The organism is Shewanella nanhaiensis (genome assembly GCF_019457885.1).
GTDB classification, from domain to species: domain Bacteria; phylum Pseudomonadota; class Gammaproteobacteria; order Enterobacterales; family Shewanellaceae; genus Shewanella; species Shewanella nanhaiensis.
The window spans coordinates 1-115343 of record NZ_JAHZST010000008.1; the positions used below are offsets into that span (position 1 = coordinate 1).

Genomic DNA, 115343 nt, shown 5'->3' on the forward strand with positions numbered 1-115343 from the left:
AAATCCCTCTAAAGAGCCGTTCGAGACTAGGACGTTGATAGGTCAGGTGTGTAAGCGTTGTGAGGCGTTGAGCTAACTGATACTAATGACTCGTGAGGCTTAACCATACAACCCAGATGGGTTTTACCTGAAATGAGTCCAATCATTTCGCGGCATTTCCTCCGTCCATGGAGGTCATGCAAGTAACATGGTTTTGCTTAACTGAAAGAATATGAAGTACTTGATTTAGTGTGACTTAATTATTTAGAAAGCTTTTCAAATTTATAATTTTGGTTAATTACGCAGGTAATTGTTTGGCTGACAAAGCCGTGACGAGCGAAGCGCGGAGTGTACTCCAGTACATGGTCAATATTGTTCCATACAATATTAGACATTTCCTCCATCCATGGAGGTCAAGCACGCAGAGTGAGGAAACAATACCGTCAGACGGATAATTAGCCAGTAAGAATTAGTCTGGAAACAATAGCATTGTGGTCCCACCTGATCCCATCTCGAACTCAGAAGTGAAACGCAATCGCGCCGATGGTAGTGTGGGGTCTCCCCATGTGAGAGTAGGTCATTTCCAGGCGCCTAATAAACGGAAAATCCCCAGCACTCTGTGTTGGGGATTTTTTCGTTTAACAGCTTTTGAAATGACCACTCGAACATGGGAAAGTAAATAGCGCATGCGGAGCATGCCACATTTCCATGTAGAGTAGGGCGAATATCGCGCTAGTGATGTGTTTATGAGCGCGAAGCTTTAGCGTAGCTGGACCATTGGAAGGCGCCTATTTTACTCATAAAGAGTAGTAGAGAAGCCACCTGAATAAGGTGGTTTTTTTGCGTTTGGGGCTTTATAAAATGATTAACTTTACGTCTCGAATTTACCTGTGCTCCACTTATGTAGGCATGAATGCCTACTTCACATGCAGTCCAAAGTTGCTATCGCAGTGTGGCTGTTAATTGCGTCCATGCATTAACGGCATTTCCGCCATCCCTGGCGGTCTGGATCTCCGATATCCAAATATATCTATATCCTGTGTTCAAGCTGGTCTGGGTCATTTAAATAACTTCCTAACAAATGAAGTTGAGTATTTGCAGCTGTCTTTTTAATTGAACATATTCTGATCCATATAAATCTTAAGTGGCTATTGCTATTAATGCCTAGCTTGTTACTTTAGCTGCTATTAATGGATTACTGCTTAGGGTCTTTATGAAGCTTGAGATGATTTGTACTGGTGAAGAGGTGTTAGCGGGTCAGATCGTTGATACCAACGCTGCTTGGTTTGCGAATACTTTGATGGAGCGAGGTGTTGAGTGTCAGCGACGCATTACCGTTGGTGATCGCCTTGAAGATCTTGTTGCTGTTTTTAAAGAGCGTAGTACACAAGCTGATATCATCATGGTTAATGGCGGTCTAGGACCTACTAGTGATGATCTGTCCACCGAGGCGATGGCTTTGGCTCTTGGGGTGCCTTTAGTTGAGAATAAGGAGTGGCGCAGTAAATTAGAAGCTTGGTTTGCTAAAAATGCCAGAGTAATGGCTGAAAGTAACCTGAAGCAGGCGTTATTGCCACAAGGGGCTATTATGATTGATAACCCTGTTGGGACAGCTTGTGGCTTTGCCGTTAAACTCAATCAAGCATGGCTTTTCTTTACTCCTGGTGTTCCTTTTGAATTTAAGCGTATGGTTAAGGAGCAGTTTATCCCTTTCATTGAGGAGCATTTTCCTCTATCTGAGCCTGTTTCAGTCAAGAAGCTTCTGACCTTAGGTCATGGTGAGTCGGCTCTGGCTGATAAGTTAGAAGTGATACCTCTGCCTGAAGGGGTTACTTTGGGTTACCGCTCCTATATGCCCTACATCGAGATTAAGCTTTTTGCGAGAGGCCAATTGGCGATTGATTCACTTGTAACTATAGAGACTGAGGTGAAAAAGATACTTGGTAATGGTGTCGTTGCTGAAGATATTACCACTTTAGATCAGGAGATCCATAATAGGTTAGTCAACTCAGGCTTTAGCTTGAGTATTGCGGAGTCCTGCACTGGCGGTTTAATTGCGAGTGGCTTGGTGGCTTTTGCTGGCAGTTCCGCATATCTTCATCAAGGATTAGTGACCTACAGTAATGAAGCAAAGGTGAAGGTATTAGGCGTGAACCCTCAAACCTTAGATGATTACGGTGCGGTTTCTATTGCGACGGTTGAGGAGATGGCTAAGGGGGCAAGGGGAATACTGGACAGTGATTATGCGCTTGCTACTAGTGGTATCGCTGGGCCTGATGGAGGCAGTGATGAGAAACCTGTTGGCACCGTTGCTATCGCTTTAGCGACTAAATACGGCATTTATAGCCAGATGTTGAAGCTTCCTAGTCGTTCAAGAGCCTTAGTTCGTAGCTTAGGAACTGCTATTGCTTACGATATGTTGAGGCGTGAACTGTTAGGCGAGGCTGTTATTGTCGATTACTCCTCTTTTTCTCGTTTTAGCAAATAATTTTTAGTAAATAGTTGGGCTTTAGATACAAAAAATGCAATCAACTAAGCTGATTGCATTTTTTAGTTTATGGATTAGATGTTGAAGCTAAGCTACTCATCAAATATCAGTTTTAACTTTCCTGGTTTTACCTCAATTCGCTTTGTCATCTCAGCGATTAAAGCCTGATTGGACTCTGAGGTGTCCAGTATATAAACTGGTTGCGTTTCCAGAAAGTGAGTTAAAAATCCCATCATTTTCGGTGCTACCTGCTTAACTGCTTTTTCAATATCCTTAGGATTAGATTCGATACTCACAAGTCTTAATTGCTTTAAGTAAACGCTATGGCTATCGGCATCGTACCAAGGTTCTGCTTCAAAGGTCGTCTTCATTTTTGCTTTAAATGGCACTAATGGATTTCTGACTTTTACGATACTATCTGCTGTCACAGACATGGTATCGACCTTATGGCCTAAGCTAACATCTATGTTGTTGATACGCATCTCGATGCCAAAGAGTTGATTGCCCTCTTTGACTTCAAAATGGATCTCATCGGATAGATAACCTTCTAGCTCTTTTTCTGTAATGCTGTACTGACTAACACACCCGCTTAGTAGCAGTAGCGTTAGTGGCATTAAATAGCTCAGTAATTTCATCAGCCCGTATTTCTCATGCCTGCTGCAACTCCAGCGATGGTTAACATAAGCGCCAACTCTACATTGGTCGATTGCACCTCATCTTTACGTGTACGAGCCAGCAGCTCAGCTTGCATAAAGTTAAGGGGATCAATGTAGGGGTTACGTAAGGTCACTGATTCTCGGTTCCACGGAGTGTGTTCCATTAAGGCTTGCGACTGAGTGAGCGCTAACACGGCTTTAACGCCTGTTGCTAAGCGGCCTCTCAATGCATCACCCAGATGATGAAGGTTTTCAGGGACCAAACAGGTTTCGTAGTACTTAGCTAAATTGGGTTCCGCCTTGGCATATACCATCTCTAACATCGAGATCCGTGTTTTGAAGAAGGGCCACTTTTGTTCCATCTCTTGAAGCAGTTCCATCTCTCCTCTATCGCTTGCCGCTTGCAGTGCTTCCCCTGCTCCCAGCCATGCAGGAAGCATTAAGCGGTTTTGTGACCAAGCAAAGATCCATGGAATTGCGCGAAGAGACTCAATGCCACCATCGACACGCCGTTTTGCTGGGCGACTGCCTAATGGCAGCTTGCCTAGTTCGACTTCAGGCGTTGCAGCGCGGAAGTAAGCGACAAAATCAGGTTCTTCTCGAACGATAGAGCGGTACGCAGCAACTGACTCTTCAGCTAACCTTTTCATGCAGGCTCGCCATTCAGGTTTAGGCGCCGGAGGTGGTAGCAGTGTGGCTTCCATGACCGCTGAGGTGTATAAAGCTAAGCTTTGTACAGCTAGCTTAGGTAAACCAAACTTAAAGCGGATCATCTCTCCTTGTTCTGTCACACGGATGCGTCCGTCAACAGATCCTGGAGGTTGAGAAAGTATCGCCTCATGAGCGGGTCCGCCTCCACGTCCAATCGTACCGCCTCGGCCATGGAAGAGGGTAAGTTTTACATCAGCTTGACGGCTTACTTCTACTAATTGTTCCTGCGCATGGTATTGCGCCCAAGCTGCGGCCATGACACCTGCATCTTTTGCGGAGTCAGAGTAACCAATCATCACCTCTTGATGACCTTTGGTATAACCACGGTACCAATCAATTGCAAATAGCGCAGACATACAGCTAGAAGCATTATTGAGGTCGTCTAAGGTTTCAAACAGTGGCACAACTCGCATTGGGTGTGGGCAGCCTGTTTCTTTTAGCAATAAAAGAACAGTTAGTACATCCGACGGCTTGCTGGCCATAGAGATAACATAAGAGCCTAGGGCACGTGCGGGTTGAGTGGCAATAAGTCGGCAAGTGCTGACGACCTCTGCAACGTCCTCGCTTGGTTGCCAGTTCGATGGGATCAATGGACGTTTACTACTGAGCTCTCTGAGAAGAAAGGCTTGCTTCTCGTTTTCATCCCAGTGGTTAAAATCACCCATGCCTAAGTAACGGGTGAGTTCAGCAACAACATCACAGTGGCGTTGAGCATCCTGCCTGATATCTAGCCTGAGCATATGTATGCCGAAGCAGGCGATACGACGTAGCATGTCCAGCAGTAGGCCGTTAGCGATTAGACTCATTCCTGAATCGGATAGACTCTTATACAGCATCATTAGTGGCGCTTTAAGATCGTCCTCATTCCAAATAATGCTGTTTTTATCGACTTCAGGTTGATGACCTTCTAGGCGCTCATTTAGGTAATCTATGGTGTTCCTAAGTTTCTGTCTGATTCCACGAAGTACTTCACGGTAGGGTTCATGACTATTGTTAGTGAGTACTAACAGTTCATCGTTGGCCTCTTCCATGGAAAGGTCGTTAACCAGTAAGACAACATCTTTTAGGTATAAACGCGCTGCTGTATGGCGGTTTCTATCTAAAACTTCCTGAGTCACCTTAGCTGTAACAAATGGGTTTCCGTCGCGATCTCCCCCCATCCAGCTGGAAAAGCGCACTGGAGCGATATCGATTGGGAGCTGTTTGCTGGTTCTCTCTTCAACTTGCTCATTGAGTTGTCTGAGAAAATCTGGAATGGCCTGCCAAAGTGAAACCTCAATGGTGCTTAAGCCCCAGCGAGCCTCATCAACTGGGGTTGGGCGTTCGTGGCGGATCTCGTTGGTATGCCAAATTTGTGCGATAAGCTGGCGCAGGCGAAGGTGTTGCTGCTTTTTCTCACGCTCAGTGAGCAGTGGATTTTCAAGTGCAGCAAGACTGTCGACAACTGAGGCATACTTTTGAATTAAGGTGCGACGGGAGATCTCTGTTGGGTGCGCAGTCAGTACTAAATCGATGTCTAGGTTTTGCAGGCAGTCCAACATCTTGTCCTGCTCAATATTACTGCTTAATACTCTCCCAAGTAGTTGCTCTACAGGATCTGGAACACAGACAAGCTCGTCACAGTTACGACTGATGGTGTGAAACTGTTCGGCGATATTGGCTAAATTAAGAAATTGATTAAAGGCTTTAGCAAAAGGGACCAGCTCATCGTCGGGAAGCGCAGCGAGCAGTTTCAGCATCTCTTCTCGTGAGGCTTCATCGCCTTGTCTCGAACTCTTAGCTAACTGACGGATCTGCTCTATTTTATCAAGAAAAGGATCGTCTAAATTGGTGCGAATAGTTTCACCAAGGATCTGTCCTAAAGTGCCCACATTGGACCTTAAGGACGCATACATATCTGTCATACTTTCTCCATACCAATATTTACGCTAATCCTCCACAATACCTAGGCTTACTGGCCAAGGTCAATATTGGCGTGTGAGATATTGTGAGCTTATGTGTTCTATATCACTTCTGTGCTTATCATAGGTGAGCTTGATTTCACTTATTACTTTATACAGGCATGATAGATAAGCTGTTTAAGTAGTTCTACTGTCTTATTTAGGTATTGAGTATCTAAATATTCATCAGGCTGATGAGCCTGTTCAATGCTCCCTGGACCTAGGACTAAAGTTTGGCATCCAAGTTTTGAGATATAGGGCGCTTCTGTCGCATAGTTAACGACCTCGGGAGCATTAGCTGAAAGCTCTGCGACTAGTTTACTCCAACTATTTTCACGACTGTCTGCAAAAGGTTCTGACCCCGGGTAGAGTGGCGCAACATTGATACAACCTGGGTATTGATCATTAATCGGCTTTAGATAGTTAATTACCATCTGCTCTAGTATCTCTAATTCCAATCCAGGAAGAGGGCGGATATCTATGTGCAGGTCGCAGCAACCGCAGATACGATTAGCGGCATCGCCTCCATGTACATGGCCAAAGTTCATTGTTGGGTAGGGGACACTAAATGCTTCCTCTCGGTAGTTATCTGCAAGATGCTGTTTGAGTTTTAACAGCTGCCCCATGACCAGATGCATGATCTCTATTGCATTTACTCCTTTAGCTGGATCGGAAGAGTGTCCGCTTTTACCTATGACTCGAATACCTTGAGTGAGGTGCCCCTTATGCATATATACCGGCTTTAAGCTTGTCGGCTCTCCTATGATGGCATAGTCAGGCGCAATCGACTTTTGCTGTGCGAATGCTTTAGCCCCATTCATGGTTGTCTCTTCATCTGCGCTGGCGAGAATATGCAGAGGGCGCTTAAATTGGCTCAGAGGCATATCTTTAAGTGCCTCGAGTACAAGGGCAAAAAAACCTTTCATGTCACAGGTGCCTAACCCATACCAGCGATTATCTTTTTCGGTCAAAGTGAATGGATCTTGACTCCAGCGTCCTTCATCAAAAGGAACTGTATCTGTATGCCCTGCAAGCAGTAGCCCGCCTTTTCCTGAGCCAAAACTGGCGACTAAGTTATGTTTACTTCGCGAATCCTTAACGACCTGAGCTTTGCATTCAAAACCAAGTTCAGAGAACCAAGTTTGCAGTAGATCAATAACACCTTGATTACTCATATCTTGCTCAACTTCAAGCGCACTGATTGAGGGGGATGCAATGAGCTGGCTAAAATTGCTTTTTAGATCTGCTAAAGAGGCCATAAAAAATTCCGTAAAATATATATTCAAATATATTGCATAATTAGTTTTGTGTGTTAGTCTATCAAACAGCTAAGACAAGCACCAGAATACAATTCATATTATTGAGAGCATAAATGAATAATCTACAAATAAAATTTATTATTAAGGCGATGTGTAAAGACTTCCTGCGACGATAAACTTGTCAAAATTGGTATTTCTACCAGGGCTTAAGTTGTGCCCCCTCTTTTTTACTTCCAAGCATTAATGTTTAAATTAAGAAGTGTCAGATTATTATGAAAAGCATTGCGATTATTGGCGCTAGTGGTTACACCGGCGCACAAATTACCTCCCTTATCGACGCCGATAAAAACCTAGTGATACAAGGTTTATATGTATCTGAAAATAGTGTTGATAAAGGTAAACCCTTATCTGAACTCTACCCTACATATAGTCATATCACCCTACCGTTATCACCTCTTAGTGATGAAGCTAAAGCGCTTATCGCTGAACAAGCCGATGGCGTTGTATTGGCAACGGATCATGCGGTGAGCCTACATCTGGCAGCTTGGTTTTTTGAGCAAGGTTTAACAGTATTTGATCTCAGTGGCGCTTATCGGTTCTCTGATAAATCTCAGTATCCACAGTGGTATGGCTTTGAGCATGATTATCCTCAGGTTTTATCCCATGCTGTTTATGGCTTGGCTGAGTGGAATTGTGCTGATATTGCCGATAGTAAGATGATTGCAGTTCCAGGCTGTTATCCGACAGCATCCTTAACAGCGCTTAAGCCAATTCACTCCCTAATGACCTCCTCTTTACCTGTTATCAATGCAGTAAGTGGTGTGACTGGAGCGGGAAGAAAAGCGCAGTTAAATACTAGCTTTTGTGAAGTGAGCTTGACCCCTTATGGTGTACTAGGTCACAGACATCAACCTGAGATCGCAACTCAGCTGGGACAGGAGGTGATATTCACACCTCACCTGGGTAATTTTAAGCGGGGAATTTTGGCAACGATAACCGTACAGTTGAAAGAGGGAGTGACGCAGGCTGACATCGAACAAGCTTATGCTATTTACGATAATGCTCCTCTGGTCACGGTAAAGCAGAATCAATTCCCTAAGGTAGATGATGTAACTAATACGCCAAATTGCCACCTAGGCTGGAAGTTTGATCCTAAGACAGGTTATTTAGTTGTCGCAAGTGCCATTGATAACCTGATGAAGGGGGCTGCTAGCCAAGCTCATCAGTGCATAAAGATTCATTTTAAATACTAAATCGACAAGCGAGTAGATTACGATGACACAGAGTAATAAAGCATTAGTTATCAAGGTTGGTGGCGCTCTACTTCAGTGCGAGATGGGTATGGCAAGGCTGATGGACACTGCGGCAAAGATGCTGTCAGCTGGACAGAAACTGATTTTAGTGCATGGCGGAGGGTGTTTGGTTGATGAACAACTGTCGGCTAATGGCATGAAAACAGAAAAGCTAGATGGTCTAAGAGTGACGCCTGCCGAGCAGATCCCTGTCATTGTTGGTGCACTTGCAGGTACGTCAAATAAAGTTTTACAGGCTGCAGCGATAAAAGCCGGAGTGACATCCATCGGCATGAGTTTGGGCGATGGAGATATGGTTACTGCTCAGGTAAAAGATGAGCGTTTGGGTTTTGTGGGAGAGGTGGCACCAAAGAGTTCGGCATATCTTGATTTTGTTTTGTCTCAGGGCTGGCTGCCGATAGTGAGCTCTATTGCCATTGATGAAGCTGGTCAACTGCTCAATGTTAATGCTGACCAAGCGGCTACAGTACTGGCGAAGCTGGTTGATGCGAAGTTAGTACTTTTATCTGATGTTTCAGGCGTTCTTGATGGTAAAGGTCAACTTATCTCCAGTTTGAATAGAGCTCAGGTTGAAGATCTGACCCATAAGGGTGTGATTGAAAAGGGGATGAAAGTGAAAGTTGAAGCTGCATTAGATGTAGCTGAACTAATGGGGCAGGCTGTGCAAGTCGCTTCGTGGAGAAGTGCCGAGCAACTTGTCGCGCTATCTAACGGAGAGAGTGTTGGTACGCAGATACAACCTCATTAAACCCTAAAAATTAAGTTTTAGCGGGCCTAAAAAGGGCCAGTTATATAAAGTGACAAACTTGGTGGTATCACCAATTAGAGGAGTTATACATGGACCACTTATTATCGATTAAAGACCTGTCTCAGGAGCAGCTTAAAGAGTTGTTATCACTTGCTAAGAAGATTAAGGCGAATCCTGCTGAGTATCGACATGCGTTGGACGGTAAAAGTGTGGTTATGCTGTTTGAGAAGCCTTCATTAAGAACACGTGTTAGCTTTGACATAGGAATTAATAAGTTAGGTGGTCACTGCCTCTATCTTGATCAACAAAATGGTGCGTTAGGTAAGCGAGAACCTGTGTCTGACTTCGCAGCTAATATCTCTTGTTGGGCCGATGCCATTGTGGCAAGAACCTTCCTACACTCGACGATAGAGACGTTAGCTGAGCATGGCAGTGTTCCTGTTATTAATGCACTCTCAGATCTTTATCACCCCTGTCAGGGCTTGGCTGATTTTCTCACGCTTTCGGAGCAGTTTGACGATGTTAGCCAAGTGAAGCTTGCTTATGTAGGCGACGGTAACAATGTTACTCACTCCTTGATGTATGGAGCGGCAATTCTAGGTGCAACGATGACAGTCCTTTGTCCACTAGGGCACTTTCCCGATGGTCAAGTGGTCGTTGAGGCTCAGGCATTGGCGGCAAAATATGGCGGTAAGCTAATACTCACCTCTGATGTTGAGCAGTTGACCGAGCAAGATGCCATCTATACCGACACCTGGATCTCCATGGGCGATGATACTGACTTAAGCGAGATCAAAGCTAAGTTTCAGCCCTATCAAGTTAATAAAACCATGATGAAGCAAGCTGGTGCTAATTACTTCATGCATTGCTTACCTGCATACCGCGAAGTGGAGGTGACTGCTGAGGTGGTTGATGGTGAAGGCTCACTGATACTGCAGCAAGCTGAGAACAGAATGCATGCACAAAATGCCGTTTTAGTTACCTTATTAGGTCAATAATTTAATCCATATTGGTTCTCGTAGGCACGCCTGCGGGACAAGTTTAGAAATTAGGAAATAGAAGATGTCTGCAGAAATTAAGAAAACCGGTGTGAAAAAAGTTGTTTTGGCTTATTCAGGTGGACTCGATACATCAGCGATTATCCCTTGGTTAAAAGAGACTTATGATGATTGTGAAATTGTCGCATTTTGTGCCGATGTGGGTCAGGGAGAAGCCGAGTTAGAGGGATTGCATGAAAAGGCGATAGCTTCAGGCGCTTCTGAGTGTTATATCGTTGATCTCAAAGAGGAGTTGGTTGCGGATTATATCTACCCAACCATAGCAACTGGTGCAATCTATGAGGGGACATACTTACTCGGCACTTCTATGGCAAGACCTATTATCGCTAAAGCTCAGGTAGAGGTTGCGCGTAAAGTTGGCGCCGATGCTGTCTGTCACGGTTGTACTGGTAAAGGTAACGATCAGGTACGTTTTGAAGGCTGCTTTGCTGCACTGGCACCGGATCTGAAAGTGATCGCACCTTGGCGTGAGTGGGAGATGGTGAGCCGTGAAGACCTGCTTGATTACCTTGCTGAGCGTAATATCGAAACCACAGCATCAGCCACAAAAATCTACAGCCGTGATGCTAATGCTTGGCATATTTCCCATGAAGGTGGCGAGCTAGAAGATCCATGGAACGAGCCGACCAAAGGCGTGTGGACCATGACAGTTGCACCAGAAGATGCACCAGATAAGCCTGAATATGTGACGATCGATATCGAGCAGGGCAAAATCACTAAGGTGAATGGTGAAGTACTTTCCCCTTATGCTGCACTAATGGTGCTAAATGAGATCGCCGGTGCACATGGTGTAGGAAGAATTGATATCACTGAAAATAGACTGGTTGGCATGAAGTCTCGTGGCTGTTACGAAACACCTGGTGGCACCGTTATGTTTGCAGCGCTCCGCGCCATTGAGGAGTTAGTGCTAGATAAGAGCAGTCGTGAGTGGCGTGAGCAGGTCGGTGCCCAGATGGCACACCTTGTTTATGATGGTCGCTGGTTTACTCCTCTGTGCGAGTCTCTGTTAGGTGCATCTGAGCCTTTAGCTAATCTTGTTAATGGTGAGGTTGTCATCAAGCTTTATAAGGGACAGGCTCAAGCGGTTAAGAAGCGCTCACCTAATAGCTTGTATTCTGAAGAGTTTGCGACATTTGGTGAGGATGATGTCTATAACCAAAAAGATGCAGAGGGCTTTATTCGCCTCTACTCACTAGCTAGCCGTATCAGAGCGTTAAATATTAAGAGCTAGGCAAACCCATAGTCTATCTATATTAAGTTAACAAATTAAATGGGGCGCTAAGCGTCCCTTTTTACAGAACAAGAGGAACTCACCATGGCACTATGGGGCGGAAGGTTTAGTCAAGAGAGTAGCGCACTGTTTAAGTTGTTTAATGACTCGCTACCTGTTGATTATCGTTTAGTTGAGCAAGATATTGTTGGTTCAATCGCTTGGGCTGCTGCTATCACCCAAGTCGGAATTTTGAGCCAAGATGAGTGTGAAAAGCTGCAACAGGCATTGAAAGAGCTGTTATCTGAAGTTGAAGATAATCCTGAGCTTATCTTGGCATCGGGTGCTGAAGATATTCATAGCTTTGTTGAACAGTCCTTGATTGCTAAAGTTGGTGACTTAGGTAAAAAACTGCATACGGGCCGTTCACGTAACGATCAAGTGGCCACGGATCTTAAGCTCTGGTGTAAAAAAGAGGGACAACAGCAGCTTGTATTGCTAGCTAAATTAAGAGAAGCCCTGCTTGCATTGGCCGAGCGTGAACTCGATGCAGTTATGCCTGGTTATACTCATCTTCAGCGTGCGCAGCCGGTTGCTTTTGGCCATTGGTGTTTAGCTTATGTTGAGATGTTTGAGCGTGATATCAGTCGTCTTGAAGATGCATTAAAGCGTGCCGATACCTGCCCGCTTGGAACCGGCGCCTTAGCGGGTACTGCATATCCGATGGATAGATATAAACTTGCTGAATCTTTAGGTTTTGCCTCTCCGACCTTAAATAGCTTAGATACCGTATCAGATAGAGATCACGTGGTTGAGATCTGTAGTGATGCCTCCATTAGCATGATGCACTTGAGTCGTATGGCTGAAGATTTAATCTTCTTTAATAGCGGCGAAGCAGGGTTTATCGATCTAGATGATGAGGTCACCTCAGGCTCATCTTTGATGCCGCAGAAGAAAAACCCTGATGCACTTGAGCTTATCCGTGGCAAAACAGGTCGTGTTTATGGCAGTTTGATCGGTATTCTCACCACCATGAAGGCATTGCCGCTTGCGTATAATAAAGATATGCAGGAGGACAAAGAGGGCTTGTTTGATGTCATGGACAGCTGGTCGATCTGTTTAGAGATGGCTGCGTTAGTACTAAGTGGTTTGAAGGTCAATCGTGAGAATACACTTAAAGCTGCCCAGCAAGGTTATGCAAACTCTACTGAGCTTGCAGATTATTTGGTTGCGAAGGGGATGCCTTTTAGAGAGGCTCATCATGTTGTCGGTGAGGTTGTTGTACATGCGATTAGCGAGCAGAAGCCATTAGAGGATTTTGCACTTGAACAGTTGCAGTCTTTTGCGAGCATTATTGAGCAAGATGTCTATGACTGCTTAACAATAGAGTCATGTTTAGCTAAACGTGAGGCGCTTGGTGGAACGGCATTACCACAAGTTCAGTCAGCGTTAGCGGCTAAAAAGGTTAAAAAATAGCCTGTTGAGATTTTTTTCAAAAATATTTTTATGGGGTGTCAAAAAACAGTCACTAAAATAGTAGTTTAGTATTAGTGATGTTGATGATTAAAGCACGAAAGGTTGAACTAGCCTTTCGTGCTTTTTTAATCGCGTTATTTAGTTGCTATGTTACTGAAATAGATCTTCTGGGGACTCGTCGATGAAAATATCATTAGACTCCTCCTCTGCTTGCGGGGCAAACTCTGTTGGCTCGGTACCTGAGATAAAGTATTCGAACTTACTTGTGTGATCTGTTTTGCGGCTGAGTTTGCCTGTGGCTAAATCAATTCTGACTGAAACGATACCATCCGGTGGAGAGCTTGGCAGTTCTGGCTGACCTGCAAGGGCATTTTTCATAAACTCATTCCAAGCAGGACCTGCTGTTTTCGCTCCGGCTTCAGCAGCTGAAATTTGATCCTTAGCACCGTTTGCATTCCAACTGGTTCTCCCCAACTCTTGGCTATGATCATCGAACCCTACCCAAACGGTTGTTGCTAAACTTGGATTGAACCCACTAAACCAAGTATCGCGAGATTCGTTTGTAGTACCAGTTTTACCTGCAATATCGTGTCTCTTTACCACTCGTGAAGCACGCCAAGCTGTTCCATTCCAGCCGGTGCCTTTACTCCAATTTCCTCCTCCCCAAATAACACTCTTAAGTGCATCAGTGATAAGGAAAGCGGTCTGCTCAGAGATGATTTGAGGCGCATAACGGCTATCAGAGTTTCCACATAAAGAGGTGGGATCTTGAGGTGTTGCAGGCTCAGCTTGAAGCTCATCAGCCATTGAGGCAAATGGGTCAACCTCTGAGGTATCTTCAATGGCAACAACAGGCGTCGGGGTACAAGCCAACGTCGGATTTGATTCCTCAATCACATCGCCATAGGCATCCTCAATACGTTCGATAAAGTAAGGTTCAACTTTATAACCACCATTGGCAAAAACAGAAAATGCGGTAACAACTTGCAATGGTGTCACCGATGGTGAACCTAGAGCGACAGATTCGTTTTTAGGAAGATCAGCAGGGTCAAAGCCAAATCTAATCAAGGTTTCGATGGCTGTGTCTAAGCTCGCATAACGAATGGCTCTTACGGCCATCACATTAATTGATTGAGCTAATCCCATCTTGAGTCTAGTTGGCCCTGTGTATCTGTCCGGAGAGTTTTTTGGTCGCCAAGCTGTTCCCTGTCGTGTGTCAGGTTTATTAATAGGTGCATTATTGATTAAGGTTGCTAGGGTATAGCCTTTCTCTATCGCAGCGGTATAGATGAAAGGCTTAATATTGGAGCCCAGCTGACGCTTAGCCTGAGTGACCCTGTTGTACTGACTCGTGTGGAAGCTAAAGCCTCCGACTAAGGTGCGTATGGCACCATCATGGGGATCCAAAGATACGATGGCACTGGATACTTTAGGGATTTGGGACAGTTGCCAAAACTCTCCATTGTTACGTACCCATACCTGTTCGCCAGGAGTCAAGATTTGAGTGGCTGTTTTAGGCGCCTTACCTTGGCGCTTATTGGTGATAAATTTGCGGGCCCAGTTTAATCCTGGCCACTCGATTTTTATCTCCTCACCTTCGGAAGTCAGTAGTTGTGCACTGAGTTCCTCAACACTAAGGACCGCGGCTGGTACCATGCCCTGAAAGGCATTGGTCTTTTTGAGTTTTGCAATAATTGAATCGGTATCTAATGGCGTATCTGTCCACAAGACCTTAGTGCGCCCACGATAGCCGTGCCTTTCATCGTATGCATAGACATTATCTCTTAGTGCTTCCTGTGCATAGATCTGCAAGCGAGAGTCGATGCTGGTATAGATGTTATAGCCGCCAGTATAAGCTTCCTCCTCCCCAAACTTATCGACTAGGTAGTCGCGAGCCATTTCTGAAATATAGGGAGCGTATAGGTTTATCTCTGCACCATGATATTTAGCTGTAATAGGTGCCTGAGTTGCTTCAGTATATTGTGCTTGGGTTATATTGTTTTTTTCGAGCATTCTACTAAGCACCCAATTACGGCGGTTGGTTGCTCTTTCTGGGTTGCGTATTGGGTTTGCAGCTGACGGGGCTTGAGGTAAACCTGCAATCATCGCCATTTCCGGTAGGGTTAACTGCTCTAACTCTTTGCCGTAGTAAACTTGTGCGGCAGCGCCAACGCCATAGGCGCGATTTCCTAAGAAAGATCTGTTGAGATATAGCTCTAATATCTCCTCTTTAGAAAGGGCTTTTTCGATTTTGATTGCTAGGAATATCTCTTTGATTTTTCTTATGTAAGTCTTTTCTCGTGTAAGAAAGAACCCCCTTGCTACCTGCTGGGTTATGGTACTCGCTCCTTGACTCTTTTTACCTGTTGTTAGAAGGATAAACGCGGCGCGGGTGATACCGATAGGATCAATACCGTGGTGCTCAAAGAATCTCGCATCTTCAGTATCTAAAACGGCGTTAATCAACTGTGGGGGGACATCATCAAATGCAACAGGAATACGTCTCTTCTCACCAAATTGAGAGATAAGCTTGCCGTCACTACTATAAACTCGTAGCGGAGTTTGAAGCTTGACAGTCTTTAATGTGTTTACATCCGGCAGCTCTGGCAACACATAAAAATAAGCCGCAGCAATAGCAGCAATGCCTAGAAGAGCTAGGCTGAATAGGGCAATAATTATACGTTTAAACCACTTCACCGGAATATTCCAAAATTTAAGCAAGGGCAACAGTATATAAGGCACTAAGCAATTGGTGAAGCAAAAATGGTCGTCAAAAAAATGTCAATTGTAAAAACGTGAAACATTCTGTACAAATACCTATAACGAGTTGATTTTGTGCTAATCTAGTTCTTGTAACAATAACAATAAGCGACAATAAGACTATGCTTTCTAATTTATGGAAGCGTCAGGCTCCGCAGATGGTTGGAATTGATGTTGGTTCCCACGAAATAAAAGCAATTCTGCTGAGTAAGACGGCCGATGGTTATAAAATTTTAAGTCATGCTGCAGTCCCTTTAAAAAAAGGGGCTGTGAATGATCATGAGATCAGAGATGCCGATGCAGTCGTTGAGTCATTAAAACAGGTGAAACGCATACTCCCAAAAGGTGCAAAATTAGCGGCTGTTGCTGTATCTGGTTCTGCCGTGATGACCAAAGTCATTTATATGGATGCGTCATTGAGTGAAGAGGAGATGGAAGCTCAAATTGAGATTGAAGCGGACAATTTAATTCCTTATTCGCTCGATGAAGTGAGTATTGATTTTGAAACTCTCAATGTTAATAGTACCGATCCAACCAAGGTTGATGTCCTGCTTAGTGCATGTAGAACTGAGAATATTGATGCGCGGGTTGATTCACTCGATGAGGTGAATATTGAAGTTAAAGTCGTTGATGTTGAAGGTTATGCCTTAGGCCGATCATATGAAGTTGTTGCGGCCCAGTTGCCAGAAGGAACAGAGAATAAAATTGTTGCTTTAGTTGATATTGGAGCCAATATCACCACTTTTGCAGTCGTTGAAAATGGTGAAACAAGCTTCATTCGTGAACAGGCATTTGGCGGTGAGCAGTTTACACAGTCGATTTTGTCGTTTTATGGTATGTCACATGAACAGGCTGAAAAAGCTAAGCTTGAAGGAGATCTGCCTCGCAACTATATGTTTGAAGTTTTATCTCCTTTCCAGACTCAACTATTACAACAGATAAAAAGAACATTGCAGATTTATTGTACATCGAGTGGTAAAGATAAAGTCGACCATATAATTTTATGCGGTGGAACATCTAAATTAGAAGGGATGGCAAATTTATTAACAAATGAATTAGGTGTGCACACGATAATTGCAGATCCATTTCAAGGTTGTTTGCATGCCGATGATGATATCAAAAATAGCCTTAAACCCGATATAAGCAAATATATGGTTGCTTGTGGCTTAGCCCTAAGGAGCTACTCACAATGGCGAACATAAATTTATTACCTTGGCGAGAAGAGGCCAGAGAAAAACAGAAGAAAGATTATATCGGCATTTTGGCGCTGGTTTTTTTACTCTCCTCTTTTATTGTTTATTTGTCATTAAGCTTTGTAGAGATGATGACTGATAATCAAAAGGCAAGAAATGCATACCTAACTTCTGAAATTCAACTGTTAGAAAAACAGATAGCCGAAATAAAGAAGATAAGAACGCGAAAGAAAGATATTGAGCGCAGAACTGAGATTATTTTAAATCTGCAGCAAGCACGAAACTTACCTACTCATGTTTTAGATGAGTTAGTGAGAATCGTTCCACCAGGGATCTATCTTTCAAGCATAGAGAAAAAAGGCAGTTTGTTGTGGATTCAGGGACGGAGTGAGTCTAACAACAATGTGGCTAATATGATGAGGAAAGTGAAAACCTCTCAATGGCTACAAGATCCAAGCATGCAATCTATCGTTGCTCAAAATGAAGAGTTAAGGCAGTTACAGAGTTTCAGCTTAAAAGTGACCATACAACAGGTTGAAGAGGTGACGAATCAGGGTGCCAAAGGAGTGAGTAGATGAATCTGGATCTAAATCAGTTCAATGACATCGACTTTGAAAATGTAGGGGCATGGCCGCCACTGGTTAAAATCGTTTTCGCTGCTATTTTGTCTATCTGTATTTTTGTGGCCAGTTACTTCCTATTTGTTTCCGATGCTGTAGCTCAGCTGGATAAAGAGCAGAGGACAGAGTTACAGTTAAGAGAAGACTTTAAATCTAAATATCAGTTAGCTGCTAACCTAAAACTCTACCGTGAACAGCTGGCTGTGATGGAGAGTCAGTTTGCTGAATTATTAAAGATGTTGCCCTCTAAAAATGAGATGCCAGGTCTGCTGGATGATTTGACCTTTGTGGCTACTGACTCAGGCCTGAAGATAGATAGTCTAGATTGGCGTGAGGTGATTCAGCGAGATTTTTATATTGAATTTCCAATCAGTATGTCTGTAACAGGTGATTATCATGAATTGGGGCAATTGGTCAGCGGCGTTGCTAGATTACCAAGAATTGTTAGCCTGCATGATTTTGTCATTAAAAAGTCTGATACCGGTGGGTTAGGTATGGAGATTATGGCAAAAACTTACCGCTTTAAAGAGGGAAGTGAGCTCCCTGATAAGACAAAGAAGGGGAAAAAGTAATGAAGCAACTCCTTCTGATTATTTTTGTTTTTTCTTTAGTTGGCTGCGTGGGCGATCGAAGTGATTTAGAGCTATTTGTTACCACGACAAAAGCGCAACATGTTGCTCATATTCCTCCTTTAAAAGAGGCACCTAAATTCGAACACTTTGCTTATCAGGCCGATTTGATGCGAAGCCCTTTCGTGCCTCCATCAAGAGAGTTAACAGAAGAAGTTATTGATACAACAAAAGATTGTTTGCAACCAGATCTAAAAAGACGAAAGGGAAGGTTGGAAACTTACGCTCTAGATAACTTAAAAATGCGAGGAACTTTAAGTGAAGTTGAGCAGATATGGGCGCTAGTTGAAAGTAATGATGGCAGTGTATATCGCTTAGGTTTAGGTGAGTATCTAGGACTTTATAATGGAAGAATCGCTAAAGTTACTCCGCAAAAAGTCGAAATAATTGAATTAATTCCGGATGGTTCTGGTTGCTGGACTGAAAGAGTCAGCAACATGGAACTAACCGGAGAATAACAAGCGAAGGATGAGGGAATAATGGGATCTTCTGCCGCGACAAATACTGTATTAAGTGTGCCATCGCTATCTAGGCTGGTGGGCTGTTTAGCCCTTTTTATCATTGGGATCTCCAATGCTGCTGCGTCTAATAGATTAGTTGATGTGAAGTATCACGCTGTTGTTGACCACCAACTGGAGCTTCAATTGGTGTTTGAGGACGAAGTTGAGAAGCCTGAAATAGAGCTTAACGCTGAACCTGCACAGATCATATTGCTCTTTAAAGAAAGTATATCTGGATTGGAAAAAGACAAATTGCCAATTAAGACTGTAGGCGTTGAGTCTGTGAGTGTTAGTCAGACTAACGGTGCAATGAGGTTAGTGGTCGATCTCGATAAGGTGAAGGCGTATAAGGGAAAGCTGTCTGGCAATACCTACAATATCACGATAAACGATGAAGTCGCTGAGCGAGATGATAGTAACGAGAATCCGTTTGTTAACTCAATTCAAAATATCGACTTTAGAAGGACTGCGGAAGGTGGCGGAGAGTTAATCGTCAAGCTGAACAATAATAGAGTCGCTGCGAATGTTGAACAGGTTGGCGCTAAGTTAGAGCTTAAACTTTACAACACTGAGATTGGATCTGATTTTCTTTATGTGATGGATGTGCAAGATTTTGCCACTCCAGTAAGAAGCTTCGAAACTTTCAAGGAGGAGTTAACTTCCCGTGTTCTTATTGATATCTCAGGCGAATATGAGTACAACTATCGCCAAGAGGAAGATCTGTTTAGATTAAGCATCAACAAAGCTGAGCGCATTGTGGTTGCTAAAGAGGAGGAGAAGTACGATGGAAAGTCTCTTTCACTTAATTTCCAAAGTATCTCTGTAAGGACAGTACTGCAGATTATTGCCGATTATAACAACTTTAACTTAGTGACAAGTGACACTGTTGAGGGGGATATTACCCTTAGGCTGGACGATGTGCCGTGGGATCAAGCGTTAGATTTGATTTTGCAAACTAAAGGATTAGATAAGCGAATTGAAGGCAACATTCTTATGGTGGCGCCTAGAGAGGAGTTGGCGATTCGAGAGAGTCAGATGCTTAAAGATATGCAGGAGGTGAAAGAACTCTCTCCCCTCTACTCTGAGTATATTCAGATAAATTATGCTAAAAGTGCCGACATTGCCGAACTACTAAAAAGTGAAGATTCAAGTCTATTATCTTCTCGAGGAAGTGTTGCTGTTGACGAAAGAACCAATACATTACTGGTTAAAGATACAGAAGAGATCATTGAGAATATCCATAGATTGATCAAAGTGTTAGATATCCCGATCCGTCAGGTGTTAATCGAAGCTAGAATGGTCACGGTAAAAGATGATGTATCTGAAGATCTTGGAATTAAATGGGGGATAAGTGATAAGCAAGGTGATAAGGGGACGTCTGGCAGTATTGGTGGTGCACAAGATATTGTTAATGGCACTATTCCCAGCGTCAATGATAGGTTAAATGTAAACTTTCCTGCCCCCGAAGCGGCAGCAAGTATTGCATTTCATGTCGCTAAACTTGCCGATGGCACCATACTCGATATGGAGTTGAGTGCCCTTGAGCAAGAGAATAAAGGTGAGATTATCGCCAGTCCGCGAATCACCACCTCGAACCAGAAAGCTGCTTATATTGAGCAAGGTGTCGAGATCCCCTATGTTGAAGCAAGCTCAAGTGGTGCTGCAACCGTTAGCTTTAAAAAAGCAGTTTTATCGCTTAGGGTTACACCGCAAATAACTCCAGATAATCGCGTGATTTTGGATTTAGAGATCTCACAAGACTCTCAAGGTAAAGTGGTTGCGACGCCATTGGGAGAAGCGGTTTCAATTGATACTCAGAGGATCGGTACGCAAGTCTTGGTCGATCATGGCGAGACCATTGTGTTGGGTGGTATCTATCAGCAGAACTTGATTAGCCGTGTTTCTAAGGTGCCTGTTTTGGGCGATATTCCCTTTGTTGGCTTCCTGTTTAGGAGTACATCGGATAAAAATGAGCGACAAGAGCTGCTCATATTTGTGACACCGAAAATTATCTCTGAAGAGATTTAAACGTAATTAATTATGATATAAAACCAGCATCTAAGGTGCTGGTTTTTATTTTTTAATCATACAATATTCTAATTATGTGGGATACATGGCTTGCCTTTAATGGTGTTTAACTGAGATAATCAGGGGTCAAGTCTCATTAGAGCAAGGTAACATATAAGGTCGGTTTTATTTTTCAAATCGACGTAGGCAAACTTAATATAAGATTCAGACGTAAAGCAATGGCTGAGAAACGTAATATTTTTCTAGTAGGTCCTATGGGGGCTGGTAAAAGCACTATAGGCCGTCATCTGGCACAGATGCTGCACTTAGAGTTCCACGATTCCGATCAAGAGATTGAAAGCCGTACAGGTGCGGATATAGCGTGGGTTTTTGATGTCGAAGGCGAAGAGGGTTTTCGTATTCGTGAAACACAGGTAGTCGCAGATTTAACTGAGAAGCAAGGTATTGTCCTAGCGACTGGCGGCGGATCAATTCAGAGTAAAGAGATACGCAACAATCTTTCTGCTCGTGGGATCGTCGTTTACCTGGAAACTACAATTGATAAGCAAGTAGCTCGTACACAACGAGATAAACGCCGTCCATTGTTACAAGTAGAAGATCCAAGAGAAGTTTTGGAAAACCTAGCTGCCACTCGTAATCCTTTGTATGAAGAGATTGCTGATGTCATCGTGAAAACAGATGAGCAGAGTGCGAAAGTGGTTGCAAATCAAATTATTGAACAGTTAGGTTTCTAGGCGGAAAAATGAAGCAAATTCAGGTTGATCTCGGGGTACGTAGTTATCCTATTGTTATTGGTCGGAATTTGATGAGTTGTGGCGAGCACTTTGCTCGCTTCCTCCAAGATAAAAAAATCCTAATTGTTACCAATGAAACTGTTGCTCCTCTATATCTAGAGAAGCTTGAGTTACAGCTATCCTCATTTGATTGTGTTGAGCCTGTCATCCTACCCGATGGCGAGCAATATAAGACGTTAGCTCAGATGGATAGTATCTTTACCTCATTACTACAGCAAAACTCTGGCAGAGACACCGTTCTTATTGCCTTAGGTGGCGGTGTAATTGGTGATATGACCGGCTTTGCGGCCGCCAGTTACCAAAGAGGTATCGATTTTATCCAGATCCCTACGACACTGTTGGCGCAAGTCGACTCCTCAGTCGGTGGGAAAACAGCAGTAAATCATCCCTTAGGTAAAAATATGATAGGTGCCTTCTATCAACCTAAGCTCGTGGTTATTGATACTGACTGTTTATCTACATTACCTGCTAAAGAGTTTTCTGCTGGAATGGCGGAGGTGATTAAGTACGGCATTATCTGGGATAGTGAGTTTTTTAGCTGGTTAGAAAATAACGTTGAAAGCTTAAAGACATTAGATGATGAAGCACTAGCGTATGCTATCGGACGTTGTTGTGAAATTAAAGCCGATGTCGTCGCCGAAGATGAAACTGAACAGGGGGTACGTGCTCTGCTGAATCTGGGTCATACATTTGGTCATGCAATTGAAGCTGAGATGGGTTACGGTGTTTGGTTACACGGTGAAGCCGTTGCAGCTGGCACAGTACTTGCTGCATCTACTGCTAGCAGGATGGGATTAATTGATGAGTCAATTGTTTGTCGAATTACAAAATTATTTGAAGCATTTGATCTCCCCGTTTCTCCTCCGGATTCGATGAATTTCGAACAATTCATTAAACATATGCGGCGAGATAAGAAAGTACTTAAAGGTCAAGTCAGATTAGTTCTACCTGAAGCTATGGGTCAGGCGGGCGTATATTCTGAAGTGAGCGATGAACTACTGGAAGATGTTATTCGCTGCGCATAGTTTGTGTGGTGTATGAGTGACTTTTAAAGACTCCATTTTATTACCAAGCCAAGAAAATCTTCTGCAGAGACTCCAACACGTTAGTCTCTACGGCCAACAGCTGCTTGTTGTTACAGGTCAAAATGGCTCAGGTAAAACAAGATTAATTACCTCCTTAATTAACGAGCTTGATGACTTTAGCTCTGCACTTGTCTTATGCCCAAAGCATTGTGATAACAGCGAGATCCGCCGTAAGATCTTGGTTCAACTGTTAACCGATCCCGTTTTTGATGACGAAACCCCTCTAGCCGAAACTCTATTAAGGTTTGCAGATTCACTCCCCCAATCCTGTTTTATCGTGCTCGATGATGCGCATCACCTCTCTATAGAGTTGATTGCCGAGTGCATCGTATTGAGCCAGCTGTCGATTGCGGGCAAGTCAATCTCGATCACACTAACTTCAACTGAAGAGTTTTTCTATCACCTAGTTGAACAGTTACCTGAAACCCAGCAAGATAATTTACTCTCGATTAATATTGAACCTCTTACAGCGCAAGAGAAAGAAGCTCTCTATTACACACTACTTAGCCGAAGTGAGCAGGCACCCTTTACACCCAGAGAGATCGTTAGAGCTCAACTTGAGAAGCAATCGGGAACGCCTCAAGAGGTGGTGAACTTATTGGAGTTAGCGCTTCATGGAAAGGAGGGAGAAGCACCTAAGAGTGCTAAATATAAGTGGATTATATCTATTACACTGTTTTTACTGCTATCTCTTGGTACATATCTACTGCTGTCGAAGGAGGTCAGGGATGAAAACAGATCAAGCCCTGCTAAGCTAGTTTTGGATAGTTCAAATGAGGTGAACTGGCTTGCCAACTATGGTGGAAACCTTTTAGAAGCCGATTTTTCTGCTGAACAAAAAGAGAGCAAAGCTGAGCTCGCTTCTAGTAAAGTTGACTCAGTAGATGACACGTTAACCCAGCAAACCACTAGTATTGAACCGCGATCAGAGCCACATCAAGGTGAGAAGGTTGATGAGAGCACCTCATTAGTTAATCAAGATGGGGTGGAGGTTTTTAAAGGTTTAGGGGAGATAAAAACATCCCAATTACCTCAGAAGGTTAGCATTGAGCCTAAAATTGAACCTATTGCTCTTAAAGGTTATACGCTGCAATTAGCAAGTGTAAAAAAGCAGGAGTCGTTGGACAATCTATTAACACGCTTTAGTGATGAATCCGGTATTAAGGTGGCGCGTTATGGGGAGTTCTGGGTTGTATTGTTAGGAGAGTTTTCTGATATCAATCTTGCCCGTATAAAATCCAAGCAGATAGTGAGTAAATATCAGCTAACAGCCCCTTGGATCCGCCAATGGAAAGATTTAAGCGGTTATCAGGTACAAGATAGTATTCCAGCCCGTGATATTCCTTTGTAAAGAGAGTACAATCGATGACTTCTTTTTTCTTGGTATTCAATCAATTTAGATGAGTAAAAAACAGAGAGCCTTTCTTAAGTGGGCAGGTGGAAAATTTAAACTGATTGAAGCTCTCACTGAGCACTTACCTGAAGGTCAACGACTCGTTGAACCATTTGTTGGGGCTGGATCGGTTTTTCTTAACACTGATTATTCAAGCTACCTTTTGTGTGATATCAATAAAGATCTCATCAATCTTTATAAAATCATTCAAAAAGAGCCTGAGAAATATATCGCTGCCGCGAAAGCCATGTTTGTTCCTGAAATGAACGAAAAAGAAGCCTATTACCGTGTTCGTGCTGAGTTTAATCTCAGTACCGACCCTTTCCTCCGTTCAGTTTATTTTCTTTATATGAATCGCCATGGTTTTAATGGTTTGTGCCGTTATAACCGTAAGGGGGGCTTTAATGTTCCCTTCGGTTCCTACAAGAAACCTTACTTTCCTGAGAGTGAGATCCGCGCTTTTTCTGAAAAAGCACAAAAAGCAGAATTCAAGTGTATTGGCTATGAGGATGCGTTCGAGCTGACTACAAGTGGCGACGTTGTCTACTGCGATCCGCCTTATGCACCGCTTTCAACAACGGCGAGTTTTACGACTTATGTCGGCACAGGTTTTAGCTTGGATGACCAAGCACTGCTTGCCCGTAAGTCACGTCACACTGCGATTGATAATGGTATACCTGTGCTGATCAGTAATCATGATATCCCTCTTACCAGAGAGCTATATCACGGTGCTCGATTTGATACAATTCAAGTGCAGCGAAATATCAGTCAGAAGGGCAGTGCGCGTAAGAAAGTCGATGAGTTAATGGCTCTTTATGATGACCGTTACCATAGTGAAAATGATTAAGACTAGTCAATACTAGGCAACTAGGCAAGTACTTGCTTAACAACGAGTAAAAGTGTGATAACAAAAATGGCTGCTAAAACGATCCCCATAATGATGAAGGGGATTGGTGAACTAGTTTGAAAGTCGCGAAGCCTATTTTTATCGCTTTGAACACCTAGAAATGCAGCCAAGGTACTCGAAAATAGCTGCCAAGCTTTAAACAGCATTAAAGCTTATTTTTTTTATTGCTAAGTGAAACATCATCGATTGGGCTGTCTTGGTGGCCATGAAGTAGCTCTAAAAGATCGACGAAATGCAGTTGATTAGAGCGGCTGTTGCCACTAAACCAATTAGCCCAGTTTAACTCTTGTGATTGACGAGCGCAGCGATTACCTGGGTGGCTAGCTGGTAGGGAGCTATTGTAACTTGTCGTAGATTCTTTTGAGCAGACGCAAGCAGATGCGCTATCAGAAGATGATAGGTTTTGAGCACCCACAGCAGTAAGGGCAATAAATATTGCCGAAGTTGCAAGAAAAGCAGCAGGTTTAGCACCCACCATTAGCTTTTTACTACTCTTCATTTTATCTTCCCTTATAAAACAAAACCTACACAGCTTTTAATTATAGCAAAAGAGATTACATTTTAAACACTATTTTTAACTAAATCTTAATATCGTATAAATGTATGAATTTTTTCGTGAGATTATAGATAAATGAGGGATAAGCCCTAGAGGCTTAGGTTCTCAAAAGGTAGAATAGCGTACTTCTTAGACACTGTTGTGAGTATTCTATGCGCCCATTTCTTATCGCCCCCTCTATTTTATCTGCTGATTTTGCCCGTTTAGGTGAAGATGTTGATGCCGTTCTTAACGCAGGTGCCGATGTAGTTCACTTCGATGTAATGGATAACCATTATGTTCCTAACCTAACCATAGGTCCTATGGTGTGCCAAGCATTGCGAGATTACGGCGTGACAGCTGATATCGATGTTCACCTTATGGTGAAGCCTGTCGATCGCATTATTCCTGACTTTGCAAAAGCTGGGGCTTCGATTATTACGTTTCATCCTGAAGCGAGCGAGCACTTAGATCGCTCTCTACAACTGATTAAAGAGTCAGGTTGTAAAGCGGGTCTGGTATTTAACCCAGCAACACCGCTGCATTATTTAGATCATGTGATGGACAAGCTTGATGTCATCTTGTTGATGTCAGTAAATCCAGGTTTTGGGGGACAATCTTTTATTCCTTCAACGTTAGATAAACTGCGTCAGGTAAGAAAGCTTATCGATGATAGTGGCTACGATATCCGTCTTGAGGTCGATGGCGGTGTTAAGGTCGATAATATTGCCGAAATCGCTGCAGCAGGTGCAGATATGTTTGTGGCTGGTTCGGCAATTTTTAACAAGCCTGATTATAAAGCTGTGATCGATGAGATGCGTAGTGAACTTGCTAGTATAGAGTCTTAAACTATGGCCTCTTGGGATAAGTTAAAAGCGATAGCGTTCGACCTTGATGGCACACTTATCGATAGTGCGCCAGATCTCGCGGCCGCAACTCAAGCGACTCTTGCTGAGTTGCAACTGCCTAGTTGCAGTGAAGAGCAAGTGAGATCTTGGGTAGGCAATGGTGCTAAGGTGTTAATGCAAAGGGCATTAACTCACTCTCTAGAAAGGCCTGTAGAAGCGGATATGTTAGAAGATACCATGCCGCTTTTTATGAAACATTATCAGGAAAATCTAGAGCAACATAGTCAGCTTTATCCCGGAGTTCTTGCGGTACTCGATGAGTTATCATCACTTGGATACTCTATGGCGGTTGTGACCAATAAACCTTACCGGTTTGCCGTTCCACTTTTAAAAGCGTTTAAGATAGAGCATCACTTTACAGAGGTGCTTGGTGGGGACTCTCTTGAAAAGATGAAGCCTGATCCTTTGCCGTTAACTCATCTGCTCGATAAGTGGAAGCTTACACCTGAAGCGCTTTTGATGGTCGGCGACTCTAAAAATGACATTTTAGCGGCAAAAGCGGCAGGTATTAGCTCGATAGGCTTGACCTATGGGTATAACTACGGTGAAGATATCGGGCTAAGCTGTCCCGACGCTGTTTGTGTCCAGTTTAGTGAAATTTTAAAATTCGTAAATAACAGTGTAAAAGTAATGGAGCATGAGAACGTATGACTAACCCAGTAAAACCCATAGTACTTAGCGGCGCACAGCCGTCAGGTGAGCTGACAATAGGTAACTACATGGGCGCATTAAGGCAGTGGGTAGCCATGCAAGACAGTCATGACTGTCTCTATTGTGTTGTCGATCTTCATGCGATCACCGTAAGGCAAGATCCTAAGCTTCTCAGAGAAGCTTGTTTAGACACATTAGCACTTTACTTAGCTTGTGGTGTGGATCCGAAAAAAAGCACTGTCTTTATTCAATCTCAGGTGCCTCAGCATACTCAACTTGGTTGGGCGTTAAACTGTTATACCCAGATGGGTGAATTGAATCGTATGACTCAGTTCAAAGATAAGTCTCAAAAGCATGCGAACAACATCAATGTTGGTTTGTTTGGTTATCCGGTACTTATGGCTGCAGATATTTTGCTATATCAAGCTAATGAGATCCCTGTAGGCCAAGATCAAAAGCAACATCTTGAACTGACTCGTGATATCGCGACCCGCTTTAATAATGCTTACGGAGACACATTTACTATCCCTGAGCCATTTATTCCTGAGCATGGCGCTAAGGTGATGTCACTGCAAGATCCGCTTAAGAAGATGTCTAAGTCTGACGATAACCGCAATAACGTTATCGGTTTGCTGGAAGATCCTAAGAAGATCATGAAGAAGATTAAGAAGGCGATGACAGATAGCGATGAGCCGCCAGTGGTTCGTTTCGATACTGAAAACAAGCCGGGTGTATCTAACCTATTAAGTTTGATGTCAGGTGTTTCTGGTAAGAGCATTGCTGGTCTTGAGGCTGAGTTTGAAGGCAAGATGTATGGTCATCTTAAGGTGGCAGCCGGCGAAGCGGTTGTTGAGATGATTGAGCCGTTACAAGCCAGATATCGTGAGTTTAGAGAAGATCAAACTTTCCTCAATCAGGTGATGAGCGATGGCGCCGAGAAAGCCCAAGCTCGTGCTGAAGTGACGGTTAAAAAGGTATACGAGAAGATCGGATTACTGGTTTAATTCGATGTGATTTTATGAAAGCCAGCGATACTCGCTGGCTTTTTTATTACTTTCTTCTACCCAGTTACTGGTTATTGTTACTTAATCTGGCTTAACCAAGTTACAAAGGCGGCAATAGCTGGCTCTTTGAGTCGCCGCTGCTTACAACTGAAATAGAACTCGAATCCAGTCAAGATATCGGGCAAATTCAATTCAACCAACAAGCCTTTTTCGATATCGGCTTGCACCATAAAGTCGGATGCAAGGGCAACGCCTTGACCTGCTATAGCAGCTTCAATGGCCATTAACACATGACTAAAAATATGCTGATGTTGCTCTGCTGGCAGGATTAAATTATTCGCCACAAACCACCTGTTCCAATCTAAGCCCAATGGTCCCTCGTCGACGGTGAGCAGTGGATGTAGTCTTAGCTCGTCAATTGGCGCATTATCTGGTTTGAACAGACTAGGGCTGCTAACTGGCACTAAACGTTCTTTATGTAAGGATTGGTGGTAATAACCGAGTTGCCCACTCTGCCCTGTGATAAACATGTCGGCCACGCTGTCGCTTAGCTCGGGATCGTCAGCAATCATATCGAGACGGATCTTTATCTGTGGATGTTGGCGTCTAAAATCGCTGAGCCTAGGTATGAGCCACTTGATTGCAAATGAGCTGTAAACAGCGAGGCGAAGTTGATCATTACTGTCGCCACTTATCTGCATGCTTAAGTCACTTAGTTCATTAAAGATCCGTTCTAACTCTTTATACAACAACTCTCCTTTGCTGGTTAGTCGTAGTTGCCGTCCCTCACGTTTAAATAGTCGCTCGCCATAGTGCTCTTCAAGCTGCTTGACCTGATGAGATACTGCACTTTGGGTAATACAAAGCTCTGTGGCTGCACGGGAGAAGTGTGATTGTCTGGCGGCGGCTTCAAAGACTTGCAGCGCCCTCAGTGGTGGCAGTTTGCGCATGACGAGAATCCTATCTATGAATTTAATCAGTGATCTTTATCATAGTATTAATTTAATTCATGGTTAGATAAAAAACATCATTTTTGTTTCGCTTATGCGAGCGATATCATGCGCCCAAATTCAGTTGTACTGTGGGATAGCAGATGAAATCCAATGTCATGATTGCCATGGCAATACTTATTTTTGGTAACCTTTTTAGTGCGCTTTACGATGTTTCCATTAAATGGCTCCCAGAGGGAAGTAACGCGGCTACCTTTTTGTTAATACGGCAGCTACTGTCGGTGTTGATGCTGCTGCCATTATGGTTATATGCCAAAAGACCAACGACGCAACACCTTAAAGTGCACTTCTTTCGCTCTAACACTGGGGCATTGGGTGCAGTTTGTCTTATCATGGGTTTGATGTCGCTGCCGATTGCTACGGTAAGCTCACTGTTCTTCTCTGCACCTTTGATGATAGTTCTGATGGGCTCACTGTTTCTAAAAGAGAGGGTTACGCCAACTCAGTGTACCGCCACTATTTTAGGTTTTATTGGGATCTTAATTTTATTGCGCCCCAGTGAGATAAACTGGTTTGGCATTGCAGTGTTGATCTCTGCTTTCACCTTTGCCTTGAACCAGCTAGCGCTACGTAAACTCCCCGACACCGAAAACCCGAGTGTCACCTTGATGCTGTACAACACACTCAGTATTCCGCTTACATTTATTATGGTGTTAGTACAGGGATTAGAGGGGGTTAGCTGGGCCTTAATCGGTATGGCTGCGCTTAGTAATAGCTTTTTGTTAGCCTACCACTGGTTATGCGTGTTGGCTTACCGTAAGGCCGAGGCGAGTCAAATCGCTATTGCCGAATACACAGGATTGCTGTTTTGTGTACTGTTTGGTTGGCTACTGTTTGATGAGTGGTTAGATGGGCTAAGTTGGGTTGGTGCTGGCTTTATCGTGTTGCCCTCTTTAATTATTCCGTGGATAACGGCGCGTTTGGTTCATATAAGACCAAAAAAAATTATCGAGCAAGAGGCTGGATGATTTCTATCACTGCTGGTGGGCTCTTGTGTCTTTAAAGATCAAGAGTCCGGAGATTCAAATACTTTAATGACTTTACGTACACCGGCTGTATTACGGGCGACGTCGACGGCGAGATCGGCTTGATCTCGCGGGACAATGCCCAGTAAAAACACCTCACCATTTTCTGTGATCACTTTAATACGTGTGGTATCTAAGTTGTCCGTGTTTAGCATGCGGGTTTTTACCTTGGTCGTTATCCAAGTATCATTGCTACGAGTGGTAAATGAGGTGGGATTACCTATGCGGATCTGATTATGGATCTTGCCACCAATTTCAATAGCTTGTACCGCTCGAATCGCCTTATCCCTTAACATGGAGTTAGGGGCTTGGCCAATCATCAACACATTGCGATTCATCACTACCCCGGTGATGTTCGCCTGATTTTTTACATCTTCCAATGCTGCAAGTTCACTGGCAATCTGAAAATCGGCATTTGTGTCATCGAGTTGAGTAGAAAAGCTACGCTCATCATTAACCATCATGGCACCACCGACGGCTCCAACCATCACAGCTCCGGCGCAGCCTTGTAGCATAAATATGACAGCGATAAGTGAGAGCGTTTTTATCATTATGGTTCCTTTAAAAGGTGCGTGACAGCCGTGATTGAACTGAATAACGTTAAGGCGTTGAACTAAAGCCACCAGACTATTTGCTGGTGGCTCTAAATACTTTATCCCCTCGATTGCTTACTCATCTTGTGGGAAAAGCGTACGGTCAATATTGTCACATAGGCAGTGGATCGCGAGTAGGTGAACCTCTTGAATACGAGCCGTGCTGTTAGAGGGCACACGGATCTCAACATCATTGATACTAAGTAGACCTGCCATCGGACCACCATCTTTACCTGTGAGGGCCACAATGGTCATGTCCCGGCTCAATGCCGCTTCAATTGCTTTGATCACATTGCCAGAATGACCACTGGTCGAAATCGCCAGCAAAATATCACCAGGTTGCCCTAATGCTAAGATCTGCTTAGAGAAGATCTCATCATAACTATAATCATTAGCGATGGCGGTAATGGTTGAAGTGTCTGTTGTTAACGCAATTGCTGGCAGTGGTGGGCGCTCAACTTCAAAGCGGTTTAATAGCTCGGCAGAGAAATGCTGGGCGTCACCGGCGCTGCCACCATTACCACATGCTAGAATTTTATTCCCACCCAGTAGACAGTGAACCATCATTTCGGCTGCTTTAGCAATTGACTCTGGCAGCGCTTCAGACGCATCTATCTTGGTTTGAATTGAGTGGGTAAAGCTGTCTTTAATGCGTTCTAACATGGGTCAATCCTTAATATTAAATCTGGTGTTATCATGCCATAACTTTTAAGTCGTTAAGGCACAAACATTATTCATTTTGTTTAAAAAGCATTTGGGAGCCAATGTATTTGGCCCGCATCAATGGCTATAAGATCAAATCGGCAAACCGCATCAATCTTATGTATCTGTATATAGTGCTCAGCTGCACGTCTCAGTCGGCCTATCTGCGCAGGGCTTAGTGCGTTTAGTGCGCCACCATACTGAGCTTTGGAGCGGTATTTTACCTCAATAAATATCCACTCTTTACCATCTTTCATGATTAGATCTATTTCACCAAACTTGTACCTGACATTTGCCTCTACAAAGTTAAGACCTCGCTCGGCTAAATAGTTCATCGCCAGCTTTTCACCTGCCTGACCATGCTCTCTTGGGATCTGGTGTTTATTATCTATCATTGAGGGCGTAAATTACCTCTTTTATAGCGTCCCCAGCTCAGCTGTCTGTTAACGGTACCGTCAGGTGCGACCGATAACATGCCACTTCTTCCTGAGAACTGATAGCCAGGCAGAGCCCTCATTTGAGCCAGCTTGCCGACTAATTCGAGTGCATCATAGCCCATAATATAGAGGCGCTTTTGTCCATAACTCCAGGTTGGCCATAGTGACTGTACCTGTTGTGCTTCAGGGCTGTCGGTTAACAGCCAAGGTATATCGCTGATATTTAAATTGTTGAGCTCCAAAGCCGTATTTCTTGAGCTGTCCTCAACTCGGCTGCGACTGCTAGCATAGAGGGGAACAGGCTCTGCAAATACACTGAAATTAACATCGATAAAGGGCTTTAACAGTGGAAGGTCACGATTACCAGAGATCATATAGATGGCATCGATATCTCGTCTAGATCTAAAGTCGGCTTCTACCTTATTACCTATTAAGGCTTTTATGCGGGCGATGCGTTCTTTGCTGTCGATAACGCCAAGTGACTTTTGTACTGTGACTTTCATCTTATCGCCAGCGTCATAAAAGTGGACTTCAGCATCTTTGTTGGTCAGCTCATTCCACCTCTTGTTGAAGCTCTCTGCCATCCTTTTGCCTATGCCATTATTACTAGCCAAAATGAGTGGGTGAACGATACCGTCAGCATAGAGTTTATCGGCAGCATCACTAGCTTCATTGGCCGGTGAAAGCGCGAAGTAAAAGGTGTCATCGTTGGGAGTAAATTGATCGACATGATTCAGATAAAGCTGTGGCACCATGTTGGGAGTAAAGCTTGGCTTAGGTGCCTCAATTTGGACCGCTTCTATGCTTGAGCTTTCGACTTGTGCAACCTGAGTTTCAGACACTATTGGTGTTGCTTGCTGAAGTTGCTCGACTTCAGACTGGAAAAGAGGTCCGATAATAAACTCTGCACCAGCGGATACAGCGGCTTGGTAAGCGCTTTGTGCTCCCTTTGCTGTATCGAAAAAATTAATCGAAACTTGATTGTCAGGATTCGATAAGTAGCGCGACATTATTCCCTGTTTAACCATGTTGGCGACAGAGGCTCTGTTGCCACTTAGAGGAAGTAATACTGCAATATTCTTAGGCTGATAGGGCTTAGCATTTAGCGCTTTTTCAAGATCTGTTGGCAGTTTGATAGCGCCTGGATGGGTTGGATTCGCGTGCTGCCAATTTCCCAAATGCTGAACAAGCTCATTCGGATTAATAGCATAGTGCTTGGCAATATAAGCAAGTTGCAACCAGCCTGCAAAAATAGGTGTTTGTGAGTCTTGGCTAAAGTCGAGTAAGCTTTGCTCATGCAAGGGCTGCAAGATACGCCAGATTTGATCATTCACTTCATTAGCTTGGGCTGTAGGTAGATAAGCTGTGAGTAAACTTAGCTGCCTAGCTTGCTCTATTGGCTGCTTGATATGTTGATACAGGCGCGCCTTAAACTGGTAGTAGGCCACCATTTGCCAATCTGCCAGCTTCCAACTACTTGGATACTCAAGCTCACGCAAAGCATCATCATAGGTTGAAGTTAGCTCTAATACTCTTGCTTTGAGGTATTTATGTTCAGCAAGTAGCTCAACATTTTGGCCTAAATCCTTTGCAACAGAGTTGAGCGTCTTAGTGGCAGCATTTGCGTCGCCTTCATTAATGAAAGCGTGAGATGCCAATAATAGGTAGCGTGTTCGCCGCTCAGGATTGTCTGTACTCGCCGCTTTGTTCAGGTAGTCTGCGGGTTGCAGGCTAGCACTCACCAAGGAGATCTGGCTTTGTTCAGGCTCTACTTTTGTAGGCGTAGTCCCACAACCGAACAAAATTGTGGTTAAAACCGCAACGGAGATTAATTTAGTTGTATTCAGTCTTTTCAACACAGGTCTTCACTCTGGTAAGATGCTACCACTAGTTTAACCTTCTCTTACGCTTGACGAAAGTCTTGTAATAGCCAAACCGAGGTAGATATGGATCTGGCGGCCGCACTTTACATTGTACCAACCCCCATAGGCAACTTAGGGGATATCAGTTCCCGTGCTATCGATGTGCTTAACAATGTCAAATTAATAGCCTGTGAGGACACCCGTCATAGCGGTATTCTCTTGAGTCATTTTGGCATAGAAACACGAAAAACAGCGCTGCATGATCATAATGAGAGAGACAGAGCCGAGTGGATCATCCAGAAGTTAAGTAATGGCGAAGCGATTGCGCTTATCTCTGATGCGGGGACCCCCTTGATTTCAGATCCAGGATATCATCTGGTTTCACAAGTTAGGGCTGCCGGTTACAAGGTTATTCCACTACCAGGTGCTTGCGCTGCTATTACGGCTTTAAGTGCATCAGGTTTACCGTCAGATAGATTCTCTTTTGAAGGGTTCCTGCCATCAAAGGAGAAGGGGCGTCTAGATAAGCTTACCGAGCTTAAGGAAGATCCAAGAACCTTGATCTTCTATGAATCACCACATCGCATCGTCCACAGCCTAGAGTCTATTCTCACCGCTTTAGGAGAGGACCGTGTCATTGCCATGGCGCGCGAGGTCACTAAGACATTTGAGACCTTCCTTTATGGCACAGTTAAAGAGGTTTTAGAGCAGGTTAAATCAGATCCCAATCAACAAAAAGGTGAGATCGTCCTGATGTGTCACGGGTATCGTCTTGTAGAGGATGAGGGGATCCCTGCGGTCGTGATAAATACCTTAAAGCTGCTTTGTGAAGAGTTGCCATTGAAAAAAGCATCCGCATTAGCGGGGCAGATCCATGGTATGAAAAAGAATGCACTTTACAAATATGGGCTCGAAAACGGCTTGTAAAGAGCGCTTTTTAATCGGACGTATTAGCTACTTGTGATTTTTAATGGTGTGATGAGCCACCTTAGGCTATAATCCGCGCCGAGTTGGCCAGACAGTTGCTGCGTTCGCAAGAACGGGGAGGAAAGTCCGGGCTTCATAGAGCAGGGTACCAGGTAACGCCTGGGCGGTGTGAACCGACGACAAGTGCAGCAGAGAGGAGACCGCCAATCTTAGGATTGGTAAGGGTGAAAGGGTGCGGTAAGAGCGCACCGGACGGCTAGTAATAGTCGTTGCAAGGTAAACTCTACCCGAAGCAAGACCAAATAGGGTTCCAGACGGCGCGGCTCGCGTTGGAACCGGGTAGGTCGCTTGAGCCTGCGAGCGATTGCAGGCCTAGATGAATAACTGTCCACGACAAGACCCGGCTTATCGGCCAACTCACCTAATATCACGAAAACCGCATCTCGAAAGGGATGCGGTTTTTTTTGTGCCTTATGTTTATCAAGCATTGTCGAAATTCAACAAAGATCTGCTTTTAGCTCAATCCCAGCCGCTAATTTAAATTTACTTTTTAGTTTCACAGTAACAATGTGAGTGCGCAATACTTGCCTTTTTACCTAGTACATAACCTGTGTACATGTTGTGATTATTTGTGTGTAATTTGTTACCAATTGTGTTCTCTTGGTGTTATTATCTTGCCGACTAAAGTTAAGTTTTGGATTTAAATAGCAATATGGATGCTATTTTAGTGATAAATGCTCTATTCAGGGTGTGGAGTGGTCGATGTTAAAATGGATTTTTGTTCTTTTTTTCTTGTTTCTCAGTGGAGCAAGTTATGGACAGGTGCAGGCCGATATTAGAGCTTCTGGTATTTTAGCGGCCCAGAGTACTCAAAATTATATACTTTGGTTAAGTGACTGCTCAGTTGTTGCTTCTGCTGAAGTTTCCAGTAGTGGAAGCTATCAGCAACTTACTCCCTCCGCGGATAATCAAGCAAGTAATAGCTGCCAATATCTTTTTTCTACAGATGAATCCCAACAATTCAGCCCAAGTGTTCGAGTTAACTTTAAAGATGGAACTAGTGAAATTTTTTCGGAGCAATTTCAACAAGAGGTAAATTCCCCAGAGCTTCAGCTATCAAGCGTTTCAGTTGTCGAAGACGGTGGAGCCCAGCTACTTTCTCTAGTCTTTACTGCGCAAGATGATATTGATTTAAGCTATTTAGGTGTTGATGTGACAGCCTTTAAAGCATCTGATCTTCGAAGTGTAGGAGGAGTCGTTGAGCAGGTTAAGCCTCTAGCTTTTGCTGCTACCAATGGATACGCCCGTATCTATCCAAAATCCGATGACCAGACTGAGTTTGTGATTAATATTCCTATTCAATCTGGTTTGAGCCAAGCTGAGATTGCTAGTAATGCACTGGTATTAATTGATGCGTATGCTCTTGATGCTTCGGGGAATAAAAGTCTGCTTTCCTCAATTGAAAGCACTGGGGGAAATATTGAGGAGAAAGCGCTATCTTGGCGAGTGTTTCCTGAGGAGATCTTAATAACAGATGTTCTTCAGTCGGTGACAATTACACCGAGTATCGAGTTTGAGTTTCGCGGCGAGACACTTGTTCAAGGTGCTGGCCGAGGTGTTTCTTATATATCTGACAAACCTGAGCAAGTTTATGTTAACTCCTCTGGCGTGGTGTACCTGAACTCTAGTGTTGAAAATACGACAGCAACTATTCAATTAAACTACCCAGGCTTGCCTGAACTTAGTGTTCCTATTCGCATCGATTTGTCTAAAAATTTGACTGGACTGGCATTTGCTAACTTTGAAACTAGCTCCTTTGTACTTCCTAGTTTAAATAAAGATTTTCAACTTCCACAAATTGAAGCTATTTTTGATGATGGATCTCGTACTCTTATTGCTGATCAGTATCCTTTAAATTTGGTGCTACCTGAGCATGCTAAAGATATTTTGAGTTTAAATGGTAGCAACATTCGGGCACAGAAGGCTGTGGTTGCTAACTCTCCAATAAGTCTTGAAGTTTCACTGCAAGGCAATAGTTCTATCTCTGGTACTTTAGATATAGAGGCCCAGGATGCATTGCCAATAGTAACCTTATATGCACCAAATAAGGTTGAGGTTGGAGAGGAGATTTTAATCAGTGTTGAAGCCCAAGATGACGTAGCTATTCACAAGGTCAACATTATGTTGAATGGCTCAATTGTCAGTAGTTTATTGGAATACCCCTATCAGATTCAACTTCCTATCACGCCAGAGATGCTAGGACAGAAATTAAAGCTTGAGGCTTTAGCTGTAGACTCGGCTGGGCAATACTCTGAAATTGCAATTAGTAATGTTTTGGTGGCGGATAAAGTTGAGCTTGATATTTCAGAACTAATTTTTGAATCTCCGATAGAAAATCAAAAAATTGTTGAGTCATCGCCTATTCGATACCAACTTGCAAGAGAAGTTGGGCCGTTAAAGCATGCTCATACTATCTTTTTACCTAAGATAAAAAAGATAGAGTTTTTCTTTGATGGCGACGTAATTGCTGAGGCATTAAGGGCGAACTTTGAGATCCGTAAAATTCAAACAAGTAGTGGCGAAAAAGAGTATCTCTTTGAGGTATGGAGTGCTGAAGTTCGTTCGCCGGAAAGCTCATTAAAGGAGACCTCAGCAGCCCTGTTCGCTAAGGTACACAGCAAGGGAAAAACTGCTGATACTGCAAGCAGGTTAATAAGGTTGGTTGAAAATTCAAGCCCTGAGTTACTTGTTACTAAACCCCACCAATCACAAACTGTGGTTGCTGGCCAACCTATGCCATTACGAGTCACAGTGAGTGATGACACATTACATTTTGGCACTGAGATACACGCTACTATTGATGGGAAGCAGATATTTAATCGACGTTTAGTGGATATAGATAAGCAGTATCAACCCTCAGTGGATGTCCCCTTAATAACCATAGATGAGTTAATCAATATTGCTGAGGACGCGCTTGGGAGCACGCTTGACTTGGTGGTTAGGAGTATTGATTATCATGGGGAAAGTACTGAATCAGAAACCATTAAAGTTAATGTTAAAAGAGACCAGCCGCCAACAATTGCTCTCACATCACCTATTGAAGGAGCAAATTGGGTAGCGGGTCTGCCTGTTGAGTTAATGGCATCTGCCAGTGATGATATTGCCATCAAGCAGGTCGATTTTTATGTTAATGATATCAAAATTGGTACAGATATTACCCCTCCATACAGCGCCGTTTATCAAACGCCGGATCTTACACAAGGTGTACAAAGTTTAGAGGTGAGGGCTGAGGCATTTGATTCTAGTGGTAACTTAGGCTCTAGTCAGCTCGTTAATGTCAGCTTAGGATTTGATGAGCAACTTCCTGTTGTGCATATCGTTGCGCCACCAGTTACAGGAGTTCTAGCTGATACCTCTATAGCATCGGTTGTAGAGGGGACTGACGAGTTAATTAAGATTAGTGGTTATGACAATGTTGGTGTTAAAAGCTTCTCTCTCAGTGGAATAAGAAAGAGTGGAGGTCAATATGTGTTAACAGGTTTGGCTACTGATATTGTAACTGAAAATGACATTGCTATTCAGGAGATACCAGGTAGCGCGAATGCTTTCTCTATTGTTGCTTTTACTCGTTTTCCTCTTTTTCAGGGAGTGAATGGTGCTGAAGCTGATTATTATGATCTAATTACGTCGGTTAGAGATGCAAGAGGAAATGAGAGCTTTTCCAATTTAAAAATTGCAGTTACAGAAGATCTTAGAGCAGAAGTGACGGATCTTAAATTAAACAAAAATAGCTATACGGCTCAGGATGAGCTGAATGTCTCCGTTATTGCTAATGATGATGTAGCAGTGGTAAAGATAGGTTTAATACTTTCAAATGACGCTGGAGAGATTCTATTACAACGTAATATCCAGGGAGCTTCAGGCTTAACTGTTGCTAAGAATACCAGTGCAAACTTTAATATTAATCTTAAGTCTTTGGCATTGGAGAATAAAACACAAACGTTAACTTTAGTTGCTCAAGCTTTTGATAAGTCTGGTGTTGCATCTGAAAACTATTCGAAGTCCATTAATATTTCGGCTGATACTGATGGCCCATTGAGCAGTATTGATGAACCCGTAATTGGTAGTGATCTTCTTAATGAGGTTTCACAAACTCTAGTCTGGGCAGCAAAAGATGCTTCGCCTATTGAAGTTGCCACTCTGAAATTAAATGGTCAAATCATAGAGACGGTTTATGTACAGGATGACATCTCATTTCTAGAGAGAACTCACTTTGTTTTATCTGATGAAACTAAGGCTGTTTTTGAAATAGATGCGACAGATATTTTTGGAAATAGCTCAACAAATAGATGGGAATACAAAGTCAGAGATACCCTTTCTCCCGTTGTCGATATTTTATCCCCTGTTGATGGGGAGAGGCTATATGAAGGAGAGCAGTTTATTGCGCGAGCAAAAGTAGATGATGACGGATACATTAGAGAAGCAACCTTTGAGCTTCTTGTTGATGGGCAAGTAGTCGCAACGAAAACAATTGTACCTGAAAACGGGGAACATAAGTCGACGTTTGAATTCTCAACCTCTTTGAGATTTCCACATGTCCCCGACTCCTCTAAAGTCGAGCTTAGAGTTCATGCTATTGATAACCACAGTAAAGTTGGAACGAGCTTGACTGAGCTGGTGGCGTTAAATGATGTCAGCCCTCCCACTGTGACTATGCTGATGCCTGAAGAGGCCCTTGTATTGCTTCCTGGAGAGAATTTTTCTATTGAAGGGTCCGCTCTAGACGATATTTTTGTTAATACAGTGAATGGGATTTTAATCGATTCGGAAGGCGATGAAACAGAGTTAGAGTGGCAAAGCTTAACGCGCGAAGATAGCATTAAAGCTATCGAAATTCCCGATCCCATAACCTTAGGCTCTACGATAGTAAAAGAGCAATATTTTACTGAAGTGAGTGGTTTTCCTCTGCTGCCTGCAAGCTTATGGGGGGAGGCTGATAATCAGTATCAACTTGTACTAAGAGCTAGAGATAATGGTATAAATACGGTCTCATCGGTTTCGATTCCGCTCACCTTTAGTGCAGATATAAAGCCACCTTTGATCAATGTACAATCTCCTTTAGGAGAGGTGGTTGAACGACAAGTCGTGAAGTTGCAAGCTACAATTGAGGATGATGTCAGCGTTGCTGCTTATAAAGTTTACTTCCCTGGTAATGAAAGTTCTCCTATCGTTTATGAGCAGAATGTAAATCAGCAGAGAGTTGAGCTAAGTTCAAATGCTAGCCCTTCTCCAATAGAGATAGATCTTTCCGATTTTTCGCCTATCGAAGGTGAAGGTAAGCACATTAGCATCATTTTTGATGCATGGGATCATAGAGGGAATAAAGCTTCTCTTAGCCATACGTTTAAGATTGTGCCCGATAGTCCTGCTCAGATAGAGGTCACTGCTCAATTACCGCAAACTAAGGTTCATGGCGGTGTCTTTTTCTATCAAACTCAGCTAGTAGATGACTATGCTAATCAAAAGCAACCAACCCTTTCGGCATCGTTAGCGACCTCATTTGAGCTGTTAGCTGATAATAGACAAGCTTGGTATTTGAGAGCTAATGGTAATAGCGAAGCCACTTTATCTGATGATCTGCTTAATCTCGGGTTCAGCTATGAGGAGGCCACTGAAGATTGGTCGCTGAAAGTTAATAATCAAAACTATTATGAATTTTCTCAAGGTGAACTAATCGTCACGCCAATGAGGATAAGGTTAAGTGATACTTTATCGCTTGTTAAAGGCAGCTTAGAAAGTGACATTAACTTTACTGTACGCTACCTCACTAAGAATCAGTGCCCACAATTTTGGGAGCAAAGGAGCATCAGTGCTAAAGAGGGGGTAATCCTAAGTGATCTTCTCCCCTTTGGTGTCACCGAGGCTGTGATTATTCCTGAGTATAGTGATGGAACTGCTCACGGTTATATTAAACAGATAAGACTCGATCTCGAGAAGCAAAGTGGTTTACAGCTCTTCCCTGGTGAATTGGGATTATTAGCTGTAGATCCCGAAGAGGTTCGTTTGTCTGTTGAGTTACTGGATAATACAAAAAGTACACAAGTCTCATGGCTTACGATGAGTCGTTTAAGTAAGAGTGATGGAGATAAAAATAACCAAGTTTATAAAACTAAAGGTGAAGTCGGAGTTTTACCTTTAAGTTCTGTTACCTCCTCTTTTGATATTTTTGCGATTGCTGCGGATCGTAACTTTTCATCGGTAGAGCGTCAGCCTTTGATCGAGCCTGTGAGAATTACTATATCTGAAGATGGTGAACTTCCTGATATTGAACTGAGCCAGCCAAGTTTGACATCAACAATCATCGCGGGGCAAGTTCTCAATATAGAGGCTAACTTGAGCGATAATGCTGCACATCTTCGTCAATTATCTATTTATTTAAATGATAAAAAATTAGCGGAGCACGGTAGCGTATTGCTGCAAGGGTTACATCAACTTTACCTTCCAATCGAGCAAACCTTAACCCCTGGTAGTCTAGCGACGATTAGGTTTGTTGCTGAAGATCCCTCTGGAAATATGTCAGAACAGTCACTACAACTACCTGTGACTGCTAATAACGCCCCTGAAATAAGTTGGAAGAAGTTTGAATCACACCGCAAGATCACCGATCTGACTCGGCTGAATTATGGTGAATTTTGGATTAGACAGGGGGCTATTTTTAATTTAGACCTTTCGGTAAGTGATGATTCAGGTCTTGAAAAGCTCCAGCTTATCCGTTTGCTAGAGGATGGTTCTGAATTTGTTGAAGTTGAGAAACGTTATGATCACGACTGCCATCAACTACCGACATTAAAAGATTTAGCTAAACTGTCAGCTACTTTCGAATATGCTAAAACTCAACAATATGAGCTGAGATTGACAGATAATATTGGCCAGGTAACCAGTCTTAGGTTTTACGTACATCCGTTAGCTAATATTGTCCCCGGAATTCGTATCACTCAACCCGCAGCCGATCAATATATCGCAGCTGGAAGTTTTAACTTAACAGCGCGTGTAGTGATGGCTGATGATATGCCTCTTGATGAATTCCAAGCAAGCTTGTTTATCGATGGCTTTAGAATGCAAGCATTAAAAGCTAAGGATATCTCGCATGAATTAACCTCTGTAGATCTGCAGTTGCTTGAAGAGATCTATGATGATTTTGAACGTAATTATGGCGTTCAAGTGGCTGAAGAGTATGCTCGGCCAGACAGCGATAATCTGTCGGTTAGGGAGTATATAATTTCTGTACCAATTGAGATTATTGGTGCTAATCAAACAGTGGCTTTAGCTGCGCAAATTGTCGATAAAGATCAGGCTATTGGTAGTGATGAAATTCAGTTTGTAGGGGCTGAGGATGAGATAAAGCCTCAAGCTGCAATCATTTCGCCAGTAGGCACCGAGTTAGTGACAGAAGCAAGTACCTTACCTATTACATTTAGAGGCTTTGACAATGTTAAAGTCGCTGAAATGAACCTAGTTACAGCGTATGGAATAAAAACAGGGCAGGGCTATATAAAACAACAGTATGGCACTCCTGTTCGAACTATAAACTCAATTCCTGCTAAAGACTTTGAAGCGGTAACACAAAATAATATTGATACGCCTATCTATAACCATCTGGTATCTGTTCCTAAAATAGCCGATATGTATCAATTCTTCGATCAAGTGGCTGTAAGTGATGAGAACCGTTTTGATCTGTGGGTGAAACTCACTGCAAGGGATCATGCTGGAAATGAGTATCAAATAGAGCAGTCCTATCCTATTCGAGTCGATGAAAGACCTGTAGTGGACATAGTAACACCGAGTAATTTGGAGCGAGTTGTTTCAGGCAGTAAATTGGCTGTCAATGTACATGCCTATGATGATGTTGGGATTCATTACGTTAATCTTAGGGTTACTCAAGGCGGGGAAGAGATCTATAGACGTAAGCTATTGTCCGGCCCTTATACGTTTGTCTTTGACGTGCCAGAGCTTGGTGACTCAACCAGTAATCAGCTAGTACTTGAGGTTGAGGCACTAGATACTTATGGGGCGAGTAATCAAGATTTAGACCGTCATCTGGCAACAGAGTCTTTAACTGTCACGATTAAACAAGATGAACCGCCAATTGTCACCATTGCAGCGCCTTTGATGGCCGATGAATACCTTGAAGGTCAACATATACTGGTTCAAATCAATGCCATTGATGATATCGGGATTGAAAATGTGGGACTCGCAGTCGCTGGGTTGATCACCGGCCCTCAGCAATTGGTAGTGGCTCGTGCGCCCTATGAGTTTCTGATAAAAGTCCCTTACGGACAGAAAGGGAAAAACATTAGTTTTACTGCGACAGCGACCGAAAAAAGGTATCAAGGAGAGGCGCGTTTAGCTAGCTCTCAAACAATAGACGTAACGATTAGTGAAGATACTTCAGTGCCTGAGATATCAATTTTGGCGCCTATACATAACGCCATAGTTTCAGAGAAAGGTGCATTAGAGTACTACATTGAAGCGACTGATAATGTTGAAGTTGGAAATATTGTACTGAATCTCTATGCAGATAAAGATCTTAATGGAGTGTTAAGTGAGTCTGAGTTAATAAAACAGCAGTACCTGTTAAACGCCCCATATTCTGGACGCATTCCTTTAGGCACGATCGCCAGTTATTTGGGAGAGGGGAGCGAGCTGGATAGTTTGCCTATGGCTATTGATGTTATTGCATCTGATGGTGCTAATAATAAGAATCAAAAGCAGGTGTCATTTTTATTAAGGGCAAATGCTAAGCCATTAGTTGATAGTATCGAGCTTCTAAATAGCGAAGGAGAGTTACAGAATAATCCTGATGAGATCACTCGTGGTCGTGAATTTGTTATTAATGTTCTCGCGTCAGATGCAGAGAAGGGGGTTGGTAGTGTCATTTTATTCCGTGGGGTAAATGCAACTGTCGATACCGATTATGTTGAAGTGGGAAGAGATAACTCTGCTCCTTTTGAATTTCATCAAAACTCTGCAGATATCGCTGTGGGAGAAACCTTGAGCTATCGTGCGATCGCTATAGATCAAGATGGCTATGAGTCGGTTCTGTCTGCGGCAAAAAGGTTTACCATAGTTGCCGACAAGGCACCTGAAGTGAATATTATTAAGCCTGCTAATGAGCTGAGTTATCTTATCTCAGGTAATGCCATAGATGTGTTTGCAGAAGTTCGTGATGACTTAGGTGTGGCGGGTATAGATAGAGTCGTCTTCTTGATGGATGATACCCCCGTATCAACTGTGACAGAGCCCTATCAAGGCGATGGTTCTTCTGGCATAAATAATTGGTATAAAGCATCAATATTGCCTTCTGCTGACGCCAGTGGTGTGGCAATTCAAGTTGTCGCATACGATAAACTTAATCAAGCAGGTTTTTCCCAAGTTATAAGATTAGGTATTGTTGAGGATACTGTTGCTCCTGAAATTGTATCTGTTTTACCTCAAATGGGAGATATTCTTGAGGGGGGAGAAACTCAATTAACTAGCGTGCTGATTAAAGATATAGGTTCAATTTCTCAACGTCGAGTTTTACAAGAGTGGATAAGAGAATATCAAGATGATAGCGGGGTATGGCATACATTAGCGAGTATAGAGAGGGAGTTAACCTACGATGACAGTCGTGCCCTTGAGCTTGGGCTAGAGACGGGTAATCCTAATCATCATAGTTATCTCTACTGGGCGCAGTTTAGTGATGGACGCATTCTATCCCATGAAAATAAACGTGGAGAACGTGTTCGTATTGTGACCCGTGTAGTGACAAATAAACACCTTGTTGAAGAGGAAACGAGTCATGAAGTGTCGCTGCCAATCTCAGAACATCGTTTTTGGCTACCTACTGACGGTCCTAGTGTTGAGGGGCGCTTAACACCTAAAGAGAGTGCTAAAGAGATCTTTTATGGCAATTTAGCTCAATATAGTTCGGGTGAAGGAGTTCAAAGTTTAGCGGCTTCTTGGTCAACGAGATCAGCTTTAGATGTTCTGAAGGATTTTAGTCGTTTTGATAGTACGGTAAAGAGAGACTTTGACGAGATCCCTAAAGCTTATACAGGGCTATTTCTTGCTGATTTTTATGACCACCAAGAAGCGCCGGAAGAGGGGGAGAGATTCATCTTCTCTGAGCTCATGAACGGTAGTGCTGAGATTTTCAGAGGGACAATCACAGGAGTATCAGCTAGGAATAACTTAGTGTTAGCTGCTAAATCTGGTGATGACTGTGCTAGCTGTCTGAAAGATCCAGACTTTAATTTTTACCTCAAATCAGAGATAGAAGAGTTTCCTGAGAATGGAGCTTTATACGATAACCCGCAAGCTGAAATATTACTTTTTCATAAACGTAATGAGGATGAGCAGTTTGGTATCCCATATTTATTAGCTGGAACAGTCGAGCTTCCCTTCAATGATGCTTATAGCCTTGCACAAGCAGGTAATTTAGCACTAGTCGCTAATGGCGCTGGTGGCGTGCAAGTGGTCAATGTTAGTGACCTATCGGCACCTTACCATGTTGGCTTTATTAAGCCTGATGGTTTTGTGCGAGATGTTCAGGTTGCGGGTAAATACGCCTTTATTACTGCTTCCTATCAAGGTGTTGTCGTTGCAGACTTATCACGTCCACAGATGCCAATTGTGGCGACGTTAGATACCGCAGGTATTGCTAATAAACTTAAAATTGTAGGCAATAAAGCTTATGTTACTGATATGGGCGAATGGGATGGAGCTGGCGCTCTGCATGTCTTAGATATTACCGACCCTGTTAATTTAAATATTACCAATACCTTTACGCTTAAACCTCAGCGAGAGGATTACTCTAGTGGGGGGGCTTATGATGTTGAGGTCGTTGGTGGTAAAGCTTATGTCAGTACTTACTTTGTCGATCAAGAGGGGAAACCAGCTGAAGGTGTTGTAGAGATCATTGAGTTACAGCAAATTGGTATGCCCCAGATTGATCCAAGCCGTCCAGTGTTAAGCCACAGGCCCGTATCTGATAGTGACTATCTAACGACAGATATTGCTTTAGCAAATGGCCGAGTGCAGCTGGCTGCTGGAAAACAGGGAGTCATAGAATTAGAGTTTCCAACTTTAACCATAGTGAGCCATAGCCCCTACGCAGATCAAAATAATGTGGGTACCTTATCGCTTGATATTGAAACTCACTTTTCATCCGCACTTCCGGCTGATCTGAGTTGGCAAGATTATATTAGTGTCACTCAGGGGCATCCAGATATCGGATTAGATATCAGTGATAGTTTTGAGTTTGCTTTTAAAGCATTAGTGGATGGTGAACCCTCAACCAGAGTTATGGTGGCAAAGCTGAAAGATGGGCTTGAGCTGCAAGCAGACAGTCACTACTTTGTACGTATTAAATCTGGAATTAAGCCAATTACTGGGTACATGCTGCCAGAAGATTATATCTTTAGCTTTACAACTATTTCTGCACTCTCCGCTAATGCACCTGAATTTGTCAGTATTACACCTGCACAAGGTGATGTTGCGGGTGGGACTGACATCTTGATTGAAGGTTATCATTTCAGCCAAGAGATAAAGCTTGAGCTTGGTGGATTACCTTTGAGCATTACCCAGCTTGAATTAGGGGATACAGAAACTGAATTAGATCTTATTAGAGCCACAACTATACCCAATTACCCAGGGCCTGCAGCGTTAAATCTAATTAATCCTGGAGCTGTAAATACATTTATTCCAGGGGCATTTACCTATGTAGATCAATTACGCCTCTCTTTTGTCTCTCCACCGTTTGTTAGCGTCAGCCAACAGGGGCGCAATGATCTAGTGACCCTTATAGGTCATGGGTTTAGCCCTGAAATAACGTTAAAGGCTTATCGTAGTGATGGGGTGGGTGAGCAGGTGATACAGAAAGTCGATGGTGATCGACTCACCCTTTACAGTGCTGAGAAATTTGATTGGCGAGTACCTGACTTTGGTGAAAATTTCAGAGGGTTTGTAGATATTGAGTTAACCGATACTCGTGGTCGAACAGCTGTGCTGTCAAAAGCACTATTTTATGGAGGGCTGGTGGTTGATAGGACATTAGAGACTCGAAAACCTCTCACTTTGGACGAGATTAAACAATACAATAGTGGTGAAACTGGTGGTTTATTAGATCCTGTGAAGCTGCCAGCAGGTGGTATTGTCGATATTGCAAGTGATAGTGAGCTGTCACTCGTTTACGTGCTAGGTAAAGGGATTAATGACTATAGAGCAAAAAGAGAGTCTCAAGTTTTTGAACCAGAATATGTGTCGACTTATTACGCGCCTGGTTGGTTATCGGTGGTGCATTACGATCGAGAGCGATTAAACTCTGCAGCGCCTATGCATGGGCTTGGGTATTATGATCTGCCCCAAACTGTTATTCCTAAGGCATTAACCTTAGCGGATGAGCATATCTATATTGCCGCTAAGGGTAGAAACTTCCCTTATGTCGCTCTTGAGTTTGAAGACCTCTCATACCTATTTGTCGTTGATAGAATTAAGGCGCTACCTGGAGAGAATGAAGAGCCTGTCAGTAGAGGGATTATTGCTTCTGTAGCCTTGCCATTTGATAGTGTGGCACAACAAATTTTAGTTAAAGACAATCTACTTATAACAGGCTCTAATAGCCAAGTTGCAGTTCTTGATATTAGCTCCCCTACTCGACCTTTTGTATTAAAAACATGGGATAGTGTTGAGTTTGAAGGAAAAGAATATGATTTATCGATTGATGATCTGACAATCAAGCAAGATAAACTTTGGTTGACAACTTTCTTAGGTAGAAAGAGAGGAGCCGCGAGCTTTATTTATGACTTGTCCACTCCAGAGCTTGCGATTACCGCTGTAAACTCTCTTTCTGCTCCTATTGCTGGGACGCCACTGTCAGCCTATATGGTTAATAGTGAAGAACAGATCTCTTTTTGGGATCTAACGAAGCTTGATAGAGCGAAGCGTGAATCACTGTTTAATGGATTTGGTTTTACATTACCAGGCAATGTAACTTCAATTACCACATCTGAAACATTAGCTACCCAGGCACTTGAAGAGGTGGTTGGGGACCCTAAGATGCGCCCAGCTGAATATCGTACTCATCTTCCGGTGTACGACCTTTCAGATAAGGCACTGATCCGTCTGCATGATGTAGTGACACTATGTGATTTAGGCTGTGTTCCAGGGCCACTACTACAAACAGATGATGGTATCTCCATTTTATCTATTGCATCAGATAGTTACTACAATAAACTTAGCTTTGTTGACCTTCATACCTTAGATATTAACTCTCTTAGCCCCGCTCCTAATCAAGAGGCCGTCTCAGTCGATAGCCATATTAAAGTGATATTTACTGGAAATGTGAATTTTGCTGGTGAGCCAGTAGATCAATTTTTGGCTAAGTACATGAACTTGGTTAGAGAAGACGGCAGTGACGTAGGAGAGGCGGTTGAAGTTGATTACCTCTGGGATCAAGCAAAACCCAATGAGTTTATTTTAAAGCCTAAACAAACATTAGCCCCACAACAAAGTTATCGAGTTTCATTAAAAGCTAAACCTTTAAGCCAGCGTTCGCAAGGTTTAGTAGATTATAGCTATAGTTTCAAAACAGCATCGGGTATCACCTCATACTTTGATATTGATACTGTCACTCCCCACTCTATTAATACTCAAGGTGAGGAAGTTGTCATCTCCCTTCTTGGAACCGCTGTAGATCCTGACTTCTATGTCGCAGGAAAAGCCGCTCAAATTACAGAAACAATCGTAGCAGGGCAGAGTTATCGTGTCTTAATTCCATCAAATCAAGCTGGTCCAGCAAAGCTTACTGTATTGGCTCAAGATGGCAGTAAAGCTGAACAATTGGCGGCTATTAATTACGTTGGAAACCTATCGCTGTCGTCTATCGTTCCTGCTACTGGCAGTGTTGCTGGTGGAGATGAAGTTCAATTGATAGGACAAGGTTTTGAACCTGGGCTTGAGCGATTAACTATTAGTTTTGGTGGTACTGAAGTCCCATTAAACGATATCAAGGTGATTGATGCAGAACATATTTTAGTTAAGACTCCTGCTGGTGCCTTAGGACAAGCCGATGTTCAGATCACCTACGATGATGGTAGATTTGCTACATTAAGCGAGGGATTTGAATATAGAATGCCTGGTAGCTTTGAGCTTGAGGGCAGAGGGAGGATATATGATACCTTGCTGGATCCTTCTCAAAACTATCTATTTGTTGCTGCAGGTCATGACGGCATATATCTGCAGGATTTAAGTAAGGCTCAGGCTAACCAAACAAGTTTAGTTGGGCATTATGAACTGCCTGAAGGGTATGCTGCTCTTGGTCTTGCTGGTTTCTTTGAGCAAAGCAATGATAGAATATTTGTAACAGGTGCAAAAATAAACAGGAGTGGTGAGCCAGAAGCTGGTTCGGGTCAGCTCTTTATTTTAGCGATTGATAGTTTAGATATAAGCCAATATACCTTAGTTAATCAGTTGGCGTTGACAAGTCAGTTTGCCAAAGGACTGTTTGTTCAAAATCAGTCCGCTTTCCTCGCCATGGCTGAGCTAGGTTTAGGCCAGATAGATACGTACCAACATTCTAAATTGTATCTCTCTTCAAATGTGGAAGTGAGCGATAAACATCTTGCGTTGGATGTTGCTCCTATAGAGATTTCCCCTCTCCAAACTCACTTTGTCGTAGCTTCTGGGGAGTTTGATTTTAATCTCAATACTCTTAAAGATCACAGTTTGAATAGTGGTGGTGTCCACCTCTTTAGCAACTCTACGACCCAAGGTTTATCTCTTGTTAGTGGAATCGACATTCCCGCTTCCCATGTTGTTACTCAAGGGAGTTATGCTTATGCCTCATCGGGTGATCTCGGGCTCAGTATTATTGATTTTAGTCAACCCAAGGCCCCTGTTCTTAAAAGTCGAATTGATGAGTATGGTCACGTGTATGATGTTGTTATTAGTGGCCACGTACTTTATATCGCTTTAGGAGATAAAGGGATAAAAGCACTGGATATCAGTAATCCAGACCAGATTGTCGAATTAGCAGGCTTTGTGGATTCAGGCCGGCATGTAGAGGTCCTTGTTGCGACCGATTACTCCATTATTGGTGCGAGTTATTTGGGGCAAGGTAGTACACCAATTCACTCTATTGTTAGCTTTAACGATGTCGCGTTAAAAATTATTTCGGTAGAGCCTAAAACAAGAATACTCTCTCCTAATAGTGAGCAACAAAGCCAGATCCATTTGAGATTTAATAAGGCGGTTGATCTTTGGGATGATAATAAGCTGAAATTATCTGTAAAACGTGAAGATGGCGCTGGTTTGGCTAGCGATGTCGAGCTGTCAAATAATGATATCTTAGTTAAGCTTTCAACCTCTGGGTTGGTGGCAGGTGAATCTGTAAAGCTTAATGTTAAACCTGGTATAAAATCTGTTAAACCTCTTGCTTCTGGCGACGCTATTACTCTGTACGAAACAAAAAGTCATAGCTCTTATCTGTTCAACTTCTTACCTGAACAACTTGATAAACTGAGATTGCACCAAGTATTACCGCGTAGAGTGCTTGTTGGCGAACATAAGCTGATGAGTTTGACTCTGTCTGGATTGCCGAAACATTATGATGAACTCGCACTCTATCTGGGAGGTGAGCTAGCCACTATTAAGCAGGTAACTCAGTCTCCTGATAATGATGCTCTATATCTTATTGAGTTTACATCTCCAGTTATTCAGCAAGCAGGCTTATATGATCTCATCGCTGAAGTCACTGTGAATGGTGTTGAGTTGACAGCTAGGTTAAGGGGCGCTGTCGCTATTGATGCTGAGTTGGAAACGATCTCCTCAACGCCGCTATGGACGGATGTTAAGGGCGGCGAGATGATTGACTTATGGGGCCATGGGTTTGAGCCGGGTTCCAGTCTAACTGAAGGGACACAGGTATGGGTGGGGTCTGCGGCTGCAAATAATATTAGCGTCTTATCCAGTCAGCACCTTCGATTCTCTGCGCCTGCAAACCCATCTGGAATGAAAACTGTCAGAGTCACAAGCAGGGCTGCACAGTCCACGCAGAACAACTTGCAATTAGGTTACGGTCTTAAGGCACTTGGGAAAACTCAAGTATCTAATACTGCACCAAGAAAGCTGATAGTTGATAGTCAGTCAGGTATTGCACTGGCAGCTTCAGGCTTGTTTAGAAAACCTGGTTATCCTAATCAACAACTTTTTGGCTCCTCAATACCAGATAAAACCATCGCTTTTACTGCTGACTTCAATGATCCATTTACGCCGCTTACTGTCGGTGGAGTTGGTTCTATTTCAAATAAAGATGAAGATTTAGAAGACCTACTTGAACAGGTACTTATCGCTAATATCTATGCCAAAGATATATTAGATGGCGATATGTCGACTGAAGATATCGAGTATTTACGAGATCATCAACCTAACCCTAGAGGGTTTAGTCTTGATGCTGTTGATATTAAGCCTTTCGAGCTTGCAAGCCTTGATAGTACTGCTAAACGAAAAACAGCGTTACTGGCTACTGGCAGCGGTGGAGTATTCACACTTAATCTTGATGAGTTAAACGGTATCACTCCATTAAGCCGTGAATTTGTTAAAGGTAATGGTGGCTTAACGTTAACTGCTACGGTAACCGGTAAAGATCTATCTGTATTTAGCACTAGTTTCGATGCTGGTCAGCCACAAAGTATGATCTCTCCATGTGGGAGTCTTGGGGTGGGGCAAGAGGACAGCAAGTTACTGAGTTTGAATATGGCTGACCTAAGTGACCCCGTTGTGATGCCGATTTGGCAGCACAGTGGTGCCGGGCTGCAAAGCCTTTACCTTTCAGAAAACGGACTGTTATATCACGGCGGTAGTCGTAATGCGCGAGTTTGGAATCCTGATGCTGATTGTCCATTTTTAGACCGATACACCATAGGTGATGTGCAGGTAAAAGGAGGGGAGGAGATAACATCAACCCTCTATATCGATAATTTGTTTGACCCTGTCTTGAATAGAGAGCTGACGATCAAAGGGAACATTTTTGATATTAAGCCATATGGCGATTATCTGTTTATGGCCATGGGTGATTTAGGTGTGGCACTTTTACAGCCAGATTCAAATCAGGCGCCAAGATGGTTAGAGATTGATAGTGCAGTTCAAACAAAGATTGGTGGTGCAGTTAGCCTTAAGATACTTGGTTCAACACTATTTGTTGCTCAAGACTCAGGTGGAGTTTTAATTTATGACCTGAGTGATCTCAATGCTATAGAGCTTCTATCTGCCGGAACTTCAGGAGTCATCAAAGATCTGGGGTACTTCAAAGACAGGTTGATCGCCACAAGAGATGAAACTGGCGTTGCTTCAATTCAACTTCCAGGTGCTTTAGTTACCTCTGTATCAGTTGAGCATCAAGGCACTCTAGCGAAAGGTTCAGAGTTACTTATCGGTTTTAATGAGTTTATAGATACCTCATCTTTAGTGGCTGGAACTAGCGTGGTATTAACGGATCTGACCTCTAATCAGGTGGTTGATATGACCCTTGTGCCGCTAAATGAGCAAAACTCAGCATCAGATCGTTATAAGTTACAGTTTAATTCTCTAGCCGATCATGTTTATGAGTTGCGCGTGTTAGAGGCTAAAACAGTGAGGGGACCGGGTTTATTTGTTCCTTTTAAACGCCAATTTACTCAATCTTCAATTTCACAACCTAAGATCACTTGGATCGAAGATGGTTTGGTACGAAGAGGCGTGGATCAAGAAGTTATTATTCATGGAGAGAGGTTTGATTCAGGTTCTGTTGTAACGGTTGGGGCATATACAGTACCAGCAACTGTCGAAGAGAATCGTATCTCTTTTAATAGCTCTAGTTTAGATCTATTGCCTTTAAAAGCTGGTCAATATCCGGTTAGAGTTGAGCAGGAAGGCTTATCTGATTGGTTTATGGGTGGCCTAGTCATTGCCGATAGTTTAGAAGACAGTCAAATAGTTGTAGACCGTAAATCGGGTCCATTAAGTGGAGGTTACAGGATCACTGTCACGGCCGATAAAGCTCTGTTCCTACCTGGGATGAAAGTCTTGTTGCGTGATCAAGGTGGTAATGAGGTTAGAACTGAGATAGCTGATGAAGGCAACTTCTTGATTAATCTCGAAGATAATGTTGAAACCATGTATAAGTTCAGCTTTATTATGCCGATGTCTCTGAGCCCTAAAATCTTAGATATCCTACTAGAGCGGGAAACAGATACGATTAATCTTGGTAAGTTTTCCTATCAGATAGCAAGGGGAGCGGAGCTAGATCTACCTAACTACCCACCTATGACAATAGGGGCAATTGCCGCACGTAATAATGAGCTATTTGTAGGGATTGAACAGGGAGCTGAGCCAACAAAAGAGAGGCCCTTCCTATTGCCATTTGGTTTAGAGATATACGACACCAGTTTGGCATTTCAACCTAAGCGTTTATCCCAACTACTTTTAAAAGACAGTGTTACTGGCATTGCATTGGCTGATAACTTAGCTTATCTGAGCGTGGCTAGCCAAGGGCTTGTAATCGTCGATATTCATGATTTGTCTAATCCTTACATCATACAGGAGCAAAGGCTAGCTGGTTACAGGGCTAATGCTGTGGCTTTAGCGCCAATAGAGGGCGTATTAGCATTAGCTGGTGCCAGTGAGCTTGGTGATGGGTTTGTGAGGTTTATCGATATTAACGATGATGAGTTTGGTTCACCTACAGGCTTTAGTACCATTTTATTCAATCAAGATGAACTTCTTGGTCAACCTCTGCAACTTAGTTGGCATGAAGAGTCTCTTTATGTTGTATATCGACGTGGTAATCAACTCTATCTCGCTATTTTTGATAGTTTTGGAGAGGAGCTTAGCTATAGAACTCAAGTGATAGAGAGGGGCGATTATCACTCTGGTCCTGTTAGTATGGTTATCGAACATGGGGTGTTGACGATCAGTCATAGCGGCATACTGCTTCGCTTATCTCAACAGAGCGATGGCAGCTATGATACCGTTTATTGGGAGTCTCTAGATGGTCATTCAACTCTGCTTAGTAGCGGTGGAGTCAGCTATATAGCAACCGAAAATGGCTTAGTGCAGCTCATCTCTGAAGGGTTAGCATTGAGTAAAGTGACGCCTCAGCAAGGCCAAGTGCTGACAGCCAGCGATGTTATTACCCTTGAGTTTAATAATTTGATCAACACTGAAATTGATCATGTTACTGCTAATGTGCGCTTACTAAATGCAGAGAAGCAGCTGATTGACGGTATTGAAATTCAAGCGATAAACACCTTAAGTGGCGGTGTTATCTCTCTTCCAATGTCAGCCTCTATTCTGAGTGGTCAAAGTGACGTTACTTTAGTGCTTGATGGCGGTTTAGCCAATCTGAATAACCAAGCATTGGGACAGAGCTTTGAGTGGAAATATGGTGTTAGTCAGTCTACTAGGCCGCAAATTCACTCAGTTGAGCGATTAAGTACGGATGATGAGTATCTCGGTCACTATTTCCATGCCGATGGTAGTGAGCGAGCAGCTGTTTTAGGCCAAGGGTTTGGTTTGAATAAGCAAGAGCTTCAACTATGGCTTGGTGATCAGCAGATAACAGCTGAAAGTATCACAAGCGTCACAGATAAGGTGATTGAGTTTGAAGTGCCAAAGTTATACCTAGCTCAGCCTGTGACTGCCCTATCTTTAAGGGTGAAGCGAGTTGAGTTGGAGAGCAGCATGGTTGGCGCTGCGATCGTGATGCCTCAGATAGCATTGCAAGATCTGTATCCACAAACAGGCCCACCACGTGGCGGAAATATCGTTACCTTACAAGGGTTCGGTTTCAATCCTGCGACACAATTCAGTGTTGCTGGCTCCCCTGTAAACGATGTTAAGGTGCACTCCTCTTATCAGGCTGAAGTGATGATGCCTGCCAATGATTTTGGATATGCCTCTGTTACTGCAATAAACCCACAGTTCCCTGATGAGCGTGTTACAGCTCCCCAAGAGTATTTCTATGCAGGCAGCGAAACAGGTCAAATAGCACTTGATAAAGATAGTGAAAACCCTGTCGCAGCTATGTTACACCATCAAGATATTGTTTATGCCATCACTGGTGGCAAATATCAGGTTTTCGATCTCTATGGTAAGTCGACTCAAGTTCTTACGACTAAAAATGCTGAATTAATTCTGCTTGATGTGTCAGATCCTGTTAAACCTGTAATTATTGAGAAAGAGGTGGCGGGGAGCAGTGAGAACTTCCACTTCCAGCTCTCACTTTCTCCAAACGGTTTCACTGATCTAGCTCGAATCGGTGAGCTGCTATTTGTTGCGGGTGGTAATTCACTATACCAGTTCGATATTAGCCAAGCCGCTGCCCCCAGTTTAATTGCGCAATATCCATTAAATGGACAGGTGAGAAGTTTAGCGGTGAGTGATCAGCTGCTTTATGTAGGCGGTACAGCTGGGATAACTGTTTACGCCATTGAAAGTGACGCAAAACTTCGTCAACTTGAAGAGCTTACCTCAAGATCTCTCGGAGGCTGGGTCTCATCTCTTGCTATAGAGCAAGATCTTCTCTGGGCGATACAGCCATCTAGTCGACGAGCTGTGGCTATAGAGCTCAATAGTGGTGAGTACGAGTTGGCTCACCAAGTGCCCTTGGTGACTGCAGATGGCCAGAGAATGCCTGCTGAAGATATTATTGTGCTTGATGAGACGATCTTAATATCAACAGCAGAGCAAGCCAGTGTTGAGATGTTTGATATCGAAACTGGTGCGCACCTAACAGGATTAAATCTTACCTACTTATTGAAAAATGGCGATATCTTTGCTGGTAAATTACAACTAAGAGGTTCGACTTTAGCTGTTGCTGGTGCCAATGGTGATCTACAGCTTTTTGATATTGGCCCTTGGTTAAATGGCATATTTAATCAAAGCATCAAGCTGGACAATTATTTCTCTGTAACAGGGAGTGTTAAGGATGTTGTGTTTGGTGATAAGGTCATATTTGCAGGCGTTGCCTACGCCAGAGATGCTCGCGGTGAGCCTGTAGAGAGTCCTGTTCAAGCTGGTGCTAAATACCAACAGATCGGAGGGGGAGTCTTTAGTTTCGATAATGATAGCTTAACGGTACTTTCCCATGAACCTGAAGCAAATGGCTATTTAGCTAGCAATGAATCATTAATAATTCAGTTTAATCAGTTGCTTGAACATCAACAGTTTGTCGATTATAGCTCTAGTTTGTTTACTGTTTCCCTTGATGGCACACCTGTGTCTGGTTATTGGCAAAAACAGACTTACAGACTGGGTAGCCAACTAATATTTGTACCGAATCAGCCTCTTGTTTCTGGTAAGCAATATCGTGTTCGTTTAGATGCCAATATCCGAGATCTTAATGGTAATCAATTGTCGAGTGATTACAGCTTTAGGTTTACTGTTGCGAGTTCAACCAGAGTCGCAGTTAAGCATGTCACACCAGAGTTTGGAAGTTGGAGAGGTGGTGTTGATGTCTCCGTTATTGGAGAACACTTTACCCCAACAACTCAGGTTGAGCTTGGTGGCTTCGTTGTACCTCAAGCCGATGTCAGCTATATCAGTGAGCAAAAATTACGCTTTAAGTTACCAGCATTATCCGAGATGCCCCTAGAGAACCGCTTGGTCGGGATTAAGCTACTTCAAGGAGAACTCTCATCTTTCCTTGATGGCGCTTTTACCTATATTACCGATCCACATATCTTAGCGGTTGGCCGTTATGATGGTGCTACCGAAACGGTGCTTTCTGAAGAACAGCAGTTTTATCTGAATGAGAATGCTGAAATAGGTATTAAGGGCAGAGGTTTTAGTCCATTTACCAGAGTGTATATTAATGACCGACCTGCTAATAATGTACGTCTTATTAAGCATGACCTTTTGGCGTTCGATCTTCCTTTATCAACATTAGGTGAGTTAACGATACGCGTAGAGAATGGTGAGCTGCTGACTCAATCTATTTCAGACTCCAGTCTTACCATTATCTTAGCGGATGACCTTGCGCTACAGCGACAGGCGATAGTCGTAGACCATGGTGATATTTTGGCCGGTTTTGATGCGGTCGCTCAGAGCGTTACTCTCTATAAGAGACAGAATCAGCGATTACTTCCTTTATCTGAATTGAACTTTACTAACCAGGTAAGCGCTCTGGCATTATCTGAGCAGTATCTGGCTGTTATGAAGTCTGATAATACCTTGCTCATTTATGATCTTAAGGAGCCAGTGACACCTGTAGAGATAAATCGAATTTATCACTCGAGTTTCAACGAACAAACACGTATTAAGCTTGAAGAAAATAGCCTGCTAACTATTACAGGTTCAGAGTTAATGATTGGTAATGTATTTTCAACGGAAATACAAGCCATTGATTACCCAGTTGATGACGCTTTAATTGTCAGTGAGCATTTGTTAGTGATTAACAATGATAAGCTTTTTGCTTATCAAGCGAGTGAGCTTACACAGGCTGCCATTGAGCTACCGCTGCCATTAGTAGGAGCGAGTCAGTTAGTATTTAACAGCGGGCGTTTGTATGCGCTCTCTTCAACTAACATCGTATTATTAGATATTCACCAACTTGCGGGACATCAACTGATAAAGGTGATGGCTCATTTAGGTCTTCCATCGAACAGTATCAGTGTTGAGTTAAATGGCGAACTCGCCCTGATTGAGCACTCAGATGTTGCTGTTATCTATGATATAAACCTAGATGGCTCTGGCTTGCAGTGGCAAGAAGTTGCCCGTTTAGATGCCAACAATGGTATCTCCTCCATGGGCTTCGAAGGAGAGTATGTAAATTGGTTGGATGAGAGCTTAGAGCTTCATTTAGCACAGGTTCCTTTAGCAAATCTATTTGTGATCACACCCTATGTCATCACAGAGCCTTACCCGACGATAAGGTTCACCTTTGCCGGTGAGGGAGAGTTGTGGCGTGATGTTCTAGTTCAGGCGACAAACCAATCGAATGTGGATATTGATGGATACACAGAAACTTTTGACGATGCTTTGTTATTTACCCCGCTTAATCCAGGTTTCACAATTGGAGACAGTGTTAAATTTGGTTTATTTAATTCGCCACTTCAACCCATTGATGGCGCCCAAGTTGATATTGATCTGCCCCTAGCGCTCGATACTCATCAGTTGTTTGGTGAACTCTTGCCTGAATTATACCAAGTGATACCTACCAGTACTGTCAGTGGGCGTTTAACTGAGTTTAGAGTTTCTGGCCGTCATTTAGATGAAGTAGAGCAGTTAGTTTTAGGTGCCACGACCTTGCATCCAGAGCAATTTGAGGTGAACTCTCAAGGAACTGAGCTTGTCTTTAATCTAGCGATTTCGCAGCCTGGTATTATTAGCCTAACGGTGTTAAAAGCCGATTATTCAGAAACCTTAGTCGCGGCAGTCAAAGTTGATCAGGCACTTACACTAGAAAGTATTGCTACTAACAACGCACAGGGACCACTAAGTTTATCTGATTCCGGCGGCGATCAACTTATTATTCAAGGTAAAGGGTTTAACGCTAACCTAGCTGTGTACCTTGTTGCTCCAGCGCTTGCTCAAGTTGAGGGACCCGCGACCCAACTAGATTACCGTGTTGAAGCTGGGGAGCTGATTATGAACACTCCTCGCGTATTCCCGAATGTTGCTTATGAGTTGATAGTGGTTAAAGCAGAGACGGCTGAACGCCTGACGTCTGGAGTCGTGTTTGTTGGAATCGACGACACCAGACCCTCTTTGACAAGCTTGGCCGAACTTAACTATCGCGATCATGTAGTGGCTTTATTTGATGAAGATATTACTGCGACGGGTTACTTCGTACACTTAACACCGCTTGATTACAGTAGCAGTGCTGATATTGATGTGAGCGATAAGTTCATATTGTCACTATCGAATAATAAACTTGAACTTAGATTAGCGGACGGAGAGAGCTTAGCTCATAACGCTAAGTATCGTCTTGTTATCCAAGGCATATCAGATTTAGCTGGGAATATGGTAAATAACCTCCCACCTGAGCTGGAATTAGGTAGGCTGGAAACGACGTTCTTAAGTGCCGATCGCTTAGCACCTAAAGAGCTGGAACTATATAGAGCGAGTGATAATGCTAAGGTGACCCCTGCTCTGGCGTTGACTCGAGGTCGAGAATATCAGTTTGTCGGTTCTGCTATCGATAACGTTGATCTTGATAATGAGATTCAGCTTTACTATCGATTTGCCTCAGATGGATTGCAGTTCAATGCTTATCAAGAGGTTACAACTAACTTCTCGATTGAAATTAAAGAGCATTTCCAGCAGTTAAAGATAAGAGTTAAAGCTGTAGATAGAGCGGGTAACTTCACAGAGAGGGAGTTTAACGCTGCAGTTATCGATCCCGTCATCGCGATTTCAGATCTTATTACTCAACCTGAAAAAGTTGAAGAGCTAACGAGTGCCTTATTAAAGGCGGAAGTATCAGGTGATAGTGATTTAGTCTCGAGCGTCGATATGCAGGTAAATGGTCAATGGTTCCATGCTGATTATCATACGGCTGGGGATATTGGTATTGCCGCACTTAATTATTTGAATCCACGGTTGTCAGATATTGAACCATCGGAGCATATCCAGGTATTGATACGAGTTCGATACGGTTTTAGTGGCGTGAAGGAGGTTGTGAAGAGTTATCAGTTATACATGGATGCAACTTCACCTCAAATAAGTATCGTGTCACCTAAAGATGGCGATAAGTTACCGATAGGTGAAATGGCTGAGGTTGTTATTCAGTCATTTGATAAATATGGCATTGAAGATGTTCAGATCTCTGTCGATGGAGGAGCTTATCAGCCCCTTGCTCAAATAAATCTATTTCAGTTTACGCCAACATCTGAAGATGTCGTCACGCTACAGGCCAAAGCGAGCGATCCTAATGGTAATTTAGGTTTCTCACAACTGGTAAGAGTCAATCCATTTGATCCCGCTAAAGGTGAGCCTGAGCTTTCGATATTAAGTCCAGATAATGGTGACAGTGCTAAAGAGGGCCAACAATTAGAACTTGAAGTCTTGATGAGACACATAGAGAAAGCTGAGCTTAAGTTACTCGTTGGAGCTGACAGTGATGACCCACGTAACCCTGCACCATCTGTTATTGAGCGTGCTGAGGGGGATCCTGAACGCTTCAAGTATCAGATGCAACTGCCTAATACTGATGAAAATATAGTGGTGTTACTGGAGCTCACAAGTGGTGATATGGTAGCCCGTAGCTTCTTAAATCTAGTGAGAGACACGGGTATCGAGGAGGAGGCAGATCTCATTCTGATACCTGATAATTTATTGCTCTCTGGTACTGGATTAAGGGTCATAGGTAAAGTACCAGCTCAGATGGATGACTTTAATCAGAGCTCAACTCTTGTTATCAAAGATGCTGAGGCGGCAGATAATGTTCTTCCGCTAGCCCCTATCGATCTTATTTTGCTTGTTTCGGCTGATGGGACTCAAGTTACAGTTAAGAGCCAGTTAGAGGATCTTTCTGGTCATAATCAGTTATCTGAAACAGTGATAACTAAGCAGGTTTATCTGAATGACTCTCCTGTTTCGACTATCGACCTTACTGGTTCGAGCGACCGAATTGTGGCTGTTTCTGAATCATTAGCAGTAGACAATGAGCAGACATGGGTTGGAATACAATCTAAACAAGCTGGGTTCACTATTCGTAAAGGCGATATGCAGGTCTTTGCTCATTCGAGTGGCGAGCTTCTCTCACTAGAGAGTCGGTCTGATGGTGTTTATGGCGTATTTAGTGAACAGGGCGATCTAAGTCTGTTCATTTTAAGAGCCGAAGATGATGAGGTTAAGTCTCAGCTGGTCCGATTGTCTGGAGAGTTGCTTGGTCTAAATGGTGAGTTAGCTATTGTTCAACAAGGCCGACTAATTACAGGAATACATTTAGATGAGAGGCCTACTCCAATCATAGGTCATCAAATGGCCGATGATATTAGGGCTGTTTCAATTTGGAGAGATCAGATCTGGGTTCTTACCCAGGACAAACTTCAGCTCCTACAGCTAGATGAAATTGGGCATAAGCTTAACCCTGTGGTGAGTTTCTTTATAACGAATCAAGATAGCCTTGCCGTCGGTGGCAAGGACATTTATCTATGGCGAAATGAGACGCTAAGTCATTATACGCTGGCGGATAACTTAGACTTGGTACAGCTAAATGAAGTGAATGTTGGAGCCAAGGTTAGTGAGCCTCAGTTTGATGGGGATATTTTGTGGCTAAAGGGAATAGATTCGGTTCATGGTGGTAGTCATATTGCTGTTAGAGATGGCGAAGTTGTGGGGATTTTACCTTGGCAACAACCTATTAAGATTGGGGTTAACCAATTATATAGAGTCAGTGGTCAGAGTGTAGATAGTTATAGGCTACTCACTCGACCTGAACAATTTGGAAGTTTAACGCTTGAAGAGTTAGCGACCGAGGTTGTGGTTAAAGGCGTTGAACCTGAACTGGCTGATGGACAACTTGTTGTGGCTGCGCAAAACGGTGAACCTATAGCGTACAGATGGCTAGATAAGCAGAGCATGGCTATTAGTCGTCATGAGATTGGCTCTGATACCGTTAGCATCTATATCAGTAAAGGTGAAACCAACGAGCTTATTTCAGTTTTCAATATTGATAACGAGCCGCTGACTGATCTGGGGGCTATCGTGCCTCTCTTACCTACAAGTGTTGCGCAGGACGCAACACTTCCAATACATATTCAGTACCCTGCAGATAACCGGATAATAAGCGCAAAAACGGATCAATTAACCTGGAAAAACAGTGTAAATTCAGGTGCGATTTGGTGGCAGGCAGCGCAATTAGGCAACTATCAGTTTGGTATTGATATCAACGGTCAAACCATGCCTTCGTCTCTGATAGAGATTAGAGATAATGATCCTGCTGAAGTAGAGTTGAGTATCACAGCCCCCTCTAATAACAGCCGTTACAAAGAGGGAGACTGGCTTGAACTGAGGTATGTGACGGGAAATATCAGTCATGCTCAGTTTAAGCATGCAGAGCTTGTTATATCTGACTTTAATGGTAATGAGCTGACTCGGTTACTCAGTGATGCTGTGTCTGGTCAGCTTTCAGTCAAACTGGCTGCAAACGATCAACAGGAAACTTATACCTTACGAGTTAGAAGTTATTTCGGTGAGCACTATGACTATGTTGAAGATTCAATAGGGATAAGGGTGATTCCTCAGCGGATAAAGCCTAGCTTTGAACTTTATGGTGTCGGGGAGCGTGTTTATGCTCACAGTCGCTTGCAATTAGGGACTAAGAGCCAAAGTGATGATACTGGAACAGCAGAGATAACAGTCAAAGATGCTGATGATAATATTCTGGTTAGTGGCGTTGAGCCCGTTAGCTTTACCGTTCCTTTAACCGATAGTTTAACTGTGGAAGCGACGCTACAAGATGGCTTAGGCAATATTAGTGAGCAGAGTAAGCTGGTCTTGGTTGCTGAACCCTATAAGTTAACGCTTTTAGAACGTCAGTTTAGTTATGATCATATGCTCAAAGCTACAGATCAGACTTATTATTTTTCAGGGCAAGACCTGCTTAATGAGCAAGGTCAACTTATACACAAGTTTGATGCTCAGGTATTGGCTGCCATTCACCTTGAAGATCGCTGGTTGCTCTCTTTAGATGGTATCGGTCTTACTTTCGTTGCCCCTGAAGAGGATTATCAGATACTAGGCACCTATGTATCTATCGATAAATTTGAACATTTAGCGGTATTCGGTGAGAGATTATGGGCGTCTAATGATCTGGGGGAATTGAATCACTTTAGCATTAAAGGTAACAGCCTTGAGCTGGAAAAAAGTGAAAACCTTGGACTTATTAAGCAAGTCACAGTGTCGCTTGATACCTTGTGGGTTCTGTCTGCAGATGAACTTAAAAAGCTGGCATTAGGCTCAGAAGCTCAACTTATGTCAAATGAGCTCAAGAGTGTTTACAGTGGGCAAGGTTTATCAGAATTATTGATTGGAGAGGAAGCTAACTGGCTGCTTTCTGATAGTGGTGAGTTGATAAAACTAACCTCTTCTGGAGAGCTGTTTATCTCCAAGCTTAATACTTCTAGTCTATCTCAGCTAGGTTATATTCTGGATGATCTTTGGAGTTATGACGCAGGTCAACAGGAGCTGATTTTGATTCGACAGAATCAAAGTCAAGCTTATATTGCTGGGCGTTATCCGCTGATGAGCTCAGGAACGTTGAGCTTTGATAATGGCAAACTCTATAGCTCTGATGGGCAAATCTGGAGTTTGAGTGTGCAGGAGTTCGCCTCTAGGGCTATCTATCAAACCGTGCGTCAACGAGGCAATACTACTGATGTTAACTTACATCTTGGTTCTGCTATTTCAGCTAACCAAGGCTTTGCTCTCTTAGCGCAGAAAGGGTTACCAAATTCGGATGAAGAACAGATTTACCCTTCGCCTTATACCTCAGATATTAGGCAGTTAAAATCCTCTAAATCAGGTTTGTTAGCTTATGATGCTGCTTCTGGAAAAGTGCATAAACTCAACGCTCACAATCTAGAAAATAGTGAGGTTATTGCCTCGCAGCACGGAGTGACAGACTTCGAACTTCAAGAGAGTCGATTGGTACTGGCCTATGGTGATAGACTGCAGATCCATGACCTTGTATCTGGGCTAAATGATGAACTCTCAGTATCTGTGGGTGATGATATTCTCTCAATCACGCTCAAGGGAGAGTTCATTTATGTCACAACCTTAAGCGGTGGTTTGTATCGAGTGTCAACAGGTGGACTGCCGATCGATAGCTTTAATGTCAAGATTGAAGCTCTGCTTCAAGGCACAGCGGCACTTAAGCAGTTAGAGATTCTGGGAGATGAACTTTTCTTTGTCTCTAATCAGGGCGTTCATGGTTTTAACTTCAACAGCAATCAGAGCCAAATGCTTATACATGGTTCTGTTCAGGCTATGAGTTTAGCTCAAGGTTATATCTGGTACAGCCAAGGAGATAAACTGTATCGCTTGTCTATCACCGATGGCGTTACTCCTGAATTGATCTACCAAGCAAGTTCCGATATTTCTGCCATTGCAATTGAATTAGATCAAGCCTTGCTTGCTGTTGGCTTAAAAGGGATTGAGCTTGTGTGGTTAGATAAGACATCCACTAAGGTGACACCTGCTTTAACAGCGCCAGTATTTGATCAATATTACCAGCTTGGCGATAGACTCAGCATGGAGTTGGCTCAACCTAAAAATGTGTCAGTGGCAGAGTATTATATCAATAATGTTCGTGTTGCCACGTCAGACGTTTACCCATTTAATGTCAATATTTTAATCCCGACCAGTTTGAAAAATGGTCAGGAATTTATGCTTAAAGCTGTAATAAAAGATCAGCAGGGAAATATCTACCAAGGGGATGAGAAGCGTTTAAGGCTACAGAGTGAAACGTTACCGCAGAATAGGTTTAGTGTTGAGCTAAATTTTGATGAGGTAAGCTATGTTCCACGTCCTGTACATTTTGAAGCAGAAATAAGCCAGAGTGATCAACCCATTCGTCAGGTTGAATTTTATCTTGCTGAAAATATAGCAGGGCCTTACCAGTTGATGCGCAAGCATTATGGTCCTGAATTTGTGGTTCGTAGAAACTTTACCTTGGCTGAAAGTGGACAATATATTAAAGCGAGAGCCGTTGATATCTATGGAAACTACACTGAGTCGACACCTAGAATAATCCGCAGAGCCTCTGACTTCTTTAAGCCTGAGTTGAGCCTTACACTTGATAGTCATCTTAATGAACAGGGCAAGGTCACTAATACTCATCCTTATCAGTTGAACTTTACATTGACTGATCAGGGAAGTGGTATCGAATTAGCCCTGCTCAAACGTGATGATAAAGTTATCTGGGCGGGCTTTAATGAGGGGTTATCAAACTTAGTTGAGTCAGAACATCAACTGGGTGAAACCTATCAATATGTGTTAACGGCCACAGATAAAGCGAATAACTCGGCGAGCGTTACATTGCCTGTTACTGTGGTGGAGGATGCCTACCCAGAGCTGATACAGAGCCAGATCCCGCTTAATATTATCGAGCAGAGTAGCTTCAGTTTGGAGTTAGCGCTATCCGATGATGTTGCACTTAATCAAGTGGATATTCAGTGGCCAGCCTTTGAAAGAGCTTATCCATTAACGGGTAAAGAGAAACAAGGAAGCTACGAAGTTAAAGATATCCGTCAAGAGAGGATTAATGCTCAGATCACTCAAACACTGAAAGTTAGCGTGAGTGATGATGTACAGCAAGTAAGCTCCTATGAGTTTAATATTACGGTTAGCCCCGATGAAGCGCCTAAGCCCGATGAGTTAAGTCTAGAGCTACCCTATGCAGCGATTTACGGCAACTCGTTGCCTGTGACGTTAAGTAATATGGAGATGGCTGATGATGCAGGCGCTGCTCAGTTAACTGCTGAACTTGAGGTTTATTACAATAGTGTGCTGCAGCAAACGCAACCTCTCTGTTCGCCATTACAGAATCGTTATTCGATCTGCAGAGATTCTTTACGTAAATCAATTCGGATACCTGAACAACAGGTTACAGGCGACTTTATTGAGGTCGCTGTTAAGTTAACTGACAGGCTAGGTCAGGTGAGCTTAGGAGATCGCGAACGAGTTAGTTTAACTCAGAAGCCTAACCTCTTAAGGTTTGATGCAAATGGTCTTTCCAGCTTTAATCCAGATTCAGTAAGAAGTGGTGATACTGCTGCAATTCAGGTGAAGGTACTTGATATCTCCTCTAGAGCTGTAGCATTGCAGAAAGTTGAATTTGCCTTAATCAATAGCGAGAATCAGCGTCAGGTGTTGGGCTTGGTTGAAACTGACGAGTCAGGCTTTGCACTGCTTGATATGAGCGCATCTGGCCTATTGTCTGGCCAATATCGATTAATTGCTTCTCTTATCGAATACCCTGCAATATCCCCTGCTGTGCATCTGTTTGATATTTTGCCTGGCGAACCTGCGCTGGTTAGGGTGAAAAACATTACGCCTGTAATGGTGAATGAAGCTTTTGAGTTGCAAATTGAGGTGACAGATCTTGCTGAGAACAGGGTCTATGATCTTAATGAACTCAATATGAGTCTGGCCTTTGACCATCCTGATTTCCACTTTGGATTTGCCAATAATATCAGGATAAGTAGTCGTTATAATCAAGAGGGAGATTATCTTGGCGAAGCGGCACTGATCACAATGAATCAAGGTGTTGCCGATATTTCTGTGTCTGTTCCTCAGACATCGGGAGACTATCTACTCGCCTTACTGAGTTCTATACCTCAAGGGTTAGAGTTAAATTACCAATCGGTTAGCCATGGTCAATACAGTGACGTTGACGCTGTACCTATCACTATTCTCCCCGGTTTAGCGAACCAGCTAAGTGTAGTTGTCAGCTCTATGACTAATCACAGTTTAGGCCGTGATGATGTGTTGGAGGTTGATGAAACAGCCACTCTCGCTTTACACCTTGTTGATGAGTTTGGTAATCCTGTTTCTCAAATCATAGATGGGAATGGCGTCAAACAAGACGCAAATATGACAGTGTCACTCTCTGTGAGCGGAGATGCACAATTTGCAGATGGATCTTCTAGCTACAGTGATGAGATGGCCGCTGGCCAGTTAATGGTTAACCTTGTCGATACAAGTATTGAAGATGTCACTATGAGTGTCATGGACATTGTTGGTGATTGGGGAATTAATGAGTTTGCAGAGATAGAGCTAAGCTTTGTGAAGCGCCTGCCTGCAGTCACAGAGGTTCAGGTGCAGCTCGCGAGTAATGAGCTGACCACCCCCGTTCATTTCACCTTTACTGAAGCGGTTTTCTCTGGAGAAACAGATCAGTTATTAACCGTTCTGGACAGTGAAGCTAAGCCTGTGTCTGGGCTGATGACTCAACTAGATGATTTAAGTGTTGAGTTTGTACCTGACTCACCATTAAATTTGAATCAAAACTATGGTTTCTCAACCACTAATTCTGGACTAATTGGGGTTGCAGAGGGCGACTCGCTGTTAATACAGAAGGGTAATTTCTTAAGTGCGCATGTGGCGGTAATGGCGCAAAGTCAAGCATATCTACTCTCCCTTGAAGATACTCAATTAGAGCTTGCTTTGGGAGAGGGCTTATCTCTTGCACAATTTAGTGCAGGAAAGGTATGGCTTGATGATGTTGAAAGTGAGTTTGATTTCAACCAGCGAGTCATCTCTGCTCCAGAGGTGACCGATGAAACTAATGGGACCTTAGTTACCATTAGGCTAGAAGGTCACTTAGCAAGTGGCGATCCAATTCAATTTGCAAACACAATTAGTTTACCTCTGCTTACCTCTGATGGTGATTATGATGGGGACGGACTAAATAACGCGTTAGAGCACCGTTTGGAGTTAGATCCAACTAGCCAAGATACTGATGGTAACGGTATCGCTGATGGTCGTGAAGATGCCGACGGCGACGGGATCGATAATCTCCTTGAACTTGAATTGGGATCGCAACTCGACAATAGCGACAGTGACGATGATGGCCTTGCTGATGGTATCGAATATGAGCTGGGCTCAGACTTAACCAATGCTGATACCGACGGAGATGGAGTGAGTGATGCGGTAGAGTTAGCTTCAGGCTCAGATCTAAACGATGCAAATAGTCGTTCTATTAAACCTGAGTTTGTCACGGGTTTACAGGTGACGCCAAAGAGTATTAATTACAACTTTGGTACTCAAACTGAAGATGTGGTCTTGGCTGTTCAGGCTCAGGTTTCGTTAGATAATCGTAACTATCTGGTGGATGTATCTGATGCTGGTTTCTTCGATCTTATCTTCAGCTCAGCAAACACTAATGTTGCTGTGCCATCTTTCCAGGGCTTTACGCCTGTAGGGCTAGGTCAGAGTGAATTAACAGTCACCTTCGGGCGCTTCTCCGATACAGCTCAACTGAGTGTGACAGAAACTGTCGATCTGGGAGATGTGGTTTGGGAAAATGAAGTCGTTGAGCTATTTGGGGGCGCATCGGCTGCCAGTGTCACTGTGATTGGCGAGGTTGATGTTACGATTCATGGCGCTTTATCTGTTACCAATGACATGGTGCTTAAACCCAAAGCTAACTTCACCCTAGTCAGTGATGATGTTGTCATTAACGGTGACCTAAATATAGAGTCTGGAAGCACGCTAGAGGAGCATACCTCTGAGTTTTCAGATGTACAACTGATCCCCTTCTCTTCACTGTTTGAGACTCAAATAGAGGTGCCTGTTGGTACATCTGAATTAACCGCAATGTTTGCGACCACCGATGGCACGAGCAATAACAGTGTATTGGTATATATGAAGCATGGTTCTCAACCCAATAGGTATGGAAATGATAATCAATGTAGCAGGCTCAGTGCTGGCTGTGTGATTCGAGATCCTATCCCTGGAACCTATTATGTTCTGATGAACACAGCGCAGGAGATTGGTACACAGACGGTTGATTTAACCATTACTAGCACAGTTGAGGTTGAGCCTTCTCAATTTAAGCTGACCTCTGATAATGCGTTAACTATTGCGGGTGGCATGGACCTAAACCATGGAGTGCTAGATGCTGGAGTGACAGATATTCATGTTTCTAGAGCAATCAATACCTCAGGTACAAGTAGTATTATCGCCTCACGCTTGACCGGTTTTGCTGATGCTTCAATAAATGGTGAGATATTAGAGCTAGGGTTACTTGATCAATTTGCGCTTTCAGGAAACCTCTCTCTAAATGCACCGATAAAGGCCAAAAAAGCTGATGTGGAGACTAAGAGACTCTACCCTATACACCTTAATGTAGGCCAAAAGCTACTGGCAAACTCAACGATTAATGCTGAAGATGCTGGTTATCCAATTGGTTATGGTATTGGTTTCAAAGAGGGTTACTGCCTAGCGAGCCATGCTGGTCAAACTGCTAATGATTGCGCTCATGGAAACTATAGAAAGCCAGTTCACTTTGGAGCTGGTAGTGCTACAGGGATCGGTGGTGGTGTGATCTGGATTGAAGCTAACCAAATAGATGTCAACCTTCCTGAGAGTGAAGATACTTGGTTGAACATTGGCGGGTTTGATCATTATGCTCAATATGGCCAACCTTTTGCCGCGGGAGGCAGTGCATTTATAGATTCGGATAAGCTGACTATTATCAATGCGCCTACTTTAGTTGAAACTGGTTTCTCGTTAGGTGGAGAAGTTAGGGAGCCTATGAGTGGCCGAGTTGCGATACATGCCAGTGAGTTTGATATTCAGGGAGAAGGCGGTGGAGGTAATCCTCCTATGCCAATGGCGGTTCCAATGTCATCTGCAAGTAGCTTAAGTCAGGCGGAGGTGATTGAGCAGCTTGATCAGTTAGGGCGTAGAATTTTTGTCGAAGGTACTATCTATCTTGAACACAAAGAGAGTGGTGTCAGCAGCTTTATCACAGGCTTTATGGAGGGAGGCGAGGGGCCAATTGAGGGGCCAATGAGTCTTCCTATGGCGACTAAGCTTTCAGCTCTTAGTTCACAGTCTGTAGAAGATGAAAAAACTGACAGTCCTATTGTCGATAGCGCTATTGCGTCGGCTCAGAGCGCTGACGCTGAAGTCGGGGACGAGGTATCGGCTCGAATACCACCTCAAGGACGCTCGCTACACGCTATTAGTGTAGGTCTGCATCAGATCAGTGATGTCGCCGATATGGGGCAAGGTCGATGGGAGTTAACCACGACTAGCAATGTGTGGTCATCTAACTTGGCGGGCAGTGGGCGTGAGCTTGAAGGAATACAGCTACGTCTAACTAATGAAGATGGTTCAGCACTCACAGATGTAGTGATAACTGATAATAGTGCCAATAGCCTTATTGTGACTTCGAGTGAGGACCTCTATCAGTTTAATCTTGGGCTTATGCATGGTTTACATAAGTTCACCAAGCTCTATCTAGGACGCAGTATCAGTTTTGGTAATGATATTGTCGAGTTTGAGTTGGGTGAAATAAATTATGGAGAGATCTGGGCCTATAGCTTACCTGAGTTCTTTATCGATAAAGTGTTCGATAATCGACGTACTGGTTTCCATATTAATACGCCATTAGTGTTAAGTAGAACTAGTTTTGCTGACGGTATCACTATTGATGCTAAGTCTATTCGCTTTACAAATGCGGTTGTTTTACGTGAGATTTTACTTGTCGCCGATAAGATTACTTTCGAAAGCGATATGACTGCCGATTTTGATGTAAAGATTCTAACTCGTGATGATATTCAGGTACTTGGATCCTACACCATAGATTCTTATCATTCGCTCTCTGCTGGCGGTACTGTCTCTGTTCTTGATGATATGTACGTCAATAGTACATTGGATTTACGACTACAGTTTTGGTCCAATGATGTTTCGTTCAAGATGGACTCTCCATTAGCTCGCTTTAATGTTGGCGGCCTACTTAATATCAGTTCAAGTGGTCGTATCAATAAACGCTTTGGTGGTGGTTTAGGTGTCTCTTTTGACCCTCAAGCCGATCTCTCTATGCAAGGTGTTCATGCTTCAATGCCAACACCTAATAATTCTGCAAATTTATTGGCATTTGGTGACTATACAAAACCTACCTCTGTTGGTTTTGGTGGTGTTACTAACTCCTCTATCTCAAGTGATTATAACGACGGCGCTGGTGCTATTCAGATCCAGGCTGATGAGATTATTTTAGATGGAGAGATCACGGTGACTCCTCAAGTGAGCTCTTATGAAGCAGAGAATTATCAAGTCCTTCCTGCCGCAGGATCGATTTGGCTCGATACGAGTAAGCTCTCTGGGGCTGGGAAGCTTAATGCTTATGGCCCTAAAGTAGACAACTATCCAATTAAAAAATTGGGAGGGGCTGGAAGAATCGCTGTTTATACCGATGAAAATACCTTTACAGGTAAGGTACAAACAGGCAGTGCAGTTGGTAAAACTATCTCTGTTGGTACGAGTTACATAGTCAATAAGGCCAATGAACTTGGTCGATTTGAGGTCAAGATGGGTGAGAGTAGCTCAATATGCAGTAGTGATTGTCTAGGTAGTTGGATAATTCTGCCGCAAGTGGGCCAACATCAAGTGACTCAGGTTGAAGCGTTGGCCGATGGTTACTGGCGTTTAAGTGTTGATGGCGCGAACTGGCCACTTAAGGAACAATTTGATGGTTTCAGTATCACTAATGAGTTTATCGATCTCTCAAACGGCACCTCTAGCATTAAAAACTTGCAGATCACTGAGCATGAAAGCAGCAGTTTAGTGGTGCATTCTGACGATGACTTGACGCAATTCCTTGGTGAGACGTTAGTGGGAGTACATAGATTTGAGTCACTCTATTTAGATAAGTTTACTCGCCTAGATATAGGGCAAGATAAGTTAAGAGTCTCAGATACCGCTAGCTCCTTTATTGGTGGCAATGTGCTTATCAAAGCAGGAACTCAAGACAGTGATATTCACAATTGGCTAGAACAGCAAGGGGTACAGTTATATCAGCAGGAAGCAAGCTACCCTAGCGGGTTAATACTCGGTTACCAGCAAACATTTAATATTGCCGCCGAGACTATCTCATTTGGTGGAGCTGTAGAGCTCTCTGAGCAGGCCAACCTTAAACTCACCTCTTATGGGCGTGTCGATATTACTGGAGCGCTGAATTTAAATTCATATAGCGAGCTGTCTGGAGACCTGAAAGGGGCCGTAGTAGAGATATTCGGTGATATTGACCTTAAAACTAGGGCTAAGCTCAACTTTACTCAGTCTCGGTTAGAACGCTTGATTGTACACGGCAATGTATACCTAGCTGATTATGCCGAGTTTGCTGTAAATGCAGAAAATATTCAGATTGATGGCGAGCTTGTCGCTGCCGTTAATGCTGGTGTTTATCTTGATGTCTCTGAGGATCTGACCATATCTAAGCGACTTGAGCTGGGTGAAAATAACACTAACTCTTCAGGGCACAAGTTTGTTTTCAACAACATGAATGTCGGAGAGGGGCTCACACTTCTAGATTGGGCTGTTGTGAGGATGTCAGCTGGAGTCGTCAATATTACTGGTGATTTAGCGCTTGCCCAATATGCCATGTTTGATCTTGATAATAGTGACGCTCAATCAAACATGCAGCTTAATTTCAATATATCTGGTCTCTTTACTTTGGCTCAATATGCCAAGGTTGATGCCCGTGTGAGTGGTTATCGAAGTCATGTTTTAGGGACTAGTTTATATTGCCACGCAGGAAGAAATCGAAACTCTGCTAAAGGTTGTGAATATGGTCATTACCGCCGCGCTAAATATGCGGGACTGAAGGGTTCATCATATGGAGATGTGAATTTTGGTGGCGGTGCCCTCGCTATTCAAGCTCAAGAGTTTGTTCTTGAAGGTGATATTTTAGCCAGTGGTGGCAGTGAGAGGTATGAAAGTGGTGGCTCAGGTGGCGCTGTGCATATTGAAACCGAAAAGCTCTCAGGTAGTGGGGATGTTAATGTTGCTGGTGGCCCTGCATCAACCTATTACCAAAAAGGCGGTTCAGGTCGTATATCTATCTATTCTGACGACTCAGCGGGTTATTCTGGCACTTTAACTGCTTCAACTGCTCACTCATATAGACTCTCTGATAATGCGGGGGCTGGCACCATCTACCTTGCCGATGGTAACGGGAATAACGGTAAATTGGTGATCGATAATGTCTCTGAGTTAACCGATGATGCAGGTACCGACTTAAGAGCGGTTGGTTTAGGCGTGGTTGGCTGTGTCGAGGCTCTCTCTGGCGAGCTTTGGCGGATCACTGCAGAGAGTGGATGTGGTGAGATCTCAAGTATTTCACTGTGGCAAGACTCAGCGATAAATGAGGCACAATCTGTTGTAGGTCGGTATGTCGATCTGGATATTGCAGATAACAGCAGTGAGGTTCTTGAGATCATTGCTAACACAGAGAACAGCTTGCTGGTCTCCTCTAGTCAAGATCTCTCCTCTGCAGAGGGCAAAACGTTTCAGGGGATCCACCTTTTGAAATCAATCTCCTTAAAGAACTTCGCCCGTGTCGACTTTGGAAGAGACCGTATAGAGGTGTCCGATACCGAGAACTCTGAGGTGATGAGCAACGTTCATCTAAAACTTGGTGCGGCAAATGATGAGTTTATTGAACTACTAAATCAGTCAGGTGCTAGCGTCACTTGGTTGAATAATTAAAAAATGAAAAATGTTACTTTTTTGATACTAAAAAGTGTATTTTTAAGCGCTTTCAATTTTGTATAAGGATGTAATTTGAGTATGAAAGTCATGAATAAGCTAGTGACACTTTCAATGATTGGCCTGCTTTTAACAGCATGTAGCGACAGTGATAATCGAGTTGCAACTGTGGGTGGAAAAGAGGTGACCTCTAATGAAATTAACGCTTACCTAAATTATAAGCGAATAGATACTCATAATGAGCAACAAGTGATATCGGCAACTGATCATTACCTTAATAACTTAGCGCTTGTGACGGCAATAGAACAACAGAAGTCGTTAGATGAGGCGGCAATTAAAGCTGAGCTGTTTGAGTTGAAGAAAGATTTGATCTTGAACCGTTATCTGCAGCAGTTTTTGGATAAGTCTGTTAATGATGTCGCGATTAGAAATTACTACGCAGAGAATCAAGATAAATATCAAGAGACCAAAGCTAAAGTCTCACACCTGCTTTTGAGAGTTGCGCCCAATATGAGTGAGCAGGAGCGACAGGTCGTTTATAGCAAAGCTATGGAAGCGTACAGTAAGTTACGTGCTGGAGAGCCTTTTGAGCAGATAGCTCAAACCTACTCAGAGGATAAAGTATCGGCTAAGAGAGGAGGCAGTTTAGGTTGGATGCTAAAAGGTGCAATCTCTCCTGTTTTCTCCAATAAAGTTTTTGAGGAACTAGAGAAAGGTGAGATCTCAGAACCCTTTCTTACCGAGTTCGGTTACCACATAGTGCTACTCGAGCAAGCCCCCTCTGTCGTAAAGCAACCGTTTGAGAAAGTGCGTGGTGATATCAAGCGTATCTTAAGGAAGATGGCAAAAGATGCTGAGCTTTCTCGTTTAACCGCCAGTGTTGAAATCAACAAGTAACGCAAGGAGATAGAGATGCGGCTAATTGCAATCCTCCTGCTTGCTGCAGGTACATCAGCTTGTCAGAAAAGCGAGCCCTTAACTGCTATTGAGAGTTCAGCTCAACTCTCAGAGGTGGTTGCCAGTATTGATGGGAAACCTGTATATGAGGATGAGTTAGCACTTGTTATTAAGCAGACTGTCGGTGAGTTTGCAGCTCTGCAACTTGGAACTGAAGGACGTGAAAAAGTACTAGAGAGTTTACTTATTAGAAAATTAATGAGCGATCAGCAGTTGAATCTCATGGATGAAGAGGAGCATAAACAGCTCGAATTGGAGCTCAATACATATCGAGAAGAGCTGCTTACCAAGAGGTATGTGCGTGAGCATTTAGTTGCAGAGCCGGTCAGTGATGAGATGGTTAAGAGCTATTACAACAGTAATCCTAACACTTATGGTGCAAAGGAGTTGCGTCGGTTTGAGATGGTTAGGGCAGATGTTAGTCGTAGTCCTATATTGCAAAAAGAGCTTAGCTTGTTGATGCAGGGCTTGACGCCTCACTCGAACTGGAAGGTAAAGGTTGAACAGGCCAGACAGCAGGGCCAACCTATTTTTCTTGTTTCTGGTCACAGTGCTGAAACGGGTTTAATCGATGACTATCAACAGATTATTCAAAGTTTGGCTGAAGGTGAAATATCTCCACTACATAGCATCAATGGCATTTTAGTTCGCTTTCGAGTGACTGAGTTGATTCAGATCCCAGCTAAACCTATTGAAGAGGTGACCAAAGATATACGTAAAACCTTAGCTCCATTGCAGCTCAAGCGAGCAATACAGCAGGAAGCTGAACAACTGATGCGTAATAGGGAGATTGAGCGCTATGCAATGGATTAGCGAGTGGCGCAAGATTGGTTATTTATGTGTGGCGATTATCGCTTCACAGCTGTCAGGGTGCTTTGATTTTAATAAAGACAATAACGTCGACCTTCAAGATGCGGAGCTGTTAGAGCAACCTGTTGCTGCGGTTAATTTCAGTTATTATGGTCCAGGCGATACTCTTACTGATATACAAACTCAAGAACCTATCCATCAAGGGTCCTCCCAAAGAGTCAAGTTACAGGTCGGGGCTAACCAGAGTGGCATTGGTTATCATTTTTCTGGGTATTTTCATGCAAGGCAAAATGATGCCTTTGTCTTTAATGTTAATGCCAGCGGAGAGAGCCTGCTTGAGGTTAATCAAGCACCTGTATCACAGTATGATCAGCTGCATCTGGCTGAGGGGTATCATAAAGTCGATTTTTGGTATATCCCAGACAAGGGGGAGATTCAGCCCCGCATTTTAGTTAGTAGTCGTCACAGTGGTGAATTAGATATTGCTGCTGGTAGGCTTTACCTGCCGCGAGATGAGGTGAGTAGTGTTGAGATGCAAGCGATGCTACCAGATCCCGCTGTGGATGGTTTTCATTATCGCTACTACGAAGCACCTAACATAAGTTTAGATACACTTTCAGAGCTCTCCCCTGTAGAGGAGGGCAATGCTGAAACTCTGGATCTTGCTCAGAGAAACAGAGAACAGGATTCTGCTCTGCTGTTTACAACCTCAGTCGTCATCTCTCAAGAGGGGCTTTATAGCTTCCGTAGCCGTTTAAACGGTACATTTAAGTGGTCGATTGCAGAGCGGTTGCTACAGAGTAACAGTGGCACGATAGAGCGTGAGTACCTTGCCTCAGTGTGGTTAACACCTGGTGTGTATAACATGGCGTTTGCTCTGCTCAATACCCCTGAGCTTCAGCTACCTAAGTTAGAGTGGGGGATGCAAACAGCTTTAAACCTAGCCCCCTTATCATCAATGAGTGATTCTGGTGTTTTTGGACGTAAAACTAAATCTTTAATTAACTATCCTCAAATTAGTTCCATTCAATACTCCCCACTAGATACGTTAGAGTTAATGTCTGAGAAAGTGCAGGCTGAGCCTGTTACAGGAGTAGAATTAGATGAGGGAGCACAATCAGGTGTTAACTACCGTTATTACTACTCATCGATCCCTGAAGGTATTCAACAAGCTGATGATATTATGCCCAACCTTGCAGGGTTAACTGCAGGTTTCTCACTTCCACAGGAGGAGGTATCTTTTCCCCATGCCAGCTACTTTGAATCAAACATTAAGATTGATGTAGAGGGCAGCTACTCTTTTTATCTACGTCATTCATCATACATTGCAGGTCAAATTGGTAACCACTCTTTAGGGGATAACTCAAAAGTTCAAACTGGAGCAAACTTAGCTCGTAGTCAGTCACAATTAATGGATGATTCTTGGTTAGTGACCACGGTTTATCTATCACCGGGCTACTATCAATTTACGCTTTTTTATCATGCAACTGCACCAGATCTATTGCCAGAGATGAAGTTGGCCATCCCTAGTCTGCTCACCCAACCTCTTGAAGATTTCGACTTTATGACCAGCTCCGAGGGTATAGCCACTGACTTTGATGGCGATCTGGTATCAGATGATGAAGACCTGTTCCCAGCAGATCCCGACGAATGGTCAGATCTTGATGGTGACGGTATTGGCGATAACAGTGATCCCGACAGAGACGGTGATGGTGTCAACAATGAACAAGACGCCTACCCTGATGATCCAACAAGATCAAAGGATGAAACCAGCGGTAAAGATAGTGATGGAGATGGCTATGATGACAGTGTAGATCTATTTCCACTGGACCCTAATGAGTGGTCAGATCTTGATGGCGACGGTATTGGCGATAACAGTGATCCAGATAGAGACGGTGATGGTGTCAACAATGAACAAGACGCCTTCCCAGATGACGGGAGTCGTTGGAGTCAAACGGTCAATCTTAGCCTGCAGGTTAAGCAGGAGCTGGCGTCGGTTAAACTGAACTGGCAACCTACAGATAGCTCACAACTTGAGTTATATCGAATATTAAGATCGACCAATCAAGGCCCCTATATCAACATTCAACAGGTTAATAAATCAGTTAATGAGTATGTTGATTTACAAGTGGTTGAAAATACGCTTTATGACTACAAAGTTGAGGCAATAGCTCGCGGGGAACAGCTAGGTATTTCAGCGGCTAAGCAGATCTTTATTGCCTTTAATAACATGAAGGTAAAGCAGTTTAAACTTGACCACGGCGTTAAAGCAATTGAAGCCAGTTGGCTTGCTATTCCACACTACTCAGTCGTTTTAGAGCGACGTACCCAAGCAGGAAGTTGGCAGCAATTAACCGAATCTACCCATCCTAGCCATATGGATACTCAAGTTACCCATGCTCAGGAGTATCAATATCGGGCGAAAACTCGTCGGCTCTTTAGTCACCCCTTAGTTGAAGGGAGTTTCTATATTGATGGGCCCTATACGCAGGCACTTACGGAGATGGCCATTTTCCCCTTGAGCCTTAGGTTCACCAATGCCGACAAGCTCAATGGTGATGACGGGATCTGGTATCGACACATCAATGAGCAAGCAAACCAAGTCAATATCACGGGTCTGATAGAGAATACCGTTGGCCCGGTTGACCTCTTGCTGAGCTCTGGTGATAAACAGATCACGGCTAGCGCTGACGGCACGACTTTTGAGATAGACCTTCCTGTAGATGTGCAGCATACACAGTGGCAGATCCAAGCAAGAGCCTCCTTTAACGGTGTTGTTCAGCAATTGGAAAGGCCTGTTAATATCTCATTTAAGACAGATTTGAAGGGAGCCGTTATTCTGCTAGATAGCCCTAACACGACAACGTCAGAGGCACAGATCGAGGTGACAGGGCAGCTAATCGATGACAGTGGAGTTGAGGAGTTTATTATGACTTCGCACCATTTCTCAGGTACAGAGTTTGGTGTGATGTTAGCGTCAGATAGCCGCTTCTCTGGTGAGGTTCCTCTGGAGTGGGGGGAGAATGTTATTGACCTTAAGGCAACGGATAGATTAGGAAATATTAGTCATGCCCAAGCGTTAATTACCAGACAATCTGAGCGCCAACCTAGCTTAGAGGTGGTAAGTCACAGTGATGGGCAGACCGTAACGAGTCAAACACTCACTCTTAATGCAAAAGTGCTCTCTAGCCTTTCCCTTTCAGATATGAAGGTTTGGTTAAATGAGACCCAAGGGAGTTTATCTGATGAGAGCAGTGGCCAATTTTCTGCAACCTTTCCTCCCGTATTACTTGATGAGGGGGAGAACCTAATCATCATTCGAGTGGAGTCGTCAGCGGGGATCACCCAGAAGATGATAAAACTCTATTACCGTCCTGAATTAATGGTCACAGCACCAGAGATACAGATACTCTCCCCCACTATTGGGGCTTGGGTTAATACCCAAAACTTCGAAATTCAAGGCTTTATTCAATCTCAAGTGAGACCCTCAGTCAGTATTAATGGTCACCAGCTAACAGCGTATCTTCAAGATGAAGGCCGTTATCGTTTTAGTTATCTGACCAAAAAAGGTGAGACGAGTTGGAGCGTTGATGCTGAAAATGAAGCGGGAACAGACAGCTTGGCATTGGATTATCAAATGGATCTACAACCACCTGTTATTCAGCTTATGTCACAACTCTCCCCTGCACCATCCGTTAATCAGTCTGTCGAGGTGCCATTTCGAATAGAGGGAGTGGTAAGCGATGAGCAGGCAGTAACACTGACCTTAAATGATGAAGTGATACCGCTTCTGCCATCAAGTAGCAGTAATGCTTACAGCTTCAGTCTCTCTTACAATCTGCCTTTGAATGAGCAGAGAGGCTTAACACTTAAAGCGACCGATTTTGCTGGTAATTCAACGGTCCAAGAGTACCTTGTGGTTAACCGCGCCGAAGCCAGCGCCGAGATTATCGCACCACGAAGTGGGAAGCAGTTTTTGGTGGACTCTGAACAGTTTAACCTGCAACTGGTTGCGAGCATTAGCAACATAGAGCAAGCACCTGTGCTTAAAGTGCAAATTGGAGCGGGTCCGCAAGAGGAAGTCGCTGCGGTTAATAATCTAATCAATACGACACTTTCAATGCCTGCTAACTCAGGTGAGCATAGCGTGACTCTGTATGCCTATGATCAGTCCGGAGCGTTGAAAGCAAAATCGAGCCGAAAATTTACCATTCAAAAGCTAGCGGATGTTCCTCAGTCGGTGATCAAAACGCAACCTGATTCGCTGGCAACGAATATTGAACCTAACGCATTTATCTCCTTCTATTTCAATAAAGCGATAGATAGCAGCAAATTAAATGTCAAAGTAACTGAGACCCTGCATGGTAAGACCTACATAGATGAAACCCAATCAGGCGCGAGTATTCTAGAGGCTCGTGGAGAGACGCTAATGCAGGTTAATCGAGATCATGAATCTGTGCCTGGAAGTTTGGCAACTCTGCCTGGTGAGCACAGTTTTGCTTTTTATCCTGAGCGTGATTTTGGCTACGGTGCAGTCGTTAAGGTAACCATAAACCTGGCTGATGAGGAGCTACACAGGTTTAGCTTCAATGTACGCGAACTACCGACACTGATAGATGGTCATATCAAAGATAATTTCTATACCAGCATACCCAATATAAAAGTTAGGTTGCATGAGCTAAACCGCGATGAAGTGACCACTTCAGACAGCTCATTTAGTTTCGGATACCTTGAAAGTGGTGAGTTTAACATTCCAGGAGGAAGCTACACCTTAGAGCTCAATCCAGATCTGGAAAATCCGCTATTTGGTAACTTCATTCGCTATATCAATGTCCAGCAGGGACAGAGAAATAAACTTCCCACCATTGTTTTAAGCATGATTAACAAAACCGTCCCCTTTGGCAATATTCAGTCGGGACAAGGTTTGTCGCTACATGCCAATGGTGAACTGGAGTTAGATTTGAGTCAGGCTAAGGTGCGTTTTGCTAATGGGAGCCAAAACGGCAACATTCAATTTAGCATGCAAGACACCACTCAAATAGGAATGAAGATACCTAACTCTATTCCAACTCTATGGGTATTTTCGGGGCAGCCTCAGGGGATAAAAGTGTCAGGTGACGTCGCTTTGTCGATAAAAGCCGCGAGTCTATTAGGGAGCTATCACTACCTCCCTGATGACGGTAAGTACCTTGTCTTAGTTGGTAGAGCCAGTGAAAGTAATCAGTTAGATGTTGTGGGTGTGGCACAAAGGCAGGGGCTATGGATCCGCTCCCAAGGTCAGGTGCTATTGGAGAATCTGGATTATCTTGGTTTTGCTCGCGTAGATCACACCAAACAAGAAGCACTCGAAGAATATGCAAACGGCGAAATCGAGCTGATACAGCTCAAAGCCGAACTCAATCCGTAGGGGAATGGAAATGTTGAGTGGTAGTAATAAAAACGGTATGACCAAAGCGATATTTATCTGTCTAGCGCTGATGTCATCCATTGTCTCATTCTCTGTATTGTCCTTAGGGGCTTGGGATACCGCACGGGTGAAGTTTGGCCATGTTTTGGCCAGAGGGCTAGTGCTCGATGATGCCGGTTACCCGACCTATATCGAGTATGCTGAAGATGGCACTAAGGTTGGTGGTTGGTCTCAAGGGCTAGGTTCTGCAGAGGGAGCATATGTGCTCCCCGCTGAACATATTACCAATGCTCTAACTGGTTTGTCTGAACTTAAGTCTAAATATAACAACAAGTTAGTTATCTTAACTCGAGAGCAATATGAGTCGAAAACGTTCACCACTAAGATGAACAAGCCCATCCCTAAGCTAACGCTCTCCCCGAGCTATAAGAGTGTTGTGGTTAAGCCTACAGAATCCATTTTGCACCCAACAGATGCCCATGTTGTATTGCTTTCCCGCTTCGATCTAAATGCAACAACATCCGTGGACGGCGGTGCCAAGTCGTTACTTTTCAATAAGTCTGGAAAATTGCTGCACTCATCCCCCTATAATATTGCTTTTGATTCAGCCTTTTACGAAGGTGAAGGTGGTGATGATGTTATACCTGGGACTTTTGAGAATTTAAGCAAGAACAAAGCATATGCACCAATGAATGGTGCTGAAATAGAAGCTTGGATTAATGGTTACGATTACAGTAAAGAGGATGGTAGCTATGCAGCTCACTACAATATAGTTCCGTGTCCTGGCTTCTCTTTTTTTTATGATAACGTGCCAGTTATCATGAAGTATTACTATGTAGGTTTTACTTCTCGCGGAATACGTCCATTATTTGATGCCACAATGATCCCTGGTTCGGATTTTTGCTCCGGATTGGGTGCACTATCTCTTGGTATTGATTTAGTAGGAGCAATGACTCAAGTTGCTATCATCGGCATAGAGGCTTCAGCTACTAGATCAGTCTATCCAAGCAATTTCTATATTGATACAGGTTTTATCACTGGATTAGGCTTCTTAGCCGAAGTCGGAGCGGAAACTGAGTATGTCTATAATGAACCAAATTTAGATTCCGACAAACATGAATACTACGACTTTGATGGTGATCTTAAGCTTGATAAGGCGTTTATGGGTAACATTGTCGACGGTCTGTTTGTCTGCACAGAGGAGACAGCCACGGCTGAGTATCAAGGGGTTTTCTTAAGCTCTCTACATGAGCAAAGTGTTACTTGCAGTGAAGTTAATACTGAAGACATTCAGCCAGATATTTTGCGTTTAGCCGATCATGCTCCCGATTTTAACAATCAGGGGTTAGTGGGGCAGATCTCAAAAGAGGACCTGCAGGATACTGATATCTTAGTTTTTCGTGAATCGACAGGTATGTTGCTGACTCAAAGAAAAGGAATAAATGAAAATGAGATGTCTAAAAATCGTAGCTATTATGGGGTTGAAGAGAGTGCTTTCCTATTCCAAATGATGCTACGTGGCCCTTCTGTTAGTGCTTTCTCTATTTTTTCAGAAGATCATGGTTCGTCGGGTTTTAGCAATTTTCAATCCAACGCTAATATGCATCCCTCCCTTCACCAACGTGAGTCCGATCACCTCAAACCTGGTGAAGCAATAAAGATAGTTTTGATTAATCGTAAAACAGGATATATAGGTACTCATAGAAGTACATACATTCAGGGATATAAGGGAGGGGTCGTTTCTTTTCCTTTGAATGTGATAAATATGCGTCCCCCTAATCTTAAGATTAGCGCCGAGCGCCACTTTTCCTTTAAGGAGGGGATGAGCGCGTCAAACGATCAAGAGACCAACCTTATCGCCTATGAAGGCTCTGCCATGAGTGATGATGAGCTACTCACCATCACCACTGAGTGGTATGACAGCGATGGGACTCCACTACCTGATGGCATGAATGATTTTGGTTATACCGGACGTTTAGCTAAAGTAGCAGGCCCTGGAATGCTGGTCAGTGAAGGCGGCAATATGGATAATTTCTCTATCCGCCCTGGCAAACATATTGAGCATATCCGTTTAAAGGATATGGGCAATCCAGCCGATCATTTCTATATTCAAGTTAATGGTCAATCCAGCCATGAAAATCCATCTTTTGCCGATGGTGGTGCCGCCCCTAGTGGGCCACTGGCACAGCGTCCTAAACATTATGTCCCCTTTAAAGTGCCAGTCCTCGATGAAGCGGTAACGCTTGAGCAGGAGTATATCTATAAAAAATTAGTGGCCGATGGTTTGGATGAGGGAGTTGAAAAGCCTAAGCCTTTATATCGTTGGGTCTATCGCCCTGAATTGCAGTTCAGTACCTACGATTTAAAAGTCAAAGATATCATACGCCAGCGCAGTGACGATCTGACCTCAAGTATCTATCAAGACGATATTCCGATGATCGCTTCATCGGACAACATGGTGAAATTTCTCTACGATCTGATTGAGAGTAATGAAGAGGCCTTAGCGTTTTTAGGTGCGGGTCAAGAGTTGGTGTTTGCCCTTGGAGAGACAGAGATTAAAGCCAAGCTAGGTGAAGGTAATCAGTTAGTGTTCACCAACCTAGATCATATTGCTGCACTTGATGTTGAAGATTTCGTTACCCTGAGTCTATACAGCAACAACGATCCAACCAATGTGCTGTGGGAGTATGCTTTTGGACTAGGTCCCATGGCAACACCTACAGCAGACTACATTTCAGCGGACGAAAATAAAGCTAATTTACAAGTTTACTTTCCTATCTCTAGTACTGATGGAGCAGATATAACATTATCTTGGAAAGTTGAAGGTGCCAATGGAAGTATTCTTAAATCATCAACCAAAAGCAATACAGGTATACACTCAAATGATCTTTTTACATCGACAGTTAAAGGTGATCAATATTACGTCAATGTAGAGATATTAACCTCAGATGATCCATTATTTATTTCAGGTTCAAAATATAGGTTTGGTCCATATGAAGTCATATCAGGTGACCCCTTTTATATTTCAGTTACAGATGGTGGTCAATCATTAAATGCTGACCTATCAACAAAAGAAACCGTTACAGCACATATAGCAGATCAATTCGGGAATAGTATTCACGATAGCCCTATCAGTTGGAGTATTTCTGATCAGGGGAAGTTACTAGAGTCTGATTTGGTAACAGAGAATGGAGCTGCATCAGCTATAGTACAGACGGGAGATCTTCCTGTTCCAATAGAATTAACCGTGAGTGTTGGAGAGGTACACAAGCAGGTTCGAATAGAGCAGCTAGCTGTAAATCTAGAATTAGCTTCAAGTCAAAATATGGTTGAGCCATTAAGTGATGGAGTTAATTTAATATTGAATGCTGAGGGGGTTTCAGATGGTGCTCCTGTCAAGTGGGTATCAACCTTTGGCTTAGTTGAAGGCCAGTCAGTAGTTACCAACGGTATAGCTACTGCACGGTTTAGACCTGGTCCTTTTCATAATAAAACTGCCAAAATTTACGCTGCAATAGGGCAAAGTAAAGCGGTCACAGAAGTAAACATCAAGTACACCGGCTCTAACCCTGCAGTCACAATAAGTAACCCTAGCCTGATAGGGGATAGAGTTACTGATGGCTTCCTTAATGTTAATTTAATCAATGGGAAATCACGTTCAATTCCATATCGTACAACCTCTGATTATACGGTATCAGGCTTGATACCTGGTGAAACATATGTCGTCGACTTGAATGCGGGACAAGCGCCTAATGTAGAGCCTGTGGCTTGGTATTTTATGGATGAAATACAAGGAACAACAGCGCCTGATATTTATCATGATCATAATGCCAAGATATCTTATGGTGTTAATTTAGACACAAAAAACAAAAGAGCTGGCACTGGAAGTTACAAGTTTGAAGGTGGCGTAGTCGCCATCGCACATGCTTCAGCGTTAAGTTTTACTGATTCTTTTGGTGTTAGTCTCAGCATTCGTCCAGACTTACTTTCAATTGGAGCAAGTTTGGTCAGTAAGCCAGGTAGTTATGGTGTTGAAACTCTCTTCATTAATGGCAACCGTCATGTTAGGTATTGGTTGGAAACTGAGTCTGGGATAAAAGATATTATCAGTGACAAGTTCGTTACTGATGGTCATTGGACCGACATTACAGCTTCTTTTCGTTCGGGGGTAATGTCTTTACAGGTGGGTAGTAGCCTAGTTAAGAAAGCAGTAACTAGCAAGGTTATTGAAAATAAAAGAGATATCATAGTTGGTTCAAATTTTAATGGCAATATCGATGGTGTAAAAATATTTGATTTTAAGAGACTTCAGTTATCGGCCTTTAGTAATGGAAGTTCACAAATAGAGTTAATAGCAAACGAGCATGGTGAAATAACAACCCAAATTCGCTCGCTGGGGAATCTACGCACAGCATCACCGCTACATGCTTTTGTTCGAGCAAGGGTTTATTGGAAAAATAAAAAAGAACTTGTCGATGTAAATGCTGAAGGCTCGTTATTGAGTTATATGACATACGCTGTTGCAGAGGGGACTGCAAATGCTATGGCAGAACTGTTTTGGGACGAAGGAGATGATTCCTTTGCTAGTACAGTGACTGATTTTTCTGCCTCGGTTTTAGTTGTAGGTGATGTCAGAGATATTCTTAAATACGGCGGTCAATGGTGGTTTGGGCTAGCTGATCCTGATAAAAAAGTCGTAGCGTCTGTTGCTGCTATCGGAGTCTTGACTACTTTTACCCCTATTTTAGATGTTGCTATGGCAGGACTAAAGCAAGTATTAAAAAAGGCATTAAATACTAAGTCTGCTGAAGTGTTATCTAGTTTAGCTATGAAAATTCGGGGGGAGTTAGTTAATCTTGGATCATTAGGTAGCAAGACGTTAACCCAGTTCTCTGATTGGTTTCAATGGTGTGCCTTTTCTAAACAGTGTGATGCTTTACTGTCTTCAGGAATAAGACATGATGCAGAGGTTGAAAGTTCGGCATTATTACTAAAATCATATGGTTCAAGTAATTATGATGATCTACTTGGAAAATTATATAGCCGCTTTGATAGTTTAGGTAAAGAGCTGGCCGAAAAGGCTGCTAGAGATGTATCAGAGGCATTGACCTTAGCAATAACAAAGACAGGAAAACCATTAACAGGAAATGCAATTGAAGGAATGATTAAAGCCTCACTTGCAATGAATAAAGGTAATAGAAAAGGAACCTTGATAAACTTAGTCGAGCGTTTTGGAGCTAGCCATAAAGAACTTGATGAAATCTTGAAGTTAGTTAATAAATATGGTGATGAAGCTAAATTTAATTCTGGTGGAAGTGTTAGTCGATTGGGTTCAGCACTAGTGACTAAGAACGAAGCTGTAGCTGTAGCAAATAACAATGCAGCAAGGGCATTTCGTTTCACAATGCGCTACCTAACCAGAAAGGAAGCATCTGGTATTGTATTTGAAGCACCATCAATAGCTATGGTATTGGGTCAAAAGTTTAGAACTCGGCACCATGATGTAGCTTCAGATAGTTATCTTTATGAGATGAAAAGCTGGATTTCAGGAAAAAACACTTGGAAAAAAAATAGCGATCTGGATCAACGGCTTGCTGCAAATAAGCCTGTCAGTGGTGAATATGTCGAGTGGATGTCAGATATTTTTATTAAGTTTCCAAATTTAAGTGAGTTAAGATGGGTTATTGATGCTCGCGCAGCTGGGAAAGCGGTAGATTTGAAGAAAAAAATGCTAGCAGCATTTGATGATCCAAGAATGATTAGATTTTTGATGGATGAACATTTCCTAACGAGGAAACAAATTAGAATTTTAAAAGATGAGTTTAGCAGTAAAACCTTCGATGATATTGTTGAATATTGGGATGATATACCTGTGGAGTTACCATGATACAGTGTAAAAATTACACACCAGAGCGGCAGAGTGATTCAAAAAAGTCAATAAGCTTACCATTGACTTTAATTAAGCAGATTAACCGTAGTATAGTGACTCCCTGTATCGCTGGAGGTTATCTATATGCAGAACTTGATAAGAATTCTAAAACCTTATCCTGTTTAGATGAGGAATCACTTAAGCATATTTGGAGTAGTGAAGTAAGCGGGTTATTAGTAAACCAGATTCCAATCATGAACGACACAATGTTGGTATTAGACCAAGCCACAGAAGATTTATTGTTACTCAGCAAAGAACGAGGAATATTAATTAGAAACTTTGGCGAGTTGGATTTTTCACCAAGTGATTGGTGTGTGAAAAACGATAAACTCTTTTCTAAAGTGTACGATGACTCATCAGGCTCTATTATTTCCAACTTTGGTTGTTTTGAAGGGGATGAGCTAAAAACTGTTTGGGAATATAAGGAGTTCAATTTAGATTGGTTCGCGGTCTCAGATAGCTACGCTTTACTAAGTGATAGCTGTGGAGTGCTGGTTGCGTTAAATAGCCATGATGGTAGCGAGATCTGGCGGATATCACCAATGCAAACAGGGCTATTCAGCTCTGAAGAGGAGATGCGTCAAGAGCCACCAGGGATGATCAATGTCACCTTAAGTAGCCACCGTGTTATCGGCTACCCCTCAATATTTGAAAACAGAATTGCAGTAGCCCCTATGTTTGGAAATTCACTAATAGGGGTAGATTTAGCAACTGGCAAAGTGATCTGGACTCGAAGAGTACTTAACAGTGCAGTTAATACTCGGGAGGTATATTGTAATGAGGTGTATACCTCTGGCCCTAAGTGTATAGAGGCCTTTGATGTGACTACAGGTGAGCAGACCTTAAAGCTTGAAATTGATAGTATCGATATAGAACAAACTATGCTCGCCCATCATGTTAAACCACTGAAAGCGGCAAATGGTTTGTTAATGTTTGTGGGTGGGATGTGGGCGTTTACGGTATCAGAAACTCATATCTTCGGTGTGAATGGTAACCAGAACCTATTGTATAGCATTGATAAAAGCAGCGGTAAGATTGATTGGATCTACCAACCTGATGAGGGGCAAGTTGCAGCGGACTCCAAACCATATATTGCAAATGGTAGGGTCTATTTTCCCTGTTTATATCAGATGTATATATTTGAAGGGGCTGAAGGCTTTCTGCAGTAAATAAATCAGGCCACCCACAATAAATGGTGCATTTTTCCTCCTACTAACCTAAACAAAGCCCATTCACCTTTCGACAAATGGGCTTTTTATATTAGAAACTAAGCTTCAATATAGATCGCTGAAAAATCTATCTTCTCGGGGAATATAGTAGTTATCGTAATTGAGTGAGAAGGCTATTTTGGTTGCTTTGCCCTTAAGTTCGGCTCTTGGGACAAAGCCGTATACGCGAGAGTCGACACTGTTGCGGCGGTTATCTCCCATCACCATGTAGTGGTTTTCAGGAACGGTGATGGTGGCAAAATGGCTTAAGTTGTCGCTGGCTCTTTTCTCGATTCGGATCTTATGGCGCAAGCCTGTGAGCTCTTCTTCGGCAATCAGCTCCTGACTATTATTATCTAGGACTGTGTAGTTGAGTGGTATGCCGTTAATGGACAATACCTCGTTGCTTAAACTGATTTTGTCGCCAGGTAGGCCAATCACGCGTTTTATTAAGCGATTTTTTGCCGCTTTCGATTCAAAAACGATTATCTCTCCCCGTTGTGGCTCACCGGTTTCGAGCAGTGATATTTGGGTGAAAGGAACTCTTAAGTCATAGGCCATCTTATCCACGACAATGCGGTCGCCCTCTTTAATGGTGGGTTGCATTGAGCCTGTGGGCACTGTGTACCAATCTGCCACAGCACTTCTAAAAACAGACATTAGAATAATAAAAATGAATAGCTGCCTGTTATTTTTCCAAAAAGTTTTTATTTTACTCATTAGCTTTGTCTCCCTGCTTACTTTGGCGATTAAGTTAGTAGGCCATATATGTCAGCACAAGTTCATGATGTAAGTGTTACTAAGTGTGTGGTTAGTGACTGTTAAAAACTGACTACGACAATCGGTAGTTCTTTCTAAACTCTGAGGGTAATTCGCCAAAAAACAGCCTGAACTGTTTGCTGAAGTAGCTGTGATCGGTAAAACCTGTTGCGTCTCCTACCTGTGAAATTGGCATATCGGTTTCTACTAAAAGTCTACGTGCGTTTTCAAGGCGAACCTCATTGATAAACTGTTTTGGTGTTTTAGTGAGGTATTTTTTAAAGCGTCTCTCTAGGGCACTGACAGAGAGGTGAGCGACCTCTGCTAACTCTTCAATGGCGAGGTGTCGGGAGTAGTGCTCTCTCACAAAATCCACAGGGGCTTTGATGGCATCGACGCCAGAAAGTGCCATCGCCTGTTTCTGCAGATGCCGCGTGATGCCATATGATCCTATGATCTCGCCCACTTGATTTGAGAGTGGGCGTTTGGAGGTGGCATACCAAGCTGGATCGCCAGCTTGTGTCATGTTCATCTCTAAGCGCTCCGTGACGGTTTGACCTGCTAAGATTTTTTCATCATCACGGATAAACTGCTTCGCTAGGTGAGGAGGGGAGAAGTCATAGTCGTTTTTCCCCAATATTTGATTGAGCCCCCGCACCTCTTTGTGTTCAATAAAGGCTTGGTTTGCATGAACAAAATTATGGTTTTTATCCTTAATCCAAAAGAGCACGCCTGGCAGTAGATCGAACATGCTGATCACTTGCTCTACCTCAACTAGATTGAGAAATGTGTTCTCTTTATCCCAGCTCATCTACCCCTCCCTATCCGATATTTGTTGATTGCACCAAATAACAAACGCCGAATTTGTTGCATCGATAACCGATTTATTAATAACACATATTAAGACCTCAATCCTATAGTGGTTATATTCTTACTTGGTATGTTTATCACAATGAAAAAGATTCGGATGGGAATGGTTGGTGGCGGGCAAGGTGCATTTATTGGTGCAGTGCATCGTATTGCCGCTTTTTTAGATGGTGAAATAGAGCTGGTGTGTGGCGCATTTAGCTCAAAGCCCCAGCGCAGTATTGAGTCTGGAAAGGCGCTTTATCTGCCAGAGCACCGCTGTTATGACTCCTATCAGGAGATGATTCTGTGTGAAGAGAAGCTCCCTGAAGAGATGCGCATGGAGTTTGTTGTCATTGTGACGCCCAATCATCTGCATTTTCCTGTGGCAAAAATGGCAATCGAGTATGGTTTCCATGTGTTGTCAGATAAACCTGCGACCATCAGTTTAGATGAGGCATTAAGGTTAAAGCAGCTCTTAGAGAAACATAACCAACTCTATGGCTTGACCCAAACATACACAGGCTATCCCTTAATCAAGCAAGCCCGTCATTTAATCGCTGCGGGAGAGTTGGGCAATATTGTTAAGATGGTGGTCGAGTACAGCCAAGGCTGGCTAGCATCAAAAGAAGATGAGACGAGCAAACAAGCCAGTTGGCGATTAGATAAAAATCAGTCAGGTATTAGCTGCTGTATGGGCGATATTGGTGTGCATGCTGCCAATTTAGCCGAGTATGTCTCTGGGCTGAACATGACAGAGCTGTGCGCTGACCTTACCTCTACGGTTGCCGGGCGAACTTTAGATGATGACGGAACTGTGCTGTTGAAGTTTTCTAACGGTGCTAAGGGCGTGCTATTGGCAAGCCAAGTGGCACTTGGTGACGAGAACAACCTTAAGCTGCGAGTTTACGGGGACAGAAAGAGTATCGAGTGGTCTCAGCTTGAACCAAACACACTTTGGCTGAAATCTAACACAGAAGCGACACAGATGATCCGCGCTGGAGTCGGTGAGCAATGCGCCGCTGCCAAGCAAGCGATGCGAACACCTGCGGGCCATCCAGAGGGATATTTGGAGGCATTCGCTAATATCTACTGTAACTTTGCTAAGCAGATTAGGGCAAAAAAGGCAGGTGAGGTTTGTGATAACCGGCTGTTTGATGTACCGGGTATTGAGCAAGCTGTTCGCGGTATGGCCTTTATTGAGAACGTGGTTCAAGCCAGCGCTTCTAATGAAAAGTGGCACCCGTTTTCACTTAAAGCAGATCGCAATATGGGGGAGGAATAGATGTCTCAAATAAAGGGGCCAGGTATCTTCCTAGCGCAGTTTTGTCAGGATGATGCACCATTTAATAACTTAACCAGTATCTGCCAATGGGTGGCTGACTTAGGTTACAAGGCGGTGCAGATCCCAACTTGGGATAAACGTTTATTTGATCTCAAGCTCGCCTACCAGAGTCAGACCTATTGTGATGATGTGAAAGGCATTATTACGGATGCGGGTTTGAGCATCAGTGAGTTATCGACTCATCTACAGGGGCAGCTAGTGGCTGTTCACCCAACATACGATAAGCAGTTCGACGCCTTTGCACCCGAGGAGGTTAAAAACAAGCCTCAGGCTCGGACTCAGTGGGCGGTTGAGCAGGTTTCAATGGCGGCTAAGGTGAGTCAGACATTGGGGCTTAATGCCCATGCGACATTCTCTGGGGCCCTGTTATGGCAAACCGCTTACCCCTGGCCCCAGCGCCCAGCTGGTTTGGTTGAGGAGGGGTTTAAGGAGTTGGGTAAGAGATGGCTACCTTTGCTCAATAAGTTTGAAGATGCCGGAGTGGATCTCTGTTATGAGCTTCATCCAGGTGAAGATCTCCATGATGGCGTGACCTTTGAGCGATTCTTAGGGGCAACGGGGGATCATGCTAGAGCGAATATTCTCTACGATCCGAGCCACTTTGTACTGCAACAGCTCGATTATCTGGCTTTTATCGATATCTATCATGAGCGGATTAAGGCTTTTCATGTCAAAGATGCCGAGTTTAGACCTAATGGTCGAAGTGGCGTTTATGGGGGATACCAAGATTGGCAACAACGTCCAGGCCGCTTTAGATCTTTGGGAGATGGACAGATAGATTTTAAACAGATCTTTAGCAAATTAACTCAATATGGTTTCGATGGTTGGGCAGTGCTTGAGTGGGAGTGTTGTTTGAAACACCCCGCAGATGGTGCAAAAGAGGGCGCCCCCTTTATTGAGCAACATCTGATAAGAACACCTGAATATGCGTTCGATGACTTTGCATCAAGTGGTGTTGATGAGTCGTTAAATCGCAAAATTCTAGGATTATAGGGGGAGCATATGTCTGCTGACATAGATCGAAATCGAATTTTTACCGCGAGTTGCCTAGCACTGACGGTAACCGCCATGACGTTCGCTATCCGCGCCGGTATTTTAGGTCAGCTTAGTCAAGACTTTGGTCTATCTGATGCAGAGCTAGGCTGGATAAATGCCATGGCATTTTTAGGTTTTCCTGTTGCCACCATATTGGGCGGTTTACTGTATAACTTTTTAGGGGCTAAAAAGTTAGTGCTTATCGCTTTTGTGGGCCATATCCTTGGTTTACTGCTAACCATGTCGGCTGATGGATTTTGGCTATTGTTGATCTCCAGTTTCTGTATCGGTTTTGCCAACGGCGCGGTTGAAGCTGGGTGTAATCCTTTGATTGCAGATATCTATCATAAGAAGCAGACCGTTATGTTAAACCGCTTTCATGTCTGGTTTCCCGGCGGCATTGTGGTGGGAGCCCTTATCTCTAAAGCGATGACAGACATGAGCTTTGGTTGGCAAGCGCAGATTGCCGTGATGTTAGTGCCAACGCTAATCTATGGGTATCTGATCATCAGTCAGACATTTCCTAAAACCGATAATATCAACACCTCTACCTCAGCTAATTTAAAGGGGCTGTTCTCACCTCTGTTCCTATTTATGGCCTTTTGCATGACCTTAACAGCCACCAGTGAACTTGGCACTCAGCAGTGGATTGAGCGTATTCTTGGCGCTTCTGGGGCATCGCCTATGTTAATTATGGCGATGGTGACGGGAGTGATGGCAGTTGGACGCTTTTTTGCGGGCCCCTTAGTGCACAAATTAAACCCATACGGTGTGCTGCTCTACTCTGCGATAGTAACGACAATTGGTATCTACTCCATGAGCTTAGCAACAGGGAATATGGTGTATGTATCTGCCCTCATTTTTGCATTGGGGGTGACTTATTTCTGGCCAACCATGATAGGTTTTGTGGCGGAGAATATTCCTCAAACTGGCGCCTTAGGGATGTCGGTAATGGGCGGCGTTGGTATGTTTGCAGTGAGTATGTGGAACCCTGTGATTGGGCATTGGATTGATAAAGGTAGAGAGCAGGCAGTAGCGGCGCATACCAATCCCGAAATCGCTGAGTTAGCAGCAGGGCAATCAACCTTGGCTAACTTGAGTGTGTTCCCTTTCGTGCTGATATTTGCCTTTGCTGGTTTGGCGCTTTATATGCGACAGCAAAAGCGAAAAGTGAGCCAAGCCCAGGATAGCGCTCAGGCGGAGTCATCATTTTAACTAGGGTAATGGCTAGAGTGATGGCGTTGAGACAAGAGCGCTGATTCATCATTTTACAGAGCATAGCTAAGGGAGCATTCGTGAAGACTGTATTAACAAGCTTAATATTAACGGGCTTAATAGGATTTTTGATGGTTACCTCAACAACAAGTATGGCCCATGAGGCGTATAGCCTAACGCCGCCAAAGGTGAGCGTTCAGCTTTGGTCAGTTAAAGATCAACTTAAAGATGATTTTGAAGTCACTGTTGAGGCGCTGGCCCAAATGGGGTTTGACGGTGTTGAGTTTGCCGGAGATTTTGGCCCATTTAATAGGGATGCCAATGGGTTGAGATTATACCTAGATTCATTAGGCATGGTGGCCAGTGGTGCTCATGTCTCCTTTGAGCAGCTCAATGATGAGAGTTTCACTGAAACCGTAGCGTTTTACCAAGCGTTAGGGGCGAAAGTATTAATTGTAGGGTGGGACAAGAGGGCTTGGGATCCTAAGGGGATAGATTTTGTCGTTAATGAGCTTAATCGTATCTCGCTTAAGCTAAAACCTTTAGGGATCAAATTTGGTTTCCATAACCATGAACATGAGTTTAATGGTTTTAAGGGCACCACTTTTTGGGACTACTTGGCTAAAAATACGATGCAAGATGTGATTCTTCAACAAGATGTTGGTTGGACTACCTATGCGGGGCGGGATCCCATTGAATATGTGAAGCGCTACCCAGGTAGAACTATTACCACGCACTATAAGGTGAAACTACCAGAAGGGGTCGAGGGAAAGCTGCCTATCATAGGTCAGGACACCATAGATTGGTTAGCACTGACAAAGGCAAATATCGCTGTTGGTGGTACCCAGTGGTTAGTGGTAGAGCAGGAGGAGTATCCTAATGGATTAACCCCGCTACAAGCGGTGGAAAAGTCGAAGCTGGGCTTAGATAACATATTAAAACAACTATAAAAAACATTAATAAAATAGCGATAAAAACAGTTTAACTGTGTGAGGGAATGCAATGGCTAAGTGGGGAGTAAGTATCAGGGGAGTATGTATCAAGAGTCGGTGGCAACAGGTTGTTGCTGCCTTACTGCTATCGGCAGTGGCAACGGCAGGTATTGCTGCTGATAACCAGCTATCAAAAAAGGAGAAAGAGGCTGGGTGGCAACTGCTGTTTAATGGTAAAGATATGTCCCAGTGGCGCAACTTTAAGCAGCAGGGAGTGAACCCTAAATGGGTTATCGATCAAGATAGTATTCATCTCTCAGGTGGTGGAGGAGGCGATCTTCTCACTAAACAAGCCTACAAGAACTTCGAATTGATACTGGAGTGGAAGATATCCCGAGCTGGCAATAGCGGCATCTTTGTGTTGGCCGATGAACTTGGCCCCAAGATTTATTCCCATGCCATAGAGGTGCAGATCTTAGATAATCAAAGACATGCGGATAATAAAATAGACTCCCATCTATCGGGTTCAATCTATGATATTCAGGCATCACCGCCAGCTTCTCACAGAGTTGCTGGTGAGTGGAATATGGTGCGCATCCATATGTATAACAACAGCTTATCTGTTTGGCAAAATGGCATCTTAACGGCCGAGATTATTGTTGGCAGTGAAAAATGGAATAACTTAGTTGCCGAGAGTAAGTTCAGCACTTGGACTGGTTTTGCTCAGGCATCACAGGGGCATATTGGTTTGCAGGATCATAGCGATCCAGTTTGGTTTAAAAACATCAAACTGAGGGAGCTGTAATGATGGAAGGGCAAATTAATGGTCATGATTATGATGTGATTGTTGTTGGCTCCGGTGCAGGTGGTGCCATGGCAGCTTACACATTAACAAAATCGGGACGTAAAGTGCTGATGTTAGAGGCGGGGCGAGACTACGATCCAAAAACAGAAACCCCCATGTTCAAGAGTAACTTCGATGCACCACTGCTCGGCGCGGGTAACTCAGATAAAGACTTTGGTTTTTATGATGCAACCGTTGATGGCGGCTGGGAGGTACCGGGAGAGCCTTACACTAAAGGTGAGGGGAGTGAGTTTCTCTGGTGGCGTGCTCGTATGTTAGGGGGGCGAACTAACCATTGGGGGCGCTACTCACTGCGATTTAGTGAACATGATTTTAAAGGCTTTAGTCGTGATGGTTTAGGTGCTGACTGGCCATTCGAATACTGGGATCTGGCGCCTTGGTATGATGAGACTGAAGCCTTGGTTGGGATCTGTGGTACCAATACAGGTTTAGATGATATGCCAGATTCTCCTGAGGGCGTATTACAGCCACCACCTAAACCCCGTGTGCCTGAGCTGCTTGTCTCGGCTGCGGCGAAAAAGTTGGGTATCCCCACGGCGCCTATGCATCGTGCTGTTCTCACTCGCCCAAAAGATGATCGCCAAGCGTGTTTCTATGCCACTCCTTGTGGTCGTGGTTGCTCCATTGGCGCTGCATTTCAAACGACAACCTCTTTGATCCCGATGGCGCAAGCGACGGGGCTGCTCACTGTGATCACCGATGCCATGGTGAAAGAGGTCAATGTCGATGAGAAAGGTAAGGTCAATGCCCTGACCTATATCGACAAGAAAACCAAACAAGCCCATAGATTGGATGCCAAGGTGATCATTCTTGCAGCGAGTGCCTGTGAGTCTGCACGCATACTGCTTAACTCTAAAAGTGAATCACATCCAAATGGATTAGCTAACTCAAGTGGCCATGTGGGCAGAAATATTATGGACTCAACTGGTGTGAGCTATGGCGCCCACATTCCAGCTCTTGAAGGGCGTCCTAAATACAATGAAGATGGTCACACGGCAAATCACCTGTTTATCCCCTGGTGGGGGCATAAGATGCAGGAGAAAAAGGCGATGGCCTTTCCTCGTGGTTATCATTTCGAGATAGGATCAGGCTTTAGGGCTCCGAGCTCTTGGGTGAGTGGCGATCTCGATGGTTATGGAAAGCCGTTAAAAGAGATAACAAAGCAAGCCTATGGCTCCTATGTGGGATTGGCGCTGAGGGGAGAGATGCTGCCCAATGATGATTGCTATATGGAGATCGATGAGGATGTGAAGGATCAGTGGGGCATTCCTGTGGTCAAGTTTCATTGGAAATGGTCTCAGCACGAGCTTAAACAGGTTGAGCATGGTTTAAAGACCGCCCGTCAGATCCTTGAAACCATGGGGGCTAAGTTCGATAAACCTCTACCCAAAGCGGAAGATGCGATCCTAAAGGGGGGGCAGATCATTCATGAGGTAGGAAGCACCCGTATGGGAGACTCGCCAACAGAGTCTGTGACCAATCAATGGGGGCAAACCTGGGATTGCAGTAATCTGTTTGTGATGGATGCTGGTGTGTTTGCATCTAACCCCCATAAAAACTGCACCTTAACCATCATGACATTGGCCATGAGAAACAGCACTTGGTTAGCGAGACAGCTAGATAAGGGGGAGCTGTAAAATGAGCTTAGTAAAAGAGCGATACTCAAGCAAAAAACCTTATCTCGCTTCCTTAAGCAGACGTGATGCGATCAAGTGGATTGGTGCACTCTCTGTTACGGCGGCGTTTCCAGGGCTGACCGCATGCAGTAGTCAAGCATTAGCGCCTCAGAGTCAGTTAGCCAAAGGTCATTGGCCGCAGTTGGATCTGCCAGTTATTAATGCCACTGGCTATGGAAAAGATCCAAACCTAATCATCGCACCAAGAGCATCATGGCCCAGAACACTAACGGCAGCGCAGCTTACCTTCATTGCTGTACTTGCCGATATCGTTGCGCCAAGAGAGGGGGCGGCGCCCTCTGCCAGTGAAGTGAAAGTGCCAGACCTGCTCGATGAGTGGGTGAGTGCCCCCTATGAGCAGCAACAGCAGGATAGGGTCTCTTTTCTACATCTGCTTGCATGGCTAGATGAGGAGGCTAGACGACGTTTCGATAACCTGTTTGTTGATGTGAGGGCTTCTCAGCAGTTAGCAATAATCGATGATATCGCCTATAAAAAAGCGATGCAGAGTGAGGAGTTTGTTAGATCCGCTAAAGCCTTTGCAGATTTTAGGCGCTTAGTGCTGGCCTGTTTTTTCTGTAGTCCCGCGGGCGTAAAAGATATCGGTTATCTAGGTAATGTGCCGATTGTCGGTGATTACCCTGGCCCCAGCGATGAAGCGATGACACATTTACAGAGTGTGTTGGATGAGTTGGGGTTAACCTTGTAATTTGTTAAGTGCCTAAAAAAGCCCGCATGCTGTTAAGCATACGGGCTTTTTCATTTATACCAATTGTGATAGCAATTATTATACTGATTGGTATTGTTAGTTAGGCTGAAAGATACACTTTAAACGCTTAGCTATGATGAGCCTAGACATGGTTAAGAAACCGCTGACCGTCTTTTGGTGTAGACGGAAGATGGTGTCGTAGAGGCGTCTGACTAAACGTCCCTTCAAAATTAACCTGTCATTCATCATGGTACTAATAGCGTAGTTGTGACCGATAGCTACCACCATGCCACCATCTTTGTAGACAAATGGCGTGAGAGTTTTCCCCTGCATTAACCCAAGCAGACTTTTTGCTAAGTGCACTGCGGCGCGATTAGCCGCCTGAGCCTTAGGAGGCACTGTACTGCCATCGGCTTGAGGAATTGCAGCACAATCTCCAAGGGAGAAGATGCTAGGATCTTGTGTTGTCGCGAGGGTTTGCTGCACCACTAACTGGTTTGCATTGTTACTCTCGAGACCGCCTATGTTTTTAAGCCAATCAGGGGCTTTTATCCCTGCAGCCCAAAACTGTAGATCGGCATCTAACGTTATCCCTTCGCTGGTGGTCATTCCTTGCTTATCGACACTGGCAATACGAGTGTTGAGCAGCAGGTTTACGTTGAACTTTTCTAATCTTGATTGTGCTTGCTGAGACATCTTTAATGGGCTGTTTGGCAATACTCTATCTGCAGCTTCAATCAAGTTGATTGTCAGTCTTGCTGCATGTGGGTTACGTTCTAGTTTACCGCTAACCTTGGCAAGTTCTGCGGCAAGCTCAAGTCCTGTAGCCCCTGCACCGACGATATTGATGGTGCGCTGCTCTCCAGAACGAAGTAGTGCGCTTATCTGTTGCCAGCTCTCTCTTGCCTGCTCTGGAGTGTCCAGAAATAGACTGTGTTCAAGTGCCCCTTTGGTGGCAAAGTCATTGCTGATAGCACCGACAGCGATCACCAAATAATCATAGGCTAATGTGTCTGTCTCACCGTTAGGTTTATAGACAACCAACTGCTTCTCTTCACGATTGATATTTGTCATTCTACCTTGATAATGGCGATAACCGTTTTTGGCTCCATGGCTGAAGTAGCAGAGACTATCGAGATCGTTATCGAACGTGCCCGCCGCGATCTCATGGAACCTAGGCTTCCAGTAGTGGTGTGTCTCCCCCTCGACTAAGATAACTTCATCTTGTTTGTTGACTGAACGACCTAAAAGACTGGCAAGTTCCAGCCCGGCAGCGCCGCCACCAACGATGACAACACGAGACATAATATTTCCTTAACGCAGCTAAAAAGCAGCGTGATTAACATTGAATTTTTGGCCTAGCGACTGAGCGAGCAGATCTTTATACGAACTGGTATTAAGACTTTGCGGAGAGTTGGGAGGCGTATCTGATGGCGGCCATTATAATTCGGGTTCGAATTGGAACAATTAGGCGAAAAGGTAAATCACTTTTGCTCAATCGTAATAATCCAAGCTATGACTGGTTTCCTGAGAAAATAAGCGAGTTAATTGCCGTTAATGTAAACCATTTAATGGTTTACAACGTATTGCCTTATTCGTTTAACAATGGATTATCGCCATGCCACCAGTAAAACTGAGAGCTCGTAGCCATAGTTATAGTCATTTAAATTGCTGGTTTGCAAAGTGGAGGTTACTCTCAATTACCTTGATGGGGGCAGTTTTGCCGGTATTCGGTGTAATCTCTGATGAGGGAATGTCAATGACACCTTTAGTGGCGCTCAGTGAGCAAAAATCCACTGATTGGAAATTAATTAATGATACCGTTATGGGAGGCGTTTCTAACAGCCTGCTTGATATCAGTGCAGATATTGCAACCTTTAGTGGTCATTTATCACTCGAGCAAAATGGTGGTTTTGCCTCTACCAGAATATCCATTAGTCAGGTGATACCTAGTGAACTTAACCTTATTCGGATTCATGTGAAAGGTGATGGTAGGACTTATCAGTTAAGGCTGAGAACCGATGATAGCTGGGACTCTTTTTCATATTCACACCCATTTAAAACCGAGAAGGATAGATGGGTTAGTATTGAGTTTAAAGCGGATGATTTTATACCTGTGTATCGCGGGCGTACTCTTGACGCTCCACAGCTAAATTATGCCGATATTAAGCAAGTAGGATTTTTATTGGCAGATAAACAAGCCGGTGATTTCGCTTTATCATTTAAAAATATTGAATTAATCGACTCAAATAGGGATAAGTAACATTGAGTATTAGGGTGAATACCCACTTTGATTTCAGTCATATTCAAGGTGTAATTTTCGATTTAGATGGCACTCTTGCGGATTCTAATCCTGATTTTGAGGGATTGAGGCGTGAGCTTGGTTTAAAGTCAGGGACCGATATTCTTGCTCATATGGAGTCGATAACAGAACCGGTACTTGCATCAAAAACAAAAGAGATAGTGACGCGTTATGAGCTTGAAAGCTCAAGTCGTGCGACTTGGGTAGCTGGTGCTGAGCAACTCGTTGCACTATTTAGGCGTTTAAAGCTGCCTCAAGCGATACTGACGCGCAATATTCCTCAGGCCGCTGGGATTACTTTAGCAAACCTTGGGTTAGAGATGGACTTGGTGCTGACTCGATTTGATGCCAAAGCTAAGCCTCACCCCGAAGGTGTAGAGTTGATTTGCGAACAATGGCAGCTTGAACCGGCTAATATTTTGTTTATTGGGGACTATCTTTATGATCTGCAAACAGCACGAAATGCAGGGACTAAAAGCGTGCTTTATAGTCCAGATTTAATACCCGACTATGCATCACAAGCAGATATTGTCTGCCAGTGTTATACCGCTCTTATTCAGCACTTTAATGCCCAGCTATAAAACTCGCCTGTAAAAGGAGTGCTTTTAGTTTGCTACTTATACGTTGAATGAACTCAGCTTACTTTTGGGATGCCAAAGCTTGAGTTAAGTGATCCAGTAACATGCGTACTTTTGGCGATAGATGCCGATTATGTGGGTAGAGTGCCCAAATACCCTCCTCTGGTGAGCGGTTTTGCTCCAGCAGCGGTACCAGTTGTCCATCCTCAATGAAGGATTGTAGGTAGTAGTCGGGGAGCTGGATTATTCCAATTCCCTTTATTGCAGCGTCGACTAAGGCGTGACCGCTGTTACAGCTTAGATTCCCTTTTACCCTAACATTTCTAGTTTTACCATTATCTTCGAATCGCCAGTAGTCCATGGTTCCCAATAAGCAGTTGTGTTGCTCAAGCTCTGAAAGAGAGTGAGGAATACCAAAAGTTGAAAGGTAGTTAGGTGAGGCGCAAACATACTGAGTGCGAGAGCTTAATCGCTTGGCCATCATGCTTGAGTCTTCAAGTTGGCCTAATCTGATGGCCAGATCATAGCCCTCGTCGATCAGGTCAAGTTTCTGATTAGTTAAGTTTATCTTTACTTCTAGCTCTGGATACTTGGCGGCAAAATCATTAATAAGTGGGGCAATCGTCATCTCTCCATAGGTTACTGGTGCTGTGATTTTGAGTAATCCCCGCGGTGCACTTTGCAAATTGGTGATGGCACGTTCAGCTTCATCTAGTCCATCTAAGACCTGCCTGCAGTGCTGGTAATAGACTCTTCCAACCTCTGTGGTGGAGACTTTTCGGGTAGTGCGGTGAAACAGCTTTGTGGCTAAGCGGGTTTCTAATGCGCTGACTTGCCTGCTAACTTGTGCGGTGGAGATCCCCAAGCGTTGTGAAGCCTTAGTAAAGCTCTCCGCCTCTGCAACTGCAACAAACTCACTGATGCCTTCCCAATTGAACATAATAATTACCGGACTGTTTTCTCTATTGTGATTATCTCCGAATCTTCAATAAATGCAATTGTTGTTTTCACTATGGAGGTTTGATTAAGTTGTTATATTTTCAAGGTTTTATTGTTTTTCACATTTTCTAAATTATTACTGATTAGTAAAAGATTTTTTCAAAACATTAGGATTATCATTATTTGAATGAGGAATATAATTCTGTCCATCGAAATGACGTAGGCATTACTCCGAAATCATAACGTCAATAGCAGGGTCGAGTTGTTAGCTCTTTAACAACAGTGAAGAGGACAAGCATTCAAGTCACCTGCTTCTAATATTAAGTTATTTTACTGGATTACTAGGGCTACAGCTCAAAGAGCTGTTTACTAGGGAAGATCCATGGAGTTTTTATGAAAGTGTTAATTCACCCACAAGTTGATAATGGAGTTACTCAGAGCCAGGAAGGCTTTTCCGGTGGTACTTTAGGGTGTCAATGTCAGGCGCAACGAGTTGAAGTTTCAGTTACGGCTCAAACTGCTCATAACCACGTTTGTGGTTGCAGCAAATGTTGGAAACCAGAGGGAGCTTTATTTGCTCAAATCGCCGTTGTTTCACGTGATAATGTTCAAGTGATTAACAATGCTGATAAATTGATGATAGTCGATGAGTCTGCCGCTATCCAACGCCACGCCTGCAAAGAGTGTGGAACCCATATGTATGGCCGCATTGAGAATGCTGCTCACCCCTTTTATGGATTGGATTTTGTACACACCGAACTATCATCAGAGCAGGGATGGTCTCAACCTGAGTTTGCTGCGTTTGTCTCTTCAATCATAGAATCAGGCGCTGCTGCAGACTCTATGGCAGATGTTCGTCAAACCTTGAAAGATTTAGGTCTTGAGCCATATGACTGTTTATCACCTGCGTTAATGGATGCAATTGCTGTGCATCTTGCTAAGAGCGCGTAATATCAATTGGTTTATGAGTAAAAAAAGGCGCTTCGGCGCTTTTTTTGTATCTGCTATAGAGGGAGCGTGGAGTCGCGTCTAAGAGAGCTTACTAAGGGGGAAGAAACAAGGTTTTATATTGATGACTATTATTACCAAAAGGTAAAAGTCATTTGTAATTATCGGGGATTATCATTCTTACAGAGTTGAATATAATGTTTGTTATCGGATAGGCAGTCGCTTCAGGTTTGATTTATCTATTTGAGGCCAATAGATCAGTAGATGTGTGTATTGCCTTCTTGGTTACTTGGGCGTATAGCTAAACATTAGTGGAGGTTAAAATGGCTGGTGGTTGGTCTAGAGATGGTGCGGTACAAGATCAGATCGATAACAGTGTCGATGATGGTGTTGCTCAAGCCAGAAGTCGGTTACCGGTTGGTCAAAGCCTACTTTATTGTGAGGAGTGTGACTGCCCCATTCCACAGGCGCGAAGAGAAGCCGTTATTGGAGTTCGTCTCTGTGTCAGTTGTCAGCAGGAAGCTGATAAGCAATTTAAAAGTTTTAGTAATTTTAACCGGCGTGCGGGGAAAGATAGCCAGTTAAGATAGGGGGATTTAGGTTCTTGCAAAGAACCAAGGCATTTAGGCCATCACCCTTCGCTCACATCGAGCGTTAATATAATATCATTATTACCATGTGGTAAAAGTCATTTGCATCTAGAGGGTATTATCAATTTAATCGCACTAGATATAATGTTTACCATAGATTCATAGAAACGTTTTAATTTACATATTTAGGATATAACAATGACAGCACAAACAATTAAATCAAAAGCAGCAGTCGCTTGGGCTGTGGGTGAGCCATTATCTATGGAAATCGTAGATGTAATGCCACCACAAAAAGGTGAAGTACGTATTAAGATGATCGCAACAGGCGTTTGTCATACCGATGCTTTTACTTTATCAGGTGATGATCCTGAAGGTATCTTCCCATGTATTTTAGGCCATGAAGGCGGCGGAATCGTTGAATCTATCGGCGAAGGCGTTACTAGCGTTCAGGTCGGCGATCACGTAATCCCTCTTTACACTCCTGAGTGTGGTGAATGTAAATTCTGTAAGTCTGGTAAGACTAACCTTTGCCAGAAGATCCGTGAAACCCAAGGTAAAGGCTTAATGCCAGATGGCACGACTCGTTTCTCTAAAGATGGCGTTGATATTTTCCACTACATGGGAACATCTACCTTTTCTGAGTACACTGTACTACCTGAAATTTCATTGGCTAAAGTTAACCCAGAAGCGCCACTTGAAGAGGTGTGTCTGTTAGGTTGTGGTGTAACTACTGGTATGGGCGCTGTAATGAATACGGCTAAAGTTGAAGAGGGCTCAACAGTCGCTATCTTCGGCATGGGCGGTATCGGTCTATCGGCAGTTATTGGTGCAACTATGGCTAAAGCCGCTCGCATCATTGTTATCGATATTAACGAAAGCAAGTTTGAGCTAGCCCGTAAACTAGGTGCTACTGATTGCATCAATCCAAAAGATTATGACAAGCCAATTCAAGATGTGATTGTTGAGTTGACTGATGGCGGCGTTGATTACTCATTTGAGTGTATCGGTAATGTTCACGTGATGCGCTCAGCACTTGAGTGTTGTCATAAAGGTTGGGGCGAATCTGTGGTTATCGGTGTCGCTGGCGCAGGTCAAGAGATCTCTACTCGTCCATTCCAACTTGTTACTGGTCGCGTATGGAAAGGCAGCGCATTTGGTGGTGTTAAAGGCCGCTCTGAGCTACCTGAATATGTTGAACGCTACATGGCGGGTGAGTTTAAGTTAAACGACTTTATTACTCACACTATGGGACTTGAGCAGGTAAATGAAGCGTTTGACCTTATGCACGAAGGTAAGAGCATACGTACTGTTATCCATTTCGATAAGTAATAAGCTGAATTAGGCATTGTTAAACCTCGAAATTGATCCCCTTTGTCAACTGAGTTTGCATGATTGCAAACTCAGTAGGAGACCCAAGCGTGACAATTGAAAATGTGAGTGTGAATAAGAGTTTTGATGGCTGGCATAAGCAGTATAGCCACAGATCCAGTGTCTTAAATTGTGAGATGCGATTCGCCATCTACCTGCCACCACAAGCATCAAATGGTGAGAAAGTACCGGTACTCTATTGGTTATCTGGCTTAACCTGCACTGATGAAAACTTTATGCAGAAAGCTGGGGCGCAGGCATTGGCAGCTGAGCTTGGTATCGCTATTGTTGCACCGGATACCAGCCCAAGAGGCGATGATGTAGCCGATGATGAAGGATACGATCTGGGCAAAGGGGCGGGGTTCTATGTTAATGCGACTCAGGTACCTTGGAGCCGCCATTATCAGATGTATGACTATGTCGTTGATGAGCTGCCAAAGCTGATTGAATCTATGTTCCCAGTTAGTGATAAGCGCTCGATCGCAGGACACTCTATGGGCGGACATGGCGCTTTGGTTATTGCACTGAGAAACAGTGACGCCTATCAGTCTGTGTCGGCGTTTAGTCCTATTAGTAATCCGATCAATTGTCCTTGGGGCAAGAAGGCATTTACAGCTTATTTAGGTCGAGATACTAAAGCTTGGTCTGATTATGATGCTAGTGTGCTTATGCGTCAGGCGACAAGCTTTGTACCAGCTTTAGTGGACCAAGGTGATGGTGATAACTTTATGGTTGAGCAGTTAAAGCCTGAAATGCTTGAAGCTGCAGCGAGCGTGAGCGGTTACCCTTTAACCTTGAACATCCGTGAAGGCTATGATCACAGTTACTACTTTATCTCTAGCTATATCGAGAACCACCTGCGTTTTCATGCTGAGCACTTAAAGAAGTAAGCTCCTGTTATAATTTATATGAAAGGTGTCGTCAGTAATGACGGCACCTTTTTTTATATATAATTATTACTGGGTGGTAAAAGTGATTTGCAAATCACCTTAATTATCATTCAGCAGAATAGAAATATAATAGCTAAAACAGAGACCCAAACAGCAGGATTACCCTGTTATTACTTAAGGCGTTGAACATGAGTTGGATTTTTCTAATATTGGGTGTAGTTGCTGAGGCATTATCACATGTTGCACTCAAGGCTACCGACGGATTTACTCGTCCACTTCCCGCAGCCCTCGTTATCTTGGGGCATCTGACGGCGTTTATCTTTTTAGGACAGGCGATGAAAGGGATGCCTGTAGGCATAGTTCATGCTCTATGGGCGGGCCTTGCAATCGTGACTGTAACCCTGATGTCGACGCTCCTATATCGACAGCATCTCGATACCACTGCTTGGATAGGCATGCTGCTGGTTGCAGGTGGTGTGATGATGATTAACCTCTCTCAGGGGCACTCCCACTAGTTTAATCATTTATCCTCGGCAGATGGATCTGCCTCCATCAACCTTAATAGCGGTTCCGGTCACAAAGGGGTTAGCCAGAATAAACTCTATGGTTTGAAATACAGGATTAAATCCGGCTTCGAAGGGGAGAAGTGTGGCGTTAAGCACTTGCTCTTTTTGTGCTTGGCTATGTTCAGGAAGGAACTTAAGTGGTCCTGGCATAATTGAGTTACAGCGTACGCCTGGTGCAAACTTTTTGGCGAAGGAGCGTGTGAGGTTCTCAAGTCCCGCCTTAGTGGAACAATACAGTGAGTGCTCTTGGCTAGGATTATCTGCGTAGATATCTGTCATATTCACCACTAATCCGGGTGTCTTCTCATCAAAGAGAAGGGAGGCTAGCTCATGGGTTAATAGGCTAGGAAAGAGCATATGGATCTGAAAAAAAAGGGTCAGTTTAGATTCAATCTCTTGATTGTCTTCTGGATCCGCTTCAAAGACAGAAGCATTATTGATCAGCAGATCGATATGACTCACTTGTGATTTTATGGCTGTAACAGCTTGCTCAACACCTAGCTTATCGTAACCATGGATTTGAACTGCATGAAAGTTTGCTGAATCGATGGAGGTAAACTCATTAGAGGCACTTCGTGATATTGCAAAAACCCTATCACCTCTGGCAATAAACTGCTCAGCTAGAAAGAGACCTAATCGACGACTTGCTCCGGTTATCACAACTGTTTTCATCATTTTTTGCCTAGGTGCTAACTAAATTCTATTTAATTTACCATAGCTTATAAGCAAATAGTTAAAAACGATTTCGTACTTGAAAGCGCCATTCCCAGCTATTGACCTCAGTGCCTGACGTGAAAGGTACGCTGATATCAATATGGGCAACGTTGCCGTAACTTGAGCGTGATGAGTAGATACGGGCACCAATGCCTATGCTGCCGATAGGCTCTGACACTTCGTTGTTGTCATCGGGGCCACCACTGGCTTGCCCTACATCAACAAATGCAGCCCAGCCAAGTTCTGCTAATTGATAGAGATTGATATTGGGGTAGTGGCGTATCTCGGCGGAAAACAGCCACTGATTATCCCCATGTTGATAGTCATTGGGGTAGCCACGAATACCAGTTTCATCCCCTAGAGCAAAGGTCTTGTCTAGATAGTTATTTTTTGAGGTGCTTAAGCGGGTCTTAGCGTAGGCGGTCCACTTAGGATTGATGCGATAGAAATACTCAGCTTTTGCATTGATCTGGTAAAAGTCTTTTTGAGCAGTGGCAAAAATTCCTGCTCCATCGAAGGATAGCAGGAGAAGATCACCATTATCTTGATAGCCTCGGGTTGTTTTCCAGTTGATATGATAACCAAGTGAAGAGTCCCTCAAGTCTTGGGTTTCAAGGCCGAGCTTGAGATAGTGGTGCCAACCTAGGTTGATATCTTCGTTGTAGTTAATTAAGTGAATATTTTGCAGCACTTTATAGTCATCCTGCAGGTACTCATAAGCGGCCCATGGATAGAGGAAGTCTCTGTCTTGGGGAAGCTCTGAATCTGGGAACTTATCCTGATTGGCAAACTCACTCTTATTGCGGGTGATACCAGTAATGAGGCGGGTACGCGAATTAGCCGTTTTATTGATACGCCAACCATATTGAAGATTAAAAAAGTCCTGCTTGTGCTCAAACTCATTAATATCCATGCCATTTTGTTTGATGGTATCGGTTCTGAGGTCATCGCTGTAGCTAAAGCCATACATATTGTTGGCATCGAGTGTGTAGAAAGGTTTAATAAATCTAAATTGGGTCGCCTGACCATCACTGTTGTCATGGTAACTGGCGGCTATGGTCGAGTGTTTGATGAGGTTATCCAGTGGTGCTTGCACCGACAATTTATAGCCTGTTCTTTCACTGTCAGACTTATATTTTATCCGTGTTCGTATGCCGTAACCAAGTAGGTTATCCTCCTTCAAGCCGACTGAATATTTAGTGTCTCCTCCGCTGCGACTTAAGCTCACTGTGGGTAGCAGTGACCAGTTATCCCAGGTCTCCACTAATACAACTTCCCCCTCATCTGGGGCGTCAGCATCGGGTGCGCGCTCGACGAAGGTGATTTTTGCATCACGAATGTAGGGTTCATACCTCAGGTTTCTCTGGGCTTCCTCAATATCCTTCTGGCTAACACGGCTCCCTTCATCGAAGGTGAGCTTATTTAAAATGGTGGATTCGCGAGTATTGATATGCAGATAATTTGCCCAGTCATGAATAAAAAAGCTGTTGGTAGCGGATTCATCGAAGATAGGATGACTAGTGATAATGATTTTATGCAGTGACTTTTTTTCGGTAAAGGCTTCAGTTTTTTCCGCACTCTCTTCAGCTAAGCCCGTTTGAGCAGCTAAGAAGCTAATACTGATAAAAACTAAAGAGGTCTTGTATGTCACGTTAGATACATCCTTGCTGAAAAAGCGTGTATTTACGGCGAGGCAAAAGACTTGTTTAAACGAATACCAAATTTACTAAATATTTAATGTAGCTAGTATTAATAACACACCTAGCTGGCGAGTTAGTCAAGGTAGAAATGAAAATAAGCTGATGATTTACTTTAAGCACTAGCAGTGAGTTTTGAGCTCACTGCTAGTGGTATGCTAGAGAGTTCTTCTGGGAGAAACTGCAACGTTTGCAAAGATTAACCCTGCAACGAGCGACATAAATATCAGGAATATTTGGGTACCAATATGGGATTGATTTAGCATGGTCTCACCCAAGATCAGGGTGTTTAGCCCGATATAAGTTTTACTGCCAGGGACTAAGATCACTATGCCTTGAAGTAGTGCGATAGAGGCTGGTGCTTTCATCCAACGGGCAAAAAGATTGGAGTAGACTCCGACAGCAAAGGCACCAAAAAAGATCCCGATAGAGTCGCCGAGATAGATTGCGCCAAGCATAGATGAACAAAAAGCAACAATACCTGCCAATATTCCCCAGGGTGAATCCTTCATACGGGCTTTAAAGATGATCACCAGCGCCATGGATAAGATGGGCACAGCTGACCAAACGGCTATCTGGGGAAGAGGCTCTGGTTCAAAGTAGATCGCTTCGCCAAAAATAGCAGTACCGACAACCATGCCAAAAATAGCGCCGAAGTAGAGCTTAAATAGCAGCATACAGGCGTCCATAATGCGCGCTGTACCTGAGATAAGATCCCTCGCCGCTAATTCAGCTAACCCCAAGGTGAGTGCTAAGCCGGGAACAAAGACAATAATGCCGGAGAGGATCACTACAGGAATGTTGATGCTGGGATCGAACTGTGAGATCCCGCAGGTGATGATAGCGGCCAAGATGGCGGCTAGAGGCTCGAGCATCTCCGCCATGCGTTTGGAGCGTTCGGCGCGATACACCAGTCCATAGACCATAAAGCCTAAGAGCGCCGACCAGAAGACATCATTCCAACTGGTCCCCATCAACATGGCGAAAGCCCCTGCTGAACTACCAAATGCCAACAGGGTTAGTAGCGAACCATAGGGGTTGGGTTTGTTGGCTATCTCATCGAGTCGTTCTAAGGCTTCATCTAGGGTTCTCTTACCTGATACCAACTCCTCAACCAGCTCATCGGTTCTTGCCAAGGAGCCCAGATCAAGCTCGCCAGGCTTAACCCTAGCGACATGGTTATACTCCTGCTCGTCGTTACGCTGAAGCACAAATGTCATCGCGGTGGGTGAGATGAGAAAATAGCCCTCTAAATCGAGGAAGTTAGAGACGGCTTGAAGGTGGGCTTCGAGTCGATAAGCTGGGGTACCAAACTTATGGAGATACTTTCCTAACTTTATGATAAAGCGACGCTTTACTAAAAAATCCTGAGTGTCCACTGGCAAGGTCCGTTGTTGTTAAAATTGGCATCAAAAAATGAGGTGTTATCAAACGAGCGCATAGTAACCCAATTTGTGGAAAAAAGGTTAATCGAATGGAAAATATTTACTTCCATAAGATAAGTTGTCATCTTGGTTAAAAAGCTGTTGTATCAACAGATCTTAACTATAAGACAGGGAAACATATGCCAGTTGCAATCTCCGGGTTATATATCAGTATTACTGCCATCTTAGTGGTGATGTTTGCCATGCGGGTGGTTAAGCTGCGCCGTAAACATAAGATAGGCATAGGTAGCTCAGACAATAAAGAGCTGAGAATTGCAGGTCGAGTGCATGCCAACTTAATTGAAAATGCCCCCATTGCTATGGCGTTGCTGCTTGTGGCTGAACTTAATGGATTAACCCCTGTGGCATTGCATCTGCTGGGGATCATGTGGGTGATTGGACGAGTGCTTCATGCCATTGGATTGACCAAGGGGCAGGGGGGTTATCACTTAGGTAGATTTTGGGGCGGCCTACTAAGCTGGTTGATGATATTAATCCTTGCGGGGATCAATCTTGGGTATTTTGTTTATAGCCAGATATAAAGGATATTGTCCTAACTGCCGTGTGGGTAAACATCCTCACTATGAATATACCCAAACTACTCCAAGATGCAGGATTCAGCATGTCGAGAAGTGACAGAGTTCAAGGCATGAAATAGTAGGACTAGTTATTCTAATTCAATATTTCATAACACAGAAAAATGTTGCTTCTCGCCATGCCCTTCGGGAGTTCCCGTAGAATCCCTGCACTGCGTTAGTGATATCAACAAGGGAATAACCATTATCCTCAATCACTGCCTTGTTCAGCTATCCTACGGGAGCTCTGAAACGAGCATCTTGAGGTAGCTTGGGTATAAGACTACCAAATAAAAGCGGTTCTTTAGCGCTTAAAACCGCTCGGCTGGTTGTTTTTTGTTCGCCTTTGTCACCCTTCTCCTGCTATAATCCGCGTCCCATTTATCAATGGTGAGTCTATTATTCATCCTCTTGATAACGCCGTGGGCGCCGATGTTTCTCCTATTTTTTATGTTTTAATAGTCAGGCTATAACACACATGCAAGTTGAATCTACGTTATTTACGTATCCCAAGTATCGCGCTGAAATGAAGCGACCAGCCCCATTTTTACCTATGTCTCGTAAAGAGATGGATAGGTTAGGTTGGGATAGTTGCGACATCATCATAGTGACCGGTGACGCTTATGTAGATCATCCCAGTTTTGGCATGGCTGTTATTGGTCGTATGCTTGAGTCACAGGGTTTTAGAGTGGGGATCATCTCTCAGCCTGACTGGTCAAATAAAAATGACTTTATGAAGCTGGGCAAGCCGAATCTCTATTTTGGTGTGACCGCGGGAAATATGGACTCGATGATCAATCGCTATACGGCAGAGCGCCGTATGCGTCATGACGATGCCTACACTGCGGGGAATATTGGTGGTAAACGTCCCGATCGCGCCGTCACTGTGTATACCCAAAGGTGTAAAGAAGCCTATAAACAGGTGCCCGTTGTCATAGGTGGTATCGAAGCTAGCCTGCGCCGTATTGCACATTACGATTACTGGTCCGATAAAATTCGCCGTAGTGTTATTCTAGATGCCAAGGCTGATATCTTAGTTTATGGTAATGCCGAGCGTCCGTTGGTGGAGCTATCACATCGTCTCGCCGATGGTGAACCTATCTCTGAGCTGCATAATATTCGCGGCACCACAGTGATCCGTAAAGAGCCCCTTTCTGGTTGGAAAGGGATGGACTCGCGCAAAATCGATCAACTTCATAAGATAGACCCGATCCCTCACCCCTATGGCGCCGACGATGTGGGTTGTAAAAATCTCTCTGGCCCATCGGATGTGAAGATATTTGATAACGATGCGCCTAAAGCTATCAGTGTTCAACCTGCTAGACCTAAGCCTTGGGAGAAGACCTATGTTTTGCTGCCAAGTTTTGAGAAAGTTTCAGGTGATAAGTATCTCTATGCTCACGCATCGCGGATCTTGCATCAGGAGCAGAACCCAGGTTGTGCCCGGGCCCTATTTCAAAAGCATGCCGAACGCGCTATTTGGGTAAATCCACCTGCGTGGCCGCTCAATACCGACGAGATGGATGGTGTATTTGGCTTGGCCTATGCGCGTGTGCCTCACCCTTCATACGGTAAAGAGGTTATTCCTGCCTACGACATGATTAAGACCTCAATCAATATCATGCGTGGTTGTTTCGGTGGTTGCTCATTCTGCTCCATTACCGAGCATGAGGGGCGGATCATTCAAAGTCGTTCACAAGAGTCGATTGTGAACGAGATTAAAGATATTCAAGATAAAGTGCCTGGATTTACTGGTGTGATCTCTGATCTCGGTGGCCCGACTGCTAACATGTATCACTTGGGTTGTAAGAGTGAGAAGGCGGAGAAAACTTGTCGTCGTATCTCCTGTATCTTCCCGGATATCTGTGGCCATATGGATACAGATCATCAACCGACCATAGATCTCTATCGCGCCGCACGTGATGTGCCAGGTATTAAGAAGATCTTAATCGCCTCGGGTGTGCGTTATGACTTGGCATCGGAAGACCCACGTTATGTGAAGGAACTCGCGACTCACCATGTGGGTGGCTACCTTAAAATCGCCCCAGAGCATACCGAAGAGGGCCCGCTGAATAAGATGATGAAGCCGGGCATGGGAACCTATGATAAGTTTAAAGAGCTATTTGATAAATATTCGAAAGAAGCGGGTAAGAAGCAGTACCTGATCCCCTACTTTATCTCGGCGCACCCAGGAACGACCAACGAAGATATGGTCAATCTGGCTTTATGGCTGAAGGGGGAGAAGTTCAAGCTAGATCAGGTGCAAAACTTCTATCCATCGCCCATGGCAAATGCGACAACCATTTACCACACTGAGCTGAACTCTCTTAAAAATGTGAAGCACACCAGTGAACAAGTGACGGTGCCTAAAAAGGGGCGTCAACGTAAGTTGCACAAGGCGTTGCTGCGTTACCACGATGAAGCTGGCTGGCCTATGATCCGTGAAGCCCTGATTGAGATGGGCAAAGAGAAGTTAATTGGCAGTGGAGCAAATTGTTTGGTCCCTGCTGAATCTCGTCAGGAGCGTGAAGCTAGGCGTCATAAGGGAAAAAATAACGGCAATAAGAGCAGCAAGAGTACTGGTGGCCAAAAAGCATTAACTCGTTTCTCAGAAGATCAATTTAGCGATCGCAAACCCAGAGGTGGAAAGTCAGGTGGTGTCGGTAAACAGGGCGCAGGTAAGGGAGGTAACGGACAGGCTAAAAACTCTGCTGGGTCTAAGCGGCCGCCGAAGAAAAATGCCTGGGGCACCACGCCTAAACATCAGCGATGAACTATAGGAGCTTTCGATGAGTGATAATTCAGATAATTCAGATAATTCAGATAATGCGGTAACTGATGGCTATAGCGAAGAGGGCTTCTGGCTTAAGGTGAAGCAGTTTGCTGTGAAAGCGGGACGAGAGGTGATCGATAATGCCTTGTGTTTGTACTATGCAGCGAAAAGACCTGATACCCCCAAATGGGCTAAGACGATTATTTTCGGTGCGCTTGCCTATTTTATTACGCCACTGGATGCGATACCGGATCTCACGCCTATGGTTGGGTTTACCGATGATCTTGGGGCATTAGCCGCGGCACTGGCGATGGTGGCCATGTATGTGGATGACACAGTTAAAAACCAGGCTGCAGAAAAGAGCGCAGCCTGGTTCGATTAAGCCCAACTCTACTCAGTTCAACTGAATTAAGGCATGCGAGTTAAGCGTTATTTTTTAACCATTGGGTCGATGTGATGGCTTTTGCACCGCCAAATGAGAGAGATAATAGATTCGCGGCAACTAACTGCTCCCCACTGAACTGATCATCGCCATAGGTTAGAGATGGCGCAGCAATAGCATCGCTTATCACTTCGCAACTATAGCCCTTGTTCACTGCACTGCGAGTGATGGTTTGCACACAAGCTTGGGCCATAGCGCCAACTATCACTAGTTTATCAACTCCTAACTCAACTAAGGTCTGCTCAAGAGAGGTATCGATAAAGCTGTCTATCTGATGTTTGACCACAAGGGGCTCATCGGCCAACGGCGCGACGCTTGCTTCAATCTCTACTCCTGGGGTATTGGCGGTAAAGAAGGGGGCATTGTCATCTTCAAAAATATGCTGAATATGGATCACTGGCAGCGCATTTTTTCTAAAATGTGAGAGTAAGGTTTTTGCGTGTTGGGTGGCAATGTCAGTGTTATCTAGTGGAAAGCGCCCACCTGAGAAGTAGTCGCTTTGTAGGTCGACAAGTACCAGAGCGGTTCGCTTGTCCTCATCAAGTGGTGCGGCGAGCTGAGTTAGTACGCTAAAGTCATCCTCCTCTAAGTACCACTGACCATCATCATTTAGTGTCCATAGCTCCTTACTGATAAAACCGCTGGCAATATTCATCGACCAGTTGGCAGACAAGATAGCTTGCTTATCGCTGAGCACTTTAATCTCTACATTGCGATAAACCAGTTTAGTTGGGCCGCTTTTAGCGAACTCACTCCAAAACCCTGCTATCGCCTCAATGCCGTTGAAACGACCAAATGGAGAGACCTGCATGATCGCCTCTGCTTGGTAACGCTCTATACAGGCTTGCACATTACCTTGATTAAAATTCGCTACCCACTCACGGCTCGCTTGCATAACTGATTGACGTACTGATTGACTCATGATGTTTCTCCGATTAATTCATTTGTTTTCCTATGGCGAGCAGTTTATTGTTATTTCATCTCTTAATAATTAGCCTGATGGTGAAATAAATGTTCATAAAAAATGAACAAAGGCGATTGGCATATCAGATGTTGGTATTCGATGAGGTGATCAAGAGGGGCTCCTTTACAGCAGCAGCGGAATCTTTAGGTCATACCAAGTCGGCGGTTAGTCAGTATGTGAGCCAATTGGAGGGGGATCTCGGTGTTAGGTTGCTTAACCGAAGTACTCGACAGCTAAATTTGACTGTTGTAGGTGAGCAGTTAGCGCAGCGAAGTGAGCAACTGTTGGATCTACTATCGACAGCGGTTGAAGAGGTGAGGTCTCAAGAGCAGGCACCATCAGGTCGTGTTGCCATCACTGCTCCCCACGCGTTCGAGTCGAGCTTAATTACTCCTATCGTCGCTCAACTTTGTCAGGAGTATCCCAAGTTAGTACCGGAGCTGAATTTTAGCGATGAAAGACTAGATCTGTTACAGGCAAACTTGGACATGGCTATCTCGGTAGGGCCGCAAAAAGACAGTGCTTACCACGCCATAATGATCGGCAGGTTAGACAGTATTTTAGTGGCATCTCCAACGTATTTAGCAAAAAACAGTGTTAACGATAAAGAGCTAAATCTACAAAATATTGTCACCCTGCCTTGGCAGCAGCAAGCAGTACTTGAGAATCAGCAAGGGAAAAGGATTTTGTTTAGCAGTGATAAACAGTTCAGGGTGAACACCTCTATCAGTGCGATCAATAGTGTGAAGTGCGGTGTTGGTATCGGCCTGATGCCCTCAATCTTCGTGCGTGAAGCTCTCAACGCAGGAGTGCTGCAGCGAGTACTGCCTGATTATCAAGGAGAGGTTCGAGATGTTTTTGCGCTTCACTCTTACCAGCAACAACTGCCTTTGGTATTAAGGCGGTTTGTGGAGCAGTTAAAGCTGGCCTTTAGTCGGGTAAGTGCTGGAAAAATTTAGTGGTGAGTTTCAGTTTAAATTTATTCCTTTGTGGTAATCTTTTTGATCAAATTGATGGAGAAGATAATTAAAATGAAAAAATACCCACAGATTTTGGCCCTCTCTGCGACCTGTTTTGCGCTGCCTGCTGCGGCAATAACAGCTGAGCAGAGTGCTTTTTTTGATAGCATCGCCGCCCATTGTGGTAAGGCCTATGAAGGCACTGTCATAGGGGCTACTTCGGCAGATTCATCCTTCAGCGGTAAAAAGCTGGTTATGCATGTACGTGAGTGCAGCGACAATGAGCTTAAAGTGCCGTTTCATGTGGGTGACGATCACTCCCGTACTTGGGTTATCACTAAGACTCAACACGGACTTCATTTAGCTCACGATCATCGCCATAAAGATGGCAGCGAAGATAAGGTCACCCTGTATGGCGGCATGACAGCGACGATGGGCAGTGCAACTGAGCAATCTTTCCCTGTCGATGCCTACTCCATTAATAACTTCAGAGAGAACGGCTTAGATGTGTCTGTCACTAACGTGTGGCATATGTATATCAAACCACAAGAGTTTACTTACCGCCTAACACGCGAAAACCGTGATTTTAGAGTTGATTTTGACCTCTCCAAACCGGTTGACTTACCGCCGGTACCTTGGGGGCATAAGTAACTTGCCTTTGAATGAAGGCTGATTACATTTTCTATGTGTTAGCCGTCATCCTGAACTAGTTTCAGGATCTAGCTTGTTGGCCTTCAAATGAAGGTTAATTTCATTTCCTATTTATTAACTTTTATCTGAATTGGTATTTGGTTAGGTTATTGAAGCTCATATCTTCATTGTTATCTATCGCCTACAGCGGGGTATGTGCAGTTACTTCTACGAGACGCCACTAGCACATCCCTGTGGGCTTTACGGCAGCTTCCATGCTGCCAAAACTCGTAGCCGCATCTACACCTGCTGATTTTAAGCAAGAGTATCTCTTCGATTTTGACTTATCTGGGTAAACCGCTAACACGTAAAGCTTTGGCTATAGAAAAGCTAATATGAGAGGTTTTTGCATAGTCTATAAGTTACGCCAGTCCTATCTTTGCCTGTCCTATCTTTGATGACATAACACCTCTTTACAAAAGGAAATAAAGAGGACAGGAAATAAAGAGGACAGGCATAGTTAATTACGTAAATTCCACACCTCCTACTAAGCTTTAGTTATCGGTAACTAGTAGGAGTTAACCATGCCTCGTCCCAGAAGAACCCAGATAAGTATTGAAGACACGCCTTGGTACCATTGCTGCTCCAG

Annotated in this window: 65 protein-coding genes, 2 rRNA genes and 1 other RNA gene (1 of these 68 running past the window's edge); 49 read left to right on the forward strand and 19 right to left on the reverse strand. The window is 43.7% G+C overall.

Annotation, left to right across the window (positions count from 1 at the left end; translation table 11 throughout):
* From K0625_RS12410 to K0625_RS12420, 3 genes are all read left to right on the forward strand, one after another.
* Positions 1 to 107: ribosomal RNA gene (locus tag K0625_RS12410) — 23S ribosomal RNA — on the forward strand; the annotation flags it as partial.
* 345 nt (positions 108 to 452) lie between these two features.
* Positions 453 to 568, forward strand: a 5S ribosomal RNA gene (gene rrf, locus K0625_RS12415).
* Positions 569 to 1192: 624 nt separating this feature from the next.
* Positions 1193 to 2467, forward strand: coding sequence for a CinA family nicotinamide mononucleotide deamidase-related protein (locus K0625_RS12420; RefSeq protein WP_220109992.1), 1275 nt, complete (start codon positions 1193 to 1195; stop codon positions 2465 to 2467).
* A 92-nt stretch (positions 2468 to 2559) separates the two neighbouring features.
* Here the strand turns inward: K0625_RS12420 and K0625_RS12425 are convergent, their stop codons facing one another.
* From K0625_RS12425 to argE, 3 genes are all read right to left on the reverse strand, one after another.
* On the reverse strand, positions 2560 to 3102 hold the full coding sequence (locus K0625_RS12425; protein ID WP_220109993.1) for a YceB family lipoprotein: 543 nt from the start codon (positions 3100 to 3102) through the stop codon (positions 2560 to 2562).
* Positions 3102 to 5738, reverse strand: a complete 2637-nt coding sequence (gene ppc / locus K0625_RS12430; RefSeq protein WP_220109994.1) for a phosphoenolpyruvate carboxylase — start codon at positions 5736 to 5738, stop codon at positions 3102 to 3104. The genes K0625_RS12425 and ppc overlap by 1 nt, the downstream gene beginning before the upstream one ends.
* A gap of 143 nt (positions 5739 to 5881) precedes the next feature.
* Positions 5882 to 7033 carry an acetylornithine deacetylase gene (argE, locus tag K0625_RS12435; RefSeq protein ID WP_220109995.1) on the reverse strand — a complete coding sequence of 384 codons (1152 nt, stop codon included), beginning with the start codon at positions 7031 to 7033 and terminating at the stop codon, positions 5882 to 5884.
* Between the two features lie 272 nt (positions 7034 to 7305).
* Here argE and argC point away from each other — a divergent pair, with 272 nt between their 5' ends.
* The 5 genes from argC to argH all read left to right on the forward strand — a co-directional run bounded on the left by argC (position 7306) and on the right by argH (position 12838).
* Positions 7306 to 8286, forward strand: a complete 981-nt coding sequence (gene argC, locus K0625_RS12440) for an N-acetyl-gamma-glutamyl-phosphate reductase (protein ID WP_220109996.1) — start codon at positions 7306 to 7308, stop codon at positions 8284 to 8286.
* Between the two features lie 22 nt (positions 8287 to 8308).
* Entirely contained in the window at positions 8309 to 9094 is a 786-nt protein-coding gene (gene argB, locus K0625_RS12445; RefSeq protein WP_220109997.1) for an acetylglutamate kinase, read from the forward strand.
* An 89-nt stretch (positions 9095 to 9183) separates the two neighbouring features.
* Entirely contained in the window at positions 9184 to 10092 is a 909-nt protein-coding gene (locus K0625_RS12450) for an ornithine carbamoyltransferase (RefSeq protein ID WP_220109998.1), read from the forward strand.
* Positions 10093 to 10156: 64 nt separating this feature from the next.
* On the forward strand, positions 10157 to 11383 hold the full coding sequence (locus K0625_RS12455; protein WP_220109999.1) for an argininosuccinate synthase: 1227 nt from the start codon (positions 10157 to 10159) through the stop codon (positions 11381 to 11383).
* Between the two features lie 84 nt (positions 11384 to 11467).
* On the forward strand, positions 11468 to 12838 hold the full coding sequence (gene argH / locus K0625_RS12460) for an argininosuccinate lyase (RefSeq protein ID WP_220110000.1): 1371 nt from the start codon (positions 11468 to 11470) through the stop codon (positions 12836 to 12838).
* A 150-nt stretch (positions 12839 to 12988) separates the two neighbouring features.
* Here the strand turns inward: argH and K0625_RS12465 are convergent, their stop codons facing one another.
* Positions 12989 to 15535 carry a penicillin-binding protein 1A gene (locus K0625_RS12465; RefSeq protein ID WP_220110001.1) on the reverse strand — a complete coding sequence of 849 codons (2547 nt, stop codon included), beginning with the start codon at positions 15533 to 15535 and terminating at the stop codon, positions 12989 to 12991.
* Positions 15536 to 15720: 185 nt separating this feature from the next.
* Between K0625_RS12465 and K0625_RS12470 the strand changes: the two genes are divergently transcribed.
* The 9 genes from K0625_RS12470 to K0625_RS12510 all read left to right on the forward strand — a co-directional run bounded on the left by K0625_RS12470 (position 15721) and on the right by K0625_RS12510 (position 24687).
* The gene (locus K0625_RS12470) at positions 15721 to 16800 is read left to right on the forward strand and encodes a pilus assembly protein PilM (RefSeq protein WP_220110002.1); all 1080 of its coding nucleotides are present in this window, start codon (positions 15721 to 15723) and stop codon (positions 16798 to 16800) included.
* Positions 16788 to 17369 (forward strand): PilN domain-containing protein, encoded by a 582-nt coding sequence (locus tag K0625_RS12475; protein WP_220110003.1) that lies wholly within the window; start codon positions 16788 to 16790, stop codon positions 17367 to 17369. Before K0625_RS12470 ends, K0625_RS12475 begins: the two co-directional genes overlap by 13 nt.
* Positions 17366 to 17983, forward strand: coding sequence for a type IV pilus inner membrane component PilO (locus K0625_RS12480; protein WP_220110004.1), 618 nt, complete (start codon positions 17366 to 17368; stop codon positions 17981 to 17983). The genes K0625_RS12475 and K0625_RS12480 overlap by 4 nt, the downstream gene beginning before the upstream one ends.
* Positions 17983 to 18498 carry a pilus assembly protein PilP gene (locus K0625_RS12485; RefSeq protein WP_220110005.1) on the forward strand — a complete coding sequence of 172 codons (516 nt, stop codon included), beginning with the start codon at positions 17983 to 17985 and terminating at the stop codon, positions 18496 to 18498. The genes K0625_RS12480 and K0625_RS12485 overlap by 1 nt, the downstream gene beginning before the upstream one ends.
* Positions 18499 to 18519: 21 nt before the next feature.
* Positions 18520 to 20568, forward strand: coding sequence for a type IV pilus secretin PilQ (locus K0625_RS12490; protein ID WP_220110006.1), 2049 nt, complete (start codon positions 18520 to 18522; stop codon positions 20566 to 20568).
* Positions 20569 to 20786: 218 nt separating this feature from the next.
* Entirely contained in the window at positions 20787 to 21302 is a 516-nt protein-coding gene (gene aroK / locus K0625_RS12495; protein WP_012322990.1) for a shikimate kinase AroK, read from the forward strand.
* Positions 21303 to 21310: 8 nt separating this feature from the next.
* Positions 21311 to 22387, forward strand: coding sequence for a 3-dehydroquinate synthase (gene aroB, locus K0625_RS12500; RefSeq protein WP_220110007.1), 1077 nt, complete (start codon positions 21311 to 21313; stop codon positions 22385 to 22387).
* Positions 22388 to 22403: 16 nt separating this feature from the next.
* Positions 22404 to 23798 (forward strand): AAA family ATPase, encoded by a 1395-nt coding sequence (locus K0625_RS12505; RefSeq protein WP_220110008.1) that lies wholly within the window; start codon positions 22404 to 22406, stop codon positions 23796 to 23798.
* Positions 23799 to 23847: 49 nt separating this feature from the next.
* Positions 23848 to 24687, forward strand: coding sequence for a Dam family site-specific DNA-(adenine-N6)-methyltransferase (locus K0625_RS12510; RefSeq protein ID WP_220110009.1), 840 nt, complete (start codon positions 23848 to 23850; stop codon positions 24685 to 24687).
* A gap of 20 nt (positions 24688 to 24707) precedes the next feature.
* On the opposite strand, the gene K0625_RS12515 is transcribed toward K0625_RS12510, so the two are convergent.
* A complete protein-coding gene (locus K0625_RS12515) occupies positions 24708 to 24893 on the reverse strand; it encodes a DUF2970 domain-containing protein (protein WP_220110010.1) in 186 nt (61 codons plus the stop codon).
* Positions 24893 to 25246: a hypothetical protein gene (locus K0625_RS12520; protein WP_220110011.1), complete on the reverse strand. Its 354-nt coding sequence runs from the start codon at positions 25244 to 25246 to the stop codon at positions 24893 to 24895. The genes K0625_RS12515 and K0625_RS12520 overlap by 1 nt, the downstream gene beginning before the upstream one ends.
* A 209-nt stretch (positions 25247 to 25455) precedes the next feature.
* On the opposite strand from K0625_RS12520, the gene rpe reads away from it, so the two are divergent.
* From rpe to trpS, 3 genes are read left to right on the forward strand one after another with little or no spacing between them, the layout of a single operon-like run.
* Entirely contained in the window at positions 25456 to 26130 is a 675-nt protein-coding gene (gene rpe / locus K0625_RS12525; RefSeq protein WP_012322996.1) for a ribulose-phosphate 3-epimerase, read from the forward strand.
* A gap of 3 nt (positions 26131 to 26133) precedes the next feature.
* Complete coding sequence (locus K0625_RS12530; protein ID WP_220110012.1) at positions 26134 to 26841, forward strand: phosphoglycolate phosphatase; 708 nt, start codon at positions 26134 to 26136, stop codon at positions 26839 to 26841.
* A complete protein-coding gene (gene trpS, locus K0625_RS12535; protein WP_065188415.1) occupies positions 26838 to 27845 on the forward strand; it encodes a tryptophan--tRNA ligase in 1008 nt (335 codons plus the stop codon). The genes K0625_RS12530 and trpS overlap by 4 nt, the downstream gene beginning before the upstream one ends.
* A 77-nt stretch (positions 27846 to 27922) precedes the next feature.
* Here trpS and K0625_RS12540 read toward each other — a convergent pair whose 3' ends face one another.
* Entirely contained in the window at positions 27923 to 28795 is an 873-nt protein-coding gene (locus K0625_RS12540; RefSeq protein WP_220110013.1) for a LysR substrate-binding domain-containing protein, read from the reverse strand.
* Between the two features lie 143 nt (positions 28796 to 28938).
* Here K0625_RS12540 and K0625_RS12545 point away from each other — a divergent pair, with 143 nt between their 5' ends.
* On the forward strand, positions 28939 to 29823 hold the full coding sequence (locus tag K0625_RS12545; protein ID WP_220110014.1) for a DMT family transporter: 885 nt from the start codon (positions 28939 to 28941) through the stop codon (positions 29821 to 29823).
* 38 nt (positions 29824 to 29861) lie between these two features.
* Here K0625_RS12545 and K0625_RS12550 read toward each other — a convergent pair whose 3' ends face one another.
* The 4 genes from K0625_RS12550 to K0625_RS12565 form a co-directional block, all read right to left on the reverse strand.
* A complete protein-coding gene (locus K0625_RS12550; RefSeq protein ID WP_220110015.1) occupies positions 29862 to 30431 on the reverse strand; it encodes a BON domain-containing protein in 570 nt (189 codons plus the stop codon).
* A gap of 117 nt (positions 30432 to 30548) precedes the next feature.
* Positions 30549 to 31136 (reverse strand): phosphoheptose isomerase, encoded by a 588-nt coding sequence (locus K0625_RS12555; protein ID WP_012323000.1) that lies wholly within the window; start codon positions 31134 to 31136, stop codon positions 30549 to 30551.
* Positions 31137 to 31216: 80 nt separating this feature from the next.
* On the reverse strand, positions 31217 to 31570 hold the full coding sequence (locus K0625_RS12560; protein WP_220110016.1) for a YraN family protein: 354 nt from the start codon (positions 31568 to 31570) through the stop codon (positions 31217 to 31219).
* Entirely contained in the window at positions 31567 to 33471 is a 1905-nt protein-coding gene (locus tag K0625_RS12565) for a penicillin-binding protein activator (RefSeq protein WP_220110017.1), read from the reverse strand. Before K0625_RS12565 ends, K0625_RS12560 begins: the two co-directional genes overlap by 4 nt.
* Before the next feature lie 87 nt (positions 33472 to 33558).
* On the opposite strand from K0625_RS12565, the gene rsmI reads away from it, so the two are divergent.
* From rsmI to K0625_RS12605, 8 genes are all read left to right on the forward strand, one after another.
* Positions 33559 to 34401, forward strand: a complete 843-nt coding sequence (gene rsmI, locus K0625_RS12570; RefSeq protein ID WP_065188413.1) for a 16S rRNA (cytidine(1402)-2'-O)-methyltransferase — start codon at positions 33559 to 33561, stop codon at positions 34399 to 34401.
* Between the two features lie 79 nt (positions 34402 to 34480).
* An RNA gene (rnpB, locus tag K0625_RS12575) (RNase P RNA component class A) lies at positions 34481 to 34825 on the forward strand.
* A 338-nt stretch (positions 34826 to 35163) separates the two neighbouring features.
* A complete protein-coding gene (locus K0625_RS12580) occupies positions 35164 to 72642 on the forward strand; it encodes an Ig-like domain-containing protein (RefSeq protein WP_220110018.1) in 37479 nt (12492 codons plus the stop codon).
* A gap of 81 nt (positions 72643 to 72723) precedes the next feature.
* Positions 72724 to 73539, forward strand: coding sequence for a peptidylprolyl isomerase (locus K0625_RS12585; RefSeq protein ID WP_220110111.1), 816 nt, complete (start codon positions 72724 to 72726; stop codon positions 73537 to 73539).
* Between the two features lie 15 nt (positions 73540 to 73554).
* Positions 73555 to 74412, forward strand: coding sequence for a peptidylprolyl isomerase (locus tag K0625_RS12590; protein WP_220110019.1), 858 nt, complete (start codon positions 73555 to 73557; stop codon positions 74410 to 74412).
* A complete protein-coding gene (locus K0625_RS12595; RefSeq protein ID WP_220110020.1) occupies positions 74399 to 79816 on the forward strand; it encodes a thrombospondin type 3 repeat-containing protein in 5418 nt (1805 codons plus the stop codon). Before K0625_RS12590 ends, K0625_RS12595 begins: the two co-directional genes overlap by 14 nt.
* Before the next feature lie 262 nt (positions 79817 to 80078).
* Positions 80079 to 85703 (forward strand): LamG-like jellyroll fold domain-containing protein, encoded by a 5625-nt coding sequence (locus K0625_RS24790; RefSeq protein ID WP_220110021.1) that lies wholly within the window; start codon positions 80079 to 80081, stop codon positions 85701 to 85703.
* A complete protein-coding gene (locus K0625_RS12605; protein WP_220110022.1) occupies positions 85700 to 86914 on the forward strand; it encodes an outer membrane protein assembly factor BamB family protein in 1215 nt (404 codons plus the stop codon). The genes K0625_RS24790 and K0625_RS12605 overlap by 4 nt, the downstream gene beginning before the upstream one ends.
* A gap of 105 nt (positions 86915 to 87019) precedes the next feature.
* Here the strand turns inward: K0625_RS12605 and lepB are convergent, their stop codons facing one another.
* Both lepB and K0625_RS12615 read right to left on the reverse strand, forming a co-directional pair.
* Positions 87020 to 87673 (reverse strand): signal peptidase I, encoded by a 654-nt coding sequence (gene lepB, locus K0625_RS12610; RefSeq protein WP_220110023.1) that lies wholly within the window; start codon positions 87671 to 87673, stop codon positions 87020 to 87022.
* A gap of 112 nt (positions 87674 to 87785) precedes the next feature.
* Positions 87786 to 88523 (reverse strand): AraC family transcriptional regulator, encoded by a 738-nt coding sequence (locus tag K0625_RS12615; RefSeq protein ID WP_220110024.1) that lies wholly within the window; start codon positions 88521 to 88523, stop codon positions 87786 to 87788.
* 141 nt (positions 88524 to 88664) lie between these two features.
* Here K0625_RS12615 and K0625_RS12620 point away from each other — a divergent pair, with 141 nt between their 5' ends.
* The 7 genes from K0625_RS12620 (at position 88665) to K0625_RS12650 (ending at position 96335) form a co-directional block, all read left to right on the forward strand.
* Complete coding sequence (locus tag K0625_RS12620) at positions 88665 to 89843, forward strand: Gfo/Idh/MocA family protein (RefSeq protein WP_232847072.1); 1179 nt, start codon at positions 88665 to 88667, stop codon at positions 89841 to 89843.
* Positions 89844 to 90896, forward strand: a complete 1053-nt coding sequence (locus K0625_RS12625; protein ID WP_220110025.1) for a sugar phosphate isomerase/epimerase family protein — start codon at positions 89844 to 89846, stop codon at positions 90894 to 90896.
* Between the two features lie 9 nt (positions 90897 to 90905).
* On the forward strand, positions 90906 to 92153 hold the full coding sequence (locus K0625_RS12630) for an MFS transporter (RefSeq protein WP_220110026.1): 1248 nt from the start codon (positions 90906 to 90908) through the stop codon (positions 92151 to 92153).
* An 80-nt stretch (positions 92154 to 92233) separates the two neighbouring features.
* Positions 92234 to 93103 carry a sugar phosphate isomerase/epimerase family protein gene (locus K0625_RS12635; protein WP_438944501.1) on the forward strand — a complete coding sequence of 290 codons (870 nt, stop codon included), beginning with the start codon at positions 92234 to 92236 and terminating at the stop codon, positions 93101 to 93103.
* Positions 93104 to 93155: 52 nt separating this feature from the next.
* A complete protein-coding gene (locus K0625_RS12640) occupies positions 93156 to 93890 on the forward strand; it encodes a 3-keto-disaccharide hydrolase (protein WP_220110027.1) in 735 nt (244 codons plus the stop codon).
* Positions 93890 to 95587 carry a GMC family oxidoreductase gene (locus K0625_RS12645; RefSeq protein ID WP_232847073.1) on the forward strand — a complete coding sequence of 566 codons (1698 nt, stop codon included), beginning with the start codon at positions 93890 to 93892 and terminating at the stop codon, positions 95585 to 95587. Before K0625_RS12640 ends, K0625_RS12645 begins: the two co-directional genes overlap by 1 nt.
* A gap of 1 nt (position 95588) precedes the next feature.
* Positions 95589 to 96335 (forward strand): gluconate 2-dehydrogenase subunit 3 family protein, encoded by a 747-nt coding sequence (locus K0625_RS12650; protein WP_220110028.1) that lies wholly within the window; start codon positions 95589 to 95591, stop codon positions 96333 to 96335.
* Between the two features lie 96 nt (positions 96336 to 96431).
* On the opposite strand, the gene K0625_RS12655 is transcribed toward K0625_RS12650, so the two are convergent.
* Positions 96432 to 97640 carry an NAD(P)/FAD-dependent oxidoreductase gene (locus tag K0625_RS12655; protein WP_220110029.1) on the reverse strand — a complete coding sequence of 403 codons (1209 nt, stop codon included), beginning with the start codon at positions 97638 to 97640 and terminating at the stop codon, positions 96432 to 96434.
* A 313-nt stretch (positions 97641 to 97953) separates the two neighbouring features.
* Here K0625_RS12655 and K0625_RS12660 point away from each other — a divergent pair, with 313 nt between their 5' ends.
* The gene (locus K0625_RS12660; RefSeq protein ID WP_220110030.1) at positions 97954 to 98598 is read left to right on the forward strand and encodes a CIA30 family protein; all 645 of its coding nucleotides are present in this window, start codon (positions 97954 to 97956) and stop codon (positions 98596 to 98598) included.
* A gap of 2 nt (positions 98599 to 98600) precedes the next feature.
* Positions 98601 to 99218, forward strand: coding sequence for an HAD family hydrolase (locus K0625_RS12665; protein WP_220110031.1), 618 nt, complete (start codon positions 98601 to 98603; stop codon positions 99216 to 99218).
* Between the two features lie 58 nt (positions 99219 to 99276).
* On the opposite strand, the gene K0625_RS12670 is transcribed toward K0625_RS12665, so the two are convergent.
* A complete protein-coding gene (locus tag K0625_RS12670) occupies positions 99277 to 100155 on the reverse strand; it encodes a LysR family transcriptional regulator (RefSeq protein ID WP_220110032.1) in 879 nt (292 codons plus the stop codon).
* A gap of 392 nt (positions 100156 to 100547) precedes the next feature.
* Between K0625_RS12670 and gfa the strand changes: the two genes are divergently transcribed.
* The 5 genes from gfa to K0625_RS12695 all read left to right on the forward strand — a co-directional run bounded on the left by gfa (position 100548) and on the right by K0625_RS12695 (position 104465).
* Positions 100548 to 101105 carry an S-(hydroxymethyl)glutathione synthase gene (gene gfa / locus K0625_RS12675; RefSeq protein WP_220110033.1) on the forward strand — a complete coding sequence of 186 codons (558 nt, stop codon included), beginning with the start codon at positions 100548 to 100550 and terminating at the stop codon, positions 101103 to 101105.
* Positions 101106 to 101425: 320 nt separating this feature from the next.
* Positions 101426 to 101692, forward strand: a complete 267-nt coding sequence (locus K0625_RS12680) for a DksA/TraR family C4-type zinc finger protein (protein WP_220110034.1) — start codon at positions 101426 to 101428, stop codon at positions 101690 to 101692.
* 198 nt (positions 101693 to 101890) lie between these two features.
* On the forward strand, positions 101891 to 103021 hold the full coding sequence (locus K0625_RS12685; RefSeq protein ID WP_012323023.1) for an S-(hydroxymethyl)glutathione dehydrogenase/class III alcohol dehydrogenase: 1131 nt from the start codon (positions 101891 to 101893) through the stop codon (positions 103019 to 103021).
* 89 nt (positions 103022 to 103110) lie between these two features.
* A complete protein-coding gene (gene fghA / locus K0625_RS12690; RefSeq protein ID WP_333473850.1) occupies positions 103111 to 103950 on the forward strand; it encodes an S-formylglutathione hydrolase in 840 nt (279 codons plus the stop codon).
* A 188-nt stretch (positions 103951 to 104138) separates the two neighbouring features.
* Positions 104139 to 104465: a DMT family transporter gene (locus tag K0625_RS12695; protein ID WP_012323025.1), complete on the forward strand. Its 327-nt coding sequence runs from the start codon at positions 104139 to 104141 to the stop codon at positions 104463 to 104465.
* A gap of 9 nt (positions 104466 to 104474) precedes the next feature.
* Here K0625_RS12695 and K0625_RS12700 read toward each other — a convergent pair whose 3' ends face one another.
* The 3 genes from K0625_RS12700 to K0625_RS12710 all read right to left on the reverse strand — a co-directional run bounded on the left by K0625_RS12700 (position 104475) and on the right by K0625_RS12710 (position 108306).
* Complete coding sequence (locus K0625_RS12700) at positions 104475 to 105191, reverse strand: SDR family NAD(P)-dependent oxidoreductase (RefSeq protein WP_220110035.1); 717 nt, start codon at positions 105189 to 105191, stop codon at positions 104475 to 104477.
* A 58-nt stretch (positions 105192 to 105249) separates the two neighbouring features.
* Positions 105250 to 106881, reverse strand: coding sequence for a ShlB/FhaC/HecB family hemolysin secretion/activation protein (locus K0625_RS12705; protein ID WP_220110036.1), 1632 nt, complete (start codon positions 106879 to 106881; stop codon positions 105250 to 105252).
* 204 nt (positions 106882 to 107085) lie between these two features.
* Positions 107086 to 108306 carry a threonine/serine exporter family protein gene (locus tag K0625_RS12710; RefSeq protein ID WP_220110037.1) on the reverse strand — a complete coding sequence of 407 codons (1221 nt, stop codon included), beginning with the start codon at positions 108304 to 108306 and terminating at the stop codon, positions 107086 to 107088.
* Between the two features lie 185 nt (positions 108307 to 108491).
* On the opposite strand from K0625_RS12710, the gene K0625_RS12715 reads away from it, so the two are divergent.
* The 3 genes from K0625_RS12715 (at position 108492) to K0625_RS12725 (ending at position 112081) form a co-directional block, all read left to right on the forward strand.
* Complete coding sequence (locus K0625_RS12715) at positions 108492 to 108893, forward strand: MAPEG family protein (RefSeq protein WP_220110038.1); 402 nt, start codon at positions 108492 to 108494, stop codon at positions 108891 to 108893.
* A gap of 511 nt (positions 108894 to 109404) precedes the next feature.
* Positions 109405 to 111699, forward strand: coding sequence for a YgiQ family radical SAM protein (locus tag K0625_RS12720; protein ID WP_220110039.1), 2295 nt, complete (start codon positions 109405 to 109407; stop codon positions 111697 to 111699).
* 16 nt (positions 111700 to 111715) lie between these two features.
* The gene (locus tag K0625_RS12725) at positions 111716 to 112081 is read left to right on the forward strand and encodes a YkvA family protein (RefSeq protein WP_220110040.1); all 366 of its coding nucleotides are present in this window, start codon (positions 111716 to 111718) and stop codon (positions 112079 to 112081) included.
* Positions 112082 to 112121: 40 nt separating this feature from the next.
* Here the strand turns inward: K0625_RS12725 and K0625_RS12730 are convergent, their stop codons facing one another.
* On the reverse strand, positions 112122 to 113063 hold the full coding sequence (locus tag K0625_RS12730) for a cysteine hydrolase family protein (protein WP_220110041.1): 942 nt from the start codon (positions 113061 to 113063) through the stop codon (positions 112122 to 112124).
* 89 nt (positions 113064 to 113152) lie between these two features.
* Here K0625_RS12730 and K0625_RS12735 point away from each other — a divergent pair, with 89 nt between their 5' ends.
* The 3 genes from K0625_RS12735 to K0625_RS12745 all read left to right on the forward strand — a co-directional run.
* Entirely contained in the window at positions 113153 to 114064 is a 912-nt protein-coding gene (locus tag K0625_RS12735; protein WP_232847076.1) for a LysR family transcriptional regulator, read from the forward strand.
* A gap of 66 nt (positions 114065 to 114130) precedes the next feature.
* A complete protein-coding gene (locus tag K0625_RS12740; RefSeq protein WP_438944503.1) occupies positions 114131 to 114715 on the forward strand; it encodes a hypothetical protein in 585 nt (194 codons plus the stop codon).
* Between the two features lie 563 nt (positions 114716 to 115278).
* On the forward strand, positions 115279 to 115343 hold the start of the coding sequence (locus tag K0625_RS12745; RefSeq protein ID WP_220110043.1) for a transposase. Its footprint extends 913 nt past the window's final position; 65 of the gene's 978 nt are visible here — the first part of the coding sequence; the start codon lies at positions 115279 to 115281; the stop codon falls past the right edge of the window.

Coding starts and splice junctions, on each gene's coding strand:
- K0625_RS12420 (WP_220109992.1), top strand. CDS start 1,193: ATGAAGCTTGAGATGATTTGTACTGGTGAAGAGGTGTTAGCGGGTCAG.
- K0625_RS12425 (WP_220109993.1), bottom strand. CDS start 3,102: ATGAAATTACTGAGCTATTTAATGCCACTAACGCTACTGCTACTAAGC.
- ppc (WP_220109994.1), bottom strand. CDS start 5,738: ATGACAGATATGTATGCGTCCTTAAGGTCCAATGTGGGCACTTTAGGA.
- argE (WP_220109995.1), bottom strand. CDS start 7,033: ATGGCCTCTTTAGCAGATCTAAAAAGCAATTTTAGCCAGCTCATTGCA.
- argC (WP_220109996.1), top strand. CDS start 7,306: ATGAAAAGCATTGCGATTATTGGCGCTAGTGGTTACACCGGCGCACAA.
- argB (WP_220109997.1), top strand. CDS start 8,309: ATGACACAGAGTAATAAAGCATTAGTTATCAAGGTTGGTGGCGCTCTA.
- K0625_RS12450 (WP_220109998.1), top strand. CDS start 9,184: ATGGACCACTTATTATCGATTAAAGACCTGTCTCAGGAGCAGCTTAAA.
- K0625_RS12455 (WP_220109999.1), top strand. CDS start 10,157: ATGTCTGCAGAAATTAAGAAAACCGGTGTGAAAAAAGTTGTTTTGGCT.
- argH (WP_220110000.1), top strand. CDS start 11,468: ATGGCACTATGGGGCGGAAGGTTTAGTCAAGAGAGTAGCGCACTGTTT.
- K0625_RS12470 (WP_220110002.1), top strand. CDS start 15,721: ATGCTTTCTAATTTATGGAAGCGTCAGGCTCCGCAGATGGTTGGAATT.
- K0625_RS12475 (WP_220110003.1), top strand. CDS start 16,788: ATGGCGAACATAAATTTATTACCTTGGCGAGAAGAGGCCAGAGAAAAA.
- K0625_RS12480 (WP_220110004.1), top strand. CDS start 17,366: ATGAATCTGGATCTAAATCAGTTCAATGACATCGACTTTGAAAATGTA.
- K0625_RS12485 (WP_220110005.1), top strand. CDS start 17,983: ATGAAGCAACTCCTTCTGATTATTTTTGTTTTTTCTTTAGTTGGCTGC.
- K0625_RS12490 (WP_220110006.1), top strand. CDS start 18,520: ATGGGATCTTCTGCCGCGACAAATACTGTATTAAGTGTGCCATCGCTA.
- aroK (WP_012322990.1), top strand. CDS start 20,787: ATGGCTGAGAAACGTAATATTTTTCTAGTAGGTCCTATGGGGGCTGGT.
- aroB (WP_220110007.1), top strand. CDS start 21,311: ATGAAGCAAATTCAGGTTGATCTCGGGGTACGTAGTTATCCTATTGTT.
- K0625_RS12510 (WP_220110009.1), top strand. CDS start 23,848: ATGAGTAAAAAACAGAGAGCCTTTCTTAAGTGGGCAGGTGGAAAATTT.
- K0625_RS12515 (WP_220110010.1), bottom strand. CDS start 24,893: ATGCTGTTTAAAGCTTGGCAGCTATTTTCGAGTACCTTGGCTGCATTT.
- K0625_RS12520 (WP_220110011.1), bottom strand. CDS start 25,246: ATGAAGAGTAGTAAAAAGCTAATGGTGGGTGCTAAACCTGCTGCTTTT.
- rpe (WP_012322996.1), top strand. CDS start 25,456: ATGCGCCCATTTCTTATCGCCCCCTCTATTTTATCTGCTGATTTTGCC.
- K0625_RS12530 (WP_220110012.1), top strand. CDS start 26,134: ATGGCCTCTTGGGATAAGTTAAAAGCGATAGCGTTCGACCTTGATGGC.
- trpS (WP_065188415.1), top strand. CDS start 26,838: ATGACTAACCCAGTAAAACCCATAGTACTTAGCGGCGCACAGCCGTCA.
- K0625_RS12540 (WP_220110013.1), bottom strand. CDS start 28,795: ATGCGCAAACTGCCACCACTGAGGGCGCTGCAAGTCTTTGAAGCCGCC.
- K0625_RS12545 (WP_220110014.1), top strand. CDS start 28,939: ATGAAATCCAATGTCATGATTGCCATGGCAATACTTATTTTTGGTAAC.
- K0625_RS12550 (WP_220110015.1), bottom strand. CDS start 30,431: ATGATAAAAACGCTCTCACTTATCGCTGTCATATTTATGCTACAAGGC.
- K0625_RS12555 (WP_012323000.1), bottom strand. CDS start 31,136: ATGTTAGAACGCATTAAAGACAGCTTTACCCACTCAATTCAAACCAAG.
- K0625_RS12560 (WP_220110016.1), bottom strand. CDS start 31,570: ATGATAGATAATAAACACCAGATCCCAAGAGAGCATGGTCAGGCAGGT.
- rsmI (WP_065188413.1), top strand. CDS start 33,559: ATGGATCTGGCGGCCGCACTTTACATTGTACCAACCCCCATAGGCAAC.
- K0625_RS12580 (WP_220110018.1), top strand. CDS start 35,164: ATGTTAAAATGGATTTTTGTTCTTTTTTTCTTGTTTCTCAGTGGAGCA.
- K0625_RS12585 (WP_220110111.1), top strand. CDS start 72,724: ATGAAAGTCATGAATAAGCTAGTGACACTTTCAATGATTGGCCTGCTT.
- K0625_RS12590 (WP_220110019.1), top strand. CDS start 73,555: ATGCGGCTAATTGCAATCCTCCTGCTTGCTGCAGGTACATCAGCTTGT.
- K0625_RS12595 (WP_220110020.1), top strand. CDS start 74,399: ATGCAATGGATTAGCGAGTGGCGCAAGATTGGTTATTTATGTGTGGCG.
- K0625_RS12605 (WP_220110022.1), top strand. CDS start 85,700: ATGATACAGTGTAAAAATTACACACCAGAGCGGCAGAGTGATTCAAAA.
- lepB (WP_220110023.1), bottom strand. CDS start 87,673: ATGAGTAAAATAAAAACTTTTTGGAAAAATAACAGGCAGCTATTCATT.
- K0625_RS12615 (WP_220110024.1), bottom strand. CDS start 88,523: ATGAGCTGGGATAAAGAGAACACATTTCTCAATCTAGTTGAGGTAGAG.
- K0625_RS12620 (WP_232847072.1), top strand. CDS start 88,665: ATGAAAAAGATTCGGATGGGAATGGTTGGTGGCGGGCAAGGTGCATTT.
- K0625_RS12625 (WP_220110025.1), top strand. CDS start 89,844: ATGTCTCAAATAAAGGGGCCAGGTATCTTCCTAGCGCAGTTTTGTCAG.
- K0625_RS12630 (WP_220110026.1), top strand. CDS start 90,906: ATGTCTGCTGACATAGATCGAAATCGAATTTTTACCGCGAGTTGCCTA.
- K0625_RS12640 (WP_220110027.1), top strand. CDS start 93,156: ATGGCTAAGTGGGGAGTAAGTATCAGGGGAGTATGTATCAAGAGTCGG.
- K0625_RS12645 (WP_232847073.1), top strand. CDS start 93,890: ATGATGGAAGGGCAAATTAATGGTCATGATTATGATGTGATTGTTGTT.
- K0625_RS12650 (WP_220110028.1), top strand. CDS start 95,589: ATGAGCTTAGTAAAAGAGCGATACTCAAGCAAAAAACCTTATCTCGCT.
- K0625_RS12655 (WP_220110029.1), bottom strand. CDS start 97,640: ATGTCTCGTGTTGTCATCGTTGGTGGCGGCGCTGCCGGGCTGGAACTT.
- K0625_RS12660 (WP_220110030.1), top strand. CDS start 97,954: ATGCCACCAGTAAAACTGAGAGCTCGTAGCCATAGTTATAGTCATTTA.
- K0625_RS12670 (WP_220110032.1), bottom strand. CDS start 100,155: ATGTTCAATTGGGAAGGCATCAGTGAGTTTGTTGCAGTTGCAGAGGCG.
- gfa (WP_220110033.1), top strand. CDS start 100,548: ATGAAAGTGTTAATTCACCCACAAGTTGATAATGGAGTTACTCAGAGC.
- K0625_RS12680 (WP_220110034.1), top strand. CDS start 101,426: ATGGCTGGTGGTTGGTCTAGAGATGGTGCGGTACAAGATCAGATCGAT.
- K0625_RS12685 (WP_012323023.1), top strand. CDS start 101,891: ATGACAGCACAAACAATTAAATCAAAAGCAGCAGTCGCTTGGGCTGTG.
- K0625_RS12695 (WP_012323025.1), top strand. CDS start 104,139: ATGAGTTGGATTTTTCTAATATTGGGTGTAGTTGCTGAGGCATTATCA.
- K0625_RS12700 (WP_220110035.1), bottom strand. CDS start 105,191: ATGATGAAAACAGTTGTGATAACCGGAGCAAGTCGTCGATTAGGTCTC.
- K0625_RS12715 (WP_220110038.1), top strand. CDS start 108,492: ATGCCAGTTGCAATCTCCGGGTTATATATCAGTATTACTGCCATCTTA.
- K0625_RS12720 (WP_220110039.1), top strand. CDS start 109,405: ATGCAAGTTGAATCTACGTTATTTACGTATCCCAAGTATCGCGCTGAA.
- K0625_RS12725 (WP_220110040.1), top strand. CDS start 111,716: ATGAGTGATAATTCAGATAATTCAGATAATTCAGATAATGCGGTAACT.
- K0625_RS12730 (WP_220110041.1), bottom strand. CDS start 113,063: ATGAGTCAATCAGTACGTCAATCAGTTATGCAAGCGAGCCGTGAGTGG.
- K0625_RS12735 (WP_232847076.1), top strand. CDS start 113,153: ATGTTCATAAAAAATGAACAAAGGCGATTGGCATATCAGATGTTGGTA.